Annotated in this window: 122 protein-coding genes, 1 tRNA gene and 3 pseudogenes (1 of these 126 running past the window's edge); 37 read left to right on the top strand and 89 right to left on the bottom strand. The window is 40.0% G+C overall.

Annotated elements, in window-relative coordinates; all coding sequences use genetic code 11:
• The 11 genes from OFO01_RS03865 to murA form a co-directional block, all read right to left on the bottom strand.
• Positions 1–119, bottom strand: the 5' portion of a protein-coding gene (locus tag OFO01_RS03865) for a pyridoxal phosphate-dependent aminotransferase (RefSeq protein WP_270858870.1). Its footprint begins 1,051 nt before the window's first position; the window shows 119 of its 1,170 coding nt (coding positions 1–119); its start codon is at positions 117–119; its stop codon lies beyond the left edge, outside the window.
• Positions 116–589 (bottom strand): hypothetical protein, encoded by a 474-nt coding sequence (locus OFO01_RS03860; RefSeq protein ID WP_270858869.1) that lies wholly within the window; start codon positions 587–589, stop codon positions 116–118. The genes OFO01_RS03865 and OFO01_RS03860 overlap by 4 nt, the downstream gene beginning before the upstream one ends.
• Before the next feature lie 11 nt (positions 590–600).
• Complete coding sequence (gene cysE / locus OFO01_RS03855; RefSeq protein ID WP_270858868.1) at positions 601–1,296, bottom strand: serine O-acetyltransferase; 696 nt, start codon at positions 1,294–1,296, stop codon at positions 601–603.
• Between the two features lie 9 nt (positions 1,297–1,305).
• The gene (speA, locus tag OFO01_RS03850) at positions 1,306–3,141 is read right to left on the bottom strand and encodes a biosynthetic arginine decarboxylase (RefSeq protein ID WP_270858867.1); all 1,836 of its coding nucleotides are present in this window, start codon (positions 3,139–3,141) and stop codon (positions 1,306–1,308) included.
• Entirely contained in the window at positions 3,138–4,379 is a 1,242-nt protein-coding gene (gene hisS, locus OFO01_RS03845; RefSeq protein WP_270858866.1) for a histidine--tRNA ligase, read from the bottom strand. Before hisS ends, speA begins: the two co-directional genes overlap by 4 nt.
• Positions 4,372–5,001, bottom strand: coding sequence for a dTMP kinase (tmk, locus tag OFO01_RS03840; protein ID WP_270858865.1), 630 nt, complete (start codon positions 4,999–5,001; stop codon positions 4,372–4,374). Before tmk ends, hisS begins: the two co-directional genes overlap by 8 nt.
• Positions 5,001–5,474, bottom strand: a complete 474-nt coding sequence (coaD, locus tag OFO01_RS03835) for a pantetheine-phosphate adenylyltransferase (protein WP_270858864.1) — start codon at positions 5,472–5,474, stop codon at positions 5,001–5,003. The genes tmk and coaD overlap by 1 nt, the downstream gene beginning before the upstream one ends.
• The gene (locus tag OFO01_RS03830) at positions 5,471–6,031 is read right to left on the bottom strand and encodes a UbiX family flavin prenyltransferase (protein WP_270858863.1); all 561 of its coding nucleotides are present in this window, start codon (positions 6,029–6,031) and stop codon (positions 5,471–5,473) included. The genes coaD and OFO01_RS03830 overlap by 4 nt, the downstream gene beginning before the upstream one ends.
• Positions 6,032–6,062: 31 nt before the next feature.
• Positions 6,063–6,137, bottom strand: a tRNA-Gly gene (locus tag OFO01_RS03825).
• Between the two features lie 46 nt (positions 6,138–6,183).
• Entirely contained in the window at positions 6,184–7,362 is a 1,179-nt protein-coding gene (locus tag OFO01_RS03820; protein WP_270858862.1) for a molybdopterin molybdotransferase MoeA, read from the bottom strand.
• Positions 7,359–8,627, bottom strand: coding sequence for a UDP-N-acetylglucosamine 1-carboxyvinyltransferase (gene murA, locus OFO01_RS03815; RefSeq protein WP_270858861.1), 1,269 nt, complete (start codon positions 8,625–8,627; stop codon positions 7,359–7,361). The genes OFO01_RS03820 and murA overlap by 4 nt, the downstream gene beginning before the upstream one ends.
• A gap of 122 nt (positions 8,628–8,749) precedes the next feature.
• On the opposite strand from murA, the gene OFO01_RS03810 reads away from it, so the two are divergent.
• The 3 genes from OFO01_RS03810 to OFO01_RS03800 are packed head-to-tail and all read left to right on the top strand — an operon-like array spanning position 8,750 to position 10,520.
• The gene (locus OFO01_RS03810) at positions 8,750–9,403 is read left to right on the top strand and encodes an NlpC/P60 family protein (protein ID WP_270858860.1); all 654 of its coding nucleotides are present in this window, start codon (positions 8,750–8,752) and stop codon (positions 9,401–9,403) included.
• A gap of 19 nt (positions 9,404–9,422) precedes the next feature.
• Positions 9,423–9,998: a rhomboid family intramembrane serine protease gene (locus OFO01_RS03805; protein WP_270858859.1), complete on the top strand. Its 576-nt coding sequence runs from the start codon at positions 9,423–9,425 to the stop codon at positions 9,996–9,998.
• A 33-nt stretch (positions 9,999–10,031) separates the two neighbouring features.
• Positions 10,032–10,520: a SixA phosphatase family protein gene (locus OFO01_RS03800; protein ID WP_270858858.1), complete on the top strand. Its 489-nt coding sequence runs from the start codon at positions 10,032–10,034 to the stop codon at positions 10,518–10,520.
• 87 nt (positions 10,521–10,607) lie between these two features.
• Here the strand turns inward: OFO01_RS03800 and OFO01_RS03795 are convergent, their stop codons facing one another.
• From OFO01_RS03795 to OFO01_RS03770, 6 genes are all read right to left on the bottom strand, one after another.
• On the bottom strand, positions 10,608–11,093 hold the full coding sequence (locus tag OFO01_RS03795) for a hypothetical protein (RefSeq protein WP_270858857.1): 486 nt from the start codon (positions 11,091–11,093) through the stop codon (positions 10,608–10,610).
• 96 nt (positions 11,094–11,189) lie between these two features.
• Positions 11,190–11,669, bottom strand: a complete 480-nt coding sequence (locus tag OFO01_RS03790; RefSeq protein WP_270858856.1) for a hypothetical protein — start codon at positions 11,667–11,669, stop codon at positions 11,190–11,192.
• 307 nt (positions 11,670–11,976) lie between these two features.
• Positions 11,977–12,291: a helix-turn-helix domain-containing protein gene (locus OFO01_RS03785; protein WP_270858855.1), complete on the bottom strand. Its 315-nt coding sequence runs from the start codon at positions 12,289–12,291 to the stop codon at positions 11,977–11,979.
• Entirely contained in the window at positions 12,275–12,607 is a 333-nt protein-coding gene (locus tag OFO01_RS03780; RefSeq protein WP_270858854.1) for a type II toxin-antitoxin system RelE/ParE family toxin, read from the bottom strand. The genes OFO01_RS03785 and OFO01_RS03780 overlap by 17 nt, the downstream gene beginning before the upstream one ends.
• 123 nt (positions 12,608–12,730) lie before the next feature.
• Positions 12,731–13,027, bottom strand: a complete 297-nt coding sequence (locus OFO01_RS03775) for a hypothetical protein (protein WP_270858853.1) — start codon at positions 13,025–13,027, stop codon at positions 12,731–12,733.
• A 7-nt stretch (positions 13,028–13,034) separates the two neighbouring features.
• A complete protein-coding gene (locus tag OFO01_RS03770) occupies positions 13,035–13,229 on the bottom strand; it encodes a hypothetical protein (protein WP_270858852.1) in 195 nt (64 codons plus the stop codon).
• A gap of 251 nt (positions 13,230–13,480) precedes the next feature.
• On the opposite strand from OFO01_RS03770, the gene OFO01_RS03765 reads away from it, so the two are divergent.
• Entirely contained in the window at positions 13,481–13,663 is a 183-nt protein-coding gene (locus OFO01_RS03765; protein WP_270858851.1) for a hypothetical protein, read from the top strand.
• Positions 13,664–13,691: 28 nt separating this feature from the next.
• Here OFO01_RS03765 and OFO01_RS03760 read toward each other — a convergent pair whose 3' ends face one another.
• The 8 genes from OFO01_RS03760 to OFO01_RS03725 are packed head-to-tail and all read right to left on the bottom strand — an operon-like array spanning position 13,692 to position 19,638.
• On the bottom strand, positions 13,692–14,420 hold the full coding sequence (locus OFO01_RS03760; protein WP_270858850.1) for an alpha/beta fold hydrolase: 729 nt from the start codon (positions 14,418–14,420) through the stop codon (positions 13,692–13,694).
• On the bottom strand, positions 14,410–14,634 hold the full coding sequence (locus OFO01_RS03755; RefSeq protein ID WP_442867895.1) for a prevent-host-death protein: 225 nt from the start codon (positions 14,632–14,634) through the stop codon (positions 14,410–14,412). Before OFO01_RS03755 ends, OFO01_RS03760 begins: the two co-directional genes overlap by 11 nt.
• A gap of 51 nt (positions 14,635–14,685) precedes the next feature.
• Positions 14,686–15,723: a D-alanine--D-alanine ligase gene (locus tag OFO01_RS03750; protein ID WP_270858848.1), complete on the bottom strand. Its 1,038-nt coding sequence runs from the start codon at positions 15,721–15,723 to the stop codon at positions 14,686–14,688.
• Positions 15,724–15,747: 24 nt separating this feature from the next.
• A complete protein-coding gene (gene ruvA / locus OFO01_RS03745; RefSeq protein ID WP_270858847.1) occupies positions 15,748–16,302 on the bottom strand; it encodes a Holliday junction branch migration protein RuvA in 555 nt (184 codons plus the stop codon).
• Entirely contained in the window at positions 16,299–16,859 is a 561-nt protein-coding gene (locus OFO01_RS03740; protein WP_270858846.1) for a hypothetical protein, read from the bottom strand. The genes ruvA and OFO01_RS03740 overlap by 4 nt, the downstream gene beginning before the upstream one ends.
• Before the next feature lie 2 nt (positions 16,860–16,861).
• The gene (locus OFO01_RS03735; protein WP_270858845.1) at positions 16,862–17,767 is read right to left on the bottom strand and encodes an MlaD family protein; all 906 of its coding nucleotides are present in this window, start codon (positions 17,765–17,767) and stop codon (positions 16,862–16,864) included.
• Between the two features lie 9 nt (positions 17,768–17,776).
• Positions 17,777–18,517, bottom strand: coding sequence for an ABC transporter ATP-binding protein (locus OFO01_RS03730; protein WP_270858844.1), 741 nt, complete (start codon positions 18,515–18,517; stop codon positions 17,777–17,779).
• Complete coding sequence (locus OFO01_RS03725; RefSeq protein ID WP_270858843.1) at positions 18,514–19,638, bottom strand: MlaE family ABC transporter permease; 1,125 nt, start codon at positions 19,636–19,638, stop codon at positions 18,514–18,516. The genes OFO01_RS03730 and OFO01_RS03725 overlap by 4 nt, the downstream gene beginning before the upstream one ends.
• A 60-nt stretch (positions 19,639–19,698) precedes the next feature.
• Here OFO01_RS03725 and murJ point away from each other — a divergent pair, with 60 nt between their 5' ends.
• From murJ to OFO01_RS03705, 4 genes are all read left to right on the top strand, one after another.
• On the top strand, positions 19,699–21,096 hold the full coding sequence (gene murJ, locus OFO01_RS03720) for a murein biosynthesis integral membrane protein MurJ (RefSeq protein WP_270858842.1): 1,398 nt from the start codon (positions 19,699–19,701) through the stop codon (positions 21,094–21,096).
• Positions 21,083–22,486, top strand: a complete 1,404-nt coding sequence (cysS, locus tag OFO01_RS03715; RefSeq protein WP_270858841.1) for a cysteine--tRNA ligase — start codon at positions 21,083–21,085, stop codon at positions 22,484–22,486. Before murJ ends, cysS begins: the two co-directional genes overlap by 14 nt.
• Positions 22,487–22,505: 19 nt before the next feature.
• A complete protein-coding gene (locus OFO01_RS03710) occupies positions 22,506–24,221 on the top strand; it encodes an ABC transporter ATP-binding protein (protein ID WP_270858840.1) in 1,716 nt (571 codons plus the stop codon).
• A gap of 251 nt (positions 24,222–24,472) precedes the next feature.
• On the top strand, positions 24,473–25,624 hold the full coding sequence (locus OFO01_RS03705; protein WP_270858839.1) for an MFS transporter: 1,152 nt from the start codon (positions 24,473–24,475) through the stop codon (positions 25,622–25,624).
• Positions 25,625–25,874: 250 nt separating this feature from the next.
• Here OFO01_RS03705 and OFO01_RS03700 read toward each other — a convergent pair whose 3' ends face one another.
• The gene (locus OFO01_RS03700; protein WP_270858838.1) at positions 25,875–27,077 is read right to left on the bottom strand and encodes an MFS transporter; all 1,203 of its coding nucleotides are present in this window, start codon (positions 27,075–27,077) and stop codon (positions 25,875–25,877) included.
• A 155-nt stretch (positions 27,078–27,232) separates the two neighbouring features.
• On the opposite strand from OFO01_RS03700, the gene OFO01_RS03695 reads away from it, so the two are divergent.
• The 5 genes from OFO01_RS03695 to recG are packed head-to-tail and all read left to right on the top strand — an operon-like array spanning position 27,233 to position 32,726.
• Positions 27,233–28,168 (top strand): SPFH domain-containing protein, encoded by a 936-nt coding sequence (locus OFO01_RS03695; protein ID WP_270858837.1) that lies wholly within the window; start codon positions 27,233–27,235, stop codon positions 28,166–28,168.
• Positions 28,165–28,563 carry an NfeD family protein gene (locus OFO01_RS03690; protein WP_270858836.1) on the top strand — a complete coding sequence of 133 codons (399 nt, stop codon included), beginning with the start codon at positions 28,165–28,167 and terminating at the stop codon, positions 28,561–28,563. Before OFO01_RS03695 ends, OFO01_RS03690 begins: the two co-directional genes overlap by 4 nt.
• Positions 28,564–28,582: 19 nt before the next feature.
• Positions 28,583–29,632 carry a dehypoxanthine futalosine cyclase gene (locus OFO01_RS03685; RefSeq protein WP_270858835.1) on the top strand — a complete coding sequence of 350 codons (1,050 nt, stop codon included), beginning with the start codon at positions 28,583–28,585 and terminating at the stop codon, positions 29,630–29,632.
• The gene (locus tag OFO01_RS03680; protein WP_270858834.1) at positions 29,629–30,891 is read left to right on the top strand and encodes a M16 family metallopeptidase; all 1,263 of its coding nucleotides are present in this window, start codon (positions 29,629–29,631) and stop codon (positions 30,889–30,891) included. The genes OFO01_RS03685 and OFO01_RS03680 overlap by 4 nt, the downstream gene beginning before the upstream one ends.
• On the top strand, positions 30,888–32,726 hold the full coding sequence (gene recG / locus OFO01_RS03675; protein ID WP_270858833.1) for an ATP-dependent DNA helicase RecG: 1,839 nt from the start codon (positions 30,888–30,890) through the stop codon (positions 32,724–32,726). The genes OFO01_RS03680 and recG overlap by 4 nt, the downstream gene beginning before the upstream one ends.
• Positions 32,727–33,258: 532 nt before the next feature.
• Here recG and OFO01_RS03670 read toward each other — a convergent pair.
• The 13 genes and pseudogenes from OFO01_RS03670 to secA form a co-directional block, all read right to left on the bottom strand.
• Positions 33,259–34,074 (bottom strand): transporter substrate-binding domain-containing protein, encoded by an 816-nt coding sequence (locus OFO01_RS03670; protein WP_270862500.1) that lies wholly within the window; start codon positions 34,072–34,074, stop codon positions 33,259–33,261.
• A 190-nt stretch (positions 34,075–34,264) separates the two neighbouring features.
• Positions 34,265–35,368, bottom strand: coding sequence for a redox-regulated ATPase YchF (ychF, locus tag OFO01_RS03665; RefSeq protein WP_270858831.1), 1,104 nt, complete (start codon positions 35,366–35,368; stop codon positions 34,265–34,267).
• On the bottom strand, positions 35,368–36,831 hold the full coding sequence (locus OFO01_RS03660) for a leucyl aminopeptidase (RefSeq protein WP_270858830.1): 1,464 nt from the start codon (positions 36,829–36,831) through the stop codon (positions 35,368–35,370). The genes ychF and OFO01_RS03660 overlap by 1 nt, the downstream gene beginning before the upstream one ends.
• On the bottom strand, positions 36,800–37,423 hold the full coding sequence (locus OFO01_RS03655) for a DedA family protein (RefSeq protein WP_270858829.1): 624 nt from the start codon (positions 37,421–37,423) through the stop codon (positions 36,800–36,802). The genes OFO01_RS03660 and OFO01_RS03655 overlap by 32 nt, the downstream gene beginning before the upstream one ends.
• Positions 37,424–37,427: 4 nt before the next feature.
• Positions 37,428–37,991 (bottom strand): adenine phosphoribosyltransferase, encoded by a 564-nt coding sequence (apt, locus tag OFO01_RS03650; RefSeq protein WP_270858828.1) that lies wholly within the window; start codon positions 37,989–37,991, stop codon positions 37,428–37,430.
• Positions 37,988–38,230, bottom strand: coding sequence for a hypothetical protein (locus tag OFO01_RS03645; RefSeq protein ID WP_270858827.1), 243 nt, complete (start codon positions 38,228–38,230; stop codon positions 37,988–37,990). Before OFO01_RS03645 ends, apt begins: the two co-directional genes overlap by 4 nt.
• An 8-nt stretch (positions 38,231–38,238) precedes the next feature.
• Positions 38,239–38,757, bottom strand: coding sequence for an RpiB/LacA/LacB family sugar-phosphate isomerase (locus OFO01_RS03640; RefSeq protein WP_270858826.1), 519 nt, complete (start codon positions 38,755–38,757; stop codon positions 38,239–38,241).
• 9 nt (positions 38,758–38,766) lie between these two features.
• Positions 38,767–39,612, bottom strand: a complete 846-nt coding sequence (gene lepB, locus OFO01_RS03635; RefSeq protein WP_270858825.1) for a signal peptidase I — start codon at positions 39,610–39,612, stop codon at positions 38,767–38,769.
• The gene (gene folD / locus OFO01_RS03630; protein WP_270858824.1) at positions 39,613–40,467 is read right to left on the bottom strand and encodes a bifunctional methylenetetrahydrofolate dehydrogenase/methenyltetrahydrofolate cyclohydrolase FolD; all 855 of its coding nucleotides are present in this window, start codon (positions 40,465–40,467) and stop codon (positions 39,613–39,615) included.
• A gap of 125 nt (positions 40,468–40,592) precedes the next feature.
• Complete coding sequence (locus OFO01_RS03625) at positions 40,593–40,796, bottom strand: hypothetical protein (RefSeq protein ID WP_270858823.1); 204 nt, start codon at positions 40,794–40,796, stop codon at positions 40,593–40,595.
• A 24-nt stretch (positions 40,797–40,820) separates the two neighbouring features.
• Positions 40,821–42,011 (bottom strand): ABC transporter permease, encoded by a 1,191-nt coding sequence (locus OFO01_RS03620; protein ID WP_270858822.1) that lies wholly within the window; start codon positions 42,009–42,011, stop codon positions 40,821–40,823.
• Between the two features lie 38 nt (positions 42,012–42,049).
• Positions 42,050–42,151 (bottom strand): annotated as a pseudogene (locus OFO01_RS09015) (SEC-C metal-binding domain-containing protein); the annotation flags it as partial.
• A gap of 191 nt (positions 42,152–42,342) precedes the next feature.
• Positions 42,343–44,716, bottom strand: a pseudogene (gene secA, locus OFO01_RS03615) (preprotein translocase subunit SecA); the annotation flags it as partial.
• 121 nt (positions 44,717–44,837) lie between these two features.
• Here secA and lolA point away from each other — a divergent pair.
• The 5 genes from lolA to OFO01_RS03590 are packed head-to-tail and all read left to right on the top strand — an operon-like array spanning position 44,838 to position 47,749.
• Positions 44,838–45,350 (top strand): LolA-like outer membrane lipoprotein chaperone, encoded by a 513-nt coding sequence (lolA, locus tag OFO01_RS03610; protein ID WP_270858820.1) that lies wholly within the window; start codon positions 44,838–44,840, stop codon positions 45,348–45,350.
• 9 nt (positions 45,351–45,359) lie between these two features.
• Positions 45,360–45,836, top strand: a complete 477-nt coding sequence (locus OFO01_RS03605; protein WP_270858819.1) for a low molecular weight protein-tyrosine-phosphatase — start codon at positions 45,360–45,362, stop codon at positions 45,834–45,836.
• A gap of 35 nt (positions 45,837–45,871) precedes the next feature.
• Complete coding sequence (locus OFO01_RS03600) at positions 45,872–46,312, top strand: FxsA family protein (RefSeq protein ID WP_270858818.1); 441 nt, start codon at positions 45,872–45,874, stop codon at positions 46,310–46,312.
• Positions 46,313–47,254, top strand: coding sequence for a hydroxymethylbilane synthase (gene hemC, locus OFO01_RS03595; protein WP_270858817.1), 942 nt, complete (start codon positions 46,313–46,315; stop codon positions 47,252–47,254). It abuts the gene before it with no gap.
• A gap of 33 nt (positions 47,255–47,287) precedes the next feature.
• Positions 47,288–47,749: a hypothetical protein gene (locus OFO01_RS03590; RefSeq protein WP_270858816.1), complete on the top strand. Its 462-nt coding sequence runs from the start codon at positions 47,288–47,290 to the stop codon at positions 47,747–47,749.
• A 55-nt stretch (positions 47,750–47,804) separates the two neighbouring features.
• On the opposite strand, the gene OFO01_RS03585 is transcribed toward OFO01_RS03590, so the two are convergent.
• Positions 47,805–47,945, bottom strand: coding sequence for a hypothetical protein (locus OFO01_RS03585; protein WP_270858815.1), 141 nt, complete (start codon positions 47,943–47,945; stop codon positions 47,805–47,807).
• 337 nt (positions 47,946–48,282) lie between these two features.
• On the opposite strand from OFO01_RS03585, the gene OFO01_RS03580 reads away from it, so the two are divergent.
• A complete protein-coding gene (locus tag OFO01_RS03580; RefSeq protein WP_270858814.1) occupies positions 48,283–48,534 on the top strand; it encodes a hypothetical protein in 252 nt (83 codons plus the stop codon).
• A 171-nt stretch (positions 48,535–48,705) separates the two neighbouring features.
• On the opposite strand, the gene OFO01_RS03575 is transcribed toward OFO01_RS03580, so the two are convergent.
• Entirely contained in the window at positions 48,706–49,890 is a 1,185-nt protein-coding gene (locus OFO01_RS03575) for a replication-associated recombination protein A (protein WP_270858813.1), read from the bottom strand.
• Between the two features lie 93 nt (positions 49,891–49,983).
• A complete protein-coding gene (locus OFO01_RS03570) occupies positions 49,984–50,145 on the bottom strand; it encodes a DUF1328 domain-containing protein (protein WP_270858812.1) in 162 nt (53 codons plus the stop codon).
• Here OFO01_RS03570 and OFO01_RS03565 point away from each other — a divergent pair.
• Positions 50,129–50,254: a hypothetical protein gene (locus tag OFO01_RS03565; protein ID WP_270858811.1), complete on the top strand. Its 126-nt coding sequence runs from the start codon at positions 50,129–50,131 to the stop codon at positions 50,252–50,254. The genes OFO01_RS03570 and OFO01_RS03565 overlap by 17 nt on opposite strands.
• Before the next feature lie 95 nt (positions 50,255–50,349).
• Here the strand turns inward: OFO01_RS03565 and OFO01_RS03560 are convergent, their stop codons facing one another.
• Genes OFO01_RS03560 through aspS form a run of 6 tightly spaced genes read right to left on the bottom strand, consistent with a single transcriptional unit; the run spans position 50,350 to position 54,315 of the window.
• Positions 50,350–50,733 (bottom strand): YgiW/YdeI family stress tolerance OB fold protein, encoded by a 384-nt coding sequence (locus tag OFO01_RS03560; protein ID WP_270858810.1) that lies wholly within the window; start codon positions 50,731–50,733, stop codon positions 50,350–50,352.
• Between the two features lie 60 nt (positions 50,734–50,793).
• Positions 50,794–51,216, bottom strand: coding sequence for a Sua5 YciO YrdC YwlC family protein (locus OFO01_RS03555; RefSeq protein ID WP_270858809.1), 423 nt, complete (start codon positions 51,214–51,216; stop codon positions 50,794–50,796).
• A gap of 39 nt (positions 51,217–51,255) precedes the next feature.
• Positions 51,256–51,774: an inorganic diphosphatase gene (ppa, locus tag OFO01_RS03550; protein ID WP_270858808.1), complete on the bottom strand. Its 519-nt coding sequence runs from the start codon at positions 51,772–51,774 to the stop codon at positions 51,256–51,258.
• Between the two features lie 27 nt (positions 51,775–51,801).
• On the bottom strand, positions 51,802–51,966 hold the full coding sequence (locus OFO01_RS03545; RefSeq protein ID WP_270858807.1) for a hypothetical protein: 165 nt from the start codon (positions 51,964–51,966) through the stop codon (positions 51,802–51,804).
• A gap of 22 nt (positions 51,967–51,988) precedes the next feature.
• Complete coding sequence (locus OFO01_RS03540; RefSeq protein WP_270858806.1) at positions 51,989–52,564, bottom strand: adenylate kinase; 576 nt, start codon at positions 52,562–52,564, stop codon at positions 51,989–51,991.
• On the bottom strand, positions 52,561–54,315 hold the full coding sequence (gene aspS / locus OFO01_RS03535) for an aspartate--tRNA ligase (protein ID WP_270858805.1): 1,755 nt from the start codon (positions 54,313–54,315) through the stop codon (positions 52,561–52,563). Before aspS ends, OFO01_RS03540 begins: the two co-directional genes overlap by 4 nt.
• Positions 54,316–54,401: 86 nt before the next feature.
• Between aspS and OFO01_RS03530 the strand changes: the two genes are divergently transcribed.
• The 5 genes from OFO01_RS03530 to OFO01_RS03510 all read left to right on the top strand — a co-directional run bounded on the left by OFO01_RS03530 (position 54,402) and on the right by OFO01_RS03510 (position 59,524).
• The gene (locus OFO01_RS03530) at positions 54,402–55,283 is read left to right on the top strand and encodes an NAD(+) kinase (RefSeq protein ID WP_270858804.1); all 882 of its coding nucleotides are present in this window, start codon (positions 54,402–54,404) and stop codon (positions 55,281–55,283) included.
• Positions 55,277–56,797 (top strand): AAA family ATPase, encoded by a 1,521-nt coding sequence (locus OFO01_RS03525; protein ID WP_270858803.1) that lies wholly within the window; start codon positions 55,277–55,279, stop codon positions 56,795–56,797. Before OFO01_RS03530 ends, OFO01_RS03525 begins: the two co-directional genes overlap by 7 nt.
• A gap of 110 nt (positions 56,798–56,907) precedes the next feature.
• Positions 56,908–57,699, top strand: coding sequence for a TatD family hydrolase (locus tag OFO01_RS03520; protein WP_270858802.1), 792 nt, complete (start codon positions 56,908–56,910; stop codon positions 57,697–57,699).
• Positions 57,699–58,751, top strand: a complete 1,053-nt coding sequence (locus tag OFO01_RS03515; protein ID WP_270858801.1) for a lytic transglycosylase domain-containing protein — start codon at positions 57,699–57,701, stop codon at positions 58,749–58,751. Before OFO01_RS03520 ends, OFO01_RS03515 begins: the two co-directional genes overlap by 1 nt.
• 14 nt (positions 58,752–58,765) lie before the next feature.
• Complete coding sequence (locus OFO01_RS03510; RefSeq protein WP_270858800.1) at positions 58,766–59,524, top strand: septal ring lytic transglycosylase RlpA family protein; 759 nt, start codon at positions 58,766–58,768, stop codon at positions 59,522–59,524.
• A 172-nt stretch (positions 59,525–59,696) separates the two neighbouring features.
• On the opposite strand, the gene OFO01_RS03505 is transcribed toward OFO01_RS03510, so the two are convergent.
• The 6 genes and pseudogenes from OFO01_RS03505 to OFO01_RS03480 all read right to left on the bottom strand — a co-directional run bounded on the left by OFO01_RS03505 (position 59,697) and on the right by OFO01_RS03480 (position 67,826).
• Positions 59,697–60,932 (bottom strand): multidrug effflux MFS transporter, encoded by a 1,236-nt coding sequence (locus OFO01_RS03505; RefSeq protein ID WP_270858799.1) that lies wholly within the window; start codon positions 60,930–60,932, stop codon positions 59,697–59,699.
• 462 nt (positions 60,933–61,394) lie between these two features.
• Positions 61,395–62,753 (bottom strand): annotated as a pseudogene (locus tag OFO01_RS03500) (replicative DNA helicase); the annotation flags it as partial.
• Between the two features lie 49 nt (positions 62,754–62,802).
• Positions 62,803–63,864 carry a flavodoxin-dependent (E)-4-hydroxy-3-methylbut-2-enyl-diphosphate synthase gene (gene ispG, locus OFO01_RS03495; RefSeq protein WP_270858797.1) on the bottom strand — a complete coding sequence of 354 codons (1,062 nt, stop codon included), beginning with the start codon at positions 63,862–63,864 and terminating at the stop codon, positions 62,803–62,805.
• 14 nt (positions 63,865–63,878) lie between these two features.
• Positions 63,879–64,910: a DNA adenine methylase gene (locus tag OFO01_RS03490; RefSeq protein ID WP_270858796.1), complete on the bottom strand. Its 1,032-nt coding sequence runs from the start codon at positions 64,908–64,910 to the stop codon at positions 63,879–63,881.
• Positions 64,907–66,937 (bottom strand): hypothetical protein, encoded by a 2,031-nt coding sequence (locus OFO01_RS03485; protein ID WP_270858795.1) that lies wholly within the window; start codon positions 66,935–66,937, stop codon positions 64,907–64,909. The genes OFO01_RS03490 and OFO01_RS03485 overlap by 4 nt, the downstream gene beginning before the upstream one ends.
• A 1-nt stretch (position 66,938) precedes the next feature.
• Positions 66,939–67,826 (bottom strand): DNA methyltransferase, encoded by an 888-nt coding sequence (locus OFO01_RS03480; RefSeq protein ID WP_270858794.1) that lies wholly within the window; start codon positions 67,824–67,826, stop codon positions 66,939–66,941.
• Positions 67,827–68,052: 226 nt separating this feature from the next.
• Between OFO01_RS03480 and pta the strand changes: the two genes are divergently transcribed.
• The 3 genes from pta to OFO01_RS03465 all read left to right on the top strand — a co-directional run bounded on the left by pta (position 68,053) and on the right by OFO01_RS03465 (position 71,358).
• Positions 68,053–69,453, top strand: a complete 1,401-nt coding sequence (gene pta, locus OFO01_RS03475; protein WP_270858793.1) for a phosphate acetyltransferase — start codon at positions 68,053–68,055, stop codon at positions 69,451–69,453.
• Positions 69,453–70,649 carry an acetate kinase gene (locus OFO01_RS03470; RefSeq protein WP_270858792.1) on the top strand — a complete coding sequence of 399 codons (1,197 nt, stop codon included), beginning with the start codon at positions 69,453–69,455 and terminating at the stop codon, positions 70,647–70,649. The genes pta and OFO01_RS03470 overlap by 1 nt, the downstream gene beginning before the upstream one ends.
• A 133-nt stretch (positions 70,650–70,782) precedes the next feature.
• Positions 70,783–71,358 (top strand): metallophosphoesterase, encoded by a 576-nt coding sequence (locus tag OFO01_RS03465; protein WP_270858791.1) that lies wholly within the window; start codon positions 70,783–70,785, stop codon positions 71,356–71,358.
• 232 nt (positions 71,359–71,590) lie between these two features.
• On the opposite strand, the gene hypA is transcribed toward OFO01_RS03465, so the two are convergent.
• From hypA to OFO01_RS03415, 10 genes are all read right to left on the bottom strand, one after another.
• Entirely contained in the window at positions 71,591–71,932 is a 342-nt protein-coding gene (gene hypA / locus OFO01_RS03460; protein ID WP_270858790.1) for a hydrogenase maturation nickel metallochaperone HypA, read from the bottom strand.
• Between the two features lie 39 nt (positions 71,933–71,971).
• Entirely contained in the window at positions 71,972–72,604 is a 633-nt protein-coding gene (locus OFO01_RS03455) for a toxin-antitoxin system YwqK family antitoxin (RefSeq protein ID WP_270858789.1), read from the bottom strand.
• A gap of 107 nt (positions 72,605–72,711) precedes the next feature.
• Positions 72,712–73,716 carry a hydrogenase expression/formation protein HypE gene (gene hypE / locus OFO01_RS03450; protein WP_270858788.1) on the bottom strand — a complete coding sequence of 335 codons (1,005 nt, stop codon included), beginning with the start codon at positions 73,714–73,716 and terminating at the stop codon, positions 72,712–72,714.
• Between the two features lie 36 nt (positions 73,717–73,752).
• The gene (hypD, locus tag OFO01_RS03445; protein WP_270858787.1) at positions 73,753–74,850 is read right to left on the bottom strand and encodes a hydrogenase formation protein HypD; all 1,098 of its coding nucleotides are present in this window, start codon (positions 74,848–74,850) and stop codon (positions 73,753–73,755) included.
• Between the two features lie 2 nt (positions 74,851–74,852).
• A complete protein-coding gene (locus OFO01_RS03440; RefSeq protein WP_270858786.1) occupies positions 74,853–75,224 on the bottom strand; it encodes an MmcQ/YjbR family DNA-binding protein in 372 nt (123 codons plus the stop codon).
• Between the two features lie 8 nt (positions 75,225–75,232).
• Positions 75,233–75,748: a pyridoxamine 5'-phosphate oxidase family protein gene (locus OFO01_RS03435; RefSeq protein WP_270858785.1), complete on the bottom strand. Its 516-nt coding sequence runs from the start codon at positions 75,746–75,748 to the stop codon at positions 75,233–75,235.
• Between the two features lie 168 nt (positions 75,749–75,916).
• Complete coding sequence (locus OFO01_RS03430; RefSeq protein ID WP_270858784.1) at positions 75,917–76,195, bottom strand: HypC/HybG/HupF family hydrogenase formation chaperone; 279 nt, start codon at positions 76,193–76,195, stop codon at positions 75,917–75,919.
• Entirely contained in the window at positions 76,195–77,022 is an 828-nt protein-coding gene (gene hypB, locus OFO01_RS03425; RefSeq protein WP_270858783.1) for a hydrogenase nickel incorporation protein HypB, read from the bottom strand. The genes OFO01_RS03430 and hypB overlap by 1 nt, the downstream gene beginning before the upstream one ends.
• A gap of 10 nt (positions 77,023–77,032) precedes the next feature.
• Complete coding sequence (locus tag OFO01_RS03420) at positions 77,033–77,458, bottom strand: hypothetical protein (protein WP_270858782.1); 426 nt, start codon at positions 77,456–77,458, stop codon at positions 77,033–77,035.
• Between the two features lie 63 nt (positions 77,459–77,521).
• Positions 77,522–78,931 carry an alanine/glycine:cation symporter family protein gene (locus OFO01_RS03415; protein WP_270858781.1) on the bottom strand — a complete coding sequence of 470 codons (1,410 nt, stop codon included), beginning with the start codon at positions 78,929–78,931 and terminating at the stop codon, positions 77,522–77,524.
• Between the two features lie 179 nt (positions 78,932–79,110).
• Here OFO01_RS03415 and OFO01_RS03410 point away from each other — a divergent pair, with 179 nt between their 5' ends.
• Both OFO01_RS03410 and OFO01_RS03405 read left to right on the top strand, forming a co-directional pair.
• Positions 79,111–80,067, top strand: coding sequence for an SLAC1 anion channel family protein (locus OFO01_RS03410; RefSeq protein ID WP_270858780.1), 957 nt, complete (start codon positions 79,111–79,113; stop codon positions 80,065–80,067).
• A 197-nt stretch (positions 80,068–80,264) separates the two neighbouring features.
• Positions 80,265–81,032, top strand: a complete 768-nt coding sequence (locus OFO01_RS03405) for a hypothetical protein (RefSeq protein WP_270858779.1) — start codon at positions 80,265–80,267, stop codon at positions 81,030–81,032.
• A gap of 253 nt (positions 81,033–81,285) precedes the next feature.
• On the opposite strand, the gene OFO01_RS03400 is transcribed toward OFO01_RS03405, so the two are convergent.
• The 23 genes from OFO01_RS03400 to OFO01_RS03290 all read right to left on the bottom strand — a co-directional run bounded on the left by OFO01_RS03400 (position 81,286) and on the right by OFO01_RS03290 (position 106,787).
• Positions 81,286–82,512, bottom strand: a complete 1,227-nt coding sequence (locus OFO01_RS03400) for a hypothetical protein (RefSeq protein ID WP_270858778.1) — start codon at positions 82,510–82,512, stop codon at positions 81,286–81,288.
• Positions 82,509–83,330, bottom strand: a complete 822-nt coding sequence (locus OFO01_RS03395; protein ID WP_270858777.1) for a hypothetical protein — start codon at positions 83,328–83,330, stop codon at positions 82,509–82,511. The genes OFO01_RS03400 and OFO01_RS03395 overlap by 4 nt, the downstream gene beginning before the upstream one ends.
• Positions 83,323–84,162: a hypothetical protein gene (locus OFO01_RS03390; protein WP_270858776.1), complete on the bottom strand. Its 840-nt coding sequence runs from the start codon at positions 84,160–84,162 to the stop codon at positions 83,323–83,325. Before OFO01_RS03390 ends, OFO01_RS03395 begins: the two co-directional genes overlap by 8 nt.
• Positions 84,155–85,621 carry a hypothetical protein gene (locus OFO01_RS03385; protein WP_270858775.1) on the bottom strand — a complete coding sequence of 489 codons (1,467 nt, stop codon included), beginning with the start codon at positions 85,619–85,621 and terminating at the stop codon, positions 84,155–84,157. The genes OFO01_RS03390 and OFO01_RS03385 overlap by 8 nt, the downstream gene beginning before the upstream one ends.
• Positions 85,622–85,788: 167 nt before the next feature.
• Complete coding sequence (locus OFO01_RS03380; RefSeq protein ID WP_270858774.1) at positions 85,789–85,941, bottom strand: hypothetical protein; 153 nt, start codon at positions 85,939–85,941, stop codon at positions 85,789–85,791.
• Positions 85,942–86,197: 256 nt separating this feature from the next.
• The gene (htpG, locus tag OFO01_RS03375; RefSeq protein WP_270858773.1) at positions 86,198–88,042 is read right to left on the bottom strand and encodes a molecular chaperone HtpG; all 1,845 of its coding nucleotides are present in this window, start codon (positions 88,040–88,042) and stop codon (positions 86,198–86,200) included.
• A gap of 90 nt (positions 88,043–88,132) precedes the next feature.
• Positions 88,133–89,215, bottom strand: coding sequence for an undecaprenyldiphospho-muramoylpentapeptide beta-N-acetylglucosaminyltransferase (murG, locus tag OFO01_RS03370; RefSeq protein WP_270858772.1), 1,083 nt, complete (start codon positions 89,213–89,215; stop codon positions 88,133–88,135).
• 2 nt (positions 89,216–89,217) lie between these two features.
• Positions 89,218–90,384: an FtsW/RodA/SpoVE family cell cycle protein gene (locus tag OFO01_RS03365; RefSeq protein WP_270858771.1), complete on the bottom strand. Its 1,167-nt coding sequence runs from the start codon at positions 90,382–90,384 to the stop codon at positions 89,218–89,220.
• A gap of 36 nt (positions 90,385–90,420) precedes the next feature.
• The gene (locus tag OFO01_RS03360) at positions 90,421–92,592 is read right to left on the bottom strand and encodes an FtsK/SpoIIIE family DNA translocase (protein WP_270859214.1); all 2,172 of its coding nucleotides are present in this window, start codon (positions 92,590–92,592) and stop codon (positions 90,421–90,423) included.
• 160 nt (positions 92,593–92,752) lie between these two features.
• On the bottom strand, positions 92,753–93,994 hold the full coding sequence (locus OFO01_RS03355) for a type II secretion system F family protein (RefSeq protein ID WP_270858770.1): 1,242 nt from the start codon (positions 93,992–93,994) through the stop codon (positions 92,753–92,755).
• On the bottom strand, positions 93,991–95,739 hold the full coding sequence (locus OFO01_RS03350) for a GspE/PulE family protein (RefSeq protein WP_270858769.1): 1,749 nt from the start codon (positions 95,737–95,739) through the stop codon (positions 93,991–93,993). The genes OFO01_RS03355 and OFO01_RS03350 overlap by 4 nt, the downstream gene beginning before the upstream one ends.
• 5 nt (positions 95,740–95,744) lie before the next feature.
• Positions 95,745–96,284: a hypothetical protein gene (locus tag OFO01_RS03345; protein WP_270858768.1), complete on the bottom strand. Its 540-nt coding sequence runs from the start codon at positions 96,282–96,284 to the stop codon at positions 95,745–95,747.
• Positions 96,281–97,303: a tetratricopeptide repeat protein gene (locus OFO01_RS03340; protein WP_270858767.1), complete on the bottom strand. Its 1,023-nt coding sequence runs from the start codon at positions 97,301–97,303 to the stop codon at positions 96,281–96,283. Before OFO01_RS03340 ends, OFO01_RS03345 begins: the two co-directional genes overlap by 4 nt.
• Positions 97,296–98,126: an ATP-binding protein gene (locus OFO01_RS03335; RefSeq protein WP_270858766.1), complete on the bottom strand. Its 831-nt coding sequence runs from the start codon at positions 98,124–98,126 to the stop codon at positions 97,296–97,298. The genes OFO01_RS03340 and OFO01_RS03335 overlap by 8 nt, the downstream gene beginning before the upstream one ends.
• A complete protein-coding gene (mshL, locus tag OFO01_RS03330) occupies positions 98,126–99,706 on the bottom strand; it encodes a pilus (MSHA type) biogenesis protein MshL (RefSeq protein WP_270858765.1) in 1,581 nt (526 codons plus the stop codon). Before mshL ends, OFO01_RS03335 begins: the two co-directional genes overlap by 1 nt.
• A complete protein-coding gene (locus OFO01_RS03325; RefSeq protein ID WP_270875518.1) occupies positions 99,684–100,121 on the bottom strand; it encodes a hypothetical protein in 438 nt (145 codons plus the stop codon). Before OFO01_RS03325 ends, mshL begins: the two co-directional genes overlap by 23 nt.
• Positions 100,118–100,774: a type 4a pilus biogenesis protein PilO gene (gene pilO, locus OFO01_RS03320; RefSeq protein ID WP_270858763.1), complete on the bottom strand. Its 657-nt coding sequence runs from the start codon at positions 100,772–100,774 to the stop codon at positions 100,118–100,120. Before pilO ends, OFO01_RS03325 begins: the two co-directional genes overlap by 4 nt.
• A complete protein-coding gene (locus OFO01_RS03315) occupies positions 100,774–102,294 on the bottom strand; it encodes a hypothetical protein (protein WP_270858762.1) in 1,521 nt (506 codons plus the stop codon). The genes pilO and OFO01_RS03315 overlap by 1 nt, the downstream gene beginning before the upstream one ends.
• A 63-nt stretch (positions 102,295–102,357) precedes the next feature.
• A complete protein-coding gene (era, locus tag OFO01_RS03310; protein ID WP_270858761.1) occupies positions 102,358–103,227 on the bottom strand; it encodes a GTPase Era in 870 nt (289 codons plus the stop codon).
• Between the two features lie 18 nt (positions 103,228–103,245).
• A complete protein-coding gene (hslU, locus tag OFO01_RS03305) occupies positions 103,246–104,562 on the bottom strand; it encodes an HslU--HslV peptidase ATPase subunit (protein WP_270858760.1) in 1,317 nt (438 codons plus the stop codon).
• On the bottom strand, positions 104,563–105,108 hold the full coding sequence (gene hslV / locus OFO01_RS03300) for an ATP-dependent protease subunit HslV (RefSeq protein ID WP_270858759.1): 546 nt from the start codon (positions 105,106–105,108) through the stop codon (positions 104,563–104,565). It lies immediately after the preceding gene.
• On the bottom strand, positions 105,108–105,551 hold the full coding sequence (rplI, locus tag OFO01_RS03295) for a 50S ribosomal protein L9 (protein ID WP_270858758.1): 444 nt from the start codon (positions 105,549–105,551) through the stop codon (positions 105,108–105,110). The genes hslV and rplI overlap by 1 nt, the downstream gene beginning before the upstream one ends.
• Positions 105,552–105,569: 18 nt before the next feature.
• Positions 105,570–106,787 carry an argininosuccinate synthase gene (locus OFO01_RS03290; RefSeq protein WP_270858757.1) on the bottom strand — a complete coding sequence of 406 codons (1,218 nt, stop codon included), beginning with the start codon at positions 106,785–106,787 and terminating at the stop codon, positions 105,570–105,572.
• A gap of 172 nt (positions 106,788–106,959) precedes the next feature.
• On the opposite strand from OFO01_RS03290, the gene OFO01_RS03285 reads away from it, so the two are divergent.
• Positions 106,960–107,937: a putative transporter gene (locus OFO01_RS03285; RefSeq protein WP_270858756.1), complete on the top strand. Its 978-nt coding sequence runs from the start codon at positions 106,960–106,962 to the stop codon at positions 107,935–107,937.
• Positions 107,938–107,997: 60 nt separating this feature from the next.
• Here the strand turns inward: OFO01_RS03285 and OFO01_RS03280 are convergent, their stop codons facing one another.
• Positions 107,998–110,133, bottom strand: a complete 2,136-nt coding sequence (locus OFO01_RS03280) for a TonB-dependent receptor domain-containing protein (protein WP_270858755.1) — start codon at positions 110,131–110,133, stop codon at positions 107,998–108,000.
• Positions 110,134–110,481: 348 nt separating this feature from the next.
• Here OFO01_RS03280 and OFO01_RS03275 point away from each other — a divergent pair, with 348 nt between their 5' ends.
• Genes OFO01_RS03275 through OFO01_RS03250 form a run of 6 tightly spaced genes read left to right on the top strand, consistent with a single transcriptional unit; the run spans position 110,482 to position 115,185 of the window.
• The gene (locus OFO01_RS03275; RefSeq protein ID WP_270859213.1) at positions 110,482–110,727 is read left to right on the top strand and encodes an RNA-binding S4 domain-containing protein; all 246 of its coding nucleotides are present in this window, start codon (positions 110,482–110,484) and stop codon (positions 110,725–110,727) included.
• Complete coding sequence (gene tsaE / locus OFO01_RS03270; protein ID WP_270858754.1) at positions 110,711–111,121, top strand: tRNA (adenosine(37)-N6)-threonylcarbamoyltransferase complex ATPase subunit type 1 TsaE; 411 nt, start codon at positions 110,711–110,713, stop codon at positions 111,119–111,121. Before OFO01_RS03275 ends, tsaE begins: the two co-directional genes overlap by 17 nt.
• A complete protein-coding gene (gene lptB / locus OFO01_RS03265) occupies positions 111,114–111,848 on the top strand; it encodes an LPS export ABC transporter ATP-binding protein (protein WP_270858753.1) in 735 nt (244 codons plus the stop codon). Before tsaE ends, lptB begins: the two co-directional genes overlap by 8 nt.
• A 32-nt stretch (positions 111,849–111,880) precedes the next feature.
• The gene (locus tag OFO01_RS03260) at positions 111,881–112,930 is read left to right on the top strand and encodes a glycosyltransferase family 2 protein (RefSeq protein ID WP_270858752.1); all 1,050 of its coding nucleotides are present in this window, start codon (positions 111,881–111,883) and stop codon (positions 112,928–112,930) included.
• Between the two features lie 12 nt (positions 112,931–112,942).
• On the top strand, positions 112,943–114,814 hold the full coding sequence (locus tag OFO01_RS03255) for a glucosyltransferase domain-containing protein (protein ID WP_270858751.1): 1,872 nt from the start codon (positions 112,943–112,945) through the stop codon (positions 114,812–114,814).
• Positions 114,811–115,185, top strand: coding sequence for a GtrA family protein (locus tag OFO01_RS03250; RefSeq protein ID WP_270858750.1), 375 nt, complete (start codon positions 114,811–114,813; stop codon positions 115,183–115,185). Before OFO01_RS03255 ends, OFO01_RS03250 begins: the two co-directional genes overlap by 4 nt.
• Here the strand turns inward: OFO01_RS03250 and OFO01_RS03245 are convergent.
• Positions 115,153–115,343 (bottom strand): hypothetical protein (locus OFO01_RS03245; protein ID WP_270875517.1); only part of this gene is annotated, 191 nt, incomplete at its 5' end. The two genes, OFO01_RS03250 and OFO01_RS03245, sit on opposite strands and share 33 nt — an antisense overlap.

The following is a 115,343-nucleotide window of genomic DNA, read 5'->3' as shown; positions in this document are numbered from 1 at the left end:
GGCTCGCCTGCGCTAAAAATAATCACATCCTTCCCACTAGCTTTAAGCTCTTTTGCGCGTGTGCTAATGGCGATTGTTAGGCTTTCGCTTAGTCTGTTTATGCGTGAAGCAAGTTTCATTTTTTCTCCTTTTGGTGTGTTTTTAAACAATCATAAATCATCTCTTTGACGCTAAAAGTTTCGTCTTTGCCTTCATAATTTGCGGTATTATAAATATCACTTATCTTGCAATCATCTTCACCGCACTCTAATTTATAGATTATTTTTTGACTCTCTGGCGTCCAACCTTTGCAAATTTGCTCCACCTCTACATCGCCAAATTTTAAAATTTCAAATTTATATTCTGGATTATCGCAAACATCTTGCCCAGAGATTGTAGGAGCATAATCTAGGCAACCAATCTCTCCGTTTGCGAATTCCTCATCTTTCAAAAATGCGATTTTTAAAGAATTTGTGCAAATTTCGCCACAAATTTTATCAAAATTTTCTTGATTTTGATATATTTTTTTAACTGTTTCTATTTTAAGATTATTAAATTCCCCAGCGTTTAACGCACCGCAAATTCCAAGCAAAATCAAAATTTTTCTCATTATTCCCCCTGTTATTTGAGTGATTTTAGATAGTTTTCATACTCTTGGTTAATCTCTTTTTCTTTGTCGCAGAGATTTTTATCGCCATTTTGTATGCAATCTTCTAAAATTTCAATTCGTTTGATTAGATATTTCATCAGCTCTTTGTTGATATCCGGGAGTTTGTTATGAGCTAGCGGATCGCTGTCGCACTCGCCTAAAATCCTAGCTGGCACGCCCACGGCTGTGGAGTTTGCAGGGACATCTTTTATCACGACAGAATTTGCGCCGATTTTAGAGTGCGCTCCGATTGTGATATTGCCTAAAATTTTCGCCCCAGCTCCCACGACTACGCCATTTTCTAGGGTAGGGTGTCGTTTGCCCTTTTCCAAGCTAACGCCACCTAGGGTTACATTTTGATAAATCAAACAATTATCGCCGACAATCGCTGTCTCGCCGATGACAAGACCAGCCGCATGGTCAAAAAACACACCACTGCCGATTTTCGCTCCTGGGTTGATATCCACAGCGGTGATTAAGCGCGTAATGCCAGAGATTATGCGCGCAATAAGGCGAAATTTGCGCTCATAAAACCAGTGTGCGAAACGATAATTGATCAGCGCCCACACACCCGGATAGCAAAAAATCACCTCAAATACGCTATTGCACGCCGGATCTTGGCGAGATGGCTCGGTAAAATCGTGTTTTATAGTTTGCCAAAAAGTCATAATCCCGCCTTATTGGATAGTTTTCAGATAGCTATTATCATTTAGGAACAAATACAGCTCGCCTAAGACATGCTTTTTCTCTTTTTCTGAAAGCAATGGTGAGTTTGCGATTCGTTCGTTTAGGCTCTCTCTGATATCGACTACATCATAATCCATATCATCTAAAATATCTATGACAGATTGCGACTCGATAAAATCCGTAATCTCAAATCCGCCGTCTTTTAAAATTACGGTTGCCTCATTTGGGTGAGCGAAGAGGTTGTGATTCATACCAAGCACTTCTTGATACGCCCCAACTAAGAAAAATCCAAGGAAATACTCTTCCTCTTCTGGGTCGATATCGTGCAAAAACAAAGGATTATGCTCTTTATCAAATGTAATCTCGCCGTCGCTATCGCAGGTGATATCCCACAGCGTCGCAGAAAGCGTGGCGCGCTCGTCGAGGTGTTCGAGTGGCATGACTGGGAAATGCTGTTTAATGCCCCAAAAATCAGGCAAGGATTGGAAAAGTGAGAAATTTACCAAATACCGCTCTTGCGCGTTTCCGAGTGAATTTAAGAAATTTCCATACTCTTGCTTATTTCCCAAAAGCGCATAAGCCTTGCGCACGACTAGATGCACCAAAATTTCGCCATTTGAGCGATCTGTGAGATCCACATAGCCCAAATCAAAGAGTGTCAGCACGCTCTCCATGTGCGCCATAGCGTCATGCAGGTATTCAAGGGCGTTTGAGGGCTTTAACGAAGTATAAAGATCGTAAAGCTCGGCAATGACTGGCGGATTTTCCTTTTTCAAAGCCAGTTTGGCCTCTGTGTATTCTTGGGTAAAAAGCTCCAAAACAGGCGCGACCAGCACAGCGTGGCTAGCTGCGACATAACGGCCACTTTCTATGAAAATATTTGGCTCGACCTCGTTTTTATCCTGCGCGATTGATTTTAAAAGGAAAACGACATCGTTTGCGTATTCTTTGAGGGTGTAATTTCTGCTGAAATTTTCCTTCACTTGCGAGTATTCTATCGCCAAACCACCGCCTAAATTTATCGAATTTAGATTTTTAGCACCCATTTTGCGAAGTTCGGCGTAGATGTTTCCAGCCTCGACTAACGCCTTTTTGAGCGGGTGAATTTCGGTGATTTGCGAACCGATATGGAAATGAATCATCGTAAATTGCTCGATTAGATTATTTTTTTTGAGCAAATTTACAGCCTCGATTAGCTCGGTCGAAGTAAGGCCAAATTTGGAGTTTATTCCGCCACTTTTGACCCAAATTCCGCTACCTGAATTATGAAGTCGTATGCGAAGCCCGATAAATGGCTTTGGCGCAAAGCGCTCTTTGGCGGTTTCGATTATGGTTTTTAGCTCGTTTAGACCCTCGATTGTAAGCGTGATATTATGCCCCATCTCTGCGGCGATAAAGCCGATATTGATAAGCTCTTTGTCCTTAAAGCCATTTACGGTGATTGGCGCGTTGTCGTTGTTATACGCCATGGCTAAAAGCAGTTCTGGCTTAGAACCAGCTTCCAAGCCATACCCGTAAGGCTTGCCGATTTCGACCAAATTTTTCACAAATCCCGGGAATTGATTTACTTTGAGCGGATAGACGGCGTTAAATTTGCCCTTGTAGTCAAATTCTTTTATCGCGCGGTTGAAATTCGAGTAAATTTCGACAATTTGTTTTTTGATAAGGTGCGGAAAACGAAGCAAAATAGGGCCTCTAATGCCATCAGCCCTGATTTCTTTAACCATATCGACAAGAGGTTGTTTGAAGTCAGAATTCACGCACAACTTGCCAGAATCAATGACGAAATTTGAATTTCCCCAAATATTTAGTCCATAATCGTTCATACTCTATCCTTAAAAAAGTCTTCGATTTCGTTAAATTTAACCATGTCTTGGCTTTTATCCTCTAAATTTTTGCGCCATACGCTAGCGTTTTTAAACTCATCTTCGCCGATACATAGGCAAAATTTAGCCATTTTTGAATCTGCGCTTTTTAGGTGTTTTTGTAAATTTTTTGGCTCGTATGCGATATGAGTTTTGGTGATTGCGCGCAGTTTTTGTCCGATAGCAAACGCACAAGGCACAATTGCCTCGTCCATTGCGCCGATGTAAATTCCATTGCGAGAGCTAGGGGTTTCTTTTAATTTTAAAATTTCGATTAGCCTTTCAATTCCTATCGCAAAACCTACGCCAAAAGTGCTTTTGCCACCCAAAAACTCTACTAGTCTATCGTATCTGCCGCCACCACCGACTGCGCTTTGTGCGCCAAGCTCACTGCTGACGAACTCAAATGCGGTTTTGCAGTAATAATCTAGCCCTCTAACCAATCGTTTGTCGATTTCGAAATTTAGCCCATTTGCAAGCAAAATTTCTTGCAATTTTTCAAATTCGCCTTTACACTCATCGCTTAGATTATCGGTGATTAGCGGGGCAGTGGCAAGCTCGCTTTGGCAGGCTTCATTTTTGCAATCAAGCACGCGGATTGGGTTTGTGATAATGCGCCTTTTGCAATCCTCGCAAAGCCTATCCTCGCGCTCATTTAAAAATTTGATTAGTTTGTTTTTATACTCTGGCATGCACGAGCTATCGCCTAGGGAGTTTAGTTTGAGCGTGGTTTTTACGCCTAGTTTGCGTAAAATTTCGGCTAGTAACAAAATCACGCTCGCGTCCTCATACACGCTTCCCTCGCCAAAACACTCTACGCCGAATTGGTGAAATTCGCGTAGTCTGCCTCGTTGTGGGCGCTCGTAGCGAAACATCGAGCCGGTGTAGTAAAATTTGCGCACGCCACCAGCCTTGTCAAATTTATTCTCGATAAATGAGCGAACAACCCCAGCCGTGCCCTCTGGGCGCAGGCAGACGCTATCGCCACTTTTGTCACTAAACTCATACATTTCCTTGCCGACTATATCGCTACTCTCGCCCACGCTTCGGCGAAATAGGGCGGTTTGTTCGAGTTTTGGGGTTTCGATTAGTTCAAATCCATAATTCCTCGCCACGCTTTCACACACACGCACGATTTTTGCAAAAAGTTCGGCTTCATAGCCCATTAGGTCGTTCATACCACGCAGTGCTTTAATCATCTATAAATTCCTTTATTTTTTTTGTTATTTTATCAATATCATCGTTTGCATTGACGATTAAAAAATTTAATTTTAGCTTTTGTAAGGTAAATTTTATCTTTTCTTGCACCCTAAGCAGATACTCCACGCCACGAAGCTCGATTTTATCGTATCCCGCGCGAGTATTTAACCTGGAAATCAAATCATCTTTGCCAATCTCAAAAAATACAAATTTACCATAAATTTCACCACCAAGCGCGATTTTATTTAGCATTACAAGCTCGTCAAATTTAGCGTTTTCATCGTTTGCTAGGGCGTAGGCGATACCTGAAATAAAGCTTCTATCGCTTAGGACTAGATTTTGCGAATTTGGTAAAACAACCTTCTCGTGGTGTTCGGCGCGATCAGCTAAAAACAAAAACATCTCAGCAGTTTTTGAGATACTTCCGCAAATTTGACCTAAATTTATGTGGTTGTCGCCGTTAAATTTGAAATTTTCGTTTAAAATTATACTACGCAAAATTTCGCCAAACCTCGTAGCGCCCGGTTCTTTGGTAACTATCGCGCCAGGATAAATTTCAGCTAGGCGCGATATTTGCGTGCTTTTGCCAACTCCATCAATCCCCTCAAAGGCTACAAACATTAATTTTCCTTTTTAAGCAGTGGCAAAATTTGCTTTGGCACAAACTGCGAAACATCGCCGTCGTGGCGCAGTATCGTGCGAACCATAGAGCTCGAAATAAAGGCGTTTTTCAGGCTTGGCATCAAAAACACACTCTCAAATTTATCCCATAGCGATGTGTTTGTGTAGCTAAGCTGTAATTCGTATTCGAAATCGCTCACCGCGCGCAGTCCCCTAATACAAAAATTCGTGCCATGCGATTTAGCGAAATCGACTAGCAGATTTGAAAACGGCTCGACTTTGACATTTTTTAAATCGCTAAGGGCAAGCCTTGTCATCTCCAAGCGCTTTTCTAGCGAAAAACAAGGGCTTTTGCTCTCGCTAAGCGCGATTGCGACGACGACCTCGTCAAAAAGCCCAAGCGCTCGTTTGATTACATCTAAATGACCATTTGTGATAGGATCAAAAGTACCAGGATAGATACATTTTCTCATTTTTGCCACCTTTTAAAGAGATTGTTTGCCACGCCCATGGCGTCGCACCATTTGCCGATTATGAAATTTTGCATATCTTCTAAATTTTTCGCACCGCTATAACCGCCGATAATGGGCGGAGCGATGATGACACCGAGATTTGCTAACTCGCTCATTGAACGAAGCGAAATAGGCGAAAAAGGCATTTCGCGCACGCCAAGGATTAGTTTTTTGCGCTCTTTTAGCGCGACGGCTGCTGCGCGAGTGCTAAGAGTATCGGCGATACCTGCGTGAATTTTTGCCAGTGAGTTGATAGAGCATGGGGCAAAAATCGTAGCATCTATGCCAAACGAACCAGACGCCACACTCGCGCCGATATCGCTATCATCGAAGAATTTCACAGCTTGATTTTCGTTAATGAAATTTGCAAAATTTATATTATTTTCGGATTTTAAGACGATTTTTGCATTTTCGCTTATGATTGCGTAAATTTCGTTTGGCGTGGTCGATAAAAATTTGATTAAATTTAACCCAATTTCGCAAAAACTAGCACCGCTTACACAAACTAGGATTTTCATAAGCAAACTTTTTGATTTGAATTTAAAAAAGTGGAGCGGGAAACGAGAGTCGAACTCGCGACATCAACCATGGCAAGGTTGCGCTCTACCACTGAGCTATTCCCGCACGAAGTAAAAAAGAACTTGGATTTTAGCAAAAAATTTTTCATTTGTCAATACTTTCTAAAAAATCTAAGCATTATAGGGCTATCATCGCCAATATCGCTTAGTGCAATAGAGTTAAATTTCAATAAAGGCATTATCATAAACGAGCCGAATTTATCGCATTTTGCCTCAAATTTGCCACCTGCAAAATCGCCGAAAATTACATTTTCTCGTTTTGGATTGCATTTTATTTGCTCTTCCAAAAAAGCTTCAAAGCCTTCACTCATACAATCAAATTTTCCGCCTAAATAGCGCAAAATAGGGAGCATAAAAAGTAGCGATACAATGTAGGCTGCCATTGGGTTTCCAGGTAGGACGAAAAAGAACTTCTCGCCTTTTTTAAAGCATTTTGTAGGCTTTCCGCCAGGTTTTAAATTTATCCCGTTTAGGATATTTTCAAATCCAAGCCCAGTTAAGACCTTTTCCATAAAATCAGCCTCCCCGACGCTAGCTCCGCCACTTGTGATAACCACATCGTAACTTTCATAAGCTTTTTTCAAAGTATCCAAAACCACATTATAATCATCTTTTATAATGCCCAAATTTTCGCACTCAAAGCCATTTTGTAAAAGCAAAGCGCAAATTCCTGCCGAGTTCGCATCATAAATGCTAAAATCATCCGCCCTCTCGCCAACCCTCAAAAGCTCGTCTCCGCTCGAAAATAGGGCGATTTTTGGCCTTGCAAACACTTCAATCTCGCCCACGCCTTGGCTAGCTAAAAGCATAATCTCAGGCGGAGTTAGGGCTTTGCCTTTTTTTATTAGCACTTCGCCAACGCTAAATTCTTCGCCCGCTTTTCTATGTCCGTCGCCAAATTTAGGATTTTTTGGCATTTTTAGTTTTTCGCCCACAAATTGGGCGTCTTCTAGGCGGATTACGGAATTTGCGCCCTTTGGGAAGGGTGCGCCTGTCATTATTTTTTGCGCTTGATTAGCTTTGATTTCATAAATTTGCTTAGCCCCTGCAAAAATAACAGGCTCTACGATTTCTAAACTCTCTCCCTCAAATTCGGCATTATAAGCATATCCGTCAAGTGCAGAATTGTCAAAAAGTGGCGAATTTCGCAAAGCTTTAAAATCCGTAGCTAAAATTCGTCCTAATGCAAAATTTAAGCTAACAAACTCACTTTTTAAATTTAAATCAATGCTAGAAATTACCGAATTTATCGCTTCATTTAGGCTTTTCACTCTTCAAGCCTTTTTATTTTTGCGCCAAGTTTTGCGAATTTTTCCTCTAATTTCTCATATCCGCGGTCTAAGTGATATATGCGATGCACGCGCGTAGTGCCACTTGTTGCAAGAGCCGCTAAAACAAGAGCCGAGCTAGCGCGCAAATCTGTCGCCATGACATCAGCGCCTGCGAGTTTGCCACCCTTGATTGTAGCGATATTGCCGTTTAGTTTGATATCTGCACCCATGCGGTTTAGTTCGCTCACATGCATAAAGCGGTTTTCAAACAGCCTCTCCTCGACCGTGCTAGTGCCCTGAGCGACGCATGTTAGCGCCATAAACTGCGCTTGCATATCGGTCGGAAAGCCCGGATACTCGGTAGTGATGATTTTGGTCGCTTTGATTTCGTCTGCTGGCAAAATGGTGATTTTAGAGTCGTTGCCGTTGCCTGAAATTTCAAATTTAAATCCCATATCCTCAAATTTCGCTAGCACAGCGCCCAAATGCGCAGGATTTACGCTTGTAACGCTGATTTTAGAATTTGTTATCGCCCCAGCGCACAGATATGTCCCAGCCTCGATACGATCGGGGATTACGGTGATTTCGTTGATATTTAAAAGTTCGCCCGCTGTGCCTGTGATTTTAAGCTCGTCAGTGCCGATTCCTTCGATTTTTACGCCAGCACTGGCTAGGGCTTCGCACACAGCCACGACCTCTGGTTCTTTGGCGGCGTTGATTATGCAAGTCTCCCCATGCGCTAACGCGGCCGCCATTACGACATTTTCGGTGCCTGTAACGGTGATTTTATCAAACGAAATATTCGCACCCTTTAATGCGCCCTCGCACACGACATAGCCTTCTTCGATTTTGACCTGTGCGCCCATTTTTTCGACTGCCCTTAGGTGCAAATCAATCGGCCTTGCCCCTATCGCACATCCGCCTGGCATGCTAACTTCCGCCTTGCCAAAACGCGTTAGCAATGGACCAAGAACTAAAATCGAAGCGCGCATTTTGCGCACGATGTCATAAACTGCCTTAGTTGAGTTTATCCCTCTTGGATCAATTACGGCGGTGTGAGCGTCTAGATACTCGCATTTTGCGCCTAAATTTGCCAAAAGCTGGATTAGGGTTTTGATATCTGAAACATCTGGTAAGTTTTTAATTGTAACTGGGTTTTTGGATAGTATAATTAGCGCGATTAGCGGTAGTGCCGCGTTTTTGGCGCCTGAGATTTTTATTTCGCCACTAAGCTTGGCTTCGCCTTTGATTTGTAAATAGTGCATTTTCTCTCCGTTTTAATTGCAAAAATTTCGCCGTGATTATACATAAATTTGCTTTAAAATTACTATTTTATTACATTTGGTTGCTAAAATGAAAACACATTTTGTATTTTTTAAGGTAATTTATGAAAAAAATTTTTGCTTTATTTTTAGGGGCGTTTTTGATGAGTGGCTGCTCGTGGCTAGCTCCGTTTTCATCGCCTGCAAATCCCACTACGCAAGGGGATTATGAGGTTTATGAGGATAACTCTGGCTCATCGCAAATCCCAGGAAATACCTACAACACAACGCTCATTTCATGGGTCGATAAATACACCGGAACCAAGGTAGGCGGGGATTGTAGCGGGTTTATCACAGCGCTAAATTCTAAAAACAAAGAGATTTTTTTCAACTCAAAAGAGCTGCCTAAGTATTTCACAAACGGCAGAAAATCACAAGCAATTTATAATTACTACAAAAAACGCGACCTAATCGCGCACAAAAACCCGCGAGTAGGGGATTTAATATTTTTCCAAAACACCCTTCAATCAAACAAAAAACGCCTAAATAACGAAATCAGCCATATCGGCGTGATCCGCGAAATTTACTCAGACGGCAGGATAAAATTCGTGCATAATTCGCGCGGTAGAAACAAGGTCGATTTTGTAAATTTAAACAAAAAAAATACTCACAAAAACGGCAAAAAAATCGAAAATAGCTATATTGTGCGCTGTGGAAGCAACAAAGTTTCTTGCCTAGCTTCAAATCGCTTCGCAGGATATGGTCGCGTAAAACAATAAATTTAGGAAATTTATGCAAATGGCAAATTTCGGACAAAGGGCGAATTTCGGGCAGGTCGGTAAGGTCACGCTAGCTATCATCATCGCAAACTGCGTGCTTTTTGTCCTAACGAATTTAATCCCAAATTTGGGCGCGTATTTGGGGCTAAATTTGCTATTTTTTGACGGATTTCTTTGGCAAATTTTATCATCATTTTTCATGCACGCTGGAATTGCGCATTTGGCGATGAATATGGCCGTGCTGTATCAATTCGGCTCTATTTTAGAGCGATTTTTCGGTAGCGTTAAATTTACGATTTTATATTTCGGGCTTGGAATTTTTACAAATTTAATCTGCTTGATTTACATTTTTTGCGCTTACAAATTTATGGGACAAAATATAAATTTAATCGGCGCGAGTGGCGTAATCTGCGCACTTTTGGGCGTGATTTTGTGCTATGAGAGGCAAAATTTAAAAAGCGTTTTGGCTATGGTTGCGCTTATTAGCTTTGCTCCACTTTTATTAGCTTCAAATGTGGCGTGGTATGCGCATTTGATAGGGTTTGGGGCAGGGTTTGGATTCGGCAAGATACAGCAAAAATTTAAAATTTTGTAAAATTTTGCGTAAAATTATACGAAAAGGAAATTTATGAAACAAATTTATTTTATCAGACACGCCAAAGCTGAGGCTTTCGCACAGACAGATTTCGAGCGCAAACTAAGCCAAAAAGGCGAAGACGACGCAGGCAGGCTAGGGGAGCTTTTGACAAAAGAGGGCATAATGCCTGATATCATCATCACTAGCCCTGCCAAACGCGCACTAAAAACCGCTAAAATCATAGCCAAAAATATTGGCGCCAAAGATATTTTAAAAGAAAAAAAAGAGCTTTACGACATTAGCGCGCGAGAGCTGGCGGAGTTTGTGCGCATGCTCGATGAAAAATACAAAGTGGTTTTCATAGTAGGCCACAACCCCACAATCGGCGCAGTGTGCGAGTATTTCAGCAACTCAGTAATCGAAAAATTCCCAACTTGTGCGATTTTCGGATTAGAATTTGATGCAGAAAATTTCGCTGAGATTAGCGAGCATAGCGGAAAAGTTTTGCTTTTTGATTATCCAAATTTGCATTTGCAATAGATTTTGCAAAGGAAATTTTAAAGTATTTGCAAAATTTAAACGCCAAAACGGCGTTTTAAATTCATAAATTTTATCTCACAACGCTGATTATTCCGCTGCGCCGAGCGTTCGCTCTCTTTTGTCGATACTTATCTGTCCGGCGTAGAGATTGCGGTATTGCGCGTGCAGGTTGTATCCGTCGAAATCATCGTCCTTATAGACGGCCTTGTAAAGATCGATCGCCTTTTTTATCCTGAAATGTAGGCTGTCGCGCGGATACTTGACATCTTTGCTATACATTTTGTTAAAAATATAATTCAGCAAGATAAATGCCTCTTTTCGCGTTAAATTTTGTTTGTTTTTGAAAAATTCTTTTTCGTCGAAAATCAGCACGAAACCATAGTTAGGATCGGTGTTTGTCTCGGTTTCGTTGTAGTCAAATTTGACATAAATTTTCTCTTTGATTTGCATGAATTTCATTTCGTTGAAATCGAATTGAAAATAATTCGGAACGCCTCTGAAATTCGAACGCCCACCAAATTGCTTTAAATATAAATTTTTGTTATCGCCGATTATTACAACATCGAAAAGCATATCAAACCTTTATCATATATATAATTCATAATTTTAATAAATTTGGGTAAAAACTCGGTAAATTTGTAAGTCAAATTTCACAATTTTCAATGAAATTTAAACTGAATTTTGCGCCAAATTTTCGCGATGATCGATACTCAGGCACCCCACAAACACATTGCGATACTGCGCGTGCATGTTGAATTTATGGTCTTTTTCTTTGGTGAAATTATAAATTTTGTTTAAAAACTCAATCGTTTTTTTTATTTTTGCGTGCAGGCTGTCGCGCGGGTATTTAACATTTTTGTCATAAATTTTATCAAAAAGATAGCTTAGCATATAAAAAATCTCTTTTTTGGAAAGGTGAGTTTTGTTGTTTATAAAAAATTTATTGTCCTCGAAAACGAGGTAAAATCCATAGTCCAAATCAGATTTGCAACCTGTGGATTTGATAGAAAGTTTGTTGTTTAGCTTGACGAAAGACATCGCAGAAAAGTCGAATTTTAGGTAGTGCGGGACGCCGTTTAGGTTCGAGCGACCAAACCGCTTTAAATATAAATTTTTCGTATCGCCAATTAAACTGATATCAAAAAGCATGTCAAACCTTTCTCATCTGATTGGTCTGGGCATTATAGCGCAATAAATTTAATATAAAATTAGAAGCGTGATTACATTTTAGGTTAGGGCAGATTTGAGTTAGGCAAATTTGGGCTAGGGCGCAGATACACCCTCGTAGCCCAAGATGTGGGAAATTTATTTGCTTTTGGCTATTTCTTTTTAGCTCTATGTTGCAGACACAAGAGCGATAGATGAAATGCAAGATTTGAGCGAAAATAGAGGAATTTTTTTTATATTAACGAACAAAGTCACAAACACACCATAAGAGAAGAAAACTCTCAAAGCATTAAGCCTTAATCGCATTTAAAGACACTAGATTAAAATTCGCTATTTTTTTACCACACGCTTTTAGATAATTGCAAATAGTGCCATATTTCAAATTTAAGCTACCACTTTCTATCCTAGCAACTGCTGATTGTTTTACACCCATTTTCTCGGCAACTTGTGCTTGCGTGAGATTTGCTTCTTGTCTAGCTTCTATGAGTGAGATTATGAGATTAAACTCATCTTGCATTTCATCATAAAGCTTTTTAACTTCTTGGTCTTTTAAAATATCATTTTTAACATCTTCAAATTTTAAAGATTTAGTCCCTATTTTCATCTTTCCACTCCTTTAAGCGTTTTAACGCCAATTCAATTTTATCGTTTGGTGCTTTTTGCGTTTTCTTTACAAAGCTAGTTAAAATTATAATTTTCTTGCCTATTTCATAAGCATAAAGGCTTCTTGCTATGTCTTTGCTTGCCATTATGCGAATTTCAAAAATGCCATCTCTCAAAAACTTAGTTATAGTGCCTTTTGTGTTATTTCCTTTTAGTTTTATAATGTCTAAAACCATAAGACCGCGAGCCAATAGGTGTGGCGGCAGCTCGTAAAATTCGCTTTTTGAATTATCATCGCAAAATATAATTTCCCACATAAATGAACCTTTTAAAAACCTGTTGATTATAACATTAAAGTTATAAAAGAAAGTTTAAATAAGTTTTCTAAAACTTTTATTTTTATTTTTTACAAAAATTTGAAAACTTTTTATTATCAAAAATTAAAATTTATAACAACCTTTTTGCGATTGTGCTGGCATAGATTTTATACGATATTTGTCGTTTTCAATAGAAATAATCATAGGCTTATTTTCTTTAACATTTAATGGAACAAGGTTGCCCTCAGAATTATATACGCCACAATCAATAAAAATCTCTATTGTATTGTCATCGTTCTTTTTACTAACCGAAGGATAAAGAACAAATATATAATCATCTACCTCCTTGCCATTAATCATTGCAACATTAATTTCATTTTTAACAATTCTTTCTTTTAAAACCTCTTGCGTAAGTGGCAATCCTGCCTCAGAAAGGCAAGACTTGATTTGAATAAAAATCCAATATATCCATATCGCCTTTTTCTGCCATTACAATCATTTTATCAACAAAATTTATAACACTCTCATTGTTGTCATTTGCCACATAATCATCAATCTCTGCCATAAGCGAACTAGAACCTAACATTACCATAAGTGCAACACTTAATAATGATTTTTTCATTTTTATCCTTTATGTTTTAAATTTTATTTTTAGTATTGAAAACTGCAATTTTCATTTTTACTTTTATATCCGATCCCATTATTTTAAAGTTCATCTTTTTCAATAATTGCTTGTAAAATCATAGTCTGGATTGCTTCGTCGCCTTGCTCCTCGCAATGACACGGATTATAGCGTTAGGTTATTTTAGCTCGTAGATTGCCACGCTCGTTACACTCGCTCGCAATGACGAATTAGGCAAAATTTGCCCGCTATTGTCATTGCGAGCTTTCGTAGAAAGCGAAGCAATCTACGACTTTCAAATTCTAACTGGTAAATTTGCAAAAACACTGACCTTAAATTTTAATTTCGTAGATTGCTTCGGCGATAAATCGCCTCGCAATGACACGGATTATGGCGTTTGGTTTTGCCATGCGAGCAATGCTCACTCGCGATGACAAATAGTGAAAAATAACTAAATTTGGATTATTTAAATTCAGCCGTGATTGTATCTGCGATGAATTTCGCGTGTTTTATGAAAAAAAAGTGATCCCCGTCAAGCGGGTAAAATTTGCTATTTTTGATGAGCGAGTGGATTTTCTCGCCACTACTAAGCGCAGTGGCTGTATCGCTAATACCCCAAAAAATCAGCGTTTTCTCAGGTTTAATCTCGGCAAAAATCGGCTCGAAATCCTCGCGAATCACATTTTTTAGCGTCCCAAACATCTCTTCGCTCATACCAGAAGCGTCTTTGCTGGCAAAAAATCGCCAAAACTTCGCCAACCCGACATATTTTAGGCACTTAAACACCGCAATTTTCGCCCTCACCTTCAAAGGCTTTGGCTCGATTATCCCAGCCGAGCTTAGCAAAATCAGCCTTTTTGGCGCAAGCAGCGTGGCGACCTTGCCGCCAAAACTATGCCCCATAATGGCTTCCGGTGCGCCTCCAAGCGCAGCGATAAACTCACGCATAATGCCCGCATAATCCTCGCTTGTAAGCGCGAATTTTGGTTGCGAGCTAACGCCAAATCCGGGCAAATCCACGAAAACTAGCCTATAATTTGGGAAAAATTTCGCCTCGAAAACCCTCTGCATAAGCTCTTTTTTCGCGCCCCAGCCGTGCAAAACCAAAATATACGGCTCGACGCTTAAATTTTCGATTTCGTAGCTGATTTTGTATTCGTTGCCACCAAATTTTATGGTTTTACTGGCCATCTTGACCCTTTTTACCATAAATCGCTTTGAGTAGCTCGACTGCCTTTTCTAGGCGCTCGTATTCGCTCATGCTAAGCATTACGGCCTCAAATTTATTATTTTTGACAATCATAGCCTTTTTAATCTCTTGGCTATTTAGTTTTTTTAAAATTGAGCTAAAATTTCTCGCCATTTCTGTCGCTGTGTAAATTTCGTCTTTATTTAACATAAACAATCCTTATGTAAAATTTTACGCAAAATTTAGCGTAAAATTTTTAATTTTAGCTTATTTATTCGCTGAAATTTTTGTTATCAAATCATACGAAATCGGAATTTCCTTAGAGGCTGGAAGCGAAGTAGCTAGCTTGCCCAAAACCTCTGCAAAGTCGCTAAATAGGTAGTTTGCCATACTTCCTGGATTTGGATTTATCTCGTTTAGATAGATTTCGTTATTTTGCACGAAAAAGTCGCACCTAATCAGCGCCCCCTCAAATCCACCGACATTATAAAGCTTGGCAAACGCGTCTTTCATCTTATCCTCGATCGACATACCGATTTGCGCCTCTTCGACCACGCCAGTGCGCGAAAAATCAAGGTATTTTCTACCAAAATCCAAATATCCCTCTTTTTTCGGCTCTTCGATGAAGGAATACTCGATTTTGCCGTCGATTTTAGCCCCTGCTAGGTTGTATTCTTTGATATTTTCCATATATGGCTCGACGATTGCGCTATCGTCTAGCTCATAGACCTTATCCATGCAATAATCAAACTCTTTTTCTGATTTTGCTATGCCAATACCGATACTAGAACCCAAATGAGCGGGTTTGATGATGACTGGGAAGTTGAAATTCGGCAAGCTGTTGCGATTGACGATTTCAAATGGCACGGTTTTTACACCTGCGATTTGTGCTAGGTATTTGGTTAAAATTTTGTTGTAGCTTAGCACGCTAGCCTCGATTCTAGGGCCGATATAAGGGATTGAGAAAAACTCAAAAAGGCTTGCGAATTTTCCGTCCTCGCCGTCGCAACCATGGATCAAATTCACATAAACGCTCACTTCAAGCATGCTTTTTTTGCCAAACATACCACCACTCATATAAAATCCGCCGTTTGAGATATTTAGCTCTTTGGATTTTGTGTATTCGCCGTTTTTGAAATACACTGCGCGCATATTTTTCTCTTCGATTAAGAAAAATCTCCTATCTTTATCGCAAAAAACAAACGCCAAACTCTCGCCCTTTAACGCGTCTTTGACCGCGATTGCAGAGATTATGCTAATCTCGTGTTCGTAACTTTGACCACCAAAAACTATACCGTATTTCATTATTTCTCCTTATAAATTTTAAATTTATGCTAGTTTTTTCAATGCCTCTTTGATCAAATCAGCCGTATTTGTGCTGATGCAATCAAGCAAAATTTTACTGATTCTATCGCGTTTGAAGCCTAGACTCTCTAACGCGCTCATCGCCTCTGATTTATATACTTCGCTCTCGCCAAACTCCATAAGTTTGGCGTCCCCTAGCTCGGCGATTATGCGCCTAGCTGTCTTTGGGCCGATCCCTGGCACGCTCGTTAGTAACGCGCTATCGCCTGTGATAATCGCGCGAGAAAAGCTCTCTGCGCTAAGCGATGAGCACACAGCCATTGCCGTGCTAGCCCCTATTCCGCTTAGTTTGATTAGCATTTCAAACATATTTTTCTCTTTTGGCTCCAAAAATCCATAGAGCAAATTTGCGTCCTCTCTGATAATCTGAGTTATCAAAAACTCCACCTTCTCGCCCCGCTCTACCCTAGCGCCACACCCTAGCGAAATCGCCACAGCGTAGCTTACGCCACTAGCGCACTTTATCACGCATTTGGTGGGCTCTTTGTGCGTGATGATTCCTTCTAATCCTACTATCATTGAATTGCCTTTAAAATTTCATCAATTGCCAAATTTAACGCTGAATTTGTCGCGTTATAAATGCTTTGTGAGCTTGGATCTGGCACGAAAACTCGCTTTGTAATCACGCCAGATTTTATGCTTTGCACAGCGTTTAAAAACTCGTATCCAATCGTGATTTTAGCGTGATCGCCATCGACTTGAAGCGTGATAAGCGTGGTTTTTAGGCGCAAATCTCTCTCTTGTGGCACAAAAATCGGATTTAGCGCACATGTCGAAAACGCCGCGTCGATTAGGGCTTTATAAAGCATTTCGCTTGGCATTGTGATATATTTGGCGTCGCTTGCGTATCTCGTGCGAGATTTCCAATCCACGATTAAAATATCGCGTCTATCGACTAAATTTGTCGCAGTTACACTCTCGATATAGATATTTTTGCGTGAATTTGACTTCGCGGCGCAGTGTTTTTGGTCGTATTTAAGCTCGTAATAAGTATATGGCTTGGCACTCTTTGCCAAACAGCCTCCCAGCAAAGCTCCTGCCAAAACTGCGCTAAATGCGCATAAAATTTTTCTCATTTTCAGTCCTTTTTGGTATCTCTAAAAAAGAATTCATACGGATTTTCTTCTAGCCTAAACATCGCGCCTTGAAACTCTCTTAAAGCTTTGTTAAATTCGGTTAGCGTGGTTTTGGCCTCGTTTAGGGTAGGATCTAGTATGGCTTTGAGGTTGTATTCGCCCCGCTCTACGCGCTTTGCCATAATCTGACTTGTTTTTTCGAGCGAATTTGAAAGGCGTGTCGCACTGCTGGCAAAAGCATTAAATTTATCCAAAATTTCGTCTAGCTCATGCTCTCTTTCGTTTAAATTCGTCATTAGGGTGTTGAAATTCGCCATTAATGCGTTTAGTTCGTTAAATTTCTTCTCATCGCTAAGTTCTGCGCTAAATTTATTAAGTGAAGTTAAAATTTCATCGACTTTTTTCATATTATCTTGCGATAAAAGCGAGTTGATTTTAAATATCATCTGCCCTACACTATCTGTGATAACTTCTGCTTTGGAGCCGATTTTATCGAGCAGGGTTTTATCTAGCTCGATGATTGGCTTTTCTTCATTTTCGCTAAATAGCTCGCCACTTCCCTTTGTGATATTTAAAAACGAAATTCCGCTAATGCCTTGCGTTTCGACCTTGGCGATACTATCTCGCGAGATAGGGAGTTTGCTTTTAATCGATACTTCGATTTCGATTATTGCATTTTCGATATCGACAAAATCTATTTTTTTGATGATTCCAGCATTTACGCCGATAAATTTGACATCTGAATTCTCGCGAATTCCAGTCGGAAGCTCCTTAGTATGGATATAATACGATCTATAAGTCTCCCTAGTATCGGTGCGAGTTAGCATCCACCACACGAAAGCTGTAAGCGCAAACACACACGCCATAACAAATGCGCCCACGATTGTATATGAGGTTCTATTTTCCAAATTTTGCTCCTATTTCGCTCTCATTTTAAATAGCTCTTCAAGCGGGTTGTTTTCTAGCTTTTCGATTTCGCTCAAAGCCCCTTCGAAGATGATTTTTTTATTATCGACTATCAAAAATCTATCAAGTATATCAAAAATACTATCCACATCGTGCGTTACCATTACCACGGTTACGCCAAGATTATCTCTTAGCTCGCACACTAGCCTATCAAGGGCGCGTGAGCTAAGCGGATCGAGCCCCGAGTTTGGCTCGTCTAAAAATAAAATCTCAGGGCTTAACGCCAATGCCCTAGCGAGCGCGACACGCTTTTTCATACCGCCACTTAGCTCGTTTGGATTTAGCATTGCGCTCTCTTTTTTAAGGCCTACCTTTTGTATCCAAAACATAGCAAGCTCGTTAATCTCTTTGTCGCTAAAATTTGAGTATTCGCGCAGTAGCACGCCTACATTTTCTAGCACATTCATCGAGCTATACAGCGCGCCGAATTGAAACATCACACCGCATTTTAGGCGAATTTCATTGCGTCTATCCTCATTTGCACTCCAAATATCCTCGCCAAAAATTTTAATCTCGCCGCTTTTTGGCTGGTTTAGATAAATCAGCGTTTTCATTAGAGTGGTTTTTCCGCTTCCACTTCCGCCCAAAAAGCCGTAAATTTCAGCCTTTTTCACGCTAAAACTCACATTATCGTGCATTATGCGCGCACCATACGCTGTGGTTACATTTTTTGCGCTTATTATCTCGCTCACAGCCCAATCTCCGAGAAGAGTATCGCAAAAATCGCATCTATGGCGATGACCCAAAATATCGCATTTACCACGCTGATTGTGGTGTATTCGCCGATACTTTGGGTATTTCCCTTTACCTCAAATCCTCTCATACAGCCAATTATAGCAATAAATGCGCCAAAAAACGGAGCCTTTATCATACCAGCGAAAAAGTGGCGAATTTCGACATTTGATTTAAATCTATCCAAATAATCCAAAAATCCTATCTCCAAATACGCCTCGCAAACTATCATTTGAGCAAAAATACATATTGAATTTGCGATAAAAATGATAAATGGCATACAAATCACCATAGCCAAAATTCGTGGCATTGAGAGGAAATAAAACGGATCAAAGCCCATTGTTTTCATCGCGTCGATCTCTTCTGTGATTTTCATAACACCAATTTGCGCCGTAAAACTCGACGCAGAACGCCCAGCAATGACAATCGCTGCGATTAGCGGGGCAATCTCGCGCATGGTTAGAGCGCCCATAATATCTATAATATAAATACTAGCCCCAAACTGCGATAGCATGTCTGCGCCAATGTAAGCTAGCACCACGCCGATTAAAAACGCGGTCAAAGCCACGATAAAAAGCGAATCAATGCCGTTGTCTTTGATAAAATTTACGGTCTCTTTGAGGCGAAATTTGCGCGGGTGCAAAAATAGCGAAAATACCTTGCAAAAAAACTCACCCAAAAATGTAGCTAGATTTACAATCCCAGCCCAGCCTGCGCAAAAATACAGCCCTATTTGAGCCAAAATCCCCATACCATGCACTTTTGGCATAAAATTATGGTCTATGCTCTCATCGCTAATAAATTCGAAAATTTTCTCTATTTTTGGATTTTGGCTCCTAAATTCCACGCTTTTGCCACGCATTAAATTTTTAATGCTATAAGCCATGAAATAATCCAGCTTTTCGACATTTGTAAAATCTGCTACGAAATTGTCTAAATTTGATAGTGTTTTTTTAAGTAAATCAAGCTGTTTTTTTCCGCTTCGATATGTCCAGCTACCCTCAAATTTTAGGGTTTTGATGAAGTTTTGCGTATCGAGCGAAAATGGCAAATTTTGCAAAATATCCTCTTTCAAAATCAAAAAATAGGCGAAATTATATTATAATCTATCTTTTTATTTTATAAAATTTAACGAGGAATTATGTTTAGAGGGTTTTTTACAAACAGCGTCGGAACGCTAGCTTCTCGCATTTTGGGCTTTGTGCGCGATTTGCTGACGGCTTCTATTTTGGGCGCTGGTGTGTATAGCGATATATTTTTTGTGGCGTTTAAACTGCCAAATTTATTTAGACGACTTTTTGGCGAGGGTGCCTTTACGCAGGCGTTTTTGCCAAATTTTACCGCTTCGAAAAAAAAGGGGATTTTCGCAGCTTCCGTGCTGATTAGATTTTTTCTTTTTATTGTGTTTTTAACCGCGGTTGTGTGGGTGTTCGCGCCGTTTTTTACTAAAATTTTAGCTTATGGTTTTTCGGACGAGCAAATCACGCTAGCAACGCCATTTGTGCGCATAAATTTCATATATCTAGCTTTTATTTTTATCGTTACGCTTTTTGCCTCTATGCTTCAATACCGCGATCATTTCGCCACTACGGCGTTTTCGACTGCTTTATTAAATTTAGCTATGATTGCTGCCTTGCTTTTGGCTCGTGGCAAAGATGAGCGAAGTATCGTTTTGTATCTATCTTGTGGCGTCGTAGCGGGCGGGTTTTTGCAGTTTTTGGTGCATGTGTATGCGCTGAAATTTACCGGTATGCTAAGAGTGCTTCTTGGTGGATTTGCTAGGCTCAAAAACGGCGCAAAAGCGCAAACCAAAGGCTTTTATAACAACTTTTTTGCCGGGGTTGTAGGGGCTAGTGCTTTGCAACTTAGCTCATTTATAGATACATTTTTTGCTAGCTTTTTAGCCAGCGGAAGTATCAGCTATCTATACTACGCAAACCGCATTTTTCAGCTTCCGCTCGCACTTTTTGCAATCGCGCTTAGCACGGCGATTTTCCCGCGACTGACCAAACAAATCAAAACAAACAACCAAAAAGAGGCGCTAAATTTAATCGAGCGCGGATTTTACATACTTTTGACGCTTTTAGCACTCTCCACAATCGGCGGAATCATGCTCTCGCACGAAATCACCAAAATTTTATTTGAGCGCGGAAATTTCACTGCCACTAACACGGCCCAGTGTGCGGCTGTTTTGGCAGCGTATATGGTAGGACTGCTACCGTTTGGGCTATCGCGCATTTTTTCACACTGGCTGTATGCGCACATGAAACAAAAGCTAAGTGCTAAAATTTCGCTTTGGTGCGTCTTTATAAATGTAGTTTTGTGCGCACTATTTTTTAAACCATTTGGGGCTGTGGGTTTGGCGCTTGCTAGCTCGATTACGGGGGGATTTTTGTTTGTTTTCAATCTCTATTTTTTTGGATTTAATAACTTTTTAGCTATAATCAAGGCTAAAAAAATCCTTCTAATTCTAGGGCTTTGCGCGCTTGAAATAGGAATTTTATATGTTTTAAAAGGTTTATATTATGGTAATTTATGATACTGCAAGTAAAAAAAAGGTCGAATTTATCCCGCTTAACGAAGATGAGATTAAAATTTATGTCTGTGGGCCGACGGTGTATGATGACGCGCATTTGGGGCATGCTAAAAGCGCGATTAGCTTTGATTTGCTTAGGCGCGCGCTAGAAGCGCAGGGTAAAAATGTGAAATTTGCTAGAAATTTCACCGATATCGACGATAAAATTTTAAAGAAAATGAGCGAGAGCGGAAAAACTCTAAGCGAGATTACAGAATTTTACACCAAGCGATATTTGGACGATATGGGTGCGCTAAATGTCCGTGACGCCGACATTTCGCCCAAAGCGACCGAAAATATCAGTGAAATTTGCGCCCTTGTTTCAAATTTGCTAAATTTGGGCTATGCGTATGAAATCTCAGGCGATGGGATATACTTTGATACCACCAAAGATAGCGATTATTTAAGCCTTAGTGGCAAAAAAGCAGAGGATCAAAACAGCGAGTTTGCGCGCGTGGTTTCAAACGAGCAGAAAAAAAATGAAAAAGATTTCGCGCTGTGGAAATTCGACGAGGCGTGGTTTGAGGCGCCATTTGGGCGCGGCAGACCAGGCTGGCATAGCGAGTGTGTGGCGATGATTTTAGCCCATTTAGATAGTCGTGACGCCGAATTTTGCATTGATATCCACGCTGGCGGGGCTGATTTGCTCTTCCCGCACCACGAAAACGAGGCTGCGCAGTGCAGATGTAGCGAGCATAGAGCCTTGGCTAAATACTGGATGCACAATGGCTTCGTGCAGGTAAATAACGAAAAAATGAGCAAAAGTCTAGGCAATAGCTTTTTTGTCAAAGACGCCCTAGCTCTGGTGCCTGGCGAGGCTTTAAGGTTTTATTTGATGAGTTCGCATTATAGGGCAAATTTCAACTACACAATCGACGATTTGCTCGCCTCTAAAAAACGCCTTGATAAAATTTACCGCCTTAAAAAAAGGGTAAATATGGCGCAAAATTTGCCTTGCGAGCAAGCCAAATTTAGGGGCAAAATTTTAGAGTTTTTAAATGATGATCTAAACACATCTGGCGCGCTTGCCTGTGTCGATGAAATGGTGTCTTGCGCAAATGAAGCACTCGATAAAAACCCAAAAGATAAGGCTTTTAAAGCGCAAATTTTAGCAAATTTAGAATTTGTCAAAAATACCCTTGGCGTGCTTTATATGGACGAGGTTAGCTATTTTCAATTTGGCGTAAGCGATGATGAAAGAGCCGAAATTTTGCGTCTAATCGAGCAAAGAAGCGAAGCTAAAAAGCAGAAAAATTTCGCCCTAGCCGATGAAATTCGCGCCAAACTTACAGCGATGAAAATCGAGATTATGGATACGCCAAATGGCACGATTTGGGAAAAAAGCGCGCAATAAGTAAATTTAAGGAAGAGTTTTGAACGATTTTAAGACCATTTTGACAAGATTTAAACCATTTTTGATTGATTATAAAATCCAGTTTGCGCTGGCATTTTTGGGTATGATTATGACCTCGCTTGCGACATCTGCGAGCGCGTATTTGGTAAAACCGGTGCTTGATTATATCTTTGTCGAGAAAAACACCCTCTATCTCTACCCGCTTGCGTTTGCGATTATAGCGGTGTTTGCGATGAAAAGTGCTGGCACATTTATCCAGACATACTATACTTCATTTATCGGGCAAGATACCGTGCGCAGACTGCGCGATTTGCTCGTTTCAAAGCTAATTAGGCTAGATTTGAAATTTTTCAACACTCACAGCACGGGCGAGCTGATTTCTAGGACGATGAACGATATCGAGCGAATCCGCACTGTGGTTTCAAACATGATACCTGATTTCGTCACACAAATCATCACTATTTTTGGGCTTCTTGGCGTGGTGATTTACAATAGTCCTAAGCTTTCGTTTTTTGCGCTCGTGGTCTTTCCGGCTGCGATTTATCCGCTATCGCGCCTAGCCAAACGCATGAAAAAGGTCTCACGCCAATCGCTAGAAAAAACCTCCGATATCACATCGGCTCTAAATCAAATTTTTACAAATATCGAAATCGTAAAGGCCAGCAACGCCCAAAATTTCGAGGTAAAACACTTCGAGGAAGAAAACTCAAAATTTTTCAAGCTAAATTTAAAGGCAATAATTACAAACTCGCTCGTAAGCCCCGTAATGGAGATGCTTGGCGCGCTTGGCGTGGCTGTGGTTATCATCGTAGGTGGCAAAGAGGTCATCGAGGGCAAGATGAGCATAGGAAGCTTTTTTAGCTTTTTAACCGCGCTTTTTATGGTCTATACGCCGATAAAAAAGGTCTCATCGCTGCATAATAAAATGCAAGACGCCACGGCTGCTACCGAGCGGACTTTCGAATTAATTGATTTAGAGCCAGCCATAATCGGCGGAAGCCTAAAAATGGGCGATATATCCACGCTGGCTTTCGAAAATGTCTCGCTTAACTATGATGAAAAAATCGCGCTAAAAGATATAAATTTTAGCGTCAAAAAGGGGCAAATTTTAGCCCTTGTGGGAAATAGTGGCGGCGGCAAAAGCTCGGTGGTAAATCTCATAATGCGCTACTACGACGCCAAAAGCGGAAATATACTTTTTGACGGCAACGAGATTAGCGAATTTGACATCGCAAGCCTGAGGGATAATATCGGCTTTGTGAGCCAACGAATTTATATTTTTAACGATACAATCGCTGCAAATGTCAGCTACGGCGCCAAATTTGACGAAGAGCGCGTCATAAACGCCCTGCGCCTTGCCAATGCTTATGAATTTGTCGCCAAGATGGAAGACGGCATAAACACGCTTTTAAGCGAGTTTGGCGCGAATCTATCAGGCGGACAGCGCCAGCGTATAGCGATCGCACGCGCCCTGTATAAAAACCCGCAAATTCTCATTTTCGACGAAGCCACGAGCGCGCTAGATAACGCCAGCGAAAAGGAAATCTCATCTGTCATCGAAAAGATAAAGGCTGATAAAATCGTAATTGTCATCGCTCACCGCCTATCCACTATCAAAAACGCTAGCCAAATCGCCGTGGTCAAAAACGGCGAGATTATCGCAATGGGCGATGATGAAACACTAAGCGCAAATTGCGATGAATACAGGATTTTAAAAGGGCTAGCGAAGGATTAAATTTCGTAAAATTTGCCCACATTTTGCACCCAATTTGCCATTGCGAGAATTTTGCGTTAGCAAAATTCGTGGCAATCTACGACTTTAAAATTTAAGGTCAGTATTTTTGCAAATTTTTCGTCAAATTTGTCATTGCAAAAATTTTGCGCTTGCTTGCTACGCTAAAACAATCGCAAATTTTGCAAATTTAACCTTGAATTTTTCAAATTTCGAGTAAAATACTAGCTTGAATTTCAATTTTTAGGATATTTATGTTTAAAAGCCTGCGTGCGGCAAGGACGCTAAGTGCGCTATTTCTAGCGATTTTTTTTATGTTTATCGGGGACGCGCTAGCCCTATCATCAGCCGGCGTCATACTCAAAATGCGAGGCCAAAGCGACCTAATCATCGGCATTATCTCATCGTTTTTCTTCTTAGGCGCCATTTCTAGCGTGTTTTTCACGCCCACAATAATCGGCCGCTTCGCCCATGTGCGCTCGTATTATATTTTTAGCGTGGTTTTCGCGCTGTGCGCCCTAGCCCACGATATCAGCGCAAATTTGGCATTTTGGGCGATACTTCGCTTCGGGCTTGGGTTTTGCTACTACGCACTTTTGATGATAATCGAAAGCTGGATCAACTCCAAAATCACAAATTCTATCCGCTCACGCGTCCTAGCCGTGTATGAGATCGTATTTTACGGCGCATTTACCGTGGGCGTGGGGATAATCGCGCTAAATTTAAGTGCAAATTTAATCTTTTTTCTAAGCGGATTTTTCATACTTTTTGGGCTAGTGCCTTTGAAATTTATGCGTTTCAACCCGCCCGCAAAAGCGCAAAAAGCCACAATCTGCATGCCAAAAATCTCGGTTCTACCGCCACTTGCGCTTGCGACGGCAGTTTGCGGTGGGGTTTTGATAAACGGATTTTTTTCAATGGCGAGCGTGTATGTGCTAAGCAGTGGAAATGTCAGCCAAGTGGGCTGGTTTATGGGGCTAGCCATGGTCGGAGGCTTCATTTCGCAGATTTTTGCTAGCCCCGTGTCTGATTTTTTCGGCAGGCGCAAGGCGATAATGCTAGTGTGCGCAATCGGCGCATGCTCGGCGCTGGGGCTATTTGCCACCAGGAATTTCGAGGTCAAATGCGCCCTAGCCTTTTTGCTAGGATTTGGCGTTTTTCCGCTATACTCGCTCGCAATCGCGCGCGCGAACGATTCCTTTACAAACAGCTCCTCAATCTCGCGCGTGCAAATCTCGGCCTCGCTTTTGTTTTCATATTCGCTCTCATCGTTTTTCTCGCCCATAATCATAGGCGGGGCGATGAAAGTTTTCGGCGCAGAGGGGTTTAGCGCGGTGTTTTTCGTAGCAATGGTGTTTTTGTTCGTTTTCGCATACTTCCGCCCTGAAATCGCCCCTAAAATTTAAAATTTGTTAGATTTGTCATTGCGAGAATTTTGCATAGCAAAATTCGTGGCAATCTACGACTTCAAAATTTAAGGTCAGTGTTTTTGCAAAATTTAAGTAGAATTTTGAATTTAAATTTTACTGGATTGCTTCGAAAACTTCGTTTTCTCGCAATGACAGCGAATTTAGCGTTTGGTTATTTTTACTCGTAGATTGCTTCGACCACTTCGTGGTCTCGCAATGACAGATTAGGCAAATTTTACGCCAAACCTCACTCCTTGCTTAGGTACCTATCATACACGATAAATTTATAATACACCGCAGCGATTATAAACATAAATCCCATTAGAAATGTTATCTGCCACAGCGCAAGCCCTAGCGAATACAGCGCACCGATAGCCGCTGAGGTCAGAGTTGCCACGATGAAATACGCCATATCGTTATACGCAATCACTCGCCCGAAAAACTCCCTATCGACATGGCTTTGGAGTTGCGTGAAAGAATACGACCACACCGTCGTGATAAAAAATCCAGCCATTACGATACCGATAAACGAAAGCCAGTAATTAAACTCCAACGCCGCCCAGAGCATGATTCCACCGCCCTGCCCTAGCAAAATCCAAAAATACCGTTTCAAATTTACGATACGCGTCAGCCACATCTGCCCAAAAAACGCCGCGGCTGAGCGCGCCATATTCATTAGCCCAATCACCAGCGACGCGCTTAGGATTTCTTTATACTCAAATTTCGCAAGTAGCGCGATGAGATTATCATAAGTCGTAACCGCAACAAAGGCGTGAATTACGATTAAATGCACCACCAAAGGGCGCGAGCGTATGTAAGTAAAGCCCTCTTTTAGCATTTTTATCGCGCCTTGCGTGCTACTTCCTGCAATATCTTTAAAATTTAGGCGAATTAGGATAAAAAACGAAAAAACATACAAACAAAAATCCAAAATAAACGCTGCCCTAACCCCAAAATAGTGTATAAACACCCCAGCTAGCGCCATACCAAGGGTATAAGTAATCGTCCAACTAATGCTAGTTAGCTCGTTTGCTAGCTTCAAATACGGCTTTGGTAAAAATTTCGGCAGGGTCGAAGACTCAGTTTGATAAAAGAGCGTCCCAGCCACGCTTCGCACCACGACGATACCCAAAAGTAGCCACAAATACGCCAAATCATTGATAAAAATCAGCATGAAAATCGTCACAATCTCTATGGCGAACATGCTCACCATTAGGGGCTTTGGGCGAAATTTATCCACGATAATGCCATTAATCGGGGCTAAAAATATATTTGGTATAAACGACACCACGCCCACAGCGGTGATCGCCCACACAGGCGCGCCCAGCTCGATTAGTAGCGTAGCGATACCTACGATCGAAAACCACACGCCAAACATGCAGATAAATCCCGCGCTAAATAGCAAGCGATAGTTGCGAAAATTGCGAAGTAAAATATAATATCTAACCATTTTTGCCTTTCAAAAAACCTTGCATTTTAGCCAAATTTGGCTTAATTATGTGTTTTGGATTTGTTAAATAAAACTACCAAAAATCTTAAATTTAGTATTAAACATTAACTTGCTATAATCGCCAAATTTAAATTTTAGAAATTTTAGGAGAAAAAATGGAAGGTTTCGCAGCTACCGTTGTGGTGATTTGTGCGCTAATCGCGCTGGTTTTGAAGCTTGGTGTCAAAATCGTATCGCAATCTGAGATTATGATTATCGAGCGACTTGGTAAATTTCACAAGGTTTTAGACGGCGGATTTCATGTAATTGTGCCGTTTTTTGACAGCGTGCGCGCTAAAATGAGCGTTCGCGAACAGCTAGTAGATATCACAAAACAGCAAGTCATCACCAAAGACAATGTCAATATCATGGTCGATGGAATCGTATTTTTGAAAATCGTAAATGGCAAAATGGCGCTTTATAATGTCGAGGATTATCGCAAAGCAATATCAAATTTGGCTATGACTACACTTCGTTCAGCAATCGGCGAAATGAGCCTAGATCAAACCCTATCAAGCAGGGATCAACTAAACTCAAAACTCCAAGTCGCCCTAGGCGATGCAGCCGATAACTGGGGCGTAAAAATCATGCGTGTCGAAATTTCAGAAATTTCAGTCCCAAAAGGCATAGAGGACGCGATGAATATGCAAATGAAAGCCGAGCGCGAAAAACGGGCAATCGAGCTAAAAGCCGAAGCTGAAAAAGCTGCTCTAATTCGCACAGCCGAAGCGCAAAAACAAGAAAAAGTGCTAGAAGCTGAGGCTATCGAGCGCATGGCAGACGCGAAAAAATACGAGCAAATCGCCCTAGCTGTGGGTCAAAAACACGCTATGGATAATATCAATATGGCTATGGCTGCGTCGAAATTCGCCGCTGAATACTTGCTCGCGCAAAGTCGCGTAAATGCCTTCAACGAGCTAGCAAAAAGCGCAAGCAAGGACAAGGTCATCATACCGTATGAAACCAGCGAAATCATCGGCTCGCTCTCTGTGCTAAGCGAATTTTTAGGCAAGGCTGGGGATAAAAATTTAATCACGGAAAACAATCAATGAGCCCACTTATTTTTATCATAATTGGCGTTATTTTGGTGATTATCGAGCTTTTGGTGCTTGATTTCACCTTTGTGTTTTTTGGCGCAGGATTTTTGATCGTGGGGCTATTTAGCTTCGCGCTTCCGCTATCATGGGAGGTGCAAATCCTAGCCTCTTTCGTGCTATCTTTCGCGCTTTTGCTCGCCCTAAAAAAGCCACTAAAATCAAAATTTTTCAAGCCAACCGAAGAGATTAAAGACAATTTCTTAGACGAGAGTGGCGAGGGCTATGTCAAAGAGGGCATGGTCTATTTCAAGGGCACGCTATGGCAAAGCGATGAGGTAAAAAACATGGCAGAAGGCACGAAAGTGCGCGTGCGTGGCGTCAAAGACGGACAAATCATACTAGAAAAATAAATCAAAAAGAAGGTTAAATTTGAGTAGAATTACTAAATCACAGGCATTAAATTTGATAAAAAACGCCCCTTTGCACGAGCTTGGGGCTATGGCGTATGAAAAAAAGCTGCAATTGCACCCTGATAAAATCACGACTTTTGTCGTCGATCGCAACATAAACTACACAAATATCTGCTTTGTGGATTGCAAATTTTGCGCATTTTGTCGCAAAATCAACGAAAAAGACGCCTATATTTTGAGCTTTGATGAAATCGACGCAAAAATCGACGAATTAATAGCAATCGGCGGAACGCAAATTCTCTTTCAAGGCGGCGTTCATCCGAAACTAAAAATCGATTGGTATGAAAATTTAGTGGCTCACATAGCCCAAAAATACCCGCAAATTACGATTCACGGCTTCTCTGCAATCGAGATTGATTATATCGCTAAAATTTCAAATTTAACGCACAAAGAAGTTTTATCTAGGCTTCAAGCAAAGGGACTTTACTCAATTCCCGGAGCTGGGGCTGAGATTTTAAGTGATAGAGTAAGAGATATCATCTCGCCTAAAAAAATCGGCGCAGACACTTGGCTAAATGTCCATAAATCCGCCCACGAAATAGGCATGAAAACCACAGCCACAATGATGTTTGGCACGGTAGAAACTGACGAAGAGATTATCGAACACTGGGAAAAACTGCGAAATCTGCAAGATATTACGGGTGGATTTAGAGCTTTTATCTCGTGGAGCTTTCAGTCCGCAAACACAAAACTCATCGCCGAGCACCCAGAAATCAAAAAAACAAGCTCAAATCGCTATTTACGGCTTCTAGCTGTGGCAAGGCTGTTTTTGGATAATTTTAAAAATATCCAAAGCTCGTGGGTTACGCAAGGTAGCTACATAGGACAACTCGCACTTAAATTTGGCGCAAATGATTTGGGTTCGACCATGATGGAAGAAAATGTCGTAAAAGCAGCAGGTGCGTCCTTTCGCATGAGCGCAAACGAAATGATAAGCTTAATCAAAGACATCGGAGAAATCCCAGCCAAACGCAACACAAACTATGATATTTTGGAGATTTATAAATGATAAAAAGCGAAATTTTGGCAAAAAATACCAAAGTAGATTTTCTCGCACAAATCGAAAATTCCTTGCCAGTGGCGAGTTTTAAGCTCGTTTTCAAAGCCAGTGGCGCAGTGAGCGAAAAGATAAATGGCCTAGCCAAACTCACCGCAAAAATGCTAAATGAGGGCACAAAGAGCCTAGGGGTAAATAAATTTTACGAAAAACTCGATATCTATGCGATAAATTTCGATATCGACACAGGGTTTGAGACCTTCGTAATCGAGGTAAATTCTCTCAAAGAACACTTCGAATTTGCCCTAGAAATGCTGGATAACTTGCTAAAAGAGCCAAATTTCACAGATGAAATTTTAGATAAAATCAAAACCCAAATTTTAGGCGAAATCGATATTTTAAAGAGCGAATTTGACTATATCGCAAACCAAGGCTTGCAAAACTGCCTTTATTCGGGCACCAAACTAGCCTCCCCACTAATCGGCGACGAGGCTAGTATCGCGCAAATCAGCCTTGAAAATGTCAAGGAATTTTTCGCCTCGCTTGATCTTGCAAACGCCTATGTCCTCGTAGTGGGCGACGCGCAGGGCGCAAGCGATGAGGCCAGCCTTGTGCGCAAAAACATAACCAAAATTTTAGAGAATTTCGCCGCCACAAATGCGCGCGAACTACCCGTTTTTGCGACAAATTCTACACCCAAATCCCAAATCATCGCCCAAAAAAGCGAGCAAGCCTATATCTATTTTGGCGCACCATTTTACGCCGAAATCGCAGAAAAATATATCGCAAATGTGGCACTTTTTATCCTTGGTTCGAGCGGATTTGGCTCACGCCTCATGGAAAACATCCGCGTCAAACACGGACTTGCATACTCTGTGTATGCCAGAGCGAATTTCGACCTGTCTAAGCGCGATTTTTGGGGATTTTTGCAAACCAAAAACGAAAATTTAGCCAAAGCCTACGAGCTAATCAAATCCGAAATCGCAAATTTCGTCCAAAACGGCGTCAGCGAGAGCGAGCTAGAAAGTGCGAAAAAATTTATCCTAGGAAGCGCGGTTTTGCAAAAAGAGACTATGTTTAAGCGCGCAAATATCAGTGCCAACGAATACTATCAAGGCTTCGAATTTGGCGAGTTTGAGCGAAATTTAGAGCGCACGAAAAATCTAGATTTGCGCACGCTAAATGAATTTATCGCCTCGCACGCTGAGATTTTAAATTTAAGCTTTTGCGTGGTTTGCTCAGAAGTCGCAAAGTCAAATTTTAAATTATGAAATTTAGCCCCAAAGACAGCGCAACGCTCGCTAAAATCGGCGTTTTTTCACTGCTTGATTTAGCCTTGGCACTTCCAAAAAGCTATGATGATTTAAGCGTCAAAGATGAGCCAAACACCGGCGAAAACACGGTTTTGATCGAGTGCAAAACAGCAAGCCGTCGCGCCAATGGTATGCTTATCATCAGCGCATTTTGCCTAAGCTGGGAGTGCGAGATCAAAATCGTCATCTTCAACGCCAAAAGCTGGCACCACGGCGTCTTTAAAATCGGCAAGCAGATGTTTATCCACGGCAAAAGCGACAACGCTTACGGCGCGTGGCAGTTCGTAAATCCCAAAATCGTCACCAAAGTAGGCGAAATTATCCCCAAATACAAAAACGCCCTCACGGACGCTGCGACGCAAAAGCTCATTTCAAGCTACATTTCCAAGCAGTCCTTGCTTGATGAGGGGCTTGATGAAAATGAGGCTGAATTTTTAATGCAAATTCACCAAAACGACCAAAACAGCGTGCGTTTGGTGCAAAATTTAGAAGAAAACGAAAACGGGCTTGAAATTTTAAAATTCGTTGAAATTTATAATTATTTAAGAAAACTAAAAGCCAAAAAAATGGATTTTAAAGCGCAAATTTACCCTTTAAACGACATTTCCTCGTGGCTTAGCACCCTGCCTTTCGCTCCCACAAACGACCAAATAAAGGCACTTGATGATATCAAAGCCGACCTATCTAGCCCGCTTGCAAGGCGCAGAGTGGTAATGGGCGATGTGGGTTCGGGCAAGACGCTAATAATCCTTGGCGCAGCCTTACTAAACTATCCACGCACCAGCTATTTAATGGTGCCAACCTCGATTTTAGCCGATCAAATTTACGCAGAAGCAGTGCGACTTTTGCCAGAGTTTATGAATATTTTGGAGGTCAAAGGTGGCGAAAAATCGCTAAATTTAGAGGGCGCGCACCTAGTCATCGGCACGCACGCCCTGCTCTATCATGATTTGACGCCCTCAAATCTCATCATGGTCGATGAACAGCACCGCTTCGGCTCAAATCAGCGCGAAAAAATCAACGCCCTCACTCAGTGTGGCGAGTATCGCGCGCACTTCGTGCAATTTAGCGCCACGCCGATCCCGCGCACACTCTCGCTAATCCAATCCGAGCTTGTAAATTTTAGCTTTTTAAAGCAAATGCCTTACGAAAAACATATCCACACGCTAATCTTGCAAAACGCAGGGTTTGAGGGCTTTATGAGCCATTTAAAGCGCGAAATCGACAAAGGAAATCAAGCAATCATCGTCTATCCGCTCGTCGAACAATCCGAAAAGCTGATTTACCAAAGCGTCGAAGAAGCCGCGCCGTTTTGGCAGGCGAAATTCTCTGGCGTGTATGTTACGCACGGGCGCGACAAGGAAAAAGAGGAAATTTTGCTGAAATTCCGCGACAATGGCTCACTGCTAATCACCACAACCGTCGTGGAAGTGGGCATTTCACTACCAAGACTTAGCATAATTTTAATCGTCGGAGCCGAGCGCATGGGGCTAGCCTCGCTTCACCAATTGCGCGGTCGCGTGGGGCGAAACGGCGGCGAGGGCTGGTGCTATCTCTACACGAAATTAAAGCAAGCGCCAGAAAGACTAAAAGAATTCGCGCAAACGCTAGATGGATTTAAGGTCGCAGGAATTGATCTGAAAAACCGCCAAGGCGGGGATTTGCTCGATGGCTCGGTTCAGCACGGAGCGACATTTTCGTGGTATGATTATGAAGAGGATATAACCGAACGAGCCAAAAGCAGAGCGGAAAATTTCGCCGATACACAGACGAGTAGTGAGATTAAATTTTAAAATCGCCAAATTTGCCATGATTTGTCATTGCGAGCTAGTGGAGTAAATTCGCCCTGTTTTGTCATTGCGAGATTTCCGCTACCGCAAGTTTTTCAATACTGCCCCGATTTTGTCATTGCGAGGAGCGAAGCAACAAAGTGTTATTTTTGTCATTGCGAGGAGCTGTGAAACAGCGACGAAGCAATCTACGAGTTTAAAATTCAAAGTGCGTGTTTTTGCTGTCATTATGAGCGTAGCGAAGCAATCTAGGGAAATTCAGATAAATTTTGATAAATTGAAATTTTCTCTAAAATTTACTGGATTGCTTCGCTACGCTCGCAATGACACGAATTATAGCGTTTTGTAATTTTGGCTCGTAGATTGCCACAGCGACTGCGTAGCTTCGCAATGACAAATTAGAGATTAAAGAATTTTTCTAAATTGCCTCAAAAACTTAGTTTTCTCGCAACGACAGATTGGATAGATAAAATTTTCAGCCATAAAAAAAGGCGCCTTAAAAAAGGCGCCCAAGTATAGTATCAAAAAGCACTAATTATAGTAATGCTTCATAAATATCATCTAGAACGAACATTTTCTCTTCTAGCTCACCACGATAGAATAGCTCGAAAGTTTGCTCATACATATCTGCAAAGAAGCCTTCTTGTGATAGAGATAGGATTTTGCTATCTACGATTTCCATTAAATCGCGATTGCCTTTTTGAGTGCCTACGCAGTTGAAAGCGATAGCTCCTATGCGTTTGATAGCAAGCTCAAATCTATCATCAACAAAAGGAATAGTAGCGATTGCAGTAATTTTTCTAGCATAGCCGTCAGCTTCGCCAGCTCTTAATTTATCCAAGCACTCTTTTGATGTAGAGCAAGGAACTTGTTGGATTTGTGGTTCTTTGTTAAGAGCGACTTCAGCTGATGTGCCTGGAACAACTAGAACTCTTCTACCTCTTAAATCGCTTAGTCTTTGGACACCTAAATCTTTTTTAGTAACAACAGCATCCATTGTTGAAAGATAAGGCATAGAAAAGTCCATTGATTTCTCGCGCTCAGGTGTTCTTGAATAATTGTGAATTAGCAAATCAACTCTGTTTTGAGTTACTGCGTCCATACGCTCAGCATCTTTAACAGCGACAAATTCTACCTTACCGCCATCACCTAAAATGGCTTTTGCTAGTTCTTTCGCCAACTCAATTTCAAAACCTTGAAATTTGCCACTTTTTGAAATAGAACTCATTGGAGCATCGTGCTCACCTACACCAATTCTTAGCGTATTGCTCGCTTTGATTTGTTCTAGTGTGTTAGCACCAGAAAAAGTCACTGCGCCTGCTAATGCCAAAAGACCTAAAAACTTTTTCATTTTAACTCCTTAAAAATAAAACCGAAAAATACCTAAAAAAAGTAAATAGAAAGATAACGCGCGCCCATTTACCATAAATTTTAGATAAATTTGCAAATTTCACTTCAAAAATTTCAAGCAATTTTAATGTAAAAAAACTTAAATTTTAAGAAAAAAAATCAAAATTTGCATATTTCAAAAAAAAATTAAATTACACATTAAACCTAAAATGCATTACATCGCCATCATTTACTACATAATCCTTGCCTTCTAGGCGCATTTTTCCTGCCTCTTTTGCCCTACTTTCGCCTCCATGCGCCACGAAATCATCGTAGCTAATAACCTCTGCACGGATAAAGCCACGCTCGAAATCATTATGTATCACGCTAGCCGCCTTTGGCGCTTTCCAGCCTTTGGTTATCGTCCATGCGCGCACTTCCATAACCCCAGCGGTAAAATAGCTTATCAAATTTAGCTTCGCAAAAGATCTTCTGATGATATTATCTAGTCCGCTTTCTTCTGCGCCTAGGCTTTGAAGCATTTCGTGCGCTTCATCATCACCTAGACCGATTAGCTCCTCTTCGATTTTAGCGCAAAGCTTGATAACTTCGGCATTTCGCGCATTTGCATACTCTTTTACAGCTTTTACATACTCATTATCCTGTGCTATGCCGTCCTCATCGACATTTGCGCCATAAATCACCTCTTTTGCAGAAAGCAGGCGCAACTCTTTATTTAGGCTCGCAAAGACTTCGCTGTCTTTGTCTGCGAAATTTGAAGCAGGTTTGCCTAAATTTAAATGTTCTAAAAGCTCATTTGCGAGTGCCAAGGCCTCTTTGGCGCCTTTGGCGTTTGCTTTGGCTTCTTTGTTTAGCCGCTCGATTTTTCTGCCTAACTGCTCAATATCGGCTAAAACAAGCTCGGTTTCGATGATTTCGATATCGCGGATCGGATCGATACTGCCCTCGACATGGGTAATATTGCCGTCTTCGAAGCAACGCACAATATGCAAAATAATCTCAGCTTCACGGATATTTGAGAGAAATTTATTTCCCAAACCCTCGCCCTTGCTAGCACCCTTTACAAGTCCAGCGATATCGACAAATTCGATTGTCGAGTGCATAATGCGCTCTGGATTTACGATTTTGGCTAGCTCATCAAGCCTAGTATCGGGCACCGGCACGATAGCCTTGTTTGGCTCGATTGTGCAAAATGGATAGTTTTGCGCTTGTGCATTTTGTGCCTTTGTTAGCGCATTAAAAGTGGTAGATTTGCCCACATTTGGCAAACCTACGATTCCAACAGAAAGCCCCATTAGCCCCTCTTTTCTAGCTCTTTTTGCAGAGCCATTAGATAGTATAGATTTGCTCTAACTGCCGCACCTGTCGCGCCGAATTGGTTATATCCCCACGCTTTTTCGACATAGGCTGGGCCTGCGATATCAAGATGAAGCCATTTGTCTTTAAATTCAGGTTTGATAAATTTATCAAGGAAAAGCCCCGCTGTGGTCGTGCCACCGTATCTGCTAGACGCTGTATTTGAAACATCTGCGATATTTGATTTGATAAGTTCTCGCAAATAATCATTAAATTCTAAAATCGTGAAAAGCTCACCACTAGCTTTGGTTAAATTTTTAAATTTTAGCTTTAACTCTTCGTTATTTCCTAAAATTCCGCTTGTGTATTCGCCAAGTCCCACTACGCAAGCCCCTGTAAGCGTCGCCATATCGATTAACAAATCAGGGTTTAAATCCTGAGCGTAGCTTAGACAATCAGCCAGCACTAGCCTGCCCTCTGCGTCTGTGTTTCGCACCTCGATACTCACGCCAGAGCGAGAGATTAGCACATCGTCTGGTTTGTAGGCGTTGCCACCTATCATGTTTTCGGTAGCACCGATGATAGCGTGTATTTCAAAAGGCAAATCAAGCTCGGCAGCGCCTTTGATAATCGCCATAGCTGCAAGCGCGCCACTTTTGTCAGCTTTCATTGTCAGCATATAATCACTCGGTTTTAGGCTAAGTCCGCCACTATCATAGGTCAAACCCTTGCCCACGAAAACGACCTTTTGAAGGCATTTTTCAGGTTTGTAGGTAAGGTGGATTAGGCGTGGGCGATGAGCTGAGGCGCGATTGACAGCCAAAAACGCGTTCATTTTCTCTTCTTCCAAAAATCTCTCATCATACACAGCTACGCTGACATCATCGTAGTTTGAAGCCAAAATTTCAGCCTCGTCTGCCATTTTGTGCGGAGTGTAAATTTCAGGGATTTCATTGACGCCGTTTTTGGCGAAATTCGCCGCGTCCGCCATAATAGCGCCAAATTTCACGCCACGACCAGCTTTATCGGCTTCTAGCGTAGAGCCTGTGTATGTATCGCTAGCAATAAAAATTTCATTTAGAGTGTAGGATTTTTTTTCGCTTTTGTATTTGTTAAACTCATACGCGCCCAGCACTGCGCCCTCAGCCATAGCCATTGCGCTTTTTTTCGTGCAACCGCAATCATAAAATGCGATTTTAAAATTTGAAATTTTAAGATTTTTTAGCGTATTGTATGCCTGCGCCACGCCCACTCTCACGCGGTCGTATTCTAGGGCTTTTATGCCTATATATAGCCTTTTTTGCTCGCTTAAAAGCAAATTTCCCTCACCTTTGTAATCAAAAAAATCAAATTTATCGCCGTCTTTGACAAAGCGGTGAGCCGTGTCGCCACCGACGATAAAAATCACTTCAAAATCCGCATTTATCGCGTCAAAATTTTGATTCAATAATGTTACTTTCATCTCTATCCTTTCTTAAATTTATAAAATGATTTTCTAATCTTGCAAAAATTTTATAAAACCCAAAGACAATTCCGGCAATCAGCGGTATCGCAAAATACCAGTATTGCTCGATCAAATTTATCGCTTGCCAAATTTGCTTGCCGAAATACCACGCAGGTATCATCGTCATACTCGCCCACGCAACCGCGCTTATAAAATTTATAAATGCAAATTTTTTGGCACTATAACGGGTAATGCCGATACTCATAGGAATTATCATACGCAAACCATACATATATCGCTGGATAAATATCAAAATCCAGCCCCACCGTTGCAAAAGCAGGTGCGCGATAGCAAATTTACGGCGCTGGGTGGCGAGTTTTTTGCTAATGTAGTTTTTATTATACCTGCCGATATAAAAATAAAATTGATCGCCCGCAAACGCCCCACACGCCGCGACAAAAATACCAAGCGGTAAATTTATATGCCCCTCGTGTGCCAAAATCCCGCCCAAAACTAGCGCGATTTCGCCCTCTAATGCGCACCACGCAAAAAGCACGATATAAGCGTATTGATGATACTGGGTTAGAAATTCTTTGAGCGTTTCTTCCAAAATTTTATGCCTCTAAAACGCAATAAACTTTCGTTCTTGCTTCAAATTCGCCCAGATCGTTTAATGCGCGCAAATTTAGCAAAAAGCACACTTCCACGCAATCGGCATTTGTTTGTGCGATCAAATCAAGCGCGGCTTTGGCAGTGCCACCAGTAGCGATTAAATCGTCGATTAAAAGCACTCTGGCTTTGCGATTTTGCGCGTTTGCGACTGCATCAAAGGCATCGACATGCATTTCGACCTGATCGAAGCCGTATTCGAGAGAGTATTTTTGCGAAATGGTGATATATGGAAGTTTTTTTGGTTTGCGAATCGGCACGAAAGCCAAATTTAGCCTAGCCGCAAGTGCCGCACCAAAGATAAATCCCCTGCTCTCAATCCCTACGATATAATCAAGCTCGTAATCCTTGTAGCGATCTACGAGATGATCTAGCAAAAAGCTAAATGCCTTTTTATCGCCCAAAAGCGTCGTTACATCGTAAAACAAAATCCCAGGTTTAGGGAAATCCTCGATAGTCCTTAATGATTTAAAAAGATAAGCTTTATCATCATTGCTTAAAGTTTTCATCCTCTATCCTTTAATAATTTTGCATTTTGCAATCTTAAATTTAACTTTTCTGCTTCGTCGCTTTGCAAGGCCTGTATGCTAAGCTCCAACGCAGATTTTAGCTTTTCTTGATTTTCTTTTAGTTTTGAAATTTCGTCTTCACATTTTGCCAATTTATCGTAAATTTTCATATTTTTACGGATCGAAAGCACCAACAATACAGCCAAAACAAAGCTTAAAATTTCAAAAACTACTATCATATCTCGCCCTATTTTGCGCTCATATCGCAGGCAATCACGCCTAGCTTATTCACGCGTCTTTCGTGTCTGCCGCCACTAAAATTTGTGCTAAAAAATGTCTTTATCATATCCTCAATCTCTGCGATTCCTAGCACTCTTGCGCCAAATGCAAGCACATTTGCGTTATTATGCTCCCTGCAAAGCCTAGCAGTGAGGCTATCATGGCAAAGCGCGCAACGAATATGTGCGTGGCGATTTGCCGCAATCGAAATCCCAATACCTGTGCCACAAATTAAAATTCCATAAATTCCAAATTTTGTGCTATCTTCGCTGTTTTGCTCGCCGTTTGCGCTAGCTAAATTTTTGCTTTCAACCAAAATTTTATCAGCCAAAATTTTCGCGAAATCAGGATAATCCACGCTGATATTTTCGTCATTTGTGCCTAAATCTTCGAACTCATAGCCCAAATTTGCGATTATTTTTTTGACCTCTTCCTTCACAGCCGGCGAAGCGTGATCACCCGCAATAAAAACCTTTTTTACCTGCATATTTTCCCTTTATTTTTGCTCATAAATCAAGCTCTCATCGCTTTGAAGCGTGTCGATGAAACGCCCTATTCTCTCCCAGCGGATTTTTTTATCCGGGTCGATACTAAAATAAGTAAACCACGGCTTGCCTACGATTAGGCGATACGGCACGGTGCCCCAATACCTGCTATCGCCCGAGTTGTTGCGGTTATCGCCAATCATAAAAAACTCATCTTGCGGAACTTTGATATAAAATGCGTTAAATTTCACACTGCCGTATTCATACACCTTCTCGCTCTCAGCCACCATTATAGGGCGCATTGCTAGGCTTTTGCGCTCTAAATTTCCAAGCATACTTGCACGCATGGCGTTTCTAAAATGCGGATTATAATTTATGCCTTTGAATTTATACGGCTCTTTTACATATTTTTGTCCGTTTAAGATGACAATATCGCTTTTATCGTAGTTTTGCTCTATAAATTCATCGCCCTCGTTTGGTCTGAGGTAGAAATTATCTAAATCAAAAATCACTTCATCTCCACCGACTGCAAAATTTCGCTTGACATAGTGAATTTTCTCATCTTTTGGATAGCGAAATACCACGATATCCCCACGCTGTGGGCGTTTGCCTTGGATTAAATGTCCGTCCCCGTCGCTATCAGGGGCTACTGGAACCTCGATAAATGGGATATGAGGGGTTGGTATTCCGTAGCTAAATTTTTTCACAAACAAAAAATCGCCCTCTAAAAGCGTAACTCTCATCGATCCGCTTGGAATCACAAAAGCTTGCGCCACAAAAAGTATGATAAAAAGCACAATACAAATCGTGCCAACCCAGCTAGATGAAAAGCGATAAAGCGAACCTAAAAATTTCATTTATTTGCTTCTTTTTAGGCGGTTGCGCGCCGATGTGATTGTGTTTTGAAGTAGCATTGCGATTGTCATAGGACCCACGCCACCAGGAACTGGCGTGATAAATGAGCATTTAGGCGCGACTGCGTCGAAATCCACATCGCCAGTTAGTTTGCCATTTTCTAGGCGGTTTATGCCTATATCAATGACCACCGCGCCATCTTTTACCATGTCAGGGGTTACGAAATTTGGCTTTCCAATCGCTGCGACTAAGATATCAGCCTGCGAGCAAATTTCGGCTAAATTTTTGGTGCGAGAGTGTGTGATAGTAACGGTAGAATTCGCGTTTAAAAGCAAATTTGCCATAGGTTTGCCGACTATATTGCTTCTGCCAATTACCACAGCGTTTGCGCCGTTTGTTTCTATGCCGTATTCAGCCAAAAGTCGCATAATGCCAAGTGGCGTGCATGGCACAAAAGCCTCTAATCCGCTAACTAGCCTGCCGACATTTACAGCGTGAAATCCATCGACATCTTTACTAGGATCGATTTTTTCTAAAATTTTATTTGTATCAATGTGTTTTGGAAGTGGAAGTTGGACAAGTATGCCATCGACATTTTCATCAGCATTAAGCTCATCAATTAGCTCTAATAGCGCAGTTTCGGTAGTTTGCGCGCTTAGATGATATGGGTAAGAATTTATCCCGCACGCTATGCACGCCTTTTCTTTGCTAGCCACATAAGTAGCACTAGCCTTGTCCTCGCCCACCAAAATCACCGCAAGCCCCGGAGTTACACCCTTCGCACTAAGCCCTGCGGCTGCGATTTTTACCTCTTCTTTGACCTTTGCGCTTATCGCTTTTCCGTCGATTAAAGTCATAAAAAACCTTTAAATAAAAATTTAAGCTTCAATTCTACCTTAAATTTAATAAAAATCAGATTTATTTTTGGGCTAAATTTGGGAATTTTAAGTGGAAATGGTAGTTAAAAAACTACCATTGAAATTTATCTTTTTATATTTTTGTTTGCTTCTTGGGCTTTGATTACAGCGTCCATGCAGCCTGTGGTGCAACCAGCGCTATTTTGGTTGAAATTTGGCTCGATTTTTTTCTGCTCGATTGGCGCGCTCTCGCTCACGCCCGGCTCTTTCGTGCCAGCACAACCGATAAAAAACCCAGCCACTAGGGCGCATAAAATTAACTTTTTCATAAATTCTCCTTTATTAAATTTAAATTATTCATTACGCAAAGTTTGCAAAACATCGACTTCGGTGGCCTTTTTGGCTGGATACCACGATGAGAGTGCTACTATTATCACAGCTCCTACCACGGTAGAAATCAAATCGCTAAATGAGAGCTCCATAGGCAGTTTGCTGCTTCCATAAACATCGGCTGGCAGGTCGATGATATCGAAATTTCCAAGCAACCAAACCCCAAAAAGCCCCAAAATAAGGCCAAAAATTATTCCGCTTCCGCCAATCGTCGCCCCAAGCGAGAAAAATGTCTTTTTCACCTCTTTTTTGCTCGCTCCAAGGCTAAGCAAAAGCGCGATTTCTTGGCGACGATTCATCACGGTCATCAAAAGCGAACTAACGATATTTAAGCTAGCCACTAAGATTATTAGCAAAAGCACCAAAAAAAGCGCCCGTTTTTCAAGCGCAAGGGCTGAGAAAAAGTTGCCGTTTTGTTGCCACCAGCCAACAGCGCGCGCGCTCGGCGGGAGATTTTCTTTAATGATTTCTAAGTCCTTAAATGGATCGTCTGAGAAAACATGCACCCCGTCATATCGCCCCTCGTCATAGCCCAAAATTTTCGCTAAATCGCCCACGCTCGCGTAAGAATACGCCTTATCATAAGCAATCAAACCAGAATCAAAGCTAGCGCGCACTTCAAATCGCTTCATTTTAGGAATCAGCGCAAATCCGCCTGGGTCGTTTTTGGTAAAAATCATTGTGATTTTATCGCCCATATCTAGCATAAATTCGTCCTTTATGCCCTTACCGACCATAATGCCAAATTCGCTCAAATTCGCGTCTTTTGCCCCCTGTGCGACGACTGAATTTATTTGAATTTCATCGGCCAAATTTACGCCAAAGATTATTCCACCCTCTAATCTATCGCCATTTTTGGCGATGACTTGCGAGCTGATATATGGGCTAAATTTTAAATTTGGGAAATCTCCCTTTAAAATTTCGACATCATCGTTTGTGATACCGCCACGAAACTGGCTGTGTATCGTGATAGGATAGTTCATCGTAAAGAGTTTGCGTTGAAATTCTTTATCGAAACCGTTCATTATCGCCATTGCGATGATTAGCACCATTAGTCCGATACTCACGCCCAAAAACGCCAAAATCGCAGAAAGCGTGATAAATGGCTGAGATTTGTCGAAACGCAAATATTTAAAAAGTAGATATTTTATCAAAGTCTGCCCTGTGAATTTTGAAATTAGGCGTTTGCAAGTTACCTTGCAAAACCGCCTTTTTTAGGGCCACCTTTACCGTGGCAGTCTTTGTATTTTTTGCCGCTTCCGCATGGACATGGGTCGTTTCGTTTAGGTTTTTTCGCGCCTAGCGAAAATTCGCTATTTTCTGTGGTTTGATTTTCACTCGAATTTAAATTTTCGCTTGAATTTGAAATTTCATCTTCATTTGTGTTAGCTTCGCTTATTTCGTCCTGCGCTTCACTACGCATTTGCTCTTGCATAGCCTCTCTTTCGGCGTCGATTTCTTCTTGGGTTTTGAAGCGAATTAGTTGCAATGTGCGGATACTATCGCTTTTTAGGCGCAAAACAAGCTCCATAAAGAGATTATAGCTTTCTTTTTTATACTCGGTTAGCGGGTCTTTGTGATTGTATCCCCTTAGTCCAATGCCCGTTTTTAGGGTATCCATTTGGTATAAATGCTCACGCCAATCGCGATCTACGATTTGTAAATAAAGCATTTTTTCGATCTCTTTGCGCTGAGCCTGATCGATTTGGCTCATTTTTTCCTCGTAAGAGCTTTGAAGTTGCTCTACAATCACGCTTTTTAGCTCGCCATAATCATTAGCGTTTTTCAAATTCGCCTCATTTAGCATCTCGCCAGTATCATTTAAAATGCGGTTTATTATCGCCTCATAATCGAATTTTTCCTTCTCATCTCCGTCGAAAATCTCCAAATCATCTAGCACACTTGCGATATACTCTTCGCGGTTTTGCAAAATTTTGTCTTTTAGGTCAAATTCTTTATCCAAAAGCTCGTTTCGGTATTTATAAATCGTCTTTCTCTGCTCGTTTGCGACATCATCGTATTCTAGGATATGTTTTCTAGCCTCGAAATGCAGGCTCTCGACCTTTTTTTGCGCATTTTCTACGGCACGAGAGACCATTTTCGACTCGATATGTTCGCCATCTTGCAAACCCAAACGCTCCATAATATTTTTAATCTTATCGCTACCAAAAATTCGAAGCAAATTATCCTCTAAACTTAGATAAAATCTACTCTCGCCCGGATCTCCCTGACGGCCTGAGCGACCGCGGAGCTGGTTATCGATACGGCGGCTTTCGTGGCGTTCTGTGCCTAGGATATAAAGCCCGCCAAGCTCCCTGACTTCATCATTTATGCGGATATCAACGCCCCGTCCTGCCATATTTGTAGCGATTGTTACAGCGCCTTTTGCACCGGCTTCGGCAATGATTTGCGCCTCTTTTTCGTGGTTTTTAGCATTTAACACGGAGTGAGCGATTTTTTCTTTAACCAAAAGTTCGTGCAAAAGCTCTGATTTTTCAATCGATGCGGTGCCGACTAAGACTGGCTGACCTTTTTTGTTTAGCCTTTTTACTTCCTCGATTACGGCGTTAAATTTCTCGCGCTCTGTTTTGTAAATCAAATCGTTTTGATCTAGTCTTTGCACTGGGATATTTGTAGGGATTGAAACGACCTCTAATTTATAAATTTGAGAAAACTCAGTCGCCTCGGTTTGGGCTGTGCCGGTCATGCCTGCTAGTTTTTCATACATTCTAAAATAGTTTTGAAATGTAATATCGGCTAGGGTTTGGCTCTCTTCTTGGATTTGCACGCCCTCTTTGGCTTCTAGTGCTTGGTGCAAGCCCTCGCTAAAACGGCGCCCCTCGCTTAGTCTGCCTGTAAATTCATCGACGATGACGATCTGCCCCTCACGCACGACATAATTGACATCTTTTTTAAATATATAATTTGCTTTTAATGCTTGATCTAAATAGTGGCTTAAAACGGCGTTTTCAAGCTTGTATAGGTTATCTACGCCAAAGAGTTTTTCAGCCTTTGCGATACCTGCTTCGGTAATTAGCACGCTTTTATTTTTTTCATCTAGGATAAAATCGCCAGTTGGCTTCTCTTTTGGATCATCTGGCGCCTGGCCTTGCACCATTTGTTTGGCTACTTCGTTTGCTTTGACATAGCCATCAAGTGTGCGGTTTGTAGGGCCTGAGATGATTAGTGGAGTTCTAGCCTCGTCGATTAAGATACTATCAACTTCATCGACGATTACGAAATGATGACCTCTTTGCACCTTATCTTCACTGCTAAATTTCATATTATCACGCAAATAATCAAAGCCAAATTCGTTGTTTGTGCCGTAAGTTATGTCGCAAGCGTAAGCCTCTTTGCGCTTAGTATCGTTATACTCGCCACCGACTACTACACCAACGCTTAAACCTAAGAAATTATACAAAACGCCCATTTGCTCGGCGTCGCGTTTGGCTAGGTAGTCATTGACCGTCACGACATGCACACCCTTGCCACTCATAGCGTTTAAAACCACAGGAAGAGTTGCAACAAGCGTCTTTCCCTCGCCTGTTTTCATCTCAGCTATCGCGCCGTCGTTTAAAACCATACCGCCGATTAGCTGGACATCGAAATGGCGCATATTTAGCACCCTTTTTGAGGCCTCTCTGACGATAGCAAAAACATCATACAAAATTTTATCAGTTGTCGTTTCGCCCTTTTGGATTTGCTCTTTAAGTGCGTTAAATTCAGCCTTTAATGCCTCGTCATCGAGTGCTTCGTATTTTTTTTCTAGCGCGTTTATCTCTTTTGCGCGTTTTGCGTATTGTTTGACCACACGATTGTTTTTCGTGCCAAAAATCCCTCTAACTACTCTTTTAAACATTTCAAACCTTCATTTTAAAATTTTAACCGAACATATTACCATATTTTTAGTTTTTATTTAATTAAACTTAATAAAAACAGCTATAATAACGCAAAATTTTAAATTTAAAGAGGTTTGAGATATGAAAAAATCTGTTTTTGCATTGGCGTTTTGTGCTACTTTTTCGCTCGCAAATCCGCTCGAATTCGACACTCTAAGCGCAAATTTCACTCAAAGCGTCCAAAGCGAAGACGCCAAAATCAACTACACAGGCGATTTTAGCGCGACCAAAGAGCATGCCGTGTGGCACTACACAAGCCCAACGAAAAAAAATATATTTTTTAGCTTCACAAAGGTTACGGTCATCGAGCCTGATTTGGAGCAAGCTATCATCACAAATATCAAAGAAACGCCGAATTTAGTGGCGATTTTATCTGGCGCGAAACAAAACAAATCAGGCGCTTACGAAGCCGAGCTTGACGGCGTGAAATACTTCATCACTACCCAAAACGACGCCCCTAGCCAGATCTCATACACTGACAAACTCGATAACAAAGTCGTCATAAATCTGCAAAGCGTGCGCAAAAACGAGAAAATTGATGAGAAAATTTTCGCGCCAAATATCCCTAATCACTACGACATAATCACGCAATAAAGGGCAGAAATGAGAATTTTATTCGTTTGTCACGGAAATATTTGTCGCTCGCCAATGGCGCAGGCTATCATGGAAAATTTAGTAAAAATTCGCGGTTTGCAAGATAAAATTCATTGTGATTCCAAAGCCACTCACACCGATGAAATCGGCTCTGCGCCCTACTACGAAACCAAGCGAGTATTACGCGAAAAGGCCGTACCTCTTATGGCTCATGTTGCCACGCAAATCACAAAAGCTGATCTTGAAAATTTTGATTTGATTTTGTGTATGGATGAAGAAAATATGCGCTCATTAGCCCGAATTTTTGGGCTAAATTCGCCAAAAGTAAAATTCTTGCTCGAATTTGCGGTAGGCCAAAATGCGCCAAAATCGCAAAAAATCATCGCAGATCCATACTACACACGCGATTTTGAGAGCTGTTATGACGATATCGCCAAATCGTGCGAAGCGCTAATGCAAAAAATAGAAAATTTAGAAAGCTTTTGATAAAATTGGCGCTTTAAATTTCAGCAAGGATAGAAATGTTTAGGTTTTTGATACTTCCGTATTTGGTGCTAGAAATGATAATCACATACCATTTTTTGCACGCAAACGGATTTGTGATTTTTGTCATCGAAGTCCTTGCCAGCACGATTTTGGGGCTATTTTTGATGACAAAACGCCCAATGGTAAATTTGGCAAATTTCGCCCGTATCACGCCAAAATATATTTTGAGTGAATTTGGCTTTGTCGCGGCTGGTTTTGCGCTATGTGTGCCACTCATACTTAGCGATATTTTGGGCGTTTGCTTGCTAGTAGCGGCGGTGATTTTATACCTGAAAAACCCCGCTTCCAAAAACGACACATTTTATCGAAACAGCAGCGATTATAGCGCACAAAACAGCGCCCATTACAGACCCAAAAACCACGCAAACGACGATATAATCGACGCTGAAATCATCGAAGAGAAAAAAGGAGAATAAATGCAAAATTTAATCATAGCCACCCGCGGAAGCGTGCTAGCTCTGTGGCAAAGCGAACACATAAAATCGCTAATCGAGCAAAAACACGGAGTTAAGGTCGAGCTAAAAAGCATGAAAACCAAGGGCGATAAAATTTTAGACACACCGCTTGCAAAAATCGGCGGCAAGGGGCTATTTACCAAAGAACTCGAAGAGTGTATGCTCCGAGGCGAAGCCCACCTAGCCGTGCATAGCCTAAAAGATGTGCCAGTTGTCTTTCCAGAGGGTCTAGTTTTGGCTGCAATCGGCGCTAGGGAAGACGAGAGAGACGCGATGATTAGCGAAAAATACGCTAAATTTAGCGACCTGCCAAAGGGTGCAAAAATCGGCACCACAAGCCTTCGCCGCAAAATGCAACTTCTAAAAATGCGCCCTGATTTAGAGATTATTTCGCTTCGCGGAAATGTCCAAACACGCCTCAAAAAGCTAAAAGACGGCGAATTTGACGCGATAATTTTGGCAATGGCTGGGATAAATAGGCTAAATTTAAGAGCCGAAGTGGCGTATGTTTATACCTTCGAGCTCGATGAAATGGTGCCTGCAATGGGTCAAGGCGCACTAGGGATTGAGTGTGCCGACAAAAAAGAGTTGCTCGAAATTTTAAATTTCATAAACGACGAAAACAGCGTGCTTGCGACAAATTTAGAAAGGGCGTTTGTGGCGAGATTGGAGGGCGGTTGCCAGGTGCCAATCGGCGTAAATGCGCAAATCTCAGATGATAGCGTGATCGTGCGCGCGGTCGTGGGACTGCCCGATGGAAGCGAGTTTATCGAGGATAAACTCTGCCTTGCACGCGCAGGAATCGATGCGAAAATGGCGCAAAAAATCGGCGCAGATTTTGCCGATAAATTTATCGCCAAAGGGGCAAAAGAGCTTCTAGCCCGCGCCGAAGCTATGGCGTAATCCAAACCACGCAAATTTGGCATATTAAGAAATATGAAAAATATTTTATTATTTTTGTCGTTTTTGGCGGCTTGTATGTTTCTTATAAAAGAGATAAATTTGCCTATGAGCCTAAAAGGCACAACTCTACATCAAGGCAAATTTGTCAATTATCATCAACCACAGCAATCTAGCAAAAGTTCAAATAGGGGAATTATTTGTGAAATAACTTTGGATAACGAAACTATTTACGCAAGCAATTGTCCCATTTCGCCTGAGTTGTTTAAAAGTTACGGCAAAACAATGAAGATATATACACACAAAGATTTTTTCAAAGACAGAGAAAGAATTTACAAAATTTCAATTTTGGAAAATAACAAAGAGCATACCATTGGCGAATTTCCGAAAATTTTTATTGTTTTTGAAACAATTATAATTTTTATGCTATTTGCTATATTTTTTAAAATCATTTTTAAACATCATAAATTTACATTTTCAAATTTCACAAAATACTAAGTTTAAATTTTGTTTTTTGAATAATTTGCACTTATTTTGAAGAATTCATTGAATTTTACTCGCTACAACCGCCCAAAAGAGCCAAAAAGCCTAAAATCGACCAGCCAGTCGGCAAATCAAAAAACCTTTTTCCCACCCATGAAATTAAGCCGATTATGATAAACACATATAAAAGTCCTAGCGCGACATTTTCCATAAATTTGCCTTTGTATGATGAATTTGCTCTGCTTTGGCTACGCCTTTGCTTTGCTTATTTAGATTATATAAAATTTAAATCTAAGAGCGGTAGGACTCGCACCTACAATACGCAATCTTATCCTGCTTTTAAAGGGATTGCCCGGACTACTATGTTACCGCCATCAACTCTTAGATTTTAAAAGAGCTAGCCAAGCTCTTGGCATTTATGTTTGCGGTAAAGACTTATACCCGCGACCCTAACAAAAGGGCTGAACTTACCCAAAGTGGCTACTTTTGGGTGGCGATCGCAGTCTTAATTCAACATAAAGCTTTAATAAAAATTTCAAAGGTAATAAATGGTGACGAGAGTTGAACTCGCGATGGCACTATTTAAACGGCGCAACACGACCACATGGTATATCTGCCACTTATTACGCTTGTATTGTATCAAAAAAGTGAAATTTACCAAAATAAAGAATTTAAAAACAACTCGCGAGAGCGAGAGCTTAACGCATAGTATGATTAAAAGTCTGTATCATACTCGCCACCAAAAATGGCTAAAAACAGCGCAAAAACCAAAGAGCCATATTTTTTTATCAAAAAAATAAGATGATAGAAAACAAAATGACCAAAAACATTTCAACTCCCATTTTCTGCGGTTTTACAAAGATTATAGCAAGAAAATAGCAAAGATTAAAGATAAAAAAATATATAAAAGCCAAAATATCGCTTTTGCAATGATAAATTTGTAAAATTCTACGCTAAATTTTGCGTAAAATTCAAATTTCACCCTTTATCTTTTTAAGCCACTCATCTAGTGTTTTTTCAAAGCCGATTTGTTTGCTGTGGTAAAATTTCACTTTCGCGCTAGTGTATTTTTGCTCCACCCAGCCGCCGAAATCATGCGGATAAAGGTAGTTTGCAATCTCTTTGTCCGAGTTTATCAAATGCCTTGGTGTAGGCAAAATTTCCCCCTCTCGCACGAATTTCAAAGCCTCGTTTATGGCGTTGTAAGCGGAGTTTGATTTGGGCGAGTGTGCCAAATACACTGCGCATTGTCCTAGTATTATGCGAGCTTCTGGGTAGCCGATTTTGCTGACTGCCAAAAGTGTATTAACCGCCATGTTTAGGGCATTTGGATTGGCATTGCCGATATCTTCGCTAGCTAGAATCACCATGCGCCTAGCGATGAAATCCGCGCTCTCGCCAGCCTCGATTAGGCGCGCCACATAGTATAGGGCAGCGTCCGCGTCGCTTCCACGCAGGCTTTTTATCATCGCGCTTGCTAGTTCGTAGTGCGTATCGTCCGAGCTTACCCCCTGTGCTACGGCACTCGCGCGCAGTGTTTTTAGAGTATCGAGAGAGATTTTACTATCAGCCAAAATCGCAAATTCGAGCAAATTTAAAAGACTTCGCCCGTCCCCTGCGCTAGTGTGTATAAGATACTCTCTGGCATCATCATCGCACGCGAAGCCCAGCTCGCCATGCACCCGCTCAAAAAGCTCGCTCATTTCCTGCGCTCCCAAAGGCTCAAACTCAAAAATCATCGAGCGAGAGCGAATCCCAGAGCTTATGACAAACTGTGGATTTTCCGTGGTTGCGCCAATTATTATCGCTTCATAATTTTCCATTGGGATTAGCAAAACCTCTTGTTGGGTTTTGCTTAGGCGGTGGATTTCGTCGATGAAAATCAGCGGTTTGGCTAGCACGCCAGAGTGCGCAGATAGGATTTTGCGGATATCTTCGACTTTTAGGCTCGTGGCGTCAAGCTCGTAAAAATCGTAGTTCAGCTCGCTTGCGAGCACGCGCGCCATAGTGGTTTTACCACACCCTGCCGCGCCGAAAAATATACTATGCGGAATTTTGCCAGAGGCGATAAATTTTTTAAAAAGCTCCACGATTTTTTTCTGACCTAGAATTTCATTTAAGCTTTTGGGACGAAATTTTAGCGGTAGACTTTGCATGATTAACCTTTGAAATTTAATGCGTGATTGTAGCGAAGTAAGGATAAATTTTAAGTTACACGCCAAATTTACGAAGCGCAAAGGCTTCGTAAGCTAGCGTTTGATGAGCTTAAAAATAAATGAAATCGCAAAAAGCACAATAAAGACAAAAAACAGGATTTTCGCAATCCCCGCGCTTGTGCCAGCGATCCCGCCAAAGCCGAAAATTCCAGCCACGATTGCGATGATTAGGAAGATTATGGCGTATCTTAGCATTTTAGCCTCCATTAAAAATTTCGCCAAAGCGATTGGGGGAATTTTAACTCTATTTGGTAATGAAATGATAAAAATTTGTGAAATTTTGACAAATTTAGGTAAATTTTAAAATTCGCCACCGCAAGCGAGGCAGTATTTCGGGCTTGCGGCAGCGTGGAATTTCAAATAAATTTCGCAAAATTTTGCGCTAAATTTTACGCAAAATTATTTCACAGGCAAGACATCATCGACATCGATTTCTACGCCGACTAAATCCTTATCCACCTCGCCTACTATGCGGATTTTGGTATCTGGACTCACGACTAGGCCGTTCCAGTCATCATCGTCGATATCTACGGTGATAGAGGCGCCACTTTTATCCACAAATAGATATTTATCATCGTTATTTAGGCGTTTTTTGATATTTCCCACTAGGGTTACCTTCGTATCATCGCGCAAAGATTTCGCCTCTTTGACACTAACTACGCGGTATGATTTGGCGCCGTATTCGACGAACTCGCCCTTGCTACTGCCATCGCCTCCGACAAAACCGCCCTTTGCCAAGGCAAATGCGCAAACTGCGCTAAGGATTAGAAATTTTTTTACCATAATTCACTCCTTTTAAGAAATTTTTTGTGTGATTTTACAATATTTGAATTAAATCTAAATTTAACGAATTTTTTTAATTTTAAAATTTGAAATTTTATACATTTTCGAGGGGGCATGCTCGCTAAATTTCTCATCTACGATGATATCTGCGATATCACGCGCATAATCCTCGTCGAATTTTTCCCCGTGCAAATTCGCCGAGCTCGAATACATCGCGCCAAATTGTCGCAGAAATTTCGCATGCTCACAGCCTTGCACATAGCGAAGTGAAATTTGATTTTGGTAGATGAAGGTCGATTTTTTCGCCCTTCGCACGAGATTTTTAAATTTTTCTGGCACGCGCGCTAAGGTTTTTAGCTCGTTTAAATTCGCCGTGGTTAGCACGCACGGAGTGTTTTCATGGCGCATTTTCGCGCGGTTAATCTGCGTAAAGTCCTTGCTTAAAAATCCGGCTGTGGTGTCTGTCTGGGCTAGGTAAATCATAGCGGAAGTGAAATTTCGCCCGAAATTTGGGCGAAATTATTATTTGTAGTTTGTGATTGCACGAGATAGGATTGCCTCGGCCTTGCTAGCGTCCTCGAAATCCTTGACCTTCACCCATTTGCCCGGCTCCAACGCTTTGTAGGTTTCAAAGAAATTTTTGATTCTATCAAGGGTGATTTTTGGCAAATCGCTTAGAGATTTGATATTGTCATATCTAGGGTCGATTTTGCTAACCGGCACGGCTAGAAGTTTTTCGTCCATTCCGCTCTCATCTTCCATAACCAAAACGCCGATTAAGCGGCATGGGATAACTGAGCCTGCTTGAAGCGGGTATTCATTTAGTACCAAAATGTCCGCTGGATCGCCGTCATCTGCTAATGTATTTGGCACGAAGCCGTAGTTTGCAGGGTAAAACATCGCCGAATACATCACGCGATCGACGCACACCGCACCGCTTTCTTTGTCGATTTCATATTTTATGTTTGAGCCGTAAGGAATTTCGATTACAGCGTTGATTTTATCAGGGTTTGAACCTACTTTGATTTTAGAAATATCCATTTTTTATCCTTTATTTAAATTTTAAATTTACCACGCACTTATAGAAAATCCCGTGAAAACTCCGCCACCACCGCTGTTTCCTGCTGCGCTCACAGATTTTTTGGCTTCACAACCAGCGCAAAAAACCAAAACAGCAAAAACAGCGCAAATTCTAAGGCAAAATTTCATGCCAAATTTGGGGCTAAATTTCACGAGAATTCCCTAAATTTCAGTCTTAGCCGATGATTTTTTTCGCGATTATATCGTTGATATCTTCGACGATTTCTTCGATTGTGCGTTCGCCATCGACTGAGTAAAAAATCTCTTTTTTGCCGTAAAATTCGCGGATTGCGCCGATTGGTTCGTTGAAGACTTTCATGCGGTTATAAAAGACTTGCTCGTTATCATCAGCTCCCCTTGCACGACCTAAAACGCGCTCTTTGGCTGTGTTTTCGCTAACTGCAACTTCGATTACTGCGCTAAGCTCGATCTCATCGTCGCTTTTTAAAACTTCGTCGAGTTTTGTCATTTGCTCCACGCTTCTTGGGTAGCCGTCAATGATGATAAAATCTTTTGGCGAGCTTTTTATCGCAGAAGTTATCGTGCCTACAACCACTTCAAGCGGGACTAAATTTCCAGCCGAGATAAAGCTATCGATTGTTTTGCCTAGTTCGCTACCGCTTGCTACCTCTGCGCGAAGCAAGTCGCCAGTAGAGTAGTGAGCGATACTCTCGTTGTTTTGCGCGATCAAGCTAGCGTCTGTGGTTTTGCCACTGCCTGGTGCGCCGATGATTAAAAATAGATTTTTCATTTTTTATCCTTTAAATTTATTCTAAGTCCTAATTCTTGGAGCTGTTCGCTACTAACCTCGCTTGGAGCCTTTGTCATAGGGCATTGCGCTCTTTGAGTTTTAGGGAAGGCGATGACATCTCTAATGCTACTTGATTTGGTTACTAGCATCATAAGTCTGTCAAAACCAATCGCGATACCGCCGTGTGGTGGCGCACCAAAGCTAAGCGCGTCAAGCAAGAAACCAAATTTTTCTCTTTGCTCGTCTGGCTCGATTTTAAGTAGTTTGAAAACCTTTTCTTGGATATCGGCTTTGTGGATTCTGATACTTCCACCACCAAGTTCCACGCCATTTAGCACGACATCGTAAGCGATAGAGGTGATTTCTTCCATATCTGGCTCATCGACATTGTTTGGCATAGTAAATGGGTGATGCATTGCAGAGTAGCTTCCGTCGTCGTTTTGCTCGAACATTGGGAAATTTACAACCCACAAAAATTCGAGTTTGTTCTCGTCGATAATGCCAAGCTCGTTTGCAAGGAAAAGTCTAAATCTACCCATATAATCAAGCACGATTTTTTTCTTTCCAGCACCGAAAAATACAACATCGCCGACTTTTAGGTTACAGCGTTTGACTAGCTTGGCCACATCTGCTTCATCGAAAAATTTAACCAAAGGTCCTTTTAATCCGTCTTCTTTGACTTGGATAAAGGCTAGGCCTTGTGCGCCAAATTTACGCACATATTCTTCAAATCTTTGCATTTGGCGTTTGCTAAATTTCAAATCTCCACCCTCGACAACAAGGGCTTTTACGCGGTTTTTCTTAGTCTCTTTTGCGATATTAGCGAAAATTTCATTATTTGAACGCGCGAAAATATCAGCCACATCGATAAATGGCATACCAAAGCGAAGATCTGGCTTATCGCTACCGTAATTCTCCATAGCGTCTTTATACTCCATTACGCGAAATGGAGTTGGAATATCGTGACCACAAGCAGCGAAAATATCTTTCAAAAATGTCTCAGCGACCTTCATTACATCGTTTTGATCGCAAAAGCTCATCTCGACATCGATTTGGGTAAATTCTGGCTGACGATCTGCACGCAAATCCTCATCACGAAAGCATTTGGCCACTTGGAAATATCTATCAAATCCAGAGCACATTAAAAGCTGTTTAAAAAGCTGTGGGCTTTGCGGAAGCGCATAAAAGCTACCCGGATAAACGCGACTAGGCACCAAATAATCCCTCGCACCCTCTGGCGTAGCGCGAGTTAGCACAGGGGTTTCAACCTCGACAAAACCAAGTCTATCAAGCGCATTTCGTGCCGCAATGGCCGCTTTTGAACGCATTGCAAAGCGCTCAAATTTATCGCTTGTCCTTAAATCCAAAAATCTGTATTTTAGGCGAATTTCCTCATTTACATTTTCATCACCGATGACAAATGGTAGCGCACGGCTCGGATTTTCGATGATTAGCTCATCGACTACGATTTCAATCTCTCCGGTTTTTAAATTTGGATTTTCCAAACCTTCGCCTCTGGCGCGCACTTTTCCATTTGCGCGCAAAACATATTCGTTTCTGACATCGTTTGCTATTTCGTAAGCACTTTTGCTATCTTTTGGATCGCATACTAGCTGTAAAAGTCCGCTTCTATCGCGCAAATCGATGAAAATAACGCCACCATGGTCGCGGTAAGAATTCACCCAACCACAAACGCTAACATTTTCGCCGATATTTGCTTTGCTTAGATCGGTGCAATAATGACTTCGCAATGTGTTCTCCTTAAAAAAAATAATTAAAACCAATGATTATAGTTAAATTTTGCTTTTACAAAGCTAATTTTTTATAAAATCGCGCCATGGAAAATTTAATCGCATTACAAAAAAATTTAAAATTTGTCGGAATCATCGCCAAAACAGAGGCGGGAATTTTGCCTATTATGGAGGAAATTTCTAAAATTTTGCGTTTGGGGGGCATTGAAATTTTATGCGAAAAAACCTGCGCGCAGTATTTTGGCAAAACTGGATTTAGCATAGATGAGATTTTATCTCGCACCAAAGTTTTAATCAGCCTTGGAGGGGACGGCACGCTAATTGGCGTAGCTAGAAGCGTGCTAAAAAAAGGCGCATATATAATAGGTGTAAATGCTGGGACGCTTGGGTTTCTAACAGACATTAAAAATAGCGAATTTAACGCATTTTGGCGCGAATTTATGGCTGGGAAATTTAGGCTAGATAAGTTGCCAGTTTTGAGCGTAAGCTTGGAGCGCAAAAACGGCGAAAAGCTCGAAATCAGCGCATTTAACGATATGGTTATCACGCGCTCTCATATCTCGTCAATGGCGAAAATCGACGCGTTTTTGGACGATACGCACTTTAACACATACTATGGAGACGGCGTCATAATCAGCTCGCCAGCGGGCTCGACAGCGTATAATATGAGCGCAAATGGCGCGATAATCTACCCGCTTTGCGAAGTTTTCGCTATAACGCCGATTTGCTCTCACAGCCTGACCCAACGCCCTCTAATTTTGCCAAAAAGATACAAACTAGGCTTCAAAAACAGCGGAAATTCCGAGCTTTGCGTAGTCATCGACGGGCAAAATTTTTACAATATGGACGAATTTAAAAGCGTGGAAGTAAAAATTTCAAAACACAAATCCCAAATAATCCGCGCTAGCTCATACGATTATTTCGCGGTTTTGAAGGAAAAATTGCGCTGGGGACATGCTGGATGTTAGAGAGAGTGTATATCAAAAATCACCTTAGCTTCAACGAAATCGAGCTAAATTTCGCCCCAGGACTAAGTGTATTTACCGGTGTGAGTGGGGCTGGAAAATCTGTGCTAATGAACGCTATTTTGGCTGTGTTTGGGCTAAGAGAGGCGGAAGCAAAGATCATCGAAGCCGACATTAGCCACGAATTTGGGCTTGATGAGTTTGGCATAGAAAACGAAACGCCGAATAATTTCCGCATTTTGCGGGATAAATCCGTGCGGTATTTCATAAACTCGCAACTAATTTCAAAGAAAAATTTGACCAAAATCGCGGGCGAATATGTGAAATTTCTAGGCGCAAAAAATGCCGATGAGATAAACTCTGCCTCGCTTTTGGAGTTGCTTGATTTTATGATTTGCAAAAACGATAGCACTCATGGCGCAAATTTGGCGAATTTTAGGGCTAAATTTAGCGAATTTTTAAGAGTGCAAAAAGAGCTTAAAAAAATCGAAGAAGAAGAAAATAAAATCGAAGAACTTAAAGAATTTGCCAAATTTGAAATCGAAAAAATCGAGCAAATTTCGCCTAAAATCGGCGAATACGAAGAGCTTTTGGCAGTCAAAAAAAAGCTTAGCAAAAAGGATAAAATCGAAGAACTATGGGCGAGAGCCGAAGGGATTTTCGAATTTGAGCGAAGCGTGATAGAAGCGCTAAATCTAAGCGAAATGGATAGCGCATTTTTCGAAGATAGCATGAACGAACTGCGCATAAAAATGGAAAGCTTAAACCTAGACGAACTAGGTGAAATCGATATCGAGGCAGTGTTAAACAGACTAGAAGCACTATCAGGCTTAAACAAACGCTACGGCGACATTGCCGGCGCGCTTGACACGCTTGAAAAGCGCAGGGCAGAGCTTGCGCACTACGAGCAAATCAGCTTCGAAAAAAGGGATTTAACCGCGAAATTTGGCGCGCTAAATTTGGAAATTTCAAATTTAGCTGCTCTTATCAGCGCAAAACGAAAAGCAAGTAAAAACGCGCTAGAAAGCCTGATAAATCGCTATTTGGGCGATTTGTATATGCCTAGCGTGAGGCTGGAATTTTTAGAGCAGAGCTTGGAAGCAAACGGTAGCGACGAAGTGCGCGTAATGCTAAATAATACCGAATTTAAAAATTTAAGCTCAGGCGAGACAAACCGCCTGCGCCTCGCCTTCATCGGGGCAAATTTGGAGATTACAAACCAAGGAAGCGGGATTTTAATCCTTGACGAGATTGATTCGAATTTGAGCGGAAAAGAGGCGATGAGTATCGCAACCGTGCTAGAAAAAATTTCGAAATTTTACCAAATTTTCGCTATCTCGCACCAGCCTCAACTCAGCTCCAAAGCCCACTCGCACTTTTTAATCACCAAAAATGGCGAAATTTCGAGCGTAAAACTGCTAAATGAGAGCGAAAAAATCACAGAACTAGCCAGAATGATTAGCGGAGAGACGATAAGCAAGGAAGCATTAGAATTCGCCAAAAAGCTAAAAAATTAGCTAAATTTAAGCCAAAAATGAAACTAATTTGATACATTTAATCTTTGTTTAATTTTAATTTGGCTATTTTGGCGTAAAATGTTTTGTTTATAAATTTTTAAGTGAGTTTTATGATTATTGATACACATTGCCATTTAGATGATAGTAGCTATTTTAGCGACCTTGACGCCGTAGTTCAAAGAGCAAGCGAGCACGATGTCGGCACTATCGTCATCCCTGGTGCTAGTATGTCGGATTTAGCGCGCGCTAGGGAGATTTCTCACACTTATACAAATGTATTCTTCGCCGTGGGCGTGCATCCTTATGAAATAGATGAATTTGACATTAATACGCTAAAAGAGTTCGCAAACGACTCAAAATGCGTGGGTGTAGGCGAGTGCGGTTTGGATTATTATCGCTTAAATGGTCTTAGCGACGAGGAAAAATCTAGCGAAAAAGCACGCCAAAAAGAGATTTTTTTGGCACAAATTGAGCTTGCCAAAGAGCTAAATTTACCACTAATCGTGCATATTAGAGATGCAAACGAAGATGCTTATCAAATTTTAAAAACTCACGCAAACGGGCTAAACGGCGGTGTTTTGCACTGCTACAATGCAAGCCCACTACTCGCAAATTTAAGCGAATTTGGATTTTATTTTGGAATCGGCGGTGTTTTGACATTTAAAAACGCAAAAAATTTAGTCGAAATTTTACCAAAACTTCCACTTGATAAAATCGTCGTCGAAACAGACGCGCCATATCTTACTCCACACCCTCACAGAGGCGAGCGCAACGAGCCGGCCTTCACGAGCCTTGTCGTGGATAAGATAGCCGAAATTTTGGATAAAGATGTAGAATTGATTAAAAGTATCACTACGCAAAATGCTTACAGACTTTTTGCAAATCAAATTAAAGGAGATTAATGAGAGTCATTAAAATCATTTTTTTGATGCTAATTTTCGCAGGTTTTGCGCACGCTAGCCAGTCAAAAATTTCACGGGTAAATCACGACTACATTATGAACGAATTTGGCATAGAAAACAACCTTTCAAGCCAAAAAGTCGTCGCTGACATTTACCGCTCTATCGATTCTTCGGATAAAAAATTATTCAAAGACATCATCACTTCACAAGCTCACAATGCCTTTTTGGTAAAAACCGAAATCGAAAGCATTGAAGCGCCTGAGTTTTTGCTCTACCTTGCTATGGTAGAATCTCACCTCAAAAACACCGTTACTTCGCACGCCAAAGCAGGCGGTATGTGGCAACTCATGCCTACAACTGCCAAAAATTTCGGCCTGCGTATAGATACACATGTAGATGAGCGTAGAGACCCCGCAGCCTCGACGGACGCTGCGTTTTCGTATATTTTGCATTTAAGACAAAATTTTGGCAAATGGTACACTGCCCTCATGGCGTATAATTGTGGCGAAGGCTGTATGAACAGAGCCATAAAAGCGGCTGGAAACGATGATTTAGGCACCTTACTTTCTAGCAATGCAGTGCCAAAAGAGACCAAAAATTTCATCAAACGAATTATCAAATTCGCCTACATCGCCCAAAGCGATAGTATGCAAAAGGTGCTAAGATTCGAAAACGAGCCGTGGGCGTTAAAACGCATCGCCGTAGCCCCAGGCACGAAGCTAAGCGCGATCGCCAAACAAATCGGCATTTCGCAAACCCAAATGAATAGCTACAATGCACACATTACAAACGGCGTATCGCCTAGCAACGGCAAGTATTTTTTCTATATCCCAGAGAGCAAATATACAGAATTTGTCCTAAGCAGAGGCGATTTTCAGGCGTATGAACCAAACCTTATCAAAAATCGTCCAAAGCTAAGTTTTGCGAAATTTAGGCCTCAGCACGAACACATCGTCAAGGTCGAACAGATCGAAAAAACCACTCCGACATTTGCCTCTAAAACTGACGAAAAAATCCGCACAGTCGCAATGGCGTTTGATCTCAAATTTTAAATTTGGAGTAAATTTTGCATTTTAAAAAATCAATAATTTTTAGCGCGCTTGTCGCGCTAATCTTTGCTGGGTGTTTTTCATCACACAGAAATTATCCATCATCTAGTTCAGGCTCAAAAGCCCCTAAAATCGGCAAAAACTCGCCTGCAACCATGCGCCCTTACAAGATAAATGGCAAAACCTACTATCCCGAGCAGGTCAGTATCGGCGATACACAAAGTGGCATTGCCAGCTGGTATGGACCGGGCTTTAACGGCAAAAAGACAAGCAATGGCGAGATTTACGATATGAACGCCATGACTGCCGCGCACAAAACCTACCCGATGAACACCATGGTCAAGGTCACCAACCGCGACACTGGCGCAACTGCGACCGTGCGCATAAACGACCGCGGGCCGTTTGTGAGCGGGCGCGTAATCGACCTTAGCAAAAGCGCAGCTAATAAAGTCGGCGTCTTCGCCAAAGGCACGGCTCCTGTGAAGCTCGAAGTCGTGGGATTTTATGGTCAAACTATCAAAAAAGGCGCGCCAAATGCGACGATTGTGGGCGGAAATTTTATGGTGCAAATCGGAGCGTTTAGAAACCAATCTGGCGCAGCACGCTTCACACGAGAAAACGACGCCCTACATGGATATCCTAGCGTAATGCGCGAGTTCGACCTAGACGGCGCGCCGATTTATAGGGTATTTTTAAGCGGATTTAAAAGCGAGAGCGAGGCGCGCGATTTCATCGCCAGTGGCTCACTTCAAAACGCATTTTTCGTGCGCGAGTAAAATTTATGGCTAAATTTAGGCGAAATTTCGCCTAAATTTGGTTAAATTTATCCAAATTTTTGATTTCATTTTTTCACACGCTAACGCAACTTCAAAACACTGCCCCGAAAGGAAAAGAAATTTTGGCGCAGTGTTTTGGCAAAAATTTCATAAATTTTAAAATTCTGCGAATTTAGCTAAATTTGCGCTTTAAATTTTTAGTGAATTTTTTATTCGCGCACAGATAGACGCCGTATCCTAGGAAAATGCAAATCGCCATTACCACAGCCAGCGAAAATGGGTGATTTGCGCCGGCAGCTCCCACGATTGCGGCGATTAGTCCAGCTACCGCCATTTGCACCGCGCCTAGCACGGCTGAGGCAGAGCCTGATTTGCCCTTGAAGCGCGCCATGGCAAGCACCACGGCATTTGGGATTATGAGCCCCTTCATACCCAGCGTGAAAAAAAGGCAAACCTCAAACGCCCAAAATCCAAGCCCCAAAAGCCCGCACCCAAGCAAGCACAAAGCCCCCACAATCATCGCTAAAAAGGCAAATTGCAAAATCACAAAAGGCGAGATTTTTTGCACGATTTTGGCATTTATCGCCGAAAAAATCGTCATTGATAGCGCATTTACGCCAAAAATCAGCCCAAATTCCTTGCTACTTAGCCCAAAATGCTCCTTAAAAACAAACGCAGAACCCGTGATATAGGCAAACATTGCCGCCATTGTAAGCGCAGACGAAAGCGTAAAAATGAAAAATTTGCGGTTTTGCAAAATTCTAGCGTAGTTTATAAAAACGGGCTTGAAGCCAAGTTTTAGGCTCTTATCGATAATCGCGCTCTCCCTAAGCCCTAAAAATATCATGCAAAATAAAATTATTCCAAGCACAAAAAGCGTGCCAAATATCACTCTCCACCCGCCAAAATCGAGTATAAATGCCCCAAATGTGGGCGCTAGCATAGGCGCTATGGAGCCTACTATCATCATCAGCGCCAAAACCGACGCGCCCTGAGCGGTGTCAAATTTATCATTTATCACAGCGCGCGCAATCACCACGCCAGCGCACCCGCCAAGGGCTTGGACAAATCTAAAAAATATAAAAGCGTAGATATTTTGGGTATTAGCACATAAAATACTCGCCACGATAAATAGTGCAACGCCCGCTAGCAGGGGCTTTCTGCGACCATAAATGTCGCTTAGTGGTCCATAAATCAGCTGTCCTAGCGAAAATGCCACAAAAAACGCGCTGATTGAGAGCTGAGTGTAAAATTCGCTCGTCTCAAAGCTAGTTTGGACATTTTTGAGCGCTGGCAGATACATATCCGTCGAAAGTGGCGCCACAGCCGACATATAGGCCAAAACTATGATTAAATATGGTTTTGCGATTTTAGGCGAATTTAAAAATTCGCCGATTTTTTCAAACATCAAATTCCTTAAATTTCAAAATTTAGCTAAATTTTACCCCTAAATATCCACAGGGTTTTCGTCGTTTTCGCTCGCATTTTCATCGCCAAAAAGCTCTTCGCCTTGACTTTGATTTTGCGTATATGCGCCCTGTTTTAGGACATTTGCCATATTTGTATCAGGGATCGCAAAGCTTTCGATATCTCGCGTCTGGCTTGGCACATCTACGCTTTGCATAATCTCATCTGCGCCAGTTTCGATAAATTCCCCGCTTTCGCTTTCTTGCGCAAAATTTGGCGCAGTATCTCCCGCACCCTGATTTGCAAAATTTGGCGCAAATTCTGGCGCAGTATTTGGCGCACCTGCCCCATTTTCTAGCGAAATTTCGCCCACCATTGGCATTGCTTCGGCAAAATCTGGCGTCATATCAGGCGTCATTTCAAATTCGCTACTCTCCATTGGCGCACCACCGAAGCTCACCAAATCCACAAAACGCGTATAAGGCCCCTGAAATGCGACCTCTATCGTGCGCCCTGCTTCGCCTGAGCGGTTTTTGCCGATGATGATTTCAGCCTTTTCTTCTAGCTCATTTCGCTTAAATTCCTCGATCTCGCTCGGATCTTTGCCTGCCATTTCGAGGGCGGCTCTTTTCTCGCGATACGCCCTTTCTTTATAGACCTCATCACGATAAACAAAAAGTATAATGTCCGCGTCCTGCTCGATCGCCCCACTCTCGCGCAAATCCGCCATTTGCGGGCGTTTATCCGATCTAAGCTCCACGCCACGATTGAGCTGTGAAAGCGCGATAATCGGTATATTTAGCTCACGCGCAAGTAGCTTTAATCCGCGCGAAATTTCGGCGATTTGCAAATGCCTTTCGCTAAAATTACTCGTGCTTGTCATCAAACCGATATAATCCACCACGCAAAGCTCGATATTTTCGTGCGCGGCTTTGAGTTTGCGCATTTGGGTGCGCACCTGCTGGATATTGACATGACCGCTATCATAGACGAAAAGTGGCAAATCCATCATACGCTCACACTCAGCATTAAACCTACTCCAATCATCATCGCTAAGCGTCGCGCTTAAAATCGAATTTAGTGGCACAGAGCTTCCGATACTCAGCATTCTATACATAATCTGCACGGCTGGCATTTCGAGTGAAAAAAACACCACGCCCTTGCCCTTTTCGAGCGTTTTTAGCATAGAATTTAACACGAAGGCTGTCTTTCCCATACCTGGGCGCGCAGCGATGATGATAAGCTCGCCCGGTTTGTAGCCTTTGGTGAATTTATTAAGGTATGTAAAGCCCGTGTCAAGCCCCACTAGCTCGGAGCCTGCTTGTTCTTTTTGTTTGCGTAGCTCGCTGACGACTTCGGTGATGATTTCGGGGCTGGTTTTGACACCGCCGTGCTTTTCTTCGTCAATTAGTTTGTAGATTTCTGCGCTGATTTTATCGGCAGCTTCTTTGGCTTTTTGGGTTTCATTTACGATAGTAGGCGTCCTGTGCGCGATAGAATTTAGCCCGCGTTTTATGGATTTTTCTTTTAGCTCGTTTGCGTATTTTCGCGCGTCGATTAGTCCGCTCGTGGCTAAAATTTCAGCGAAAATTTGCTCATTATACCTGCCTTCTAGCCATTTTTTGATAAAACTAGGCGCGATAGGCTCATCATGCGCCACGCACTTCGTGATAGCCTCATAAACATCGGCATGTGGCTTGAAATAAAAGTCCCCCACGCCAATCATATCGCCGATTTCGCTGTATGCCTCGTCGTCTTGTATGAGCGCGCTTAAAATCGCTCTTTCCATATCCAAATCATATAAATTTGCAGCTACTTCCATAAATTTGCCTTGATTAAATTTGATTAAATTTCATTAAATTTGCCAAAATTTAGCGCTCTTCGTAGCGCTTCACTTCGTCCTCTACTTCGCTTAAAAATCTCTCCACTAACTCGCTCTCTTTTAGCTTTGCTACTATTTCGCCGTGGCGAATTACTAGTCCGTTTCCCTTGCCAAAGGCGATTGCGACATCTGCGCCTTTGGCTTCGCCAAGTGCATTTACCACGCAGCCCATGACAGAGATATTTAAAGGTGCTTTTATGTGTTTTGTTCGCTCTTCTACGATTTTAATCGCACTTACTAAATCGCTCTGCAAACGCCCACAAGTAGGACACGAGATGATATTTATGCCACTTTTTTGCACTCCGGCGTCTTGGAGTATGGCTTTGGCGACTTTGATTTCTTCTTCGAGTTCGCCCGTGATCGAAACTCTCATCGTATCGCCGATACCTTCTAATAAAAGCGTTCCGAGTGCGATTGCGCTTTTTATCGTCGCGTGGAAGGTCGTCCCGGCTTCGGTAACGCCTAAGTGAAACGGATACTCGCAAAGCGGACGAAGTGTGCGATACGCTTCGACCGTGCGGGGCACATCGGAGCTTTTTAGCGAAATCGCAATGTCGGTAAAATCAAAGTCTTCGAGCAATTTGAAATTATAAAGCGCGCTCTCTATCATACCTTGCGGGGTTCTGCCGTATTTGGCTTCAAACTGCTCTTCAAGTGAGCCCGAATTTACACCTATTCGAATCGGCAAATTTCGCTCTTTGCACGCTTTTACCACTTCTTTTATACGCTCACTTCCGCCGATATTGCCCGGATTTATGCGAATCGCATCGACAAAAGGGGCGACTTCAAGCGCCAAGCGATAGTTAAAATGAATATCCGCAACTATCGGCAAGGGCGAGTTTTTCTTTATCTCTGCCAAAGCCTTTGCGTCGTCATGATCTAGCACGGCACATCGCACCAAATCAGCCCCCGCAAAATAAAGGCGATTGATTTGCGCGAGTGTGCCATTTATATCTTTTGTCTTCGAAAATGTCATCGACTGCACCGAAATCGGCGCGTCCCCACCGATAGCAAGGGAGCCTACTTTTATCTGCTTTGTTTTGTATCTCATTTTTTTACCTTAATTTATTTTGTTGTAACAATATATAAATGTTCCAATGTTTTATCGCCACATTGCTTATAATGTCTTTTTTCATTATCTTTTTCTGTTCTGAAACGACGATATTCGGTTGTAAATTCTACAAGATTTCCCCTATTTTTCAAAATACTAATTATATCATCTCTATTTATTATGCCTTCATTGTTATAACTTAAAATAATATATTTAGCCGAAATATTGTCTATTAAATCATAAAAAGCCAATGCCGCATTAGATTTTTGAGAATATTTTGATTTTTTATCTTCATAGTCTCTCTGACCAGTTTTTCCTTTTAAATTTTGTTTATCCCAAACAGCAAGAGTTTCTAAGACATGAAAATTTGGTGCGTATTGTCTTTCATTGTATGGTGGATCTATATAAACAATATCTGCGACAATTTTTCTAACTAAATCATTTGCATTTTCCTGAAATACTAAATTTTCCATATTATTATTAGTAATATTTGGCTCTAATAATTGAATCTTTTTTAGAGCCATTGAACGCCAAATTTTCAAATATGCTCCATAGGTGCCAGATATATTTGCAACAAAATCTGCCGCATTTATTAACGAAAATAATAATACATAATACTCGTCTAAATTTATTTTATTTTCTAATTTCCATTTTTGAATTTGCCCCCTTATAGCGTCAATCTTCATAGCATTGTCGTCTGAAAAATATTGTCTTTTAAATTTACCACTAGGTGCAAAATTTTCAAAAAAATATCCTTTAAACGGACTAATAGAATTTAATATTTGCAAAACTTCTTCAATGCCGTTTTGCGAAATTTTTTCAAATTTAGGCACTTCATTGATTTTAAGTAAAACATATTGAGCAACATAGGAATAAGTCATAAAATCATTAGAAATTATTCTATATCCTTTATCTTTAAAGTATTTACCGACAGAAGCGGTTCCGCTAAATAAATCCATAAAAGTCCCATTTTTTGGTAGATTTAGACTATTCATAGAATTTTCTATAAAGTTTAAAAGTCTCGTTTTATTGCCTATATATTTCATAAAAATTCTTTTATTAATTGATTTTTTAAATTTATATTGAAATTTTCTGAAAATATTAATGCAAATTTTGTCTCGTTATTTGGAGACAAATAAACTATAATTACCACAAAATTTTCGTTATTAGCAATATCTTTAAAGTGATTTCTTTCTATGCTACCCTTTATTTTGTTGATTTCACAATCTAAAAAATAATATGGGTCTTTTTCTTTTGGCGGTAAGTCTAAATTAAATATAAAAGTATCAAATTTTATATTACTTTTTTTATACATTACATCTATTAATTCGCTCATATCTATAAATGCTTTTTTTATCTTGTCGTCTCTTAGAAATTCAATAAATTTATTTTTTCCTTCTGCTAACATAAATTTATTATTCTGTTGCATTATTAAATCTAATTTGGTTGAAATTCGATGAATTTTTTCTTGCTTATTTTCTATTGCAATTTGTTGCCAAGACGAATGGTGCGTATGAATAAAGCATAATTTCCAATCGGATTTTATAGTTGATTGATTAAGATAAGTTGATACAATAGCAACTTCTTCTGTTTTATCATTAGGAAATACTACTTTTACGCTTGATGGAAAAAAATTATTTTGTTGATTTTTTTCCTTATCAAACGAAGTTATAATTGTATTATTATTAAAAATCAGAATATCTACATAATTACTTATTGCTTTATAAAGTTTTGAACCTTTTTTGCCTTCAAAATCAAAATTATTTGGTGTTTCAACATAACAATAACCTATTACAGGTCTTATTTTATTTCCATATATATCATAAGCAAATAATTCACTAAAAGCCACTATTTCTCCACTTTCTGGGTCTGGCGAAAATGTTAATTTGCCATTTGAAATTTTATGAATGCGAAGTGGAAAAATTATAGCTTCATTATGCACGCTTATGTCTAATGCTGATTTAATACTATTTTTTTTTCGGCTAAATTTATCTGTTAAAAATTTTAAACAATCGGTTGCATTTGCAATGCCTATTTTCGCACTTCTTGAAATATATGATTTCGCCTTTACTTTACTCAATAAATCTTTTATATATGGTTTCTTACAATATGAATTCCATTGTGAAAATTTACTATAATCAAAATTTAATAAACTATATTTGTTTATAAAATTATCATTTTTATCATAAATATATTCCAATAAACTATTGACAAAATTATCACTATCAGCCAAAATCCCATTTTTTACATTATCGTCAATTATAGGAAAATCTTTTATTAATCTTGCTTCTTGTTTTGCTTTTTTAGAGAATTTTGGCTCTTTTAAATAAGAAATCATATGTTTAAAAAATTCTTTTTCCAATTCAAATTTTAATTTTTCATTTTTTTTATTTGTATCGGCTAAAATAACAGACTTAATGTAATTTATAAAAAGCTCTTTACTATCTTTTGGATTTCTAATTCTAGTTCTTGCATTTTCAAAATTACTTTCAAAATATGCTACAAAAGACGGAACTTTATATCTAGCGCTATAAACTAATTGATTATAAACTTGCAATGAAGTTGGCTCTCGTGTAGTGTCTTGTGATTCGTCTTTTCCAGAATAAAATGTTTGATAAATATAAGGAACCTTAATCCTTGAAGCACCGAGCTTTCTGCCTTCTCTTTGCCACTGCGAATTTCCGACAGAAGCAGTTTCTGTATTTTCACCAGCCAAAATTACTTTTTTACTATTTATAGAATATAAAATATAATCCGATAAATCAACAAATGATTTTATTTGATTTACTTGATCAGGCAAATTCCATTTATCATACGAACCACATATTTTGATAGAGTAAAAATTTTTATTTTCGTCGCAAAAAATATATATTGGTTGATCTATCGGCTCATAAACTACACCATAAAATTTCAAATAATCATCATTTTCTGTCAATAAATTTAATAAAGATATTCCCTCTAATATATTATCGGAATATAATAAAAATTCGCAATTTGGTTTTAACTTATCAAGATCAGACATTTTTATTTGTTTGCTTTTTGATATTTTAGAATTTACTAGTAGCGTTTGCATTTTATTTCTCTTTTCTAAAAATTAAAATATGTTGATGAATAAGTGATGGAATATATGCAAATGGGTAACCATATATATGCAACATTTTTGAATCATCATGCCAAATAATATCTGATTTTAATCTAAAATCTCTTATTTGCGATATTGTATTTGCCAATTCAGCAGATAAAAAATGATATTCCTTTTCACGATACATATCGCCTATAAATACAGCCATATAAGCATTTTGTTTTAAGGTTGGAGCAATATTTTCAAATATAATTCTCATTTCATCAAGCCATTCTTTTTTTGTTTGTAAATTTTCATCATTAAATTTAGATAATTTAGAAATTCGCCCAGACTTATTTGAACGAGTATGTTCCAATTTATCCATGATCCAATATGGAACATCTGTCAAAACAAAATCTATACTTTCTTTTTCTATTTTTTTTAGTTCATTTACAGCATCTCCAACTATAACAGGAAATTTTTCTATATTTTCAAGCTTACAAACTTCTTTATAAATATTAACCCATTTTTCATTAATTTCTATACCAATAGCCCTTCTATTGCAACGAGCCGCACCAAGCAATGTCCCACCGACACCACAAAGCGGGTCTAATACCAATGCTCCAGATTTTGTAAAAATTTTAATCAAATCAGCACACAAATCAGGTGGTTTTTGTCCGCCATGCTGAGAACGAAGTTTGTGTTGCAAATTCGACGGATATTGTTTATAAATTACAGTTTTAGTAGAAAACTGCCACTGAGCACCATTTAAATCATTTAGTTTATTCCTAGGATCGTATTTCGGCTCTTTTTTTTGTCGTTTTGATTTAGCTCTATAATTTTTATCTAAAACTTCACTATCAGCACTACCGCCAATGTTATCAAAAGAAAAAAGATTCATAATTACCCCGTTGATTTCATAAAGAGTTTTAATTTTACAAAATTTTTGCTTTTAAGCTTCTTTATACGATGTTATATAATCTTTTAAAATTTCCTCACAATTTTTTACAATAAATTTTAAACAATTCATAACTTAAAAATAACCAAAATCTTAAAATTTAAAACAAAACCCAACTTTAATATGATAAAATGCAAGTGTTTTTTTAATTTTTTTATAAGGATTGCTTATGAACGCATTTTTTGTTTTAGGCGACGATGTGCGCGATGTCACAGCCAAATTTGACGGCGCTGTGGCGCTAAATATCGTCCCAGATGTGGCGAGCGAGAGCGAAATCATATCGCTTTTAGAAAAAGGCGAGATTGCACAAATCTCAAAAATGGCAATAGCCAAATTTGACGCAATCTCAAAAAACGCAAAATGCGTAATCGTCTATGGCGCAAAAGGCTTCGATGAGGTGCTAAATTTCGGCCTTAGCAAGGATTTGGCTCTACCTGTGGTGGGACTATATACGAGCGAGAGCAAGGCGAAAATCGCCGAGAATTTCGCCAAAAAATGTGGCGCACAAGTTTTGCGCTTCACCACAAAAGATGTCTGCGCTGATTGCCTAGGCGAGGCACTAGAAAACGCAAAATGCGAAATTTTAACACCAGTTAAATTTGAAAGCACGCTTTATGCAAAAGCAGCCGCAAACAAAAAATCAGTCGTCCTACCAGAAGCCGATGATGAGAGAATTTTGCGCGCTAGCGAAATTTTACTAAAAAGTGGCGCGGTAAATTTAGTCTTGCTTGGCGATGAGGCAAAAATTAAGGCAAAAGCTGGAAATTTAGGGCTAAATTTAGACGGCGTCAAAATCATCAACCCAGCAAACAACGAATTCTCAGATGAGTTTGCCACCACCCTTTACGAGCTTCGTAAAGCCAAAGGCATGGAGCTAGAAAAAGCGCAAAAATTAGTGCGAGACCGCACATTTTTCGGCACTATGCTAGTGTATAGTGGCAAGGCCGACGCTATGGTCAGTGGCGCTAGCACGACCACAGCCGAGACTATCCGCCCAGCACTGCAAACAATAAAAACAATGCCGGGCGTTAGCACGGTTAGTGGCTCATTTATCATGTGCCTAGATAGCCAAATCGTGATTTTCGCAGACTGCGCCGTCGTGCCAAACCCTGATGCAAACGCCCTTGCAAGTATCGCGATTAGCTCGGCAAATACTGCGCGCGCATTTGGACTAGAACCACGCGTAGCTATGCTAAGCTATTCTACCAAAGGAAGTGGCTCAGGCCCAAGCGTAGAAATCGTAGAAGAAGCCACTAAGCTGGTAGGCGAGCTAGCCCCGGATTTAGCAGTCGATGGACCATTGCAATTCGACGCGGCGTTCGACCCTACAACCGCAAGCAAAAAAGCACCAGATTCAAAAGTTGCTGGAAAAACAAATGTCTTTGTTTTCCCTGATTTAAATGCAGGAAATATCGGCTACAAGGCAGTCCAACGCACATCTGGCGCAGTAGCAATCGGCCCAATCTTGCAAGGTCTTAAAAAGCCAGTTAATGATTTAAGCAGAGGTTGCAAAGTCGAAGATATCGTAAATACAGTGCTTATTAGCGCAATTCAAGCAGGAGTAAATTAATGGAAATTTTAGTCATAAACTCAGGTAGCAGTTCAATCAAATTTAAATTCCAAGATATGGACACTAAAACTTGCCTTGCAAGTGGCGTCATCGAAGAGATTGGCTCAGAGCACTCAAAAGCCAAAATTGAGGCAGGCGAATTTGAAAAAGAGGTCAAAGAGCCGATCAAATCGCACGAAGAAGGCATTGAGATAATGTATCGCTTGCTAAAAGAAAGTGGCACGCTAAAAGACATCAACGATATCGAGGGTATCGGACACAGAATCGTCCAAGGCGCTGATTATTTCGATAAAGCAGCATTTGTCGATAGCGATGTGCTAGCCAAAATCGAAGAGCTTTGCCCGCTTGCTCCACTTCATAACCCAGCAGCAGTTGCTGGAATCAAATCCTGTATGAGCGCGTCAAAAACCCCAAATGTGGCTGTTTTTGACACTACATTTCACCAAAGCATGCCGCGCGAAGCATATATGTATGCGCTTCCGTATGAATTTTACGAAAAAAACAAAGTCCGCAGATACGGCGCACACGGCACTTCTCACTGGTATGTATCGCGCACAGCGGCTGAATTTTTAGGCGTGGATTATGATAAATTTAACTGCATTACGCTTCACCTTGGAAACGGTTCTAGTATCACCGCTATCAAAAATGGCAAATGCGTCGATACTTCAATGGGTATGACGCCATTAGAGGGCCTTATGATGGGCACTAGGTGTGGTTCGATAGATCCTGCTATTATCGCGTATATGGAGCGTGTGGCAGGTCATGGCGCACAAGAAATGGACGCGATAATGAACAAAAAAAGCGGACTTTTGGGCGTTTGTGGCACGAGCGACTTGCGCAAAGTCGAGGAAATGATGGAAGCAGGCGACGAAAAGGCAAAACTCGCCTATGATATGCTAGTCTATCAAATCGTCAAACTCGTAGGCGCATACTACGCAGTGCTTGGCAAGATCGACGCTATCGTTTTCACAGGCGGTATCGGAGAAAACGCAAATATCTTGCGCGAGAGAGTTTGCGAGAAGCTAGCGCATTTTGGTATCGCAATCGACAAGGCTGAAAACAATATCCGCAGGAAAATCAACCGCGATCTAAGCACGAGCGAGGCAAAAATCAAAACTCTAATTATCCCTACAAACGAAGAGTTAGCGATCGCCGAGCAAGTAGTCGAGGTGCTAAAAGCTAAGAATTTAGCCTAAATTCCGTAAATTTTAGGCGAGAAATCGCCTAAAATTTGCCTATTTTTCAAAATTTACGCTACAATACGCGCTTAAATTTTAAAATTTCACTTCCACACAAAATTTAAAATTTCACCGAATTTAAGGGTTTAAAATGAGCAAAATTTATTTTATCAGCGATTTGCATTTCGGACACGAAAATATTATGAAATACAGCCCAAAATACCGAAATTTTAAGAGCGTGGCCGAAATGGACGAGTATCTAATCGCCCTGTGGAACGACACTGTGAGCGATGACGACATCGTCTATAATCTAGGCGATCTCTCATTTCACAAAGACAGCGCCAAAACAGCGCGTATTTTAGAGCGGCTAAACGGCTCGCATAGGCTGATTTTGGGCAATCACGACAAACAAATCATCGCAAACGCCGATTTGCAGGGCTATTTCGACGAAATTTGCGATTATAAATATTTCAAAGCCCCAGGCGTGAAAAAGGGTCTCGTGCTATTTCACTACCCAATTTTGGAGTGGAACGGCGCGCATTATGGCTCGGTGCATTTATATGGTCATGTGCATGACAAAACCCCGCCACTAAAAGGGCGCGCGATTAATGTTTGCTATGATTATAACGGCAGATTTTTGGAATTTAAAGAAATTTTAAAAATGGCTGAGAAGCTGGATTTTAGCGGGTTTATACATAATACTAGCGACGATGAGAGCGAAGAGTAATGGAATTTTTAGCGTGAGTTTGGGTTTTTGGCATGATTTGGAATACTGTGCCGAAATTTGACAAATTTTAAATTTGCGTGAATTTTCTAAATTCGGCACAGAATTTAACTTCGCTCAAAATTCAAAGCTTCTTAAAATAAAACGCATCATCTTTTCGATAATCCAAAAATCACCATATTCGCCGTCAATATAAATTTTGCAATTCTCAAATTCGTTTAAATCCATAGCGCACCTACTCAATCACAAGTTGCATTAGATACAGATCTTCGCCGTCGGTTACCTTTAAATTTCTGCTTTCGCATTTCGGGCAGATGAAGTTGTTTTGCTCTAAAACGCCGTTATATCCGCACTTTTCGCACTCTATAACGACATCTTGGATATGGATTTTCAGCTCGGCATTTTCACAGACTGTGCCCTGCCTAAACACATCGTAGCAACTCTGCAAATAATGCGCTTCCACGCCACTAAGCCTGCCTACTTTGACTACGATTTCTTTGATTTCTCCGCCACCATTTGTATTTAAATTTTTCTCGCAAAGCTCCACAAGGCTTTGCACTATCGACATTTCGTGCATATTATTCCTTTAATCAATAATAAATTTTTGCACCAATTTTTAAAATTTAAACTCATCTCCATTAATTTTTAAATCAACAGAATTATCTTTTTTATTGATGCCTATTTCGGCAACACCGCCATTTTCACCCTTTTTATACCCTTTTAACTCTACAAGTTCTCCTTTATCAAAAATTCCAACTTGGATTAATTCTCCATTTTCGTTCCACATTTTTGCCTCGCCGTTTAATTTATCGTCTATATAAAATCCCTCTTGTTTTTTTACACCATTTTTATGATATATAGTATTAAGCCCGCTTTGTTTTCCATTTTTTAAATTTCCTACAACCTTAATCTCGCCACTTTCATACCAAGCTGTAACATTTCCGTCTGAAAAACCATTTTTAAATTCTAAAATTGCAAATTTCGCACCATTTTTATAAAACATAGTTCTTGTGCCGTGAAATTCTCCATTTACAATTTCATCTATTGATTTAATTTCGCCACTTGAATATTTCTGAATAATTTTTCCGTTATGAGCAGAAAAATTTGATAAATTTATCAACCCTGAACCAAATTTTAATATTTTTACATTTTTATTGTTTTCATCGTATCCGTCGAAAATACCATAATACAAATAAACACCAAAACCACTAACCAGCAACATCAAAAAAACAAATAAATATTTTTTCATTTTTTTCCTTATTCTGCAAATTTATAAATTTATTATTCTAGCTTGTAGATTGCTTCGTCGCTCCACTCCTCGCAATGACAAATCATACAAATTTTGCAATTCCTATTTCAACAAATTCTAGGTAGCAACTCACCCTTTGGAAGCTCCAAAAATCGCCCTGAGCCATACGCATTTTGGATTATCACCCTATTTTGCGATTTTGCCGTGCCTGTTACTTCGCCGATGATTTCGGCATTTTTATCAAATTTACGCAACACTTCTAATGCTTTTGCTTCATCGCCACTAGCAACGACTGCGACAAAAGTGCCTTCGTTCGCCAGTTCATAAGGCTCAAAGCCTAGCAACTCGCATACGCCCACGACTTCATCGCTCAGCGCGATTTTTTCTTCAAAAACCAAAATTTCATTGCCAGAAATCTCGGCAAATTCGTTCAAAACCGCACTCAAACCCCCACGCGTAGCGTCTCGCATGGCACTTATTTTCACGCCACTTGCTAGTAACTCCCCTACTACGCCGTTTAGCGGTTTGCAGTCGCTTTTAAGCTCACTTTCAAGCGAAAGCTCATCTCTGGCAGCCAAAATCACAGCTCCGTGTCTGCCGACATCGCCACTAAGCAGGATTTTATCGCCGATTTTGATATTTTTTGCCTTGATATTTGGTGCGAGAATTTGCCCTATTCCGCTTGTATTTATAAAAATCTTGTCGCATTTGCCGTGCGGGACGACCTTGGTATCGCCACAGACGATTTTTACGCCACACTGCTTTGCCGTGTCGGCGATAGAAGCTAAAATTCGCTCAAATTCGGCAAATTCTAGCCCTTCTTCGATGATGAAACCCACACTGATAAAAAGCGGTTTAGCTCCGACCATACAAAGATCGTTTATCGTGCCACAAACTGCGATTTTACCGATGTCGCCACCGCTAAAAAATATCGGCGTAACGACATACGAATCAGTCGTAAAAGCTAACTCACCACCAAAATTTGGCAAAATCGCGCTGTCGTTGCACTCACGCAAAATTTCATTATCAAACGCCCTAAAAATCGTATCATTGATGAGTTTATTCATCTCTTCGCCACCACCACCGTGGCTAAGCAAAATCGTTTTTTTCAAAATTTATCCTTATTTTGTAAAATTTTACGCAAAATTTTATGAATTTCGTGCGTATTTGAAATACGCAGCACATGCGCCTTCACTACTTACCATGCACGAGCCTATCGGGTTTTGCGGGGTACAGACCTTGCCAAAAACCTTGCAATCATAAGGTTTTGCCTTGCCACGCAGTATCTCGCCACAAATACAGGCTTTGCTCTCGCCCTTGCTTTGCAAATTTTGCAAAATTTCAGCGAATTTCACTCTCGCGTCAAATTCGCCAAATTCGGCTTTTAGCTTCATACCACTTTTTGGGATTTCGCCAAGCCCTCGCCACGAAAAATCACAAATTTCAAAATATTTATCTATCAAATTTAACGCGGTTTTGTTGCCGTCAGCCTTAACCACGCGGTCGTATTCGTTATAGACTTCAAAAGTGCCAGCTTCAAACTGAGTTACCAAATTTAGCACACCTGCCATAATGTCAAGCGGCTCAAATCCGCTCACGGCGATTGGTTTTTTGTATTTTGTGGCAATATTTTCATAAATTTTGCTTCCTGTGATGACGCTGACATGGCTAGGTCCTAAAAATGCGTCGATTTTGGCGTCATTACCCTGCAAAATGGCTTCTACTGGGGCCGGGACGGTTACATGATTTATATGAAAAAATAGATTTTTTAGCCCTAAATTTATCGCTTTATCCACCAAAACCGCACTCATCGGCGTGGTCGTCTCAAAGCCAATCGCAAAGAAAATGACATTTTTATCCGGGTTTTCTAGGGCGATTTTTATGGCATCGAGCGGACTATAAAGTGCGCGTATGTCGGCTCCGTCTGCGCGTAGTTTTTGTAGGCTCGTGGTGCTTCCGGGAACGCGGAGCATATCAGCCAAAGTGCAAAAAATCACGCCGTCCTGACTTGCTAACGCAATAGCTTCATCAATGCGAGCTCGTGGCATTACGCATACGGGACAGCCAGGACCATGCACGAAATTTATATTCTCGCCCACGAGCGCAGGAAGCCCAAATTTCATAATGCTGTGCGTATGACCACCGCAAATTTCCATGATATTTATGGGCTTTGTGCTTTTTTGCTTTATCGCTTCTGATAGCCCTAAAATCAGCTTTTTATCTCTAAAATCTTTTATCAAATCCATTTTTACTTCTTTGTAAGTTTATAACTTTCTTCGATTAAATCGTATGTCGTCGCCTCGTCGCAAACGCCGGGCACTACACTAATCCAATGCTTTTTGTTCATGTGATACGCCTCTATGATACTCTTGCCGTCGCGCAAAATTTCGCCCAAATTCGGCTCGATTTTCAAATTTAAAATATCAAGCGTTTTTACGCCCTCAAACTCGCTTTTATCGACACCAAGCGATTTGACGCTCACGCCCTTCATCAGCACGGCAAACCATTTTTTGTTTTTTTCGTGACGAAAAACGCAAAAGCCCGGCGCACTTTTCCACAAATACTCAGGTTTTGCGCGATACCTGCGCCAGATTTCTTGGATTAGTGCTTCTGCTTCCACCACGCGCCTTATTTGATTTTTTTGGCTTTTGCACTCACGCTTTGGATTTTAAATTCATAAATCTTCATACGATGAAATTGCCCGTTTATGGCTGTTTCAAACGCACTCATATACTCTTTGCAATACTTTTCGCAAAGCAGTTTCAACGCCTTTTTCATAGTAGGCTCATCGCTGACCTCATAGACTTTGGCTCGCGCGATTGCCGAGGTGTATTCTGTGGTGAAAGCCTTTTTGCCAAGCATGCTTGTATTGTCTTTAATAGCCTCAAATTCGGCATCGCTTAGGACCGGGACTTGATTGTAGCTCACGCAAACAATGCTAACTTCCCTGCCCTGCGTAAAAAGCTCCGCCTTGCTTCCCTCGGGCGCGCCGTGGATAAAGATACTATCATTTTCCCTAGCAATCGAAAGCGGAATCGAAAAAATCTCGCCATTATCTCTCACGCACGAAATTATGGCATATTCGCAATCATCAATGATTTTGTAAGCTTCCTCGTTTGAAAGTTCTCTGTCTTTTCTACGCATTTTTTTCCTTTGCACGGCTTGTCTTTTTAGCGCTTTTTTGCGATTATTCGCGCTTGCTTCACTGCGATGCACAGCCCAGTGCGCCTCGCTCGCAACCGCTCTAAAACGCAAAAAATCATCTGAAAATACTTCGCCTTATTTTTTTAATTTTTTTTCGAATTTTGAAATTTATTTTAAATTCGCTAGCCCCATATCGCCCTCATCTGCCGAAATTTCACCACTATTCATCTCTTCTGCGATTTGTTCGTAAATTTTCAGGCTCTCTAAGGCAACGGCTGTGTCGATTTTTTCCATCGCAAAGCCCACATGAATAAGCACGAAATCCCCAACGCTAACTGGCTCGGAGATTAGATCCAAGCTCACGCCACGCCTAACGCCGAGCGTTTCGACGGTCGCGAAATTGTTTTCATCGATTGAGATTACTTTTGACGGGATTGAAAGGCACATTATTTGAATTCCTTTTTAAATTCCAAAAATTTTAGCCACTTATCCACGCCCTCGCCAGTTTTGCTATCAAGCGCAATAACACTTGCTTTTGGGTTTAGTTTTCGCACCTCTTTGACCACCTCTTCGACGCTAAAATCAAAATGCTCGATTAACGAGTGTTTGGTTACCACGACCAAATCCGCTGCGCGAAACATTACAGGGTATTTTGCGACCTTATCGCTTCCTTCGGTTACGCTTAGAAGCACGACATTTGCGTGTGCGCCGACATCGTAGCTTGCAGGGCAGACGAGATTTCCGACATTTTCTATGAAAACCAAATCAAGCCCAGTGGTATCAAGGTGATGAAGCCCCTCATGCACCATAAAAGCGTCTAAATGACATGCTTGGCCTGTGGTGATTTGATGAGCGCGCGCGCCTGCTTTTATCACGCGATCGGCGTCGCGGTTGGTTTCTAAATCGCCCTCGATTACGCCAATTTTAAATTTACCGCTTTTGATAGTGGCTTCTAGTAGCGTTGTTTTGCCACTTCCTGGGCTACTCATCAAATTTACGCACAAAATTCCGTCTTCGTCGAAATGCTCTCTGATATGCGCCGCTTCGGCATCGTTTGCAGAGAGAATTTTCGTGATTACTTCAACGGTTTTTTTATCATTTAGCACAGGGTGGGCGTGGTCGCCGTGAGTGTGAATTTCGCCGTGCTCATGCTCGTGCGCATGCCCGTGAGAGTGGGCGTGAGAGTGATTATGCTCATGAGTGTGCGTAACTCCGTCAGAGTGCGTGTGGCTGTGAGTGTGTCCTGCGATAGAACATCCGCAATCTTTACACATTTTTTATCCTTTAATTTGAGATTAAATATACAAGAAAAATTAAAACCAAAGCCCACACCACCGACCAAATAACAAATTTTTTCCAAAATTTATTGCTACTTTGCTCGTGGGTTGCGACTTTGTTTTGTGAGTTTTCATAAAAATCTTTTGCCTTCATATCCGCGCTACTTAAAACAGCGCGCCTGACATCGACAAATTCGCCATTATAGCGCATTGCCCCGTCTGGTTCGATCCTGTAAGAATCTATTTTTTTAACGCTCCATAAAACTTTATTAGTTGCGCTTTGCATTTTGATTAGGGCTGAAATTTGCCCCTCGCTATCAAGGGCGTAAAATTTTAAAATTTTATCGTATGTAGCCTTGTCGATTTGCCCTAAATCTGCTAAATAATCTAATTTTTCTTTAATACTTTTTTGGTGAAAAGTATGTAAAAACATAAAAATTCCTAATCGTAAAATAACTTACGATTTTACCTAAATTTAATTATTTAACGCTGAAATTTAGCCTTTAATGTAATCGCTCGCGTTGTATGCCTTGCCCGCGTCAAAATCCCGCAGTAAGCGCACTACAATCCCACTTAAAAGCAAAATCGCAATCAGGTTTGGAATCACCATAAGGCCGTTGAAAAGATCGGCTAGCTCCCAAACAAGGTCGATTTTAAGCAGTGAGCCCATAAAAACAAAGCCAATAACCAAAAGCTGTAAAAATTTCACCCCTTTTGGTCCAAGCAGATAGCGGATATTTATCTCAGCGAAATAATACCAGCCCATAATCGTGGTAAATGCGAAAAACAAAAGACAAATCGCCACGAAACTATATCCAAGCTCTCTGCCCAAAAAATTCGACGAAAAAGCCTCTTGCACGAGTGCAATCCCGCTAAATACAGCCTTGCCATCAGCCCCAAACTCCACCACGCCCGAGGTCAGTATCACAAAAACCGTGATATTTAGCACGATAAATGTATCAATAAAAACGCTCATAATGCCTAGCATTGCTTGATCGACTGGGTGAGCGACATTGGCAGCGGCGTGAGCGTGAGGGGTAGAGCCCATACCAGCTTCGTTGCTAAATAATCCCCTAGCCACGCCATATCTCATAGCCATAGCTATACTCGCCCCCGTCGCACCGCCCCATGCAGCACTTGGATCAAAAGCAGCCTTGAAAATCAGCGAAATAGCGCCAGGAAGCTCGGAGATATTAGCGCAGATTATGCTAAATCCCACCAAAATGTATAAAATCGCCATAAGCGGCACGACCTTTTCGGCTACGCGCGCAATCGCCCTGACACCGCCGATGAAGATTATCGCGCAAACCACAGCCAAAATTTCGCCAATATAGACTTTATCGATATTAAAAGCCTTGCTAAATCCGTCTGAAATGGCGTTTGCTTGCACCATATTTCCCATACAACCAAGTGCTAAGATTATCGCTATGGCAAAAACCACAGCCAAAATTTTGCCAAATTTCCCACCAATACCGCGCGAAATATAAAACGCAGGTCCGCCTATGATATGACCGCTGGTGTCTTTGGAGCGATAAATTTGAGCCAGACAGATTTCGGCGAAATTTGTCGCCATACCAAAAAACGCAGCCAACCACATCCAAAAAATCGCCCCAGGTCCGCCCATAATCAGCGCGGTCGAGGCTCCTACTAGATTGCCCGTGCCCACCTGCGCCGCAATCGCAGTCGAAATCGCCTGAAACGAGCTCATACCGTGTTTGCCCGCCTTTTTGCCATGGAGCGAAAAATCGCCCAAAAGTCTATTTCCGGCAAGCTTAAATTTTAAAATTTGAACGAATTTTAATCTGATTGTAAAATACACGCCGGTCCCGCAAAGAAGGGCTATGAGAAAGTATGGTCCCCAGATAAATGAGTTTATGTCGGTTACGATTTTGATAAAATTTTCCATTTTGTCCGCCTTGATCTGCCTCAAATTTGTTAAAAATCGATTATTTTACTTTTTTCGCGCTTAATAAAACTTAAAATTTTATAAATTTCAGTTTTAATTTATAATTGTAAGAATTTATGGCGCCAAATTTTGCTAAAATTCGCGCCGTTTTTAAAAATTTGAAATTCATCGAGGCTAAAATGAATCTAAAAAATGAAAATATCTCCAAACTCTCAAATTTCCCGATTATGTTTTTTGCCGTAACAATGGGGCTTGGCGGGCTTAGTATCGCTTATCGTGCCATTAGCGAGGCGTATGGTGCGCCACATTTTATATTTGAAATTTTGCGATTTTTTGCCCTTGGTGTGTTTGCGCTAATTTCGGCGTTTTACACGGCAAAAATCATCAAATTTCCTCGCGCTGTGCAGGCAGAATTTACCCACCCAATCAAGCTAAGTTTTTTTGCCACATTTTCGATTGGCCTGCTTTTACTAGCCATTGCGTTTAACGATATTAGCGCACTTCATAGCGCATTTTACGGCGTAGCGATGATATTTCATGCGTTTTTGACGCTTTATATCATTTCGTTTTGGATACAAAAAAACATGCTCATCACCCACTCCAATCCAGCGTGGTTTATCCCAATCGTAGGCAATCTCATCGTAGTCATCGCAGCGACCGAAAAAGGCGAATATCTGTGGTATTTTTTTAGCATTGGGATTTTCTTTTGGATTGTGCTTTTTAGCATTGTTTTTTACCGCATTATTTTTCACGACCAGCTCGCACAAAAATTCGTCCCAACGCTTTTTATAATGATTGCGCCCCCGTCTGTGGCGTTTCTGGGCTATATAAACATCGGTGGCGAATTTGATATGCTCGCTAAAATTTTGATAAATTTGGTGCTATTTTTCACGCTTTTGATATTTTTCATGGCAAAAAGCTTTTTTGGGCTTAAATTTTTCCTATCGTGGTGGGCCTTCACTTTCCCGACAGCGGCTGGGTGCATTGCCTTTATGAAGGCGTATTTTTTAAGCGCGGAAGTGTGGTTTGCAAGGCTTGGGCTTGGTATGTTCGCGCTTTTGTGCGTTTTGATAGCGATTGTAGGATACCACACTATAAAGGGGCTAATCAACGGCGAAATCTGCGTGCAGGAGTGAAATTTAGCGCAAATTTCGCCAGATTTATTATCTATAAAACTATTTTGCAAAATGCACATTATCAACCTTAAAATTTGGTAAAAGTAAATTTATAAACTTACAATTTTTCTTAAAATCCACTTATAAATTCGCTATTTTTATTGATTTTTAAGAATTAATATTATATTATAACGCCAAATTTTCACAAGGAGCAACCTATGGCAGTAGATGTTATAAAAGTCGAGCAAATGGTCAAAGACGCTGAATTTTTAGAAAATATCAAAGGCAGAGAAAGTTACAGAAAGGCTCTAAAACTATTAGGAATTGCTAAAAATTATAGCCTTTTGGATAGCGAAAAATGGGAAGCGCTTCATAATAGCGTGCAAACAATGGCTTCGCTCTTGGGCCTAGCAAGGGCAGAAATTGACGAGGTCTATACCCCTAAACAGCAAGTTTTAGCCGGCCACACTATGGAAATCATAGAGCTACTCAAAAAGGAAAAAACCCCGCTTCAAATCACAAAAATTTTGCAAGAGCGAGGCGTGGAGGTGGCCTACTCTCAGGTCAGCCATTTCATATCAGAGACAAGGCTAAATCAATTTTCCGCACCATCGACTAGGGACAAGCTCGCCAAATACAAGGACGAAATCCAAGCCAAACTCGAAAACGGCGATAGCTACTACTCGATCGGTGGCGATTTGACAGAAGCATACCCTGAGCTTAGCGAGCTTACATATTCGCAGATTAGCAACTTTATCAAAAGCGAATTTGGCGAAAAATACTTAGCCGAAATAAAGGCGAAATTCGCGGGTTCGACAAGCGAAGAGTTGCTAAGCCCATACAAAGATGAAATTCGCAAAATGCTAGCTAGCGGCGACCATCTCACGGATATCCGTGCCAAACTAAAAGAATTAAAGCCCGAGCTAGGGAATATTTCGTATTCTCAGCTTAACTACTTTATCGCAACGAAACTCTCACAAGGCTGAGAGCGAGCCTGCGATAAGGGCGTGAAATTCTCGTAATGGCACATTAGCAGTGCGCGCGATGCTGTCATTGCGAGAATTTAAAATTCCAGCATTGTATTTGCTGTCATTGCGAGAAGCGAAGCGACGAAGCAATCTACGAGTTTAAAATTCCGAAGCGTAAATTTGCAAAAAATACTGACCTTAAATTTAATATTCACAATAGCGCATTTGGTAAATTTTAAAATTTAGGGTTTTAAAAATACTAATAATTTCATCAATCCGAGCAATGGCACGGTAGCTCCATAGCACCCTCAATCTCATCGCTACCATTTTTAATCTTTTCGTATGATAGTTTTGAACTTTCACCGAAAAAATTCACAAATTTTGCTCCATCTTTTTTAGTTTTTCTGCCCTCAGCCTTCAAATCTCTTTGGTATTTTTGCTCCATTTTTATCCACCAATCGATATTTTCTGGTGTTTTTAGTTTTGAAGCACTTTTGATTTCGAGCAACTTTTTTGTCCCTTTCATAAAGCAATATACACAATTTCCGTATTTTCCGTCATAATCAAGCCCTAAATCAAAATTTTGCTTTTCCCAAAATTCCTTAACATCTTGCTTGGTTGTGCAAAATTTAATCATCGGCATATATACATGCTCAACGCCGTCTCTAAGATACGGGAATTCCTCTAAATTTATATTATCGTTATACTCGGCACTTTTTTTATCGTTTTTTGCTATTCTATCTTTCATCTTGGTTATTCGTTGCGGCTCATCGCTTCGAAAACCGATAAAAGTAAGATATTCCGAGCCTTTTATCTCTTTTCGATACCCTAAATCCACACTTGTAAAGTCTTGATATTCCTGTTCCTCTCGCCACAATGGTAGATTTAGCACAAATTCTTTTTTAGCTAGATAAATTTTTCTTGGCACTGAGCCTTTGTTTTTTAAATGTTTTTCGTAAAGCGTGTCTTTATCTATCAAGCTTACACTATCAAAATGCCCAAGTCTAGGTATGCTACTCTCGCCAAAAAACCAATCCCTTATAAACTGCTTACTTGTTTCCATTTTTAAATTTTGTGTGCAAATTCTACTCATTTGATTTGGCACAAATGCCTTCCACGAAATCAGTTCCTCAAAAACCTCTCCGCCAAATTTATACCCAAAAGGATTTTTCTTTGAAAACGGCTTATCATTTACCAATCTATAAGCACCAAATCTATCATAAATCCCACCCTTACAATCCTCAAAAGTTTGAAATTCTATTAAAAAAAATGGTATGCCGTATTTTTCCTCGCACTCTCTTTTGCATTTCATTACAAACTCATAAGTTTTAGAGTGCTCAGCAGATGTGTTGTTAAATAAAACAAAATCGCCTCTTTCTTTTTTTAACATGCCATTTTTAAGCATATTAAAAAGCATATATCCACTCGATCTGCCACCTGAAAATTTTACAATATGCGGTAAATTTTGGTGTGATTTTTTGTAATAATAATGTCTCATTTAACAAACTCTTTTATGATTTTTAAATTATCATCGACACTAAGTCCGCCGATTAATCTCCACGCTGATTCTATGCCGATTTTTTTGATTACAGCTTTAAGATTTTCGCCTGTAAATTTTTCAGCAGAAAGCAAAAAAGTAATCAAAGCATTTCTGATATTTTCATCAGCAATTATCGTTAAATTTCCACTCATACGCATAACAAGCTCTTTATAATTGCTGGTATTAATAGTAAAATATTTATAAATTTCCTCGATTTCTAATTTGGTATTTTTTGCTACTTCATTGGCGATATAATACCGCCACCACGCCATTGCTAGCGAAATTTCTTGATAAATCCCCTTTTTACCTCTAAGTTCGGTAGCTCCATACAAATTTCGCAAAATTTGTCTAACGACATCTTTTATAATCTCTTGATTTTTGCTATCAAGAGCAAGTTTCAAATTTTCCTTACCAGTGATTTTTTTTCTTATAGAATTTGCAAAATATTCTGGTTTAACAAAATCATTTTTAATGAGTTCTACATTTAAATAAAGCCAAATTTTTTCATTTAAAGCGTCGAATTCTGTGAAATTTTGACTTTGCAAATTTGTAAAAATTTGTTTTCCAAACCTAAAATTTAAGTTTGCAAATTCTTCCTCACTTATAGCTCGGTCAAATCCTACACTATAAGTAAAATCCAAATCACTAAATTTAAAATAATTCAAAAATTTTTCTTTGCTTTTAAAAGCATTTAAAAATTCATGGGCTTTTGCTACATTTATATTCTCATTTTTCCCTTTTGCAAAATACTTCAATCCACCAAAACTCTCAATCATCGTCTTTCTCGCTTTCATCAAATTTAAAAGGCACAAACGAAGCAGCTATCATGCTTGGCATAAAGCCCTCATCGCCCCAAACAAATCCTTTTGCTTCAATCTGCTTGATTAGTTGTTTGAACTTATCGTCAAGTTCGTTATTTTGACTAAATTTTTCTAATTCATACAAAGCGACGCTAAGTATATTATTGACAATACTAATATAAAGCTTACTTTGCTTGTTTTTTTCATTTTGCAAATTTAAAAAGTCTTTTTCGTTCATTTTGACCAAAAATAACCCATTGCTATCCACTTCCACCTTAAATCCGCATTTTATATTTTCATCTTTTTCGACGCTAATAAAATCTCCTATGCTTTTTTGATCCTCGCTCCAAGAACTTCTAGCTAAAATTTGACCTTTTTTAAGATTTATAATTACATTATTCCAAAAGCTATCAAGTCCCATAATATCTGAATTGAGCGTGATTTGCCTATCTTCGCCAGTATAAATTGCACAACCAAAATAGTATCTTATTTCATTTTGTTCTAAGACTTTGATTGATTGTGGAATTTGGATAATATTTGATGATTTTTGCACACTTGCTTTATCAGCTAAAAATGTATGGCGATACATTGTGGATTTTACAACCGTAGTAATACAAAAATCAATTTCGCCACTATCAAAAAACTGAGATATTAAATTTTCACCTTTTAAAATATGGTTAAAATGCAAATTTTTATCATTTTTTGATTTGTCTTGCTCAAATTTATAAGTCCCACTTACATAATCACTTGATTGATTTTCATCAAAATATGCACCCAAAACTGGGTAAAAAGAGGATTGATTACTCATTGTTTTCCTTTTCGTCATAAAAATCATAATACAAAATGCACTCTTGCAAAATTTCATCAAATTCGATATCTAAATGCAAAATCTCATCTTTATCTACCTTGCCAATACTAATAGCCTCTTTGTTAGGCAAAATTTTCACATCCACACCACGATTTTTGGCTGATTTTATCTTAATCTTTGGCTCATAAACGATATTGTCGCAACTCGGATCTGTTCCATTATCTTTCCTAATGCCAACGCATAAATTCTTAAAATTTTTGTATGAGCTAAATTTTACATTTGCCCTATTTCCACCGTGTTTTGATATGAAATTTTTCATATTCTCGGCTTTTACTAAATTTTCAAAATCAGATATTTTCTTTATACTTTCTCCGTCATCACCTTCAAATTCACCTAAATTTAGCGTGCTAGGATTACTGGAAATAGTCTTTGTTCCCTTATTTTGTGAGCCTTTGTGCGCATCGCCTTGCATTTTAATATCCAATCCCTCGATATAAATGTCAAATTTCTCAGTATTGTTTTTAGGCATATTTTCTCTCAAATAATCACTTATTTGCTCCAAATAGTTCTCCAATTCTCTTTTATCAGACGCTTTTAGATTGCTCAGATTAATTTTGCTATGAAAGTTAGTTTCAGCCAATTTAATCAACTTTGCAAATTTCGTATTTGGCGAAGGCAAAATAAGGGCAAAAAACGGAGAATTGTCTAAAAAATCATTTTTTCTTAGTTTTGAAATACTATTATCTGTAATCCACATACCATTTCTACAAAGCCCTATTTTGGTGTCATTAAAGCCAGTGGCTGTATATACGACCACACTTTGAGAACCGAGCGGGATTTCATGATACACTCCATTTATATATGTATCATAGAAAATTTTGGCATTTTTTGGGTCATCACTATCTAGACTTAGCGCAAAATTATCTTTTAGGGTATTTTTATTTATGATAAAATTTTGGTTTTCCAAGCTTATTTCAACTTCTAAATCTCCATCCTCAATGGCTACGAAAAAATTCTTCACAACGGCACTTGTGATAACATTTGCCAAATTATCTTTTGAAGTGTTAAAAAAATTAAATCCAATAATACCCACAATAGAGCCTGTATTTCCAATCTCATCAAGCTTAGTTTGAATAAAATTTGGCACATTTTTATTTTTTACAAAATGCGTACTTCCTTTTGTTATAGGGCTATGCTCCGTAAGCACATACAAATCTGCACCGCCACTATCTTTACCTTTAAAAATCGTGCGCAAAATCGCATGCATTGAAAATATTGTCTGTTCTTTTGTTTTGCCAGCGTAAAAACAAAACCTTAAATTAGAAGCATTAAACGCAGAATAGTGTCCATTGCCGTGCGAGCCACTTGAATTTATGCTTGATTTTTTGCTTATTCCATTTGAAAAAATACTGACTAATTTCTCATCATCAAAGCCAACACCATTATCATAAACATACAAAATAGGAATTTTTGGTTTTTGAAGTTCATTTTTTATTTTGTCAAATATGGGTTTTTCTTGTTCTGTAAGTTCGCTCTCATCAATTAAATTTACCGCTTCCTCATAATCATCAATAAAAGGAATTTCATCTTTGTTGGCGTATTGTAGATGAAATTTAATTTTGGATTTTAGGCTTCCCCCCCCAACGCTTTTTCAAAAGCATCGTAGGAATTTTGGCAAAGCTCTCTTAAAATTTTAGCAGGTTCGCTACTTTCCTTACCCCCAAGCTCGGTTCTAGAAAGCCCGCAAGGAGTAAATTCGGTCGACGGATATAATTTCATTTATAAACCTTAAACATAGAATAAAAATTTGAATTATACAATGATTTACTTAAAAGCAGTTGGTTAAAATAATCATTTTTTGCAAACACTGCACCAAGCAAATGAAATACTGCGCGCGAGATTTTTACCACCTCGCGCGCAGTATTCCCCAGCCAAAAGCCACGCTTAAAGCATGGCTAAATTACCAGCTAAAACGCGACGGATTAAAACACAATCAAATTCCCAAGCCAAACGCCACCCAATCAAAAATCAAATTTTACAAAGCTTTTGCGACTAGTTCGTTGATATTGACAATAAATGCGCCCGGATCATCGACGCCTTGGGTTTCGCCGAGTTTAGCCAAATCAAAAGCCAAACGCGCAACGCTAGCAATCATAGTTTTATTATTTTCTAGCTTTTTGATAATCTCATGCTTTGCGTTGATTTCCAAAATCGGCTTAAACTCAGGCAAATTCGTCTGCCCCATTTGGCGCAAAATTTGCTGTGTGGCGTAGTCTGGATCGCTCTCGTCAAAGACAAGGCAAGAAAGCGAGTTTGTCAGACGAGTGGAGATTTTCACATCTTTTACAAGGCCCTCCAAGCACTCTTTAAATTTCGCCGCCACTTCCAGCGCCCACGCGCTTTGCTCTTCGTTTTGCTCGGCACTTTTTACGCTAGTTACGCTCTTGATTGCTGTGCCATCAAACTCGAAAAGTCCTGGCATAACCACAGCGTCGATCTCATCATCACAGAGCAAAACCTCCACGCCCCTAGCGTTAAAATCCTCCAAAAGTGGCGAGTTTTTCAGCATTTTCGCGTCTTTGCCGGTGATGAAATAAATCTCTTTTTGCTCCGCGTTTTGCTCGCTCATACGCGCCTTGTATTCATCTAGGCTGATTAGCCCCTCGCGTAAATTTGACTTAAACAGCGCTAGGTGGCTAATCTCAGCCTTATCAGGGCCGAATCCATACAAGCCCTCTTTTAGCACTTTGCCAAAAAGCGCGTAAAATTTCTCATATTTTTCGCGGTCGTTTTTTAGCATTTTGGCTAATTCGCCTAAAATTTTCTTTACGCTTTGTTCCTTGACATGGGCCAAAATGCGGTTTTCTTGCAGAATTTCACGGCTTACATTTAGTGGCAGATCCTCCACATCTATCACGCCACGCACGAAGCGCAAATACACAGGCAAAAGCTCTTTGGCATCATCTGTGATAAATACGCGCTTGACATAGAGTTTGACACCGCTTTGATAATCCACACGGTATAAATCAAACGGCTCGTTTGATGGCACATAAAATAGCGTCGTGTATTCATGCACACCCTCTGCTTTGGTATGTATATGAAATAGCGGATCTGCGCTATCGTGGCTGATTTGTTTATAAAAGTCGTCGTAATCGCTCTGTTTTAGCGATGATTTTGGCAGTTGCCAAAGTGCGCTAGCCGAGTTTAGCTGCACGACCTTGGTCTCGCTATGACCCTGCGCGCCGTTCTCGCCAGGGATATACTCCTCTTTTTGCCCAAAAATCGGATATGGGATATGGTTCGAGTATTTTTTAATAATGCCCTCTAATCGCGCCAAATTCGCAAATTCATCGTCTTTTAAATGCAAGATTATATCGGTGCCAAAGCTATCTTTTTCGCAGGCAGAAATCGTGTAGTTTTCGGCGTTAGATGACCAGATGAAAGCCTCGTCTTCAAGGGCTTTGCGCGAGATGACATCGATACTATCTGCGACCATAAACGCCGAATAAAACCCCACGCCAAACTGCCCGATTAGGTTGCTATCTTTGGCGGCATCTCCACTCAAATTCGCCATAAATCCCTTTGTGCCAGATCTCGCAATCGTGCCTAGATTGGTCTCTAACTCGCCCTCGTTCATACCGATACCATTATCTGAAATTTTTAAAATTTTATTCTTGCTATCGAGCGAAATTTCAATGCGTGGCGTATAGCTTAAAGCCTTGTAAGCCTCATCGGTAAGGCATAGATAATTTAGCTTATCAAGCGCGTCTGAGGCGTTAGATACGAGCTCACGAAGGAAAATTTCCTTGTTTGAATACAGCGAGTGGATCATTAAATTTAATAAATCATTGACCTCTGTTTTGAATTTTTTCTTTGCCATAAAATGTCCTTTGGATTAAAATTTTTGTAAAAATTAGCACATTATAGCACCGAGTGCTAAGTTTTGTCAATATTAAGCCAAATTTTGTTTTTAAATTTGGCTTAGAATATCGTCGATTATGGATTTTGCGCCGTTTTTGGAGCTGAAATTTACTAACCCCCTACTTGCACTTGGAGCGTCGAAATTTTGGATTAAATCCAAAATTTTATCCTCGCTAGCCTCATTTTGGCGCACGATTTTGCATAAATTTAGATCTTGCAAAAATTTCGCATTGTAGAATTGATGATCCCCTGCTGCGTGCGGAAACGGCACGAAAATCGCAGGAAGTCCGTTTGCCACGAGCTCCCACAGAGTGCTAGCCCCACTTCTGCCTACGCACAAATCAGCCTTTGAGATCAAATCGACCAAATTTTTGCTAAATCCCACGAGCTCGACATTTAAATTCGCGTTTTTATAAAATTCGCTGTATTTTTCAAACTCTTTTTCGCCACATTGATGAATAATCTCATAGCCCATTTTAACGAGCTTTGGCGCTAAATTTGAAGCAAGAGTATTGATAAAACTCGCCCCTTGCGAACCGCCTAAGAAAATTATCGTCTTTACTTCGCTTCGAATTCTAGATTTTTCGAAAAAAATGTCACTTACTGGATAGTCGAATTTATCGCTTATGCACTGGGTATTATCCTGCGTAAATTTCGTCACGCAACCACAAGCTGTGGGAAGCTCGAATTTTTCCCTAGAATATGGGCTGTAAATTTTCTTGCAAAACGGCTCTAAAAGGTCGTTTAACCGCCCTAAAATGGCGTTTTGCTCGTGGATAAAAAGTGGCTTGAAAAAAAACAAAGACGCAAACGAAGCCGGAGCCGAGCTATATCCGCCCACGCTGATTACGGCTTTTACGCCATTTTCTTTGAAAATTTTACGACATTTCAAAGATAGTTTTAAAATATTAATCAAAGAAGCAAATTTGCTAAGACCCTTTTTATTCACCACGCCAGAGCTTTCCAAAAAATACGCCCGCTCGAAAATTTCGCTATTTTCAAACCACGCTCTGTCTTGGCCGTTGGTCGAACCGATAAAAATCGCCCTTATTCCGCGATTTTTAAGCTCAGTGCCTAAACTTTTTGCGATACTTAAATGCCCGCCTGTGCCACCACCACTGATTGCTATCATTTTCAGCTCCTTAAATTTGCGCGTTTGCTAATCATAAGTATAAATCCAACCGCCATTGAAGCAGCTATGACATGGCTTCCGCCATAGCTTAGAAACGGCACAGCGATACCCTTCATAGGGATTAACCCAGTAATTCCGTAAGAATTTAGACAAAATGAGAAAAATAGCATAAAAGCAATGCCAAGCCCAAAGAGAAAATATACGCTATTTACGGATTTTGAAGCTATGCGAAAGACCCTAGCAAGCATCGCAGAAAAGAGCAAAACAACGCCAAGAATTCCAAAAAATCCAATCTCCTCGGCAATGCCAGCTAGCACGAAGTCAGTATGCACCTCGCTAAGATAGCCTAGTTTGAAGCTTCCCTGCCCTAGCCCAGCACCCATTAGCTCGCCGTTGTTTATGGCATTTAGCGAATGGCCGACTTGGTAAGGCATATTCGCATCATCTACGCGAACCTTAGCGGCTGTTTCTGGGGAGAGAAACGGAGTGATAGCATCTTGCACGCCAGCCCACCATGAGCGAATTCTCACGATTCTGTGCGGACTAGTGACGATAAAGGTATAACCCAAAATGCCGATTATTCCCACCACTATGCCAACTAGCCTCATACTTGTGCCTGCGAAAAATGACATACATATCATCGTCGCAGCCAAAACAGCCACTTGACCAAGATCTTTTTGTCCTATGGCGATAACTATGCCAAAAATCGCGAAAAGAAAGACATACGGAACCCAAATTTTAATCTCTTGCCAAACCGTTTTTTTGGTGTGGTTCATCTTGCGCGAGAAACTCCACGCCAAAAAATATATAAAGCCGACTTTGAAAAATTCCACCGGAGCGATACTAATGCCTGCGATTTTTATCCACCTAGCCGCTCCATTTACCTCTGATACGATTGATTTGGGCATGAAGCCCATTGAAATCATCACTAGCCCAGATACCACCCACAAAACCATACAAAACGGCGTCAAAACCTTATCTGGGTTAAACTGCGAAAGCCCCCACATAAGGAAAATGCTAAACATACCAAATATCCATTGTTTTTTGAAAAAATATAGTGGCTCAGTATCGCTTGCAAGCGTGGTATATGAGGTCAAGGATAGCGAAAATACAATGCCTATGGTGATTAATGCAACCGTGAAATAAAACAGCCACTGATCTGTTCTCAAATTTTACTCCATTTAAATTTCAAAATTTAGCCAAATTTATTTGATGATATCTCTTTGCCCTTTGGCATTAACTTCACTTAAAATTCCCATTTGCTCTAACTGCTCGATGATTGTAGCGGCGCGGTTGTAGCCGATTTTAAGACGGCGTTGCAAATAGCTAATCGAAGTTTTTTCTTCGCTTAAAATGATATTTTTCGCCTCTTCAAACAGCTCATCAAGCTCCATATTTTGCGGATCCATCATACCTGCGCCCTCTTTTTGGCTATCGTTTTCGGCTAAAAATCTCTCATCATAAACCACGCTTTCTTGCGAACGCAAATACTCAGCTATGGCATTTATCTCATCTTCTGTGCTAAATGGCGCATGCAGGCGAATCGTAGTGCTTCCACTTGGTGGCATAAAGAGCATATCGCCTTTCCCTATCAGGCTTTCAGATCCCATTTGATCTAGGATTATGCGACTATCTGTATATGAGCGAACCTTAAAGCTAATGCGACTTGGCATATTTGCTTTGATTAGGCCTGTTACAATCTCTTTGCTTGGGCGTTGAGTTGCTATGATGAGGTGGATTCCGCATGCTCTTGCCTTTTGAGCTAAAAGCACTATGTTGGTTTCGACCTCTTTTCCACCTGTCATAATAAGGTCGGCAAATTCATCTATCACAACCACAATATAAGGCAAAATTTCGCCATTTTCTTTTGAAATTTTGGCATTATAACTTTCGATATTTTTGACCCTATTATCAGCCATTATGCGATATCTATGCTCCATTTCAGCCACGACATTTCCAAGGGCGGTTATAGCTTTTTTTGGCTCAGTAATAATCGGTGTTAGCAGGTGTGGGATATCCTCATAAAGCCTAAATTCAACCATTTTTGGATCGACCATTATTAGGCGCAGGGTTTTTGGCGAATTTCTATACAAAAGGCTTAAAATAAGGGCATTTACGCCGACACTTTTACCGCTTCCTGTTCCTCCTGCGATGAGTAGATGCGGGAGTTTTTTCAGATCTGTGACGAAAGGCTGACCCACGATATCCTTACCAAGCGCCATAGTAAGCGGACTAGAAGCTGTTTTAAAAACCTCGCTTTCAAAAATTTCACGCAAATAAATTGTCTGAGCCTCTTGATTTGGAATTTCGATACCTACGACATCTTTGCCAGGAATCGGGGCTTGGATACGGATCGTCTGCGCGCGCAGAGCCATAGCCAAATCATCTTGGAGGGTTAGGATTTTGCTAACCTTAATGTGCGCTGCTGGGCGAAACTCAAATGTCGTAACCACGGGACCTGAGTATGTGCGAACGACATCGCCATCGATTTTAAATTTGCGAAGTTTATCGAGCAAATCAAAGATTTTTTGATCTATTTCGCTCTCATCGATTATATTTTGTTTTTTAGGCGGATTTTCCAAAAAATCAAGTGGCGGAAGGGCGAAATTTTGCGGTTTGTCTATTTTGCCCTTTTCTAGCTCATCAAGAAGTTTTTTGTTTTCGGCAACCTCGCTTAAATGCTCGACTTTTTTTAGCGAAGATGGTTTTTTGGAATTTGACTTTTTAGAATTTGGCTCTAAAATTTCATTTTGCGAATTTGGCTCTTTTTCTAAATTTAAATCTAAATTTTCACCCTCCAAATCATCGCTTTGCTCGGTTAGAAATTTTTCGATTTTACTCTCTTGTTTTTCGCTAAATTCGGCTCTGTCTTTTTTAAGAGGTTTTGGTTTTAGCTCGGTTTGCGCCCTTGTGGCTCTTTGGCGAGTTTGTTCGCGCGAAATTTCACTTCTTGCCTCGCTAGTTTGCTCTTTGATAAAAGAATTTTTGATAATATTTGTAAGCTTATCCTCGAAAATCAGCACCAGCGAAAGAACAAAAAGCGTTAGATTAAAAATCCAAATCCCCACGCTTCCCACAAACTGCCTTAGCTGATTTATGACCGCGCTACCGATGATTCCGCCGCTATCGCCGATAATGCTTGATTGCACAAAAAGCACGGTGAAAAATAGCAAAATCACGCCTATGCAAAATTCAAAAAATCTAAAATCAAATCCCCTGAAATAGCGATACGCGATATAGACAAGCCCTAGTAAAAATAGCGGATAAATATATGAAAAATAACCAAAAAGCCCTAAATTTACCGAGCGAATTGCATTGCCAGCACTGCCGACAAGAGCCGAATCAGGCGCAATCGTAGCAAATCCAAAAAACAAAATTATAGCCGAGACGATTATAAAATATACTTCTTTTATTATGATAAATCCTTTGAAAATAAAAAGCGCAATTTTAGCAAATTTAAGGTTAAAATTTTATTTGAAAACTAGAATTTTACGAAGTTGAGATAAATCCGCGCCCGATTTGGACGCGGATTTTGTTTTAGTTTTTGACAGCTTTTCCCAAATCCCACATTGGCATAAAGATACCAAGAGCGAGTAGCAATACCATACCAGCCATGAAAAATAGCATAATCGGCTCAACATAGCTAGAAATATTATCGATAATATCGTCAAATTTCTCTTTGTAATAATCAGCGACATTTCCAAGCATTTTATCAAGGTTACCAGCCTGCTCACCAGCGCTAATCATCTGGATAAGCATACTCTCATAAAGTCCAGTATTCTCAAAAGCCTCTGTTAGGCTAACACCTTGTTGAACAGCGATTTTAACGCTTGAAAGTTTTTCTTTTAGCGTGTGGTTATCGACCATCAAAACAGCCGTATCAAGGGCATCTGCGATAGGAATACCAGCGCGAACTAGCTCGGTAAAAATCAGCATAAATCTTGACATCGTAGAGTAAAAAATAATCTTACCAAACAAATAAACCTTTAAAATTCCCCTATCCCAGCCGATTTTAAACTGATCGTTGTTTTTATAGAGCCATTTAAGACCCACAATCGTAACGATGATACCAAGCAAAATATAGCCACCATAATTGCTAAGCGCACTTTCAATTCCTAGCAAAATTCTTGTAGGAAGTGGCAAATCTGCGCCGAGCTCTTCGAAAATTTCGCGGAATTTAGGCACAACATACATCATCAAAATCGTAAATGCTATCGCCATAACAATCATCAAAGTCATCGGATAGCGCATAGCCTTTTTAAATTTTCTTTGGTTTTCGTAAAGTTCAGTAAGCATAGAAGCTAGCTTAGCAAGTGATTCGGCCATATTACCTGTGGCCTCACCAAGGCTTACCATTGCTACGACGACATCGCCTAGTTGTGGGCGGAATTTCTCCGCTGATTCAGTAAGGCTAAGACCTGCATTAAGGTCATCGTTCATCGCGCTAAAAATGCCTTTTAGCGTCTTATCCTCTGTCGCTCTTGCGACCTCTTTAATAGAGTCGTGGATAGAAATACCAGCGTTTGTCATAACAGAAAGCTGTCTAATAGCAGCAACTAATGGCAGAGTTTTTACCTTGCCACTACCGCCCATTAAACGACTTACTTGGGTTTTAAAATCGCCTGTGATATTACCCAAATTTTGCGTTTGAGCGCGTCTAGAAATCGAACCGCCTGAGCGTTGTTTCATTAGGTTGTTCGCATTGACCTTGTTATTGACTTTTAGTCGCATTTGCTGGCGTTTTCCACCAGCGTTCATATTTACATTTAAATCTTTCATTGTTTAGCCACCCTATAAATTTCTTCTATACTTGTTACTCCACGAGCTGCACGAATAATGCCGTCTTCAAACATATCGATAAAGCCCTCCTCTTTCGCCAAAGCTCTCATATCGTCTTTCGAGCCACCATTTGCAATCAGGCTTTGCATACGATCTGTAATAGGCAAAATTTCACTTATCATCTCACGACCCATATAACCTGTCTGACCACATTGATCACAACCAACTGCTTTGAAAAATTTATACTGCTCAGGTAAAAATTCTTTTAACTGATCGAGCATAGATTTTGGCACATTTGTCGGTTGTTTGCAGTGCGGGCATAGCTTGCGCACAAGGCGTTGAGCCTCGACCGCAATAAGCGCACCACTGATTAAGTAACTCTCAATTCCCATATCTACAATTCTTGGTATCGCACTAACAGCGTCATTTGTGTGTAGTGTAGAAAAGACCAAGTGTCCAGTAAGAGCCGCTTGAATCGCGATTCTAAGCGTTTCTTGGTCACGAATCTCACCGATCATTATAATATCAGGGTCTTGACGCAAAATCGAGCGCAAAGCCGACGCAAATGTAAGGCCTGCTTTTTCATTAACATGGACTTGTTGTATTAAATTTACCTGATACTCAACAGGGTCTTCAACGGTAATGATTTTTGTATCGACACTTTTGACATCGTTTAGTGCCGCATATAGTGTGGTTGATTTACCACTACCGGTTGGTCCAGTAACTAGGATAATGCCATACGGTGCGTGCATTGCATTGCTGAATTTTTTAAAGCTTTCTGGGTGCATACCAAGCTTTTCAAGGCTAATGATAACCTTGGATTTATCCAAAATACGCATAACGGTAGATTCGCCATTGATAATAGGCAGTGTCGAGATACGAAAATCGTATTCGCGCCCAGAAATCGTCATAGAAAAACGGCCGTCTTGTGGCTTTCTACGCTCTGCGATATCCATATTTGAAAGCAGTTTCAAACGGCTCACAAGTGGCGGATAAATGTCTTTATCAAAAATAAAAATTTCTTGCAACATACCGTCAATTCTGGTGCGCACGACGCAGTTATTCTCAGTAGGCTCTATGTGAATATCGCTACCGCGCATAATGATTGATTGTTTTACAATCATCTCGATAAGCTGCAAAATCGCAGATGTATCATCGCCTGTGCCACTACCGCCCGTGCTAGCAAGCTCTTTTCTAATAGTAGCGACCAAATCTTTGATACTCTCGGAAAGTTCGAGTTTAGACATATATTTATTTACTTGATTTGGATCGGCTACGACAATTTTTAGAAGGTGTTTGTTAAAAATCGCTTGAATTCTATCCTGAGCTTCCATATTAAATGGATCAGAAAACGCAACATAGATATTTAAATCGTCCGCCCTTACAGGAATTACGCCAAATTTTTTAAGTTGCGCCATCGGAGCGCGCTCAGATAGTTTAAAATCGATATCAACATCGTCTAAATTCATATAGGTTAAATTTTGCTTTTTAGCCAAAACTTGCAAAAATTCTTTTTGATCGATTGAAAATTTCTCACGGACATCTTCGTAATCGATCTGTCTGCGTTTGTAAAGCTCAGCTAAAATCAAGCAAAAATTTTCTTGACTTAAATAGTTGTCGCCGACCAAAACTTCGCCAAGGGTCAAACCAATATCCATTTTCTCCTGAATTTCAGGGACGATAGCTTGGGTTAGGACATTATTTTTTATTAGAATTGAAACAATCTGCTCTTCTATCTTTGTCATATCAATCACCAATAAATTTTAATCGAGCTAAGTTTTTCACCGGCATAGATTGCCACCACCATTTTTTTTACTCCCTCTTCTTCTTTGATAAAAAGCTCGGCTTTTTCGCCGTCATCTAGGGTAAAAACATACGCATCGCCTTTTTTGGTGTATGTTTTCTCTACGAATTTATCAAAAATTTCAGACAAAATATAATTAATCTTCGGCGTTCTGATATACGAAATATCCACGCCGTCGCAAAGCGCTAAATAAAGCATTTTCTTTTGGAAAACTATGGTCGAATACAAAGAGGCATTTTCCCTAGTTTCCTTTGTTTTATACAGCATTACCATTGGCACGACTAGCTCATTTACCCTATCCATTTTTAGGCAAGCTTTCGCGTAAGTGTTTGCTAGCGCCTCGTTTTGCTCCTCGATAAAGAGATTTCTAACGCTTTCTTGGCAAATTCTATTATATTGACCGATTTGATCCCAGTTTCGCACATCATCGACATTGACAGCGAAAACAGAGCCCAAAATTAGCGTTAAAAATAAAAATACTCTCATAGCGCACCGCTTTTGATTTGATTTATTAAATTCGCAATTTCGCCATTTTTAGCCTTAGAATTAAATGTTTCTAGCGCGTAAATAGCGTCATCTTTGCGACCTTTTTTATAATTAGCTTTGGCAAAAATTATCCAGCTATTAATATTGTTTTTATCAATCTCATTTGATGTTAAAGCCCATTTTATCGCATTGTCATAATCTTTTTTATTATAAGCTTCCTCGGCCAAGGAAAGTGAATACTCGATTTTATTTGTCGCATAAAATTTACTCTCCAAACTCTGTCGCTCAGAGCTTAAATTTGAAGTGCGAATTTCAAGGCGAGAACTAATCGGAGCCCTATTTACAGGGGCTGGCGCGTTAGAAGCGACATTTTGTTTTGGTGGTAATGGAGCCTTACCAAAATCAATAATCTCGTTTTTCATCGGCTGATTGAAATTTTGAGCATTTGGGTTAAAATTTGGCACATTGTTAGCCTGGTTAAAACCCTGATTAAATCCCCCGTTTGCAAAATTTTGGTTAGCAAAATTTTGGTTATTGGCAGAATTTTCGTATGTGTTTGTGATCTTAAAACCGCCAGAATCCTCGCTAGATAGCACGCCCACATCGTTGATATTTAGGCTTGGGCGTTCTACATTTTGCGCTCGGTTAGTATCGTTTGCTGGGGCGCTGATATTATAATCTGCGCGCGAAATTTCACTATTTTGCGCGGCAACCTCAGTTTGCGGAGCAGTATTTATGGTAGGCTGGACCTGCGGCGCAGGGTTTGGCACGACATCGCTTATGGCAGGTTCATTTTGGATATTTTCGTTTATGCTAGCCATGCTGACTTTGTCGTCGTCTTTAAGCAACCAAAAAATCGCGCCAATCGCGATAGAAATCAAAGCCAAAAGCCCTAAAATCGTCTTGTCAAATTTAAATACAAAATTTGGCTTAGATTTCAAAAAGGAAAATTGCTTTTTGTTTTTGTTGTATTCTTCCCATTTTTTTTCTAATTCATTAACTTCGTAAAATTCAAGCATCGATTATCCCTGTGCCAATGGCCGCCATTTCTATGATTTTATTATTGATTTGAGCAAAACTAATCTCTGTTGGCTTATTTGCCTCGTAATACTCAAACAGCTCATACATTTTATACATTAATTTATTTATGTTTCTCATATTTCCATCAGTTAAATTTAGGATTAAATCAAAATTGTCATCGCTAAACATAAAATAATATTGTTGAAAACCATGAAAAACTAATTTTTTTTCTATATACAGCTTCACCTCGCCTAAATTTGAGTTTGGAAGCTCTATACTCTCCCAAATTCTGGTTTTAAAATAATCTTTGGCAAGACGATCTTCCTCATCTGTTTTATGCACTGTAAATAAAAATTTAAATAACCTAGAATCCGCCATTAATCTAATTTTTTCAATCAAATTTCCAGGATAAAGCTGAGCTTCATCAAGCAAGATTACCACCTGCTCCACGGCTGCACCTCCACCTGTAATCCCAAGTCTTTCGCGATAAACTCTCATAAAATTTTCGTAGTTATCGATTGGCGCAACTGGGTTAGAGTGGAAAATTTGAGAATATAGCTCTAAAAAAAACTCTTTTTCATCAAAAAAAGGTTGTGGCACAAATACAACCTTAACCTTTTTTTCCAAATCGACCTTGATTTTATTTAGCAAAAAGGTCTTTCCGCAACCTGGTTTGCCATAAAACAAAATCAGTTTAAGCGGTTTTTGTAGGGCATTTAAAATTTTATGGTATGCAAGAGTTGATTTATCGAGATTAACGAAGTCTGAGACTTCGTTATCTTCGATAAATATCTCTTTAATAGAGGTATAAGTGTTACTCATTATTTTTCATAAATTGATTTTGAGTAACCAAGCTCTTTTAGCGATGTAGCCAAAGGAGCGCCTGTATTGTCGATAATATGCGGAGTTACGACAAAAATAAGCTCAGTTGTGCTTAAAACATCAGCTGTGCTTTTGAATAAATTTCCTACAAGAGGAATTTCAGCCAAAATCGGAACTCTAGTATTATTTTTAGATTTTGTTTGACCAATCAAACCACCAAGGATTACAGTATCACCATCATCAACCCAAACTACACTTGAAAGTTTCTTTTGAAGTGTATCAGGAGCGATATTTCTAGGTGTGCTAGTTTTCACATCATCTTCTGCGTATTTAAAGCTACTCAAAGACGGATTGATTCTAAGCATAATTCTATTATCATCTGAAATTTCTGGCAAGATATTTAACAAAATACCGATAAAAATAGAGTATTGTGTTTGATCAGATGTGACAGAGCTACCATCACTTGCCGCAGTTAGAGAAGTAGCGCTTTCTAGCAATAAATAGTTGATAGTATCACCAACAGAAATAATCGCTGGTTGGTTATTCATAGTAGTTACCTTAGGGCTAGATACAACTTTTGTTTTACCCTTAGTCTCCAAGAAGTTAATCATACCATCAATGCTGAAATTCAAGTTCGCGCCGATAGCCCAAGCACCGTTGCTAGTGCTTGTTTTGCCAGACCATTGATTAGTAGTACCGCCAGTAGTAGTTCCGACATTTAATGCAGCATTACCGCCAGTGCCATTTGTAATAGTTCTGCCAACTGAATTTCCGAAATTAAACAAACTAGCTGTTCCAGCATTGTCTATGTAAGTATTGAAACCAAGTTGGAATTTACTCCAATCGATACCTGTTGTGTATTCATTGTGCAACTCGACAGAAATAATATTTACATCAAGCAAAACCTGTCTGCCAAGGCGTTTTTGCATACTTTTCAAATAGCTATCAACACGAGCAATTTGAGATTTTGTAGCAGTTACAGTAATCAAACCAGCATTTTGATTGATAATAGGAGCTACGGCTACATATTTTTCTGTGCCGTTATTTAAAATACTAGTGATATCATCACTGATTTTTTCCCAAAAATCAAATTTCTCAGTAGAAGTGATTTTGTTATCATCTAATTTAGCATCATCAATATCATCACCTACCTCGATAGGAGATGAATCAACAGAGGCTTTTGTAGTAGCCACTCCCTCTCTTACAGAAGTGATATAATCTACCTTAAATGTCCTTGTCTCTAATGCAGAAATTTTAAGAACATTGTTCGAGTAATCATAGCTAAGGTTGTTTTCTTTGATCAATAAATCAAAAACCTCTCTTAATGACATATCTTTAATGCTAACACCTTGAAGCTCTTTTGCAAGCTCTTCTTGTGCCATAGCATCTTTTGCAACGACAGAAAATCTACACATATCAGATAATTGTGTTAGCATTTCATTTAGCGTTACAACATCATTAACCTTAATATTCAAAGCCTTTCTATCGCAGTTTGAAGCAGCAGATAAACCTGTGACACCAAGCGATAATGCAAGCATAGCAGCTAAGCTAAGTTTCTTACTTGTATGTAATAGTGACATTTTGATTTCCTTGTTTTAGTTTTAATTCGATTTTATTATCTTCGTTATTAGCGACAATAACGCTATTGCCAGTTATTTGGACAATTTTATATGAACCGATATAATCACCTAGTCCATACCATTTGTCATTTAATTTAACTTTATTGCCCATGATACCAAGCAACTGATAACCTAAACCTTCTGTTTTTTTCACCACAGGCTCAGCAGGACCAGTATTAGCCTCACGCGGATAAAATGGATCTGGCAAAGATGCGATTTGAGAATCACTAAGACCCACTCTTGGCTTATTTAGGTTAGCAAACATACCATTATATCTATCTTGAAATGCTCTTACTTCATCAGATAGACCCTTAGGCTCATCTGCTCCAAAAAGCACACTAGACAAAACAAACGAACATAAAATTATCTTTTTCATTTGTAATTCACTCCCCAGATAGACATACCAACCGTGCCACCAATTTTACCTTCCTCGGTGCCACTGATATCCATCTTATTAACATCTACAATCATTTCTGATTGTTCAATTAAATTTACATATCTAACAACATTTTGAAAAGCACCTTCAAATTTAACATCGATATTCAACAATGCTTCTGGCTTGAATACATTTTTAGCACTTGGCTCTTTTTTAGAGCTAGTAATGCTATGAATTTTGATATTATTATTCTCGGCCAGTGTTGTTAAACTATCCATAAAGGTAGCCCAGTTTTTCTCATTGTATGTTAGCTTTGAAATCTCTGTCAATTTTACATCTAAATAGTTGATTTTATTAACAGCATTTTCCAAATTTGTCTCTTCGCGTTTTAAAGTAGCTCTTTCTTGTGCAACTTTGCCAGCAGGGTTGCTGTTAAAGTCAGTATCATACTCTCTTTGAGAATCTTCTAGTTTTTGGGCAGCACTAGCTAAATTGCTCTCACTTTCTTCCAAATATGGCGCAGAATATGTACTCAATCCAAAATAAGCAATAACTGCCGCCAAAATCAAACCTAAATATAAGTAGTTGTTGGCACCATTGCCTTTGGCTGCAAACCATTCATCAATTTGATCTAATGAACCTTTTTTTCTCATTAGCGCACCTCCACACTTATATTACTATCATAGACGACACTGTCATCTTTGCCTTGCAAGACGATTGTTTCAGTATATACGCCATATTTTGCTTTTTGGCTTATATCTTCTAGCAACTCTGTCATTTGCTTGTCATTTTTAGTATGAACTTCTACGGTGATATTTCTATCATCGTTGCCTATTCTTACCAATTTTCCTCTGTTTTTAACAATCATATTAGTAAGGTCAAATACAGACATACCTTTCATAGCATACTCATTTTTCTTACTAAAAATTTCGTTAATCAAACTACTGCGATCGCCTAAATCTTTATTTCTTACGCCAAATTCCTCTTTGACTTTGGCAGTTTTTTCTTTTGCTTCTTTGACTTGCGCTCTTGCAGGGACAAGCTCTGATTCTAATCCTTGATATTCTGTTGTTTTCTCATCGGCTATCATATTGTTGTAATAACCATAGCCGAATTGATATGCAGGGTAAGCAGCACCAAGCAATAAACCACCCAAAACATAGCCAATCAATTTACCGCTATATCTTTGATTTAATGGTGGTGGGCGCATAAATGGTGAGTAGTTGTGATCATCATCTGGCTCAGCCAAGTATTGTTGTCCAGCTAAAAACATCAAAGTATCTAGTTGAGTAAGCGGATAATCTTTCGCATTAATCGCTACGCTAAAATTGAAATCTTTGTAGTCGATTTTTAGATTGTTTTCTACAAAAACCTCGATAGCAGGGATTTTGCCGATATCTGTGCCGATATAAATACTTTGAATATTTATATTATAGACCTTAGATATACCGTTCAAAACATCGTTGATATAGTAGAACATATCATCGAAAATTTGAATCATATAATCTCTCTCAGCTGGATTTTCTAAATTTATACCTTGTGTTGCAAGTAATTTAAAGAATTCAGCCTCTTCCATTCTATTTCCGACCAATTCAGAAAATTTGTCGTGCAAGAATTTGAGATTGTATCTAAGCTGTCTTGATTGAAAATATTCACCGTTTTGATAGACGACCAAAAACGCGTCATCTCTTTGCAGATAAACAAAACAATCAATTCCGTCTCTTGTCAAAATTCCACGAGCATAGAGATTTTCGTAAAGAAACGGTGCCATAGCGACATAATCGATGTAATTTGTGCGAGCTGCGATAGCATCAAATTCAGCAGTTAATTTTGTGTTATCGACGACGAATACATTAAATACTCTATCATCGCTATTAGCACCGATAACTTCGCTATATGTAATTTTATAATCCAGAGCAGTGTCAAGACCTAGCTCCTCATAAACCTTAACGACGATAGTGTCTAACAAATCGTCATCCGCGACAGTCTTGCTTATTTCGACCGTTGTTGTCATTACATCCTTATAAGGTACATAAGAAATGTAAGTCTCTTTCGCACGATTTGATTTAGAAAAATCGTGTTCAAAAACTTCATTTTCACTTAGACCGAATATGGTTTGCGTGACTTTGTTGATTGCAACAACCGAAGTAGCATTTTTACTATTTCTTGCCATAACACTCCACTTCTTTAAATGAAATTAAATATCTACGAATAATAATAAAAATAAAATGAAATGTCAATAGATAAAGTGCCTTTTTACGCCATTTTCATCATTTTTCCACCCTTTTTTTACCAAAACTATTAACTTTAAGTAAATTTTAATGTTTTTAAAGGCGGAAATTATTTTTTTTCCTCTAATTCCTATTCTCTTAATTGTTTCACCATTTTTGCCAATTAAAATTTCTTTATGAGAGTTTGTGTCGGTAATAATCTGAGCATAAATTGAGATTAAATTTGGCTTTTCTATCACTTTTTCGATTAAAACATCACTCGAATACGGCACCTCGCTATTGGTATTTTCGAAAATAGATTGCAGGATAAATTCGCGGTAAATATCTTTTTCATTTGTAGTGCTTAAAATTTCAGGATCGTAAAAATACTCGTGCTCGGGCAGAAATTTGCAAATTTCGTCCAAAATTTGGCGTTTGTAGATATTTTTTTTGATACTAACTGGAATTATGGCTTCAAATTTATCTTGAAATTTTTGATATTCAAGCAGTTTTTTAACGATTTTTTCGTCATTTACTTCATCGATTTTAGTCAAAATCACGATATGTTTGGCAGTGGGATTTAGCTCGACAAATTTGGCGTAGTTTTCCACGCTATCATGCACAGGCGCTAAAAACAGCGTCAAATCGCCGTCCCCAATGGCTTTGAGCGCCACTTCGACCATAAGCTTATTCATCAGCTTCTCGCTCTCGTGAAGTCCTGGGGTATCGACAAAGATGATTTGATCATCCCCATGCATAACTATGCCGTTGATTTTACGGCGTGTGGCGTTTATTTTGTGCGAGACAAGCGAAATTTGCTCACCCAAAAGATAGTTTAAAAACGAGCTTTTTCCAGCGTTCGTGCGTCCGATAAGTGTAACAAATCCGCTTTTCATTGAAATTTCCCGCAAAATTTAAAGAATATATTTTGCCAAATCGTCGTTACTTACGATTACGCCTAGCTTTTGGCTGACTAAATTTTCATCAATCACGACCTTTTCGCCACTATGCTCATCGGCTTCGAAGCTGATGTCTTCTAACACCTTTTCCATTATGGTATGAAGTCGTCTAGCGCCGATGTCTTCGACCTGAGCGTTTGCCTGAGCAGCGTATTTGGCAAGTGCTTTTATGCCACTTTCGCTAAATTCTAACTCCACGCCCTCGGTTGCTAAAAGCGCGCAGTATTGCTTCAAGAGCGAATTTTTTGGCTTGGTTAAAATTTCGTAAAGCGCGTTTTCATCTAAGCTTTCAAGCTCCACGCGAAGCGGAAATCTGCCTTGAAGCTCTGGGATCAAATCGCTTGGTTTGCTTATGTGAAACGCCCCAGCTGCGATAAATAAAATGTGGTCAGTGTCTAAATTGCCAAATTTCGTACTCACGCTCGAACCCTCCACAATCGGAAGCAAATCGCGCTGAACGCCCTCTTTGCTCGGATCTTGGCGCGAACCGTTAGAGCTAACGGCTACCTTATCAATCTCATCGATAAAGATAATGCCCTCTTCCCTAGCCCGTCTCATCGCCTCCGCCTTTACGCTTTCCATATCCAAAATTTTCTCGCTAGCTTCGTTTTTAAGGGCAACTTTGGCGTCTTTAATTTTAAGCTCTTTTTTTGTTTTTTTTGTCGCTATACCGATGACTTTAATGAAATTTTCTTGCATATTTGCCATTTCTGGCGGTAAATTTGAGTTTGATTCTAGCGTGTTTTCGCTGATTTCGATTTCGATTAATTTCTCGTCCAAACTCCCGCTAAGCAGTTTTTCACGCATTTTTTCGTAGCTTTTGGCATACTCTGCGTTTTTCTCTTCGCTAGCCCCGCGAGGCAATGGCGGCATAAGCTTTTCTAAAATTTTTTGCTCGATATACTCGTCGATTTTGTCTTTGTTTTTTTCAAATTCTTCATTTCTGACTAAATTTACAGCCGCAGCTGCCAAATCTCGCACCATAGACTCCACATCTCGCCCTACAAAGCCCACTTCTGTGTATTTACTAGCCTCCACTTTGATAAATGGCAAACCAAACATTTTTGATAATCTTCGCGCGATTTCTGTTTTTCCCACGCCAGTAGAGCCTATCATAAGGATATTTTTCGGGGTAACCTCGCCCCTCATATCATCGCTTAATCTCATACGGCGATAGCGATTGCGAAGTGCGACTGCTATCGTGCGTTTAGCATCCTTTTGTCCGATTACATAATCATCTAAATTTTTAACAATTTCCTTTGGTGTCATCATCTATTTATCGTCCCAGATTGCGTAAGTTTTAATGTTTTCGTTTGTGTAAATGCAAATTTCACCAGCTATTTTTAGGCTCTCTTTTACCAAATCCTCTTCGCTTAAAATTCCAAACCTATCCAATGCCCTAGCTGCGCTTAATGCGTAGTTTCCGCCACTTCCAATGGCCGCTAGGCGACCATCGTCTGGCTCGACGACATCGCCCGTGCCACTTAGCAAAAATATATTTTTTCTATCCACTACAAGCATCATAGCTTCGAGTTTGCGCAGATATTTATCCTTGCGCCACTCTTTGCTAAATTCCACCACAGCTTTCAAAAGTTCGCCCTTTGCGTTATCAAGGCATTTTTCAAACATATCAAAGAGATTAAACGCATCGGCTGTGCTTCCTGCAAATCCAGCTAGCACGCTTCCGTCTTTGCCTATTTTGCGAATTTTAGTCGCATTGCCTTTAAGCACGGTATTTCCGAAGGTTACCTGCCCGTCTCCGCCGATAACTGAGCCACTTTTGCCTTTGTAAGCTAAAATCGTAGTTGCTTCAAACATTACTCTGCTACCACATCTATTTCAAATTTTGCCACAATGCCGTGTTTAAATTTCGCCGAAACATCGTAAATTCCGACACTTTTTATATTTTCGACTTCCAAGACTTTTTTATCTATGTCGAAATTTTTCTGCTCTTTTAGCGCAGTTGCGATCTCTTCTTTTGTAACTGAACCAAAAAGTGCGCCATTTGTGCCTGCTTGTTTTGCGATTTTTAATCGGACATTTTTTAACGCCTCTTTAAGCTCGGTAGTTTTGTCGATTTCCTCTTTTTCTAGCTCGGCTTCTTTTCGTTTGCCAGCCTCGTATTTGCGCAAAACCTCGTTAGTCGCAGCTAGCGCAAAGCCCTTTCCTATCAAAAAATTATTTCCATATCCGTCTTTTACTTCTTTGATTTCACCGGCTTTTCCTAGCCCTTTGACATCTTTTATAAGTAAAACTTTCATTAAATTTCCTTTTAAATTTTAAAATTTTCGACCGCTTTTTCCTGCGATGATAAATCTAAGCGCATTTAGCTTGATAAAGCCGTCTGCGTCTTTTTGGTTAAATACAGCGTCTTCTTCAAATGTGCTAAATTCAACATTAAACAAGCTATCTTTGCTCTCTCTGCCTCTTACAATCACATTTCCTTTGTATAGCTCTATGCGAACTACACCATTTACGCACTCTTGTGATTTGTCGATTAGGCTTTGAAGCATGATTCGCTCTGGGCTAAACCAAAAGCCATTGTAGATCAGCTCAGCGTATTTTGGCATAAGCTCGTCTTTTAGGTGCGCTGCGCCACGATCTAGTGTGAGGCTCTCTATCGCGCGGTGAGCTTTGAGAAGGATTGTGCCGCCTGGGGTTTCGTAGCAACCTCTACTTTTCATACCGACATAGCGATTTTCGACTAAATCAAGTCTGCCGATACCGTGTTTGGCGCCGAGATTGTTTAATTCGTGTAAAATTTCATGCGCTTTTAGTTTTTTGCCATTTAGCGCGATTGGATCGCCATTAGCATACTCGATTTCGATGATTTCGCTCTCATCTGGGGCGTTTTTAGGATCGTTGCTCCATCTCCACATATCATCTTCTGGGGCGTGGTTTGGATCTTCTAGCACCAAGCCCTCATAAGAAATATGAAGTAAATTTGCGTCCATTGAATATGGTGATTTGCCCGGTTTTTTGGTGATATCAATACCATGCTTTTGCGCATAGGCTAGCAACTTTTCGCGGCTGTTTAAATCCCACTCGCGCCATGGAGCGATGACCTTTATATCAGGTTTTAGCGCGTATGCACCAAGCTCGAAGCGAACTTGATCGTTTCCTTTGCCAGTAGCGCCGTGGCTTACAGCGTCTGCGCCTGTTTTTTGCGCGATTTCGACCATTTTTTTCGCAATTAGCGGTCTAGCGATACTTGTGCCTAGCAAATACTCGCCCTCATAGACTGCATTTGCGCGAAACATAGGGAAAACATACTCTTTTACAAACTCTTCTCTTAAATCTTCAATAAAAATATTTTCTGGTTTAATACCTAGTTTTAGGGCTTTGTCTTTGATTGGGGCTAGGTCTTCGTTTTGACCGATATCAGCGGTGAAGGTTACCACTTCGCAACCATAATTATCGCCAAGCCATTTTAAAATAATACTCGTATCAAGTCCGCCAGAATACGCTAGAACTACCTTTTTTACGCTTTTTTGCATAACCACTCCTTTGATTTGAAAATAACGGCAAGGATTTTAGCTAAATTTTGGTTTAAAAGTTCTGAAATTTGCGAAATTTGGGAAATTTGCGAAATTTTAAGGCGTTAAAATAAAAATTAATATCAAATTTGCTAAAATTGATTTTGAAATAAACTTTCAATAAAGGTAGATAATGTTTTCATCATTTTTCAAAAGCAAAAAATGGCGAATTTTGGCATGGGGCGGTATGTTTTGCATACTAGGTATAAATTTGTTTCAAACCGTTTTAAATGTAAAATTTAACGAGTGGTATCGGACATTTTATGATATGGGTGGCGAGATAGACAAGCACACAATCGATGAATTTTACCAGCAAATTTTGCTTTTTATCTGGATTGCTGTTTGGTTCGTGCTCTCAGTAGTCGCAGAGCGATATATCACGCGTGTATGGGTGCTAAAATGGCGCGAAGCGATGACATTTGCATACATTGGCTTTTGGCGCAAGGTGGAGCGCGATATCGAGGGTAGCTCGCAGCGTATCCAAGAGGATATTTATCGTTTCACAAAAACGCTCGAAGATGTCGGCATGCGTATCGTGTATGCCTTTATGACGCTCTTTGCCTTCATACCGATTTTGTGGAATTTAAGCTCAGGGGTCAAAGTACCAATACTCGAAAATATCCCAGGCGGGCTTGTTTGGATTGCGCTAATCGTTAGTATCGGAGGGCTTGGGGTTTCGTGGTTTGTGGGCAGGTATTTGCCACGCCTAGAATACAACAACCAAAAGGTCGAAGCAGCCTTTCGAAAAGAGCTCGTGTTCGCCGAAGAAGACAAGCAAAACTACGGCAGCGAGACAAAGATTATTTCGCTTTTTGACAAGCTTAAATTTAACTACCACAAGCTATTTTTGCACTATTTGTATTTCGATGCGTGGCTAAATACATACTCACAAATCCTAGTCATGGTGCCTTACCTCATCATGGGTCCTGGGCTTTTTACCAAGGCAATCACGCTTGGCGTGCTAATCCAAACGGCAAACGCGTTTAATAAAGTGCGCGTGAGTTTTAGCGTATTTACGAATAACTGGACGACAATCACGGAACTTCGCTCAATCCACATGAGGCTTAGTGAATTTGAAGAAAATATCGGGTATAAGCCAAATTTAGAGTAAAAAAATAGCGAATTTGGGTGAAATTTACCCAAATTCGCAAAAAGGAGTTCAATGAAAATTTTAAAATTTAACTTCTAAATCTACCCAGAAATTTCTACCTTTTCCCACCAAATAGCTATCTCTATTCACAGCAGCGTTCATATAAGGTTTATCAAAAAGATTATTCACACCAAAGCCAACTTTCGCCCCGTCAAGCAGATCTACAACGCCATTTTTTATCTCATAACTTCCACTAAAATCAACGATAGTGAAAGGTTTATCTACATAAAAATACTCCGTCCTGCCAGAAATAAAGCTAGATGGATTTGATTTTGGATCAAAATAGTGGCTAACTTTGAGTTTCAAATCCAAATCAGTAATAGGCGAATACCCAATAGAGCCGGTAAGCTTGCTAGCTAATTGCTTTAAATCTTCTCTTGTTTGCGTGTCGTAAATTTTGCTGTTTTCGTAGCTTGCGCCAAATTTGAAATCCCCGATTGCGTAATTTGCGCTAATCTCCACACCATATCTTTTGGCTTTATCGACATTTTGGTATTGAGCGTATTGTTGAAAATCGCTAGCGCCCCAATCGTTTAGACGATTTGGTGGCGGAGTGCCTAAATCTGGGCGAGCTTTAATCGCAATCATATTATCAATTTTTCCGTCAAAATAGATAGCCTTGAAATTCAAATAATCATTGCCGATAATTTCACTTTTTTCATAGCTAAATCCTACTTCCCACTCTTTGGCTGTTTCTGGTCCGAGGTTGAAATTCGGCACATAATAATACATTCTATTCATTGCGCCCATTTGAGAAGCTTCATTTGGCGTAGGAGCCCTGAAAGCCTCAGCATATCCAGCGAGCAAATTAAACCCTTCAAAAAGCTCAACTCCAAGCGCAACCCTCGGCGAAAATCTGCTATCGTCAGTGTCTGCGTATGGAGCGTGGGATTTAAATTTATCATATCTTCCGCCAAGCGTTAATTCGAAATTTCCCATTTTCATGATGTCTTGCAAAAACGCAGCATAAGTCTTTTGGGTATTTGGCATACCGCCAAATTCGCTTTTTACGCCATCATAGATGTAAATCGCATTTTCTTTTCTGTGTTGATACTCTGCGCCCACTACCAAATCATGATCGATAAACCCAGTTTTGAAAAATGCCTCGTTTTTCAAAGAAAATCCATATCTATCATCTTCGTTTTTATAGCTTAAATCCTGCCCAGCACCCTCTAAATAATACCTATCATAGTGGCTTTTCGAATCATAAGCTTTAAATGCTAAATTTACATAATCCAAATGCGCTGGATTATATGTGTAATCAAAAATAAAATCTCTTTGGAGAATTTCGCCTGTGACGGGATTTACAATACCATTTAAATTTTGATAAACATTTGATCTAGCCTGCCACGGGATTCTCGTATCTTCTTTGTAATCATAAGCACTAAATTGCACCCTGTGGCTGTCGCCAAAATCAGAGCCGATTTTCGCAAAAAGCGTTGTGATATCCTCGTCGTTTTTATCTTTTTTTACGACTTCTTTGTAACTATCGCTCCAACGACCGCCATCGGCAAATTTATTGTCGCCAAAAGTTTCAAATTTACCATAAAGCAAAATATCAATTGGAATATCAGTAGGATTGGCATAAACAGCGCCTCTTGCGCCTTTCATATTGTTACTTTCAATCCTGCCGCCTATCATAGCGCCGATTTCTTTACCTTCACGCAAAAAATCTTTCGCGCTTTTTGTCTCCATGCTAATAACGCCGCCGATCGCGCCAGAACCATGCAAAATCGAGCTAGCCCCCTTTACAACCTCTGCTTTTTTAAGCAAATCAGTATCCGTGCGAAGTGTAGAAATCATACCGCTAAAAAGCCCTTTTGAGCGAGATACACCATCTTGTTTGATGATAATTCTCTCATCATCACTAAAACCGCGGATATAAATGGTTTTCGCCGCCTGTCTGCCTGTATCCAATCCGCCGTCGACACCCGGAATTTCGCGTAAAGCATCAACGATATTTGGTTTGGATTTAAAATCCTTTGGCGTCAAAACACCAACAGAACCGGGATATTTTAAATTTTCGACCTCCGTCAAGGTCGCACTAACGATAATCTCGTCGAATTCAACCGCATTATGCTTGGGAGTTGTTGCGTTGTTTTCGACACCAAAAAGCACACCAGCCACAGCCAAAGAAAGATAAAAGCTCTTTTTCATGTGGAATTTTCCTTTCGTTAAATTTGCATTTAAAAATCGTGGCAAAATTATATTCATTATCAACTTAAAATATATTGAAAATTTTTATCAATAAAATGTAATAGCGATTATACTTCGTTTTTATCGAAGTTTTTAGAAAAATTTAAGGAAAATTTATTGAAAAATTTTGTGAGGATTTATTATTTTATTTTCGTTTAGAATTTTAAAATTTATGAATTTATGCTTTATAACAAAATTAATAACAACAAATTTTGTAATAGTAATTTTTGATTAATTATAAAAATTTTAAAATTTTTAAATTCGCCTAAATTTCCAAATTTTAAGGCGAATTTGGCTACAATCCCGCCCATGAGAGTCGATAAATTTTTAAATTCAGTAAATATCACAAAAAGGCGCGCTATAAGCGAGGATATGTGCAAAAGTGGCGTAGTCTATATCAACGGCGCAGTGGCAAAAGCTAGCAAAATCCTAAAAATCGGCGATATAATCACCATTAAATTTTTAGAAAAAGATAAAAACTATCAAGTTCTGGGCTTTCCCGCCACCAAAAACACGCCAAAAAGTGAGCAAGAAAAATATGTCAAAGAGCTTTAAACTCACGCTTGGTGAGAGTGAAATTTCGCAAATCGCTGAAATTTTGCCACGCAGTGGAGTGATTTTGCTAAATGGCACGCTAGCAAGTGGCAAAACCACGCTAACAAAGGCTATCGCGCTATCGCATGGCATAGATCCAGCTGCTGTGAGTTCGCCGACATTTTCACTCATGCAAAATTACGGCCAAATTTACCATTACGACCTGTATAACGGCGGTAGCGAGGCGATGATGAACAATGGCTTAATCGAAAATTTATTCGAAGACGGACTTCATATCATCGAGTGGGCGGACGAGAATTTGATAAAATTTATTGAAAAATATGAGCTGGATTGTTGCGTGGTAAATATCAAGGTCATGGGCGACAAACGCGAATACGAGGTAGTTTATGCATAGATTAGAAGTAAAAGATTTGAAAAAGACTATCAAAGGCACCCCGATAATCAAGGGCGTTTCATTAGAGGTCGAAAACGGCGAAGTCGTGGGCTTGCTAGGTCCAAATGGCGCAGGCAAAACCACGACATTTTATATGATTTGCGGGCTGATTTCTAGCACGAGTGGCGAGATTTTGCTCGATTTTAAGGACATTAGCAATGTCCCACTTCACAAACGCGCCAAACTTGGCATCGGATACCTGCCCCAAGAAAGTAGCGTTTTTAAGGATTTAAGCGTGGAAGAAAATTTAATGCTTGCCGCTGAAATCACCTACAAAGACAAAAAAATCGCAGCCGAAAAAGTCGATGAAATGCTAAATCTGCTAAATATCGAGCCAATTCGTGAGCGCAAAGGCGTAAGTCTAAGCGGTGGCGAACGCAGACGCTGTGAAATCGCGCGAAGCCTGATGATAACGCCGAAATTTTTATTGCTTGATGAGCCGTTTGCAGGTGTCGATCCTATCGCAGTTAGCGACATACAAAACATTGTGCGAAGCCTAAAAGAGCTTGACATCGGGATTTTGATAACCGACCACAATGTCCGCGAAACTTTGGCGATTTGCGATAGAGCCTATGTCATAAAAGACGGCGAGTTACTCACTAGCGGCACAGCCAAACAGGTCGCAAACGATGAAAATGTGCGAAAATACTATCTTGGTGATAATTTTAAATTTGATAGTGAAATTTAGGCTTAAATGACGAAATTTAAGAAAGACGAAAAATGAAACCAATTTTAGAGAAAGAAAGTAAAAGCGAAAATTTAAACAAATTTTCGCAAAATTTAGAGCAGAATTTTACGCAAAATAATCCTCAAAAAACTACTCAAAATTCTACAAAACTTCTATCCATAGTTGTTCCGTGCTACAATGAAGAACTTGTTTTGGACGAATTTTACAAAGTTACGCTTGGCGTTTTAAAGCAAATTCAAAATGAAATTTTGCCAAATTTAGAGTATGAATTTATCTTTGTCGATGACGGAAGCCGTGATAATACGGCAGAAAAAATCAAAGAACTTCACGAAAAAGATAGCGCCGTGCATTTAGTAAAATTTTCACGCAACTTTGGCAAAGAAGCGGCTATTTTAGCAGGTTTTAAACACGCTAAGGGCGATATGATAGTGTTAATGGATGCAGACCTTGAACACCCGCCTACACTTATAATAGACATGGTTAAAGGATATTTAGACGGATATAAAATAATTTATGCCAAACGAAAAAGTCGCCCCGGAACCAGTCTAATAAAAGCCAAATTTAGCGAAGCTTTCTATGAGATTTTCAACCGAATTTCAGGTGTGAAAATCGAAAGCGGAGTAACGGATTATCGCTTAATGGATAAAAGCGTAGTTGCTGAACTACTTAAAATGAACGAATATCATCGTTTTTCAAAATCAATGTTTGCTTGGGTTGGTTTTAAGAAAAAATGCTTGGAATTCGACCACGAACCGCGAATCGCAGGAGAGAGCAGTTGGAGCTTTTGGAAGCTTTTTAACTATGCTATCGAAGGCTTTGTTAGCTTTTCGACAGCCCCGCTAAGACTAGCTTTTATTTTGGGATTTTTGGCTAGTTTGCTTTCTTTTATCTACGGAAGCTATGTCATTTTGAAAACTCTAATCTTTGGTGTTAGCATTAGCGGTTGGGCTACCACAATTGTTCTTATTTTATTTATCGGCGGAATCCAACTAATCGTGCTTGGCGTCATCGGCGAATACATCGCACGAATCTACGAACAGGTCAAAAATAGACCGCATTTTATAGTCGAAGAAATCATTTAAAAGGTAAAATTTATGAATTTAGCAAATTTAAAAAGAACACTAAAATTTGATTATTTGACTTTTTTGGCTATCACTCGCTCGTTTTTTAAAGATAAGAATTTTTTGAAATATTTTGGATTTATATTCACGCTCTATTTTATTGGTATGTTTGCGATTATTAGAGCGAACATTTATTATATCGATGATAATACGAGAGCTGTGAGTGGGGATTATCAATTTTGGGCAAAATCATCGAGGCATATGACAATACATCTATCAGAATTTCTAAATTTTGGACTACCACTACTCGATTTCTCACCATTGCAAAATTTAATTTGCATATTTTTGTTAAGCATAGCCTCTATGATTTTAACAAAAGCGATAAATAACAAAATTTCGTATTTAGCGCTCATTGCTTCTTTGTTTGTAGGCTTAAATCCGTATTTTTTAGAATCATTACTCTTTAAATTCGATAGTATTTATATGTGCGTAGGGCTGTTTGCTTCCATAGTGCCATTTTTATTTGTGGGGCGAAAAACCTTATTTACTTTGGTCTCTGTAGGATGCATACTACTAATGCTAACAACATATCAAAGTGTAAATTTTATATATTTAGAAATAGCTATGTTTTTGGTATTTTTGAAAATTTCAAATAAAAGAAAAGTTATAGATTTTGCTATTTTTAGTGTGTTTTCATACTTTGTAGCAATGATTGTATTCAAACTACTTATTTATAAACCTATTAAAATACATGTAAATACCGACACTTTCGCCATTAATGATTTATTCGGTGGTGTTATGAATAATTGCATAAAATTTGCCGGTAAAATATTTAGTGATTGGCATGCGACTTGGTTTTTGTATATTGGGGCTAGTTTGGTAGTTTTATCCATAGTAGCTACGGTTTTAAAATTTAAAAGTATTAAATCGCTACTTTGCTTTATCTTATTTTTAATTTTTGGATTTATCTTCTCTATGGGTTTTTATTTGCTGTTTGTAGAGCTTAAATTTGACCTTAGATATATTGCTACTTTTGGTGTTTATGTTGCTATAATTCTCATATTTTTGAGCGGATATATAAATAGTCTAAAAGCCTATAATATCCTAAAAATATTTTCAATATTTTTGATATCATATAGTGCCTATGGACTTTTATATATATCAAATTCGCTTGGTTCTGCCATGCAAGAACAGCAAAAATATGTCGATTTTAGAACGACTTTGGCCATACAAGATTTATTAGAATTCGATAACCTTCATCTGCAATTAGTTAATTTTAGCGGGGAAATTATCGCCCCATCAGTAGAAAATGTTAGAAAAAAACTAAAAGTATTATCTATTTTATTAAATTCAACCAACAATACTACAAACCAACTTGGATTTAGACCTATGACAAGGATAGTTGGCAGAGTCAATGGTTCATGCGAAGCAGACGCATTAATCAAGGTTAAAGACAACATTTTTCACACGATAAAACAATATAAAAATGGCTGTATTGATGTAAATTTTAAAAGCCTAAATCTTTCTGAAAATTATGCTTTTATTAGTAGTAATCTGGCCAAAATGACGCTCTTTGATGCTAATGTAGATAAAAACTTAAATCTAAAAATTTATAAAAGCAACCAAAAATGGAGTAGAAAATATATCTATGTTTTTGAATTTAGCGAAAATATTGTGAAATTTGCTAGACAAAACGATGATTCTTTGGGATTTTATTTCACTAGCGAAAAAGGGCAAATATTTGCAAATAAAAATATACATAATTTCACAAAAGACAACGATAAATTTTTATACACAGTAGAACTGGATAAAATGGATATAAAAGAAATTTTAATCATTTTTTATAACTCTAAAACCCAAGAAGGACAATTAAAATTTAAAATAAATTTAAAAGAGCCAAAATGACACTTATAAAATACCTGCTCGTGGGAGTTTTAAATACAATCGTCGGCTTTGGGCTAATCTTTTTGTTAATGTGGCGAGGATTTAGCCCAGAGATTTCAAATATCATCGGCTATGCCGTTGGAATCTGCTTTTCGTTTGTGATGAATAAAATTTTCACTTTCCAAAGCAAACAAGCTTCCAAAAAGGCAAATTTAGCCGAATTTGCTAAATTCGTTAGCTCCATGCTGATCGCGTGGAGCCTAAATTTTATCACGCTTAAAATTTGCCTAAATTTGGGCGTCAATCCCTATATTTCGCAAATCATCGCAGGTGCGATTTACACTATCACGGGGTATTTGCTAAGCAAAATTTGGGTTTTCAAAAAGGGCTAAATTTAAATCAAATTTAGCCCAAATTTTACGCGGCGCAGTATCCCGCGAAACCACGCCACGCAAAACCACGCCACGCAAAACCACGCCAAGCAAAACCACGCCAAGCAAAACCACGCCAAGCAAAACCACGCCAAGCAAAACCACGCCAAGCAAAACCA

The organism is Campylobacter sp. JMF_01 NE2 (genome assembly GCF_027737365.1).
Classification (GTDB): domain Bacteria; phylum Campylobacterota; class Campylobacteria; order Campylobacterales; family Campylobacteraceae; genus Campylobacter_B.
Note: the sequence above shows the minus strand (reverse complement) of the source record. Positions and strands in the feature narration are given on the sequence as shown.

Excerpts from the sequence above, each read along its gene's own strand:
- OFO01_RS03860 (WP_270858869.1), bottom strand. The coding sequence starts at position 589 with ATGAGAAAAATTTTGATTTTGCTTGGAATTTGCGGTGCGTTAAACGCT.
- cysE (WP_270858868.1), bottom strand. The coding sequence starts at position 1,296 with ATGACTTTTTGGCAAACTATAAAACACGATTTTACCGAGCCATCTCGC.
- speA (WP_270858867.1), bottom strand. The coding sequence starts at position 3,141 with ATGAACGATTATGGACTAAATATTTGGGGAAATTCAAATTTCGTCATT.
- hisS (WP_270858866.1), bottom strand. The coding sequence starts at position 4,379 with ATGATTAAAGCACTGCGTGGTATGAACGACCTAATGGGCTATGAAGCC.
- tmk (WP_270858865.1), bottom strand. The coding sequence starts at position 5,001 with ATGTTTGTAGCCTTTGAGGGGATTGATGGAGTTGGCAAAAGCACGCAA.
- coaD (WP_270858864.1), bottom strand. The coding sequence starts at position 5,474 with ATGAGAAAATGTATCTATCCTGGTACTTTTGATCCTATCACAAATGGT.
- OFO01_RS03830 (WP_270858863.1), bottom strand. The coding sequence starts at position 6,031 with ATGAAAATCCTAGTTTGTGTAAGCGGTGCTAGTTTTTGCGAAATTGGG.
- murA (WP_270858861.1), bottom strand. The coding sequence starts at position 8,627 with ATGCACTATTTACAAATCAAAGGCGAAGCCAAGCTTAGTGGCGAAATA.
- OFO01_RS03810 (WP_270858860.1), top strand. The coding sequence starts at position 8,750 with ATGAAAAAAATTTTTGCTTTATTTTTAGGGGCGTTTTTGATGAGTGGC.
- OFO01_RS03805 (WP_270858859.1), top strand. The coding sequence starts at position 9,423 with ATGGCAAATTTCGGACAAAGGGCGAATTTCGGGCAGGTCGGTAAGGTC.
- OFO01_RS03800 (WP_270858858.1), top strand. The coding sequence starts at position 10,032 with ATGAAACAAATTTATTTTATCAGACACGCCAAAGCTGAGGCTTTCGCA.
- OFO01_RS03795 (WP_270858857.1), bottom strand. The coding sequence starts at position 11,093 with ATGCTTTTCGATGTTGTAATAATCGGCGATAACAAAAATTTATATTTA.
- OFO01_RS03790 (WP_270858856.1), bottom strand. The coding sequence starts at position 11,669 with ATGCTTTTTGATATCAGTTTAATTGGCGATACGAAAAATTTATATTTA.
- OFO01_RS03785 (WP_270858855.1), bottom strand. The coding sequence starts at position 12,291 with ATGAAAATAGGGACTAAATCTTTAAAATTTGAAGATGTTAAAAATGAT.
- OFO01_RS03780 (WP_270858854.1), bottom strand. The coding sequence starts at position 12,607 with ATGTGGGAAATTATATTTTGCGATGATAATTCAAAAAGCGAATTTTAC.
- OFO01_RS03770 (WP_270858852.1), bottom strand. The coding sequence starts at position 13,229 with ATGAAAAAATCATTATTAAGTGTTGCACTTATGGTAATGTTAGGTTCT.
- OFO01_RS03760 (WP_270858850.1), bottom strand. The coding sequence starts at position 14,420 with ATGGCCAGTAAAACCATAAAATTTGGTGGCAACGAATACAAAATCAGC.
- OFO01_RS03750 (WP_270858848.1), bottom strand. The coding sequence starts at position 15,723 with ATGAAATACGGTATAGTTTTTGGTGGTCAAAGTTACGAACACGAGATT.
- ruvA (WP_270858847.1), bottom strand. The coding sequence starts at position 16,302 with ATGATAGTAGGATTAGAAGGAATCATCACGCACAAAGAGCCCACCAAA.
- OFO01_RS03740 (WP_270858846.1), bottom strand. The coding sequence starts at position 16,859 with ATGAGAAAAATTTTATGCGCATTTAGCGCAGTTTTGGCAGGAGCTTTG.
- murJ (WP_270858842.1), top strand. The coding sequence starts at position 19,699 with ATGTTTAGAGGGTTTTTTACAAACAGCGTCGGAACGCTAGCTTCTCGC.
- cysS (WP_270858841.1), top strand. The coding sequence starts at position 21,083 with ATGGTAATTTATGATACTGCAAGTAAAAAAAAGGTCGAATTTATCCCG.
- OFO01_RS03705 (WP_270858839.1), top strand. The coding sequence starts at position 24,473 with ATGTTTAAAAGCCTGCGTGCGGCAAGGACGCTAAGTGCGCTATTTCTA.
- OFO01_RS03700 (WP_270858838.1), bottom strand. The coding sequence starts at position 27,077 with ATGGTTAGATATTATATTTTACTTCGCAATTTTCGCAACTATCGCTTG.
- OFO01_RS03695 (WP_270858837.1), top strand. The coding sequence starts at position 27,233 with ATGGAAGGTTTCGCAGCTACCGTTGTGGTGATTTGTGCGCTAATCGCG.
- OFO01_RS03690 (WP_270858836.1), top strand. The coding sequence starts at position 28,165 with ATGAGCCCACTTATTTTTATCATAATTGGCGTTATTTTGGTGATTATC.
- OFO01_RS03680 (WP_270858834.1), top strand. The coding sequence starts at position 29,629 with ATGATAAAAAGCGAAATTTTGGCAAAAAATACCAAAGTAGATTTTCTC.
- recG (WP_270858833.1), top strand. The coding sequence starts at position 30,888 with ATGAAATTTAGCCCCAAAGACAGCGCAACGCTCGCTAAAATCGGCGTT.
- OFO01_RS03670 (WP_270862500.1), bottom strand. The coding sequence starts at position 34,074 with ATGAAAAAGTTTTTAGGTCTTTTGGCATTAGCAGGCGCAGTGACTTTT.
- ychF (WP_270858831.1), bottom strand. The coding sequence starts at position 35,368 with ATGGGGCTTTCTGTTGGAATCGTAGGTTTGCCAAATGTGGGCAAATCT.
- OFO01_RS03660 (WP_270858830.1), bottom strand. The coding sequence starts at position 36,831 with ATGAAAGTAACATTATTGAATCAAAATTTTGACGCGATAAATGCGGAT.
- apt (WP_270858828.1), bottom strand. The coding sequence starts at position 37,991 with ATGAAAACTTTAAGCAATGATGATAAAGCTTATCTTTTTAAATCATTA.
- OFO01_RS03645 (WP_270858827.1), bottom strand. The coding sequence starts at position 38,230 with ATGATAGTAGTTTTTGAAATTTTAAGCTTTGTTTTGGCTGTATTGTTG.
- OFO01_RS03640 (WP_270858826.1), bottom strand. The coding sequence starts at position 38,757 with ATGCAGGTAAAAAAGGTTTTTATTGCGGGTGATCACGCTTCGCCGGCT.
- lepB (WP_270858825.1), bottom strand. The coding sequence starts at position 39,612 with ATGAAATTTTTAGGTTCGCTTTATCGCTTTTCATCTAGCTGGGTTGGC.
- folD (WP_270858824.1), bottom strand. The coding sequence starts at position 40,467 with ATGACTTTAATCGACGGAAAAGCGATAAGCGCAAAGGTCAAAGAAGAG.
- OFO01_RS03625 (WP_270858823.1), bottom strand. The coding sequence starts at position 40,796 with ATGAAAAAGTTAATTTTATGCGCCCTAGTGGCTGGGTTTTTTATCGGT.
- lolA (WP_270858820.1), top strand. The coding sequence starts at position 44,838 with ATGAAAAAATCTGTTTTTGCATTGGCGTTTTGTGCTACTTTTTCGCTC.
- OFO01_RS03605 (WP_270858819.1), top strand. The coding sequence starts at position 45,360 with ATGAGAATTTTATTCGTTTGTCACGGAAATATTTGTCGCTCGCCAATG.
- OFO01_RS03600 (WP_270858818.1), top strand. The coding sequence starts at position 45,872 with ATGTTTAGGTTTTTGATACTTCCGTATTTGGTGCTAGAAATGATAATC.
- hemC (WP_270858817.1), top strand. The coding sequence starts at position 46,313 with ATGCAAAATTTAATCATAGCCACCCGCGGAAGCGTGCTAGCTCTGTGG.
- OFO01_RS03590 (WP_270858816.1), top strand. The coding sequence starts at position 47,288 with ATGAAAAATATTTTATTATTTTTGTCGTTTTTGGCGGCTTGTATGTTT.
- OFO01_RS03585 (WP_270858815.1), bottom strand. The coding sequence starts at position 47,945 with ATGGAAAATGTCGCGCTAGGACTTTTATATGTGTTTATCATAATCGGC.
- OFO01_RS03580 (WP_270858814.1), top strand. The coding sequence starts at position 48,283 with ATGGTGACGAGAGTTGAACTCGCGATGGCACTATTTAAACGGCGCAAC.
- OFO01_RS03575 (WP_270858813.1), bottom strand. The coding sequence starts at position 49,890 with ATGCAAAGTCTACCGCTAAAATTTCGTCCCAAAAGCTTAAATGAAATT.
- OFO01_RS03565 (WP_270858811.1), top strand. The coding sequence starts at position 50,129 with ATGGCGTATCTTAGCATTTTAGCCTCCATTAAAAATTTCGCCAAAGCG.
- OFO01_RS03570 (WP_270858812.1), bottom strand. The coding sequence starts at position 50,145 with ATGCTAAGATACGCCATAATCTTCCTAATCATCGCAATCGTGGCTGGA.
- OFO01_RS03560 (WP_270858810.1), bottom strand. The coding sequence starts at position 50,733 with ATGGTAAAAAAATTTCTAATCCTTAGCGCAGTTTGCGCATTTGCCTTG.
- OFO01_RS03555 (WP_270858809.1), bottom strand. The coding sequence starts at position 51,216 with ATGATTTACCTAGCCCAGACAGACACCACAGCCGGATTTTTAAGCAAG.
- ppa (WP_270858808.1), bottom strand. The coding sequence starts at position 51,774 with ATGGATATTTCTAAAATCAAAGTAGGTTCAAACCCTGATAAAATCAAC.
- OFO01_RS03540 (WP_270858806.1), bottom strand. The coding sequence starts at position 52,564 with ATGAAAAATCTATTTTTAATCATCGGCGCACCAGGCAGTGGCAAAACC.
- OFO01_RS03530 (WP_270858804.1), top strand. The coding sequence starts at position 54,402 with ATGGAAAATTTAATCGCATTACAAAAAAATTTAAAATTTGTCGGAATC.
- OFO01_RS03525 (WP_270858803.1), top strand. The coding sequence starts at position 55,277 with ATGTTAGAGAGAGTGTATATCAAAAATCACCTTAGCTTCAACGAAATC.
- OFO01_RS03520 (WP_270858802.1), top strand. The coding sequence starts at position 56,908 with ATGATTATTGATACACATTGCCATTTAGATGATAGTAGCTATTTTAGC.
- OFO01_RS03515 (WP_270858801.1), top strand. The coding sequence starts at position 57,699 with ATGAGAGTCATTAAAATCATTTTTTTGATGCTAATTTTCGCAGGTTTT.
- OFO01_RS03505 (WP_270858799.1), bottom strand. The coding sequence starts at position 60,932 with ATGTTTGAAAAAATCGGCGAATTTTTAAATTCGCCTAAAATCGCAAAA.
- ispG (WP_270858797.1), bottom strand. The coding sequence starts at position 63,864 with ATGAGATACAAAACAAAGCAGATAAAAGTAGGCTCCCTTGCTATCGGT.
- OFO01_RS03490 (WP_270858796.1), bottom strand. The coding sequence starts at position 64,910 with ATGAAATATATAGGCAATAAAACGAGACTTTTAAACTTTATAGAAAAT.
- OFO01_RS03485 (WP_270858795.1), bottom strand. The coding sequence starts at position 66,937 with ATGCAAACGCTACTAGTAAATTCTAAAATATCAAAAAGCAAACAAATA.
- OFO01_RS03480 (WP_270858794.1), bottom strand. The coding sequence starts at position 67,826 with ATGAATCTTTTTTCTTTTGATAACATTGGCGGTAGTGCTGATAGTGAA.
- pta (WP_270858793.1), top strand. The coding sequence starts at position 68,053 with ATGAACGCATTTTTTGTTTTAGGCGACGATGTGCGCGATGTCACAGCC.
- OFO01_RS03470 (WP_270858792.1), top strand. The coding sequence starts at position 69,453 with ATGGAAATTTTAGTCATAAACTCAGGTAGCAGTTCAATCAAATTTAAA.
- OFO01_RS03465 (WP_270858791.1), top strand. The coding sequence starts at position 70,783 with ATGAGCAAAATTTATTTTATCAGCGATTTGCATTTCGGACACGAAAAT.
- hypA (WP_270858790.1), bottom strand. The coding sequence starts at position 71,932 with ATGCACGAAATGTCGATAGTGCAAAGCCTTGTGGAGCTTTGCGAGAAA.
- OFO01_RS03455 (WP_270858789.1), bottom strand. The coding sequence starts at position 72,604 with ATGAAAAAATATTTATTTGTTTTTTTGATGTTGCTGGTTAGTGGTTTT.
- hypD (WP_270858787.1), bottom strand. The coding sequence starts at position 74,850 with ATGGATTTGATAAAAGATTTTAGAGATAAAAAGCTGATTTTAGGGCTA.
- OFO01_RS03435 (WP_270858785.1), bottom strand. The coding sequence starts at position 75,748 with ATGCGTAGAAAAGACAGAGAACTTTCAAACGAGGAAGCTTACAAAATC.
- OFO01_RS03430 (WP_270858784.1), bottom strand. The coding sequence starts at position 76,195 with ATGTGCCTTTCAATCCCGTCAAAAGTAATCTCAATCGATGAAAACAAT.
- hypB (WP_270858783.1), bottom strand. The coding sequence starts at position 77,022 with ATGTGTAAAGATTGCGGATGTTCTATCGCAGGACACACTCACAGCCAC.
- OFO01_RS03420 (WP_270858782.1), bottom strand. The coding sequence starts at position 77,458 with ATGTTTTTACATACTTTTCACCAAAAAAGTATTAAAGAAAAATTAGAT.
- OFO01_RS03415 (WP_270858781.1), bottom strand. The coding sequence starts at position 78,931 with ATGGAAAATTTTATCAAAATCGTAACCGACATAAACTCATTTATCTGG.
- OFO01_RS03410 (WP_270858780.1), top strand. The coding sequence starts at position 79,111 with ATGAATCTAAAAAATGAAAATATCTCCAAACTCTCAAATTTCCCGATT.
- OFO01_RS03405 (WP_270858779.1), top strand. The coding sequence starts at position 80,265 with ATGGCAGTAGATGTTATAAAAGTCGAGCAAATGGTCAAAGACGCTGAA.
- OFO01_RS03400 (WP_270858778.1), bottom strand. The coding sequence starts at position 82,512 with ATGAGACATTATTATTACAAAAAATCACACCAAAATTTACCGCATATT.
- OFO01_RS03395 (WP_270858777.1), bottom strand. The coding sequence starts at position 83,330 with ATGATTGAGAGTTTTGGTGGATTGAAGTATTTTGCAAAAGGGAAAAAT.
- OFO01_RS03390 (WP_270858776.1), bottom strand. The coding sequence starts at position 84,162 with ATGAGTAATCAATCCTCTTTTTACCCAGTTTTGGGTGCATATTTTGAT.
- OFO01_RS03380 (WP_270858774.1), bottom strand. The coding sequence starts at position 85,941 with ATGAAATTATATCCGTCGACCGAATTTACTCCTTGCGGGCTTTCTAGA.
- htpG (WP_270858773.1), bottom strand. The coding sequence starts at position 88,042 with ATGGCAAAGAAAAAATTCAAAACAGAGGTCAATGATTTATTAAATTTA.
- murG (WP_270858772.1), bottom strand. The coding sequence starts at position 89,215 with ATGATAGCAATCAGTGGTGGTGGCACAGGCGGGCATTTAAGTATCGCA.
- OFO01_RS03355 (WP_270858770.1), bottom strand. The coding sequence starts at position 93,994 with ATGAAAGATTTAAATGTAAATATGAACGCTGGTGGAAAACGCCAGCAA.
- OFO01_RS03350 (WP_270858769.1), bottom strand. The coding sequence starts at position 95,739 with ATGACAAAGATAGAAGAGCAGATTGTTTCAATTCTAATAAAAAATAAT.
- OFO01_RS03345 (WP_270858768.1), bottom strand. The coding sequence starts at position 96,284 with ATGAGAGTATTTTTATTTTTAACGCTAATTTTGGGCTCTGTTTTCGCT.
- OFO01_RS03340 (WP_270858767.1), bottom strand. The coding sequence starts at position 97,303 with ATGCTTGAATTTTACGAAGTTAATGAATTAGAAAAAAAATGGGAAGAA.
- OFO01_RS03335 (WP_270858766.1), bottom strand. The coding sequence starts at position 98,126 with ATGAGTAACACTTATACCTCTATTAAAGAGATATTTATCGAAGATAAC.
- mshL (WP_270858765.1), bottom strand. The coding sequence starts at position 99,706 with ATGTCACTATTACATACAAGTAAGAAACTTAGCTTAGCTGCTATGCTT.
- OFO01_RS03325 (WP_270875518.1), bottom strand. The coding sequence starts at position 100,121 with ATGAAAAAGATAATTTTATGTTCGTTTGTTTTGTCTAGTGTGCTTTTT.
- pilO (WP_270858763.1), bottom strand. The coding sequence starts at position 100,774 with ATGAGAAAAAAAGGTTCATTAGATCAAATTGATGAATGGTTTGCAGCC.
- OFO01_RS03315 (WP_270858762.1), bottom strand. The coding sequence starts at position 102,294 with ATGGCAAGAAATAGTAAAAATGCTACTTCGGTTGTTGCAATCAACAAA.
- era (WP_270858761.1), bottom strand. The coding sequence starts at position 103,227 with ATGAAAAGCGGATTTGTTACACTTATCGGACGCACGAACGCTGGAAAA.
- hslU (WP_270858760.1), bottom strand. The coding sequence starts at position 104,562 with ATGATGACACCAAAGGAAATTGTTAAAAATTTAGATGATTATGTAATC.
- hslV (WP_270858759.1), bottom strand. The coding sequence starts at position 105,108 with ATGTTTGAAGCAACTACGATTTTAGCTTACAAAGGCAAAAGTGGCTCA.
- rplI (WP_270858758.1), bottom strand. The coding sequence starts at position 105,551 with ATGAAAGTTTTACTTATAAAAGATGTCAAAGGGCTAGGAAAAGCCGGT.
- OFO01_RS03290 (WP_270858757.1), bottom strand. The coding sequence starts at position 106,787 with ATGCAAAAAAGCGTAAAAAAGGTAGTTCTAGCGTATTCTGGCGGACTT.
- OFO01_RS03285 (WP_270858756.1), top strand. The coding sequence starts at position 106,960 with ATGTTTTCATCATTTTTCAAAAGCAAAAAATGGCGAATTTTGGCATGG.
- OFO01_RS03280 (WP_270858755.1), bottom strand. The coding sequence starts at position 110,133 with ATGAAAAAGAGCTTTTATCTTTCTTTGGCTGTGGCTGGTGTGCTTTTT.
- OFO01_RS03275 (WP_270859213.1), top strand. The coding sequence starts at position 110,482 with ATGAGAGTCGATAAATTTTTAAATTCAGTAAATATCACAAAAAGGCGC.
- tsaE (WP_270858754.1), top strand. The coding sequence starts at position 110,711 with ATGTCAAAGAGCTTTAAACTCACGCTTGGTGAGAGTGAAATTTCGCAA.
- lptB (WP_270858753.1), top strand. The coding sequence starts at position 111,114 with ATGCATAGATTAGAAGTAAAAGATTTGAAAAAGACTATCAAAGGCACC.
- OFO01_RS03260 (WP_270858752.1), top strand. The coding sequence starts at position 111,881 with ATGAAACCAATTTTAGAGAAAGAAAGTAAAAGCGAAAATTTAAACAAA.
- OFO01_RS03255 (WP_270858751.1), top strand. The coding sequence starts at position 112,943 with ATGAATTTAGCAAATTTAAAAAGAACACTAAAATTTGATTATTTGACT.
- OFO01_RS03250 (WP_270858750.1), top strand. The coding sequence starts at position 114,811 with ATGACACTTATAAAATACCTGCTCGTGGGAGTTTTAAATACAATCGTC.